Genomic DNA, 113,852 nt, shown 5'->3' with positions numbered 1-113,852 from the left:
CTCGTGACGGAGTACCTCGAGCCGCTCGCGGCGATCGACGCGATCGCGAGCCGCATCCGCACCGGCGTCCGCGTCGAGGCCGTGACCCGTCTGGGCATGGATCGCACCCGGACCGCGCGTCGTGCCTCGACCCCGTTCCTGCTGCGGGCCCGCACCGCCGACGGCATCGAGGAGTTCACCGCCGGTGCCGTGATCGACACGTCGGGCACCTACTCGCAGCCGAACAGCCTCGGTTCCTCCGGCCTCGACCCGCTGGGTCTCGCCGAGGTCGCCGACCGGGTCAGCCACGCCCTTCCCGACGTGCTCGGCCGCGAACGCGATCGGTTCGCCGGCCGGCACACGACGGTCGTCGGGGCGGGCCACTCGGCGGCCAACACCATCCTCGCGCTGGCCGAGCTCGCCAGGCAGGCGCCCGGCACCCGCATCACCTGGCTGATCCGCAACGCCGGCGCGGTGCGCGTCACCACGTCGGAGAACGACGGCCTCGCCGCCCGCGCCTCGATCGGCCGCCGGGTCGATGCGCTCGTCGACGCCGGGCTCGTCGAGGTCGTCGACCGCTTCGAGATCGTGCGGCTCGGCCGCACCGACGGCGGCGTGCGCATCCACGGCGCGCGTCGCGGCGAACTCGTCGAGCACGACACCGACGTCGTCGTGAGCGCCACCGGGTTCCGTCCCGACCTGGCGATGCTCCGAGAGATCCGCGTCGAACTCGACGAGATCGTCGAGGCGCCGAAGCGGCTGGCGCCCCTGATCGACCCCAACGTGCACACCTGCGGCACGGTCGAGCCGCACGGCTTCGCCGAGCTCACCCACCCCGAACCCGGCTTCTTCCTCGCCGGCATGAAGAGCTACGGGCGCGCGCCGACCTTCCTCCTCGCGACCGGGTACGAGCAGGTGCGCTCGATCACGGCCTGGCTCGCGGGCGACGTCGCTGCCGCGAGCAACGTCGAGCTGGTGCTGCCCGCGACGGGCGCGTGCTCGACGAGCCTCGCGCCCGACGGCTCCGCGCCCGGCGGCTCCTCATGCGGCGAACCCGTCGGCGGGCCGGCCGCCAAGGGCTGCTGCTCCTGAGGGCTGCTGCTTCTGAGGGCTGCTGCTCCTGAGGGAGCTCGCGTCCGCTCGGGTCAGGCGGTGACCCAGATCGCCGCGGCCGTCTCGCGCGTCAGTGCGCCGGCCTCGCCGGAGGCCTGCAGGGTCACCCGTTCGCTCTCGACATCCGTCACCTCGATCTCGACACCGGGGCGGATGCCGCGACGCTCGAGCTCGCGCAGCACCGCCGGGTCGCGGTCGCTGATGCGGATGACGCGGCCGACGTGCGCTGCCGGCGCCTCGGAGAGCAGCACGAACGGCTCGCTCGCGACGTCGCCCGACGCCGACGGGATCGCGTCGCCGTGCGGGTCGCGCGCGGGGCGCCCGAGCCGCACGTCGATGGCCTCGAGCAGGCGGTCGGACACCGTGTGCTCGAGCACCTCGGCCTCGTCATGCACCTCGTCCCACCCGTAGCCCATCTCGGCGACGAGCCAGGTCTCGATGAGCCGATGCCGGCGCACGACCGCGAGCGCGCGTTCGCGCCCGGCATCCGTGAGCCGCAGCGGGCCGTACGGCACGTGCGCGACGAGCCCCTGCGCGGCCATCTTCTTGACCATCTCGGTGACCGACGATGGGGCCACCCCGAGCTTGTCGGCGAGCGCCTTGGGCGTGATCGGGTCGGGCTGCCATTCGGTGTGGGCGTACACCGTCTTGAGGTAGTCCTCGATCGCGGGGCTGGTGGTGGGCGGCATCGGCCTCAGGATAGCGGGCGGCCCGTCACGCCCCCGTGAACACCAGCCAGAGCAGCAGCGCGTTCAACGCGATGAGGAACGCGGATGCCGCGACGCCGGCCGCCGTCGTCGCCCAGCGGTTCGCGTACGTGCCGAGCACGCTCCGGTTCGCGGTGACCGCGACGAGCGGGATCAGCGCGAACGGGATGCCGAACGAGAGCACGACCTGGCTGAGCACGAGTGATTGTGTGGGATCGAACCCGAGCGCGAGGATCGCGAGCGCGGGCACGAGCGTCACGAGCCGGCGGGCGAGGAGCGGAACGCGCACGCGCAAGAGTCCGTGCATGATCTCGGCGCCCGCGTAGGCGCCGACCGAGGTCGAGGCGAGGCCCGAGGCGAGCAGGCCGACCGCGAACAGGGTCGCGATGACCGGCCCGAGCGAGGCCTCGAGTGCGGCGTGGGCGCCCTCGAGGCTGTCGGTGCCGGCGATGCCCGCGAGGTTCGCGGCTGCGAGCAGCAGGATGCAGAGGTTCACGGTGCCGGCGATGGCCATGGCGATCGTGACGTCCCAGCGGGTCGCGGTGAGCAGCCGTGCGGTGGGGGTCACGCGCGCCTCCACGGTGTGCCGAGGGGCGAACCGGTCGCGGGCGAGCGCCGAGTGCGCGTAGATCGCGTGCGGCATGATCGTCGCGCCGAGGATGGATGCCGCGAGGAGCACCGAGTTCGCGTCGTCGAAGCGGGGCACGAGGCCGCCGAGCACGCCCGCGGGGTCGGGCGGCGCGACGAACACGCCCACGCTGAAGCCGATCGCGATGATCACCAGCAGGCCGATGATGACGGTCTCGAACGGCCGGGCGCCCCGCCGGGACTGGATCACGAGCAGCACGAGCGAGACGCAGCCCGTGATGAGCCCGCCCCACACGAGCGGCACCCCGAACAGCAGGTTCAGGGCGACGGCGCCGCCGATGACTTCGGCGATGTCGGTCGCCATGGCCACGGCCTCGGCCTGCAGCCAGTAGGCGCGACGGCCCCACCGGTTGCCGATGCGCTCGCCGAGCACCTCGGGCAGGCTCTTGCCCGTCACGACGCCGAGCTTCGCCGAGAGGTACTGGATGAGCCACGCCATCACGTTGCCGAGCACGACGACCCACACCAGCAGGTAGCCGTACTGCGCGCCGGCCGTCATGTTGCTCGCGACGTTGCCCGGGTCGAGGTAGGCGACGCCCGCGACGAGCGCCGGGCCGATCAGCCAGACGAGCCGGGTCGGTCGAGGGGCGGATGCCGCGCGCCCGCGCTCTCCGGACCCGGGCGCGCCCGAGGCATCCGTCGCTGTCTGCTCGTCATCGAGGGCTTTCGGCATACCGAAACCCTAGCAATATTTCGGCGCACCGAAACCTGCTGTCCGCCGGTCGAGGAGGCGCCCCGGCGCCGTCTCGAGGCCTTCGGGTGCGGGTCTCGAGACGCTGCGCTCCTCGACCGGCGCGGTGTGTCGTTGGTCGAGGAGGCGCCCCGGCGCCGTCTCGAGGCCTTCGGGTGCGGGTCTCGAGACGCTGCGCTCCTCGACCGGCGAGTAGCGTTGGCGGGTGACCGAAGCCCAGCACGAGGGGTTCCCCGAACCCGAGCACCCCGAGCCGACCCTCCCGCACGGCGTGCCCCCGTGGCCGGGCGGGCGCGACGCGTGGCCGGCCGACGCGAACTACGACCCCGACCTGCTCGAGCACGGCGACACCCGCAACGTCGTCGACCGGTACCGGTACTGGCGCATGGACGCGATCGTGGCGGACCTCGACGAGCACCGGCATCCGTTCCACGTCGCGATCGAGAACTGGCAGCACGACCTCAACATCGGCTCGATCGTGCGCAGCGCGAACGCGTTCGCCGCCGAGACCGTGCACATCATCGGCCGCCGCCGCTGGAACAAGCGCGGCGCCATGGTCACCGACCGCTACCAGCACGTGCTGCACCACCCGGATGTCGCCGACTTCGTCGAATGGGCTCGCGCGAACGACCTGCCGATCATCGCGGTCGACAACGTCGACGGCTCCGAGCCGGTCGACGCGGCGCCGCTGCCCGAGCGGTGCGTGCTGCTCTTCGGCCAGGAGGGCCCCGGACTCAGCGACGAGGCGATCGCGGCATCCGACCGGGTCGTGGAGATCACCCAGTACGGCTCGACGCGCTCGATCAACGCGAGCGCCGCGGCCGCGATCGTGATGCACGAGTGGGTGCGCGTGCACGCCCGTCGCTGACGCGCCCGTCCGGTTGGCCGCCGAAAGGCCAGGGCGAGGCGATTCGCTCTGGCCGCGGCATCCGATCGCGGTTACGGTTGGGCCATGACCGAGATCACCGACGATCTGCCCGCCCGTCTGCTGCACGAGGAGCACGCCGGATGGAAGGCCATCCTCGCCGGCCGCGGGGGCGAGCACTACCAACGTGCGATGACGCGCGACGCGCTCATGGTCGTCGAGGGGGCGATGCTCGGGCGTGACGAGATCCTCGCGAGCTTCCGCGACGTGCCGCCGTGGGAGTCGTACGAGCTGCACGAGCCGGCGGTGATCCGGCTCGGTGATCGCGCGGGCATGGTCGTCTACCGTGCGGTGGCGCGTCGCGGCGACGACACGGCGAACCTCCGCATGTCGACGACGTACGTCTACGACGACGGCGCCTGGCACGTGGCGGCGCACCAGCAGACTCCGGCGTAGCGCCCGCTCCACGCGAACCGAAGCGGGGCGGATGCCGCGGCATCCGCCCATGATCCGTCGATCTTCGCCAGATGCGGGCTCGGTTCGGACCAAGATCGACGGATCGACGGATCGACGGGTCGACGGATCGACCAACGCGGCGCCTCAGCCGATGAGGCTCGGCTGCAGGTCGCGCAGGGTGCGGAAGTGCGTCATCCGGGTCACGCCGATCGCGGCGATCGCGAGCGCGCCGACGAGCCACACGAGCAATACGATCGAGTCGGATGCCGCCCTTCCGAGATCTCCGCCGTACATGACCTGCCGCATCATGTCGACGACGTAGCCCATCGGCAGCACGTGGTGCAGTGCGGCGAGCGGCGCGGGCAGCGTCTGCCACGGGAACGTGCCGCCGGCGGTCACGAGCTGCAGCACCATGAGCACGAGGCCGAGGAACTGCCCGACCGATCCGAGCCAGACGTTCAGCGCGAGGATGATCGCGGCGTACGTGGTCGACGCGAGCACCATCACGCCGAGGGTGCCGAGCGGATGCGTCATCGGGAACCCGAGGGTCACGGCGAGCACGGTGAACAGGCCCCCCATCTGCACCGCGCCGAGGATGCCGGGGGTGAGCCATCCCGCGAGGGTCACCCGGATGGGCGAGTGCAGGGCGGTGATCGCGCGCCGCGAGATGGGCTTGACGATGAGGAACAGGGCGTAGATGCCGATCCATCCGGCGAGGGCGGCGAAGAACGGGGCGAGGCCGGCGCCGTAGTTGCCGGCCTCGGTGAGCGCGTCGGTCTCGAGCGAGACCGGGTCGGCGATGGTCTTCGCCTGCGCGTCGCGGAGGGCTTGGTCGGAATCGGGGATCGACGAGGCGCCGTCGGCGAGCCCGGAGTGCAACGTCTGCGCGCCCGTCCCGAGTTCGTCGAGGCCCTCGCCGAGCGTGCCGATGCCGTCGCGGAGCGTCGCGGCGCCGGATGCCGCGGTCGAGGCGCCGTCGGCGGCGGCCGTCGCCCCCGCGGCGAGGGTGGAAGACCCGCTCGCGACGTCGGCGCTGCCCGCGGCGAGGTCGGCGGACCCGCTCGCGACCTGCGCGCTGCCTTCGGCGAGCTGATCGATCTGCCCGACCACCTCCTGCACGCGCGCGTTGCCCGCGGCGATGTCGTCGCCGATCGGGTCGAGGCGGGCGAGCACGTCGTCGATCGTGGCCTGATCGACCCCCGCCGCGGTGAGGCGGTCGGCGATCTCGGCGCGCGCTTCGGGCACGGATGCCGCGGCGTCGCCGACGGCCGATCCGACGCGGTCGGCGGATGCCGCGAGCTGCGCGTTGCCGTCGGCGACCTGCTGCGCGCCCGCGGCGAGCGTGGCGCTGCCGTCGGCCACCTGCTGCGCGCCGGAGGCGAGGGCGGCGCTGCCGTCGGCGACCTGGCGGGTGCCGCTCGCGAGCGCCGCGGTGCCGTCGGCGAGTTGCGTCGCCCCGGAGCCGAGCTGGGTGGTGCCGTCGATGGCGGTGAGGGTGCCGTCGGCGAGCTGCTGCGCGCCGTCGGCGGCCTCGACGATCTTGCCGCGGATCGTCGAGATCGAGTCGAGCAGCAGCGAGGCCGCCTCGCGGCCGACCTGTTCGGCCACGGTCGTGCGGATCGTCTTGACGGCCTGCTCGCCGATGGTGCCGGCGAGGTAGCTGTTCGCGTCGCTCGTCTCGAGGATGATCTCGGCCTGGTGCGGGGCATCCGTCTGGATCGAGGCGAGGGCCTCGCTGAAGTCGGCGGGCAGGGTGATGACGAAGTCGTACGACGAGTCCGCGAGCCCGTCGGCGGCCTCGTCGGCCGAGACGCGGTGCCAGTCGAAGGCGCCGTCCTCGATGAGCTCGTCGGCCACCTCGTCGCCCACGTTGCGGGCGTCCGCGTCGGCGGTGGCCGGGCTGCCCTCGTCGTCGACCACGAGGGCGACCGGAACCTCGGGGAGTTTCGCGTACGGGTCTTGATTCGCCCAGAGGTAGAGGCCGCCGTAGAGCACGGGCACGGCCACGAGCGCGATGAGCGCGATGACCGACATGCGGGTCGAGAACAGGCGCCGGAACTCGGCGGCGATCATCTGCGGAACCTTCATGCGAGGCCTCCTTCGGCGATCGCCTCGTGCTCGGTGATCTCGTCGGTTTCGTCGCCCTGCATGCGGGCGAGCATGGTGTCGGCGGCGATCGCGGCGGCGGAGGCGTCGCCGGCGATCACGAGCACCGCGAAGCCGCGGTCGGCGAGCGTGCGGGCGAGCTCCCACCACGCGATGGGGTCGCCGCCGTGGCGGTCGGGGGAGACGAGCACGAGGCCCTCGACGCCGTCGCGCAGGATCGCGAGCTCGGTGAGCAGACGCAGCCGGTCGCGGGGCGCGACGTTCGCGATCGGCACCCGAGCGGATGCCGCGAGCCCGAGGTCGTGCAGCCAGTTCGACACCGAGACGGGGTGCGACGGGATGCCGGCGAACATGAGCTCCTCGGCGGCGACGCCCGCGACGGTGACGTCGGGAGCCGGGTCGCTGACGCCGGGCGCGTCGACGAGCGCGACGCGGCGGCGGATCGCCGAGGCATCCGCTCGCCCGTCGACGGTCACGGTGCCCGTGTCGGGCCGCATGCGGCCGGCGGCCATGAGCCCGAGCACGGTGGGGCGCTGCTCGGTCTCGGCGCGCGTGAGCGTGGCACGGCCGGATTCGAAGCCGATCGTCGTTGCGGGCAGCGCCAGCCCGCGGCGGCCCTTCGAGACGTTGTGCAGGTCGATCCTCATGCGGCCGCCTCGAATGCAAGCTCGGGGGCCGCGGCGATGAGCGCGCCCGCCGCCCGCCAGTCGAGGCCCGCGGTCGAGAGCACCGAGAGCATGACGAGCCGGTGGCCCTCGGCGTCGGTCAGGCGGGCGACGGATGCCTCGAGCAGCACCGCGATCGCCGAGCGCTCGATGAGGCGGGCGAGGGTGTCGGCGGCCAGGTCGGCGCGCAGGGTGCCGTCGTCGATGCCGCGCTCGACGAGGGCGCCGAGCCGTTCGCGCACGGGGGCGAGGGCGCGGGCGGCCTGCTCGACGTGGGGTTCGCGCACCGCCATGGCGGCCATCAGGCGCACGTGCTCGAGGGCGTGCCACAGCCGCGCGCCGAGCAGGGCGACCGCGGTGGGCGTGTGCGGGTGGTCGACGGTGGCGGCGATGTGGTTGAGCCGGGCCGCGCCGGAGTCGATGAGTGCCGCGATGAGCTCGTCGCGCCCGGCGAAGTGGCCGTAGACGGCGCGGCGGGTGAGACCAGCGGCGGCGGCGATGGCCTCGAGCCCGGCGTCGGGGTGCTCGTTCAGGGTGGCCGATGCTGCGGCGAGCAGGGCTTCGCGGTTCGCGGCGGCGTCCCGTCGAGGGGCGCGGCGAACCTCCTCGGTGATGGTCGGCATGCTCCCATCGTACGAACTTGCACACCAATGTGCAAGTTATCCCGCCGGTCGAGGAGGGCGCTCAGCGCCCGTCTCGCCGGTCGAGGAGGGCGCTCAGCGCCCGTCTCGAGACCAAGCGCCCCAGTCCAACCCCCCGCGCCGCGCCCCCGCCGCCCGCCTCCCCCCGCGAACGCCCTACTGCAGCGCCGACGTGAGGCGCGCCACCCCGTCGAGGAACGTGGCCGACAGCGGCTCCTTCTCCCATTCCTCGAGCGTGAGCTCACGGCCGATGCGCCGGTACTCCTCCTCGACCTCGCGCATGTCCGCGACGAACGAGGCGCCGCGCACGAGCAGCGAGATCTCGAAGTTCAGGTTGAACGAGCGGATGTCCATGTTGCTCGACCCGATGACGGCGACGTCGTCGTCGATCGAGAGGTGCTTGGCGTGCAGGATGTACGGCGCCGGATACAGCCAGATGCGCACCCCGGCGCGCAGCAGCGTGCCGTAGTACGAGCGCTGGGCGTGCCAGACCGAGCCCTGATCGCCGAGTTCCGAGACGAAGAGCTGCACGTCGAGCCCGCGCAGCTTGGCCGACGTGATCGCGTAGATCATGGCCTCGTCGGGCACGAAGTACGGGCTCGTGATGATCACGCGCTCCTGCGCCGACGCCACGAGCGAGAGGAACAGCCGCAGGTTGTTCTCGGTCGCGTAGGCCGGGCCGCTCGGCACGACCTGGCAGACGAGCCCCGCGGATGCCTCGGCCGAAGCCGCCTCGACGGCTCGCCCGACCGTCTTCTCGTCGTCGATCCACTCGTCGACCTCGGCGTACCAGTCGGAGCGGAAGACGGCGTCGACCGAGCGCACGACCGGTCCGGTGGTGCGCACGACGAGCTCCTGCCACATGAGCCCGCGCTTCTGGTTCTTCGGCGAGTCGTAGTCGCGCGAGATCAGGTTCTGCGATCCGGTGTACGCCACCCGGCCGTCGACGACGACGAGCTTGCGGTGGTTGCGCAGGTCCGGGCGTTCGTAGCGGCCCTTCAGCGGCTTCAGCGGCAGCAGGAAGTGCCACTGCACGCCGATGCGGTCGAGCTCGGCGAAGGTGGCCTCGTGCACGCTCACGCGCTTCGACGCGACGTGGTCGAGCAGCACCCGCACGGTGACACCGCGCTGCACGGCGCGCTCCATGGCGGCGAAGAAACCCTTCGTGACGTCGTCGAACGCGATGATGTAGAACTCGACGTGCACGTAGCGCTCGGCGGTGTCGATGTCGGCGGCCATCGCGTCGATCGAGCCCTCGTAGTCGCCGAACAGCCGTGCCGAGTCGCCCGGCACGGCGGGCAGTGCGCCGAGACGGGCGTTCTGCTCGACGACGGTGCGGAACCAGGTCGGCCAGGTCGCGGCATCCGTCGCCGGTTGCAGTTCGTCGACGTCCTCCTCGAGGATCCGGTCGATCTCGACCTGGCGTTCGCGGCGCCGCTTCGACAGCTTCACGTTGCCGATGAGGAGGAACAGCACGATGCCGACGAAGGGGATGAGGAAGATCGCGAGCAGCCACGCCATGGCGGCGGTCGGCTTGCGGTCGCGCGGCACGATGATGAGGGCCGCGATGCGGATCGCGAGATCGACGAGCACGACGATTCCGCCGATGAGGTTCGCGAGTTCCGCGCTCATCGGGTCGGCTCCGCGGCGGTCTGCGGTGCGTGGTTCATCGGCACTCCTCGATTCGGCGCCGGGCGGGCCGGCAGCGGGCGATCCCTGAGTATCCCACCGATCGGGGACCCGATCCGCTCGACCCGCGTCCGTTCGCGGTCGCGCAGACGCCCCCGAATTGGGGGCCCGTGCGACCGGGACGGATGGCACTCCGCAGCAGAGGCACGCCCGCGGGGCGCGCTTGAATGATCGCAATCCGAGATGAAAGGAGCCACCATGCCCGCAATGAAGCGGCGGCTCACCGCTACCCTCGCCGTCATCCCGTTCGTCGCGCTCAGCGTGCTCGGCGCGTCGGCCGCGGCCAACGCGACGCAGCCCGGCGCCGACGGAAGCCACAAGGTCGCCTTCTGCCACGCGACGCACAGCGAGAAGAACCCGTACGTCTACATCGAGACCGACAACATCGCCGTCGTGCGCGCCCACTTCAAGCACCAGGACGAAGAGGACGTCTGGCCCGCCTTCAGCTACACCTGGCACGGCGAGACCGTCTCGTACGCCGGCTCGGGCGACGACAGCGAGGCGTTCATCGAGCGCGGCTGCCAGAGCGGCGGACGCGGCTGACCCATCGCGTCGACATGCAGAAGGGCGGATGCCGCGGCATCCGCCCTTCTGCATGTTCCGGGCCCGCGCCCACGGCGTTCGGGCCCGCGCAGGCGATCAGTCGGTGCCGAGGTCGAACGCGGAGGCCTCGTTCGCGGCGTCGGTCGCGGCCTCGAGGTCGGTCTCGGTCGGGCCCGCGAGGATCTCGGCCGCGTCGCCCACCGAGAGGTCTCCGACGAGCGCCGCCGTCGCCCCGCCCACCAGGTTGAGGTGCGCGTACTGCTCGAGGCGGGCACGCGAGTCGGCGATGTCGAGGTTGCGCATCGTGAGCTGGCCGATGCGGTCTTCGGGGCCGAAGGCCTGATCGCCCACGCGCTCCATCGAGAGCTTCTCGGCCTGGTAGCTGAGCGCCGGGCCGGTCGTGTTCATGATCGTGTAGTCGTCGCCGCGGCGCAGGCGCACGGTGACCTCGCCCGTGACGGCGGAGGCGACCCAGCGCACGATCGACTCGCGCAGCATGAGCGACTGCGGGTCGAGCCAGCGGCCCTCGTACATGAGGCGGCCGAGGCGGCGGCCCTCGTTGTGGTAGTTCGCGATCGTGTCCTCGTTGTGGATCGCGTTCACGAGGCGCTCGTAGGCGAGGTGCAGCAGCGCCATGCCCGGCGCCTCGTAGATGCCGCGCGACTTCGCCTCGATGATGCGGTTCTCGATCTGGTCGCTCATGCCGAGGCCGTGGCGACCGCCGATGGCGTTCGCCTCCAGCACGAGTTCGACCGCGTCGTCGAACCGGACGCCGTTGAGGGCGACCGGGCGGCCCTGCTCGAACGTGACCGTGACGTCTTCGGCGGGGATCTCGACCGACTCGTCCCAGAACTTCACGCCCATGATCGGCTCGACCGTGGTGATGCCCTCGCTGAGCTCCTCGAGCACCTTCGCCTCGTGCGTGGCGCCCCAGATGTTCGCGTCGGTCGAGTACGCCTTCTCGGCGCTCGCCCGATAGGGGAGGTCGCGGGCCTGCAGCCACTCGCTCATCTCCTGGCGGCCGCCGAGCTCGGTGACGAAGTCGGCGTCGAGCCACGGCTTGTAGATGCGCAGGCGCGGGTTGGCCATGAGGCCGTAGCGGTAGAACCGCTCGATGTCGTTGCCCTTGTAGGTCGAGCCGTCGCCCCAGATGTCGACGCCGTCTTCGAGCATGGCGCGCACGAGCAGCGTGCCCGTGACGGCGCGGCCGAGCGGGGTGGTGTTGAAGTACGCCTTGCCGCCCGAGCGGATGTGGAACGCGCCGCACTGGAGGGCGACGAGGCCCTCTTCGACGAGCGCGGCGCGGCAGTCGACCAGGCGCGAGATCTCGGCGCCGTACTCGATGGCGCGGCCGGGAACGGCCTCGACGTCGGGCTCGTCGGGCTGGCCGAGGTCGGCGGTGTAGGTGCAGGGCACTGCGCCCTTCTCGCGCATCCATGCGACCGCCACCGAGGTGTCGAGGCCGCCGGAGAAGGCGATGCCGACGCGTTCGCCGACGGGGAGGCTGGAGAGGACTTTCGACATGCCCTCCAGCCTACTTGGGGCGGATGCCGCGTGACGGCGCCCTCACCGTCCGCCGGTCGAGGAGCGAAGCGTCTCGAGACCTGCGCCCCCCTCGGGGTCTCGAGACGGCGCCGGCGCGCCTCCTCGACCGGCGGGGGCGCGTTCCGCCGGTCGAGGAGCGAAGCGTCTCGAGACCCGCCGGGGCGGCGAACGGCCGCCGCGATAAGGTTGAGTGTGACTCCAGACGAATCAGCATCTGAGCGCGAGGGCGGCCTCATCGACGAACCCGAGGTTCGCGAGGCGCTCGCCGCAGCCGATCGGGGCGGCGTCGCAGCGGTCGTCACGGCGCATCCGTCGTCGCCGCTGGCGTGGGCCGAGCTCGCCGACCGCGCCGACTCCGAGGGCAACGCCATCGAGGCCTACGCCTTCGCGAGCGTCGCCGTCGATCTCGCACAGGAGCAGCTCGCGGCATCCGGATGGCAGCCCGGCGCAGCCGTGCCCTGGTCCGACGAGCCGAACCGCGCCTACCTGCGCGCCCTCGATGCCAAGCGCCGAGCGGCCGCGGGGCTCGGGCTCGACGCCCAGGTCTCCCGGCTGGCCGACGAGCTCTCGAGCGCCGACGCCGAGGCCCCGGCCCGCATCGCGTCGGAGTACACGCCCACCCAGGTCATCACCATCGTGACCGCCGACCAGCTCCTCGCGCAGGTCGACGCCACGGCAACCACCGGCGACCAGGTCGCCGAACCCGCCGCCCTCGACGCGGCAGGAGAGGACTGACATGCCCGCAGCCGTCCTGATCGGTGCACAGTGGGGCGACGAGGGAAAGGGCAAGGCGACCGACCTGCTCGGTCCGCGCCTCGATTACGTCGTCAAGTTCAACGGCGGCAACAACGCCGGGCACACGGTCGTCGTCGGCAGCGAGAAGTACGCGCTGCACCTGCTTCCCTCCGGCATCCTCACCCCCGGGGTCACGCCGGTCATCGGCAACGGCGTGGTCGTCGACGTCGAGGTGCTCTTCGAGGAGCTCGAGGCGCTCTCGAGCCGCGGGGTGGATGTCTCGCGCCTGCGCATCTCGGCGAACGCGCACCTCATCACGCAGTACCACCGCACGCTCGACAAGGTCACCGAGCGGTTCCTCGGCAAGCGCCAGATCGGCACGACCGGCCGCGGCATCGGCCCCGCGTACGCCGACAAGATCAACCGCGTCGGCCTGCGCATGCAAGACCTGTTCGACGAGAACATCCTCCGCCAGAAGATCGAGGGCGCGCTCGACCAGAAGAACCACCTGCTCGTCAAGGTCTACAACCGTCGCGCTATCGCCGTCGACGAGATCGTCGACGAGATGCTCGGCTACGTCGACCGCCTGCGTCCGATGGTCACCGACACCGCCCTGCTGCTGCACCAGGCGCTCGAGCGCGACGAGACCGTGCTCTTCGAGGGCGGCCAGGCCACCATGCTCGACGTCGACCACGGCACCTACCCCTTTGTCACCTCGTCGAACGCGACGAGCGGCGGCGCCGTCACCGGCTCGGGCATCGCGCCGAACCGCATCGACCGGGTCATCGCGGTCATCAAGGCCTACACAACGCGCGTCGGCGCCGGCCCGTTCCCGACCGAGCTCTTCGACGAGTGGGGCGAGTTCCTCAGCGAGAAGGGCCACGAGTTCGGCACCACGACCGGGCGCCGCCGCCGCACGGGGTGGTACGACGCGCCCATCGCCCGCTACACGGCGCGCATCAACGGCGTCACCGACTTCGTGCTCACCAAGCTCGACGTGCTCACCGGCATCGAGCGCATCCCGGTCTGCGTCGCCTACGACGTCGACGGGCAGCGCTTCGACGAGGTGCCCGTCTCGCAGTCCGACTTCCACCACGCGACCCCGATCTACGAGGAGTTCCCGGGCTGGACCGAAGACATCACGGGGGCCCGCGAGTTCTCCGACCTGCCCGCGAACGCGCAGGCGTATGTGCGCGAGCTCGAGGCGATGAGCGGCTCCCGCATCTCGGCGATCGGCGTCGGCCCGGGCCGCGACGAGATCGTGCAGTTGCACGACCTGCTCGCCTGACGCCGGCGCCCTTCGCGGGCGTCCGCCGCCCGTCTCACCGGAGCACGGGGCGCGCCCGCGCGTCCTGGAACCCCTTTCCCTGCGAGGAGCCTTCCCGATAGGGTCGGATCCACGAGCCCTCCATCTACCGTGGGCTCGTGGCAGTCGTGCGGCTGCGGGGGCAGGGAGAGAAAATGTCGGTCGGTCGACGAGTACTCGCCGGAATCGGCGCGATCATCCTGACGGCGGCGTTGGCGACGCCGGCGGCGCTGCCCGCCACGGCAGCTCCGGATGATGCGCAGTTCACGACCTTCTCGAAGGTGATCACGCCGCCCGACGAATCGCCGTTCGGGCCCACCGATCAGTTCAGCTACACCATCACGTTGACCTGCAACAGCCCGATCGTCGACATCTGCATCGCGGCCCACGTCTCCGACACGCTGCCGGCCCCGCTCGTGTTCGATCCGACGGTGCCGAACCCCGTCGTCGTCTCCGGCGGCGGAACGCCCGCGCCGACCGTCACGATCGGCGACGGCGATTTCGACGTGAAGTTCAACCAGAGCGGGACCGCGGGCACCGGCCTCGCGACCGGCCAGCAGGTGAGCATCACCGTGTTCGTGCAGGTTCCCGAGGACGCGAGCGCAGACTACGACGGCGACATCACGAACACGGCCACGGCCGCGGCCGACAATGCGCTGCCGAAGGATGCGAATGCGGTGACCGGGCTCGACATCCCCGAGTCGCTCGACTCCACGGTCTCGAAGACGGTCGACGACCACGTCGCCGACGGGCAGACGATCCCGGCGCTGCCGGGCCAGCCCGTCGATTACACGGTCGGCGGCGGCAACGCCTCGAACCGCTCGGTCGACGAGATCGTCGTCCAGGATCCGGCCGACGGCGTCGACAGCCCGTTCGACGGCTACCTCGAGTTCACCGGCATCACCTCGATCACCCCGCCGGCGGGCGCCGATCAGGTGCAGATCGAGTACCTCGACGCCGACGGCAACTGGGTGACGACGTACCCCACGGGCCCGATCCCGACCGACTTCACGAACATCCCCGACGTTCCGCCCGAAGACGTGCACGGGCTCCGCTTCACCTTCTCGTCCTCGACAGGCCAGTTGCCGCCGACCCCCGCCGACGGGCAGGCGGCGATCGGCATCTCGAGCGAGACGAACGACGAGGTGACCGACATCCCGCTCGACGGTTCGGTGACGGTGCCGAACACGGCATCGTCGAACGTCGTGGTCGACGATCGAACGAACCCCCCGAAGACGGCCGACGGTTCCGTCGACATCAGCAACACCGGGCCGACCGTCGACACCGTGAAATCCTTCGCCGACCCGACGCTCCTCGGCGGCGATTCGACGACGGCGACGATCGAATCGTCGAACGGTCCTCGTCCGATCACGTCCATGACGATCGACGAGCCCACCGCCGGGCAGCCGAACCTCGCCGACCAGGGCCTCGTCTTCGGCGGATTCGACGCCGGCGTCGAATGGCCCCCGAACGCCGACGCCGTGTCGGTGACGTACACGTACGCCAACGGCGACACCGAGACGATCGACGGCTCGACGCCGAACCAGATCCCCGCACCCACGGGCGATGAGGCCGAGGTGGTCGGATTCTCGATCACGTTCACCGGTCCGATCCAGCAGAACGCGATCGCCGAGATCCCGTTCGTCGTCACGGCCGACCCGGTCGACGGGCAGCTCGACGTCGTGAGCACGAACGAGACCACCACGACGGTGACCGACTCCACGGGCCTGCAGGGCGAGGATTTCGACACCGCGGATGTGACGAGGCAGCCGGCACGCGTGTCGACGACGGTTACGAAGAACATCGTCCAGAACGAGGTCTGGGACCTCCCGGGCAGCACGACCGACGTGAGCCTGTTCGCCAACGTGAACAACACGGGCGACAACGCGTCGACGGTCGGGGCCGACTCGCTCGTGGTCAGCGACCCCGCGGATCCGCAGCCCGGAGACCCCGTATCTCCCTTCTGGAACGCGTTCGACGCGAAGCAGCTCTCGGCGGGCGTGCCCGCGAACGCGAACCTCACGGTGGAGTACTGGGACGGCACGCAGTGGGTCACCCTGCCCGGAGCCGAGCTCATCGAGGGCGAGACCACCTGGAACTACACGGTGCCCGGCGACCTCCAGGACGACATCGAGGGCATCCGGTTCGTCTACACGCCCAAGCCCGGCCAGACGCTGCCGCCCGGATTCCAGGTGACGCCGACCATCCAGGTCTCCACCCGTGACCAGTTCCGCGACGGCTCCGGCAGCGTGCACGATGCCGCGCAGGCCGCCGACCCCTTGAACATCCCGAACACCGCCTCCTCCGACGTCACGAATCCCGACGACACCTCGCCCGACGACAACCACGCGACCGACGGCGACGAGATCGACGTGAACCCCTGGCCCGAAGACGGGCCCGGCGTCGACCTCGTCGACAAGGCGTGGCTCGACGAGGACGTCTCGGCGTTCACGGACGAGCAGCGCACCGCCCGCATCAGCTGGTCGACGCAGGGCGTGCCCTTCGAGTCCTTCACCATCACCGACGATCCGTCGGCCGGCGACGACTTCTCGAACATCGCGGCATCCGCCTACGATGCGTGGGATCTCGCCGCGATCGAGGCCGTCGACCCGTCGCTCGACCCGCTCATCGTCTACGACCGCATCGCGTCCGTGGAGCTCTACGACGACTCGGCGGATGCCTGGACGGACGTCACCGCGCAGGCCTGCGGGGCCGTCGACACGACCGGCACCGCATGCGACGGCGGGTTCCCGCGCTTCGAGCTCACCGACGACCAGCGCGCCTCGACCCTCGGCGTGCGGCTCACCTACGTCGAGGGCTCGAACCGCGGCGCCGGCACCGGTCCGGCACCCGGATCGGGCGTCGCCTCGTCGATGGGCAACGGCCGTGGCCTCGATCTCACCTTCCAGCTGCGTCAGGAGAAGCGGTCCGACGGCGGGCCGGTCGTGGGCACGCTGCACGACGAGCCCTACAACTCGGGCCTGAACGGCGTGGTGCGCAACACCGTCGCGGTGCACGGCGAGGGTCCGGGCCCGGTCGACGGGCAGGATGCCGACGACATCACGATCCTCGACACCACCGTCAACGTCTCGGTCTCGAAGACCTTCGACCAGGACGCCATGCCGGTGCCGCCCGAGTCGGCGCCGCAGGAGGACTACCCGCTCGTGAGCGCGACCATCACGGCGCGCAACGAGACCGAGTCGAACATCTCCGCGCTCACGGTGTCCGACCCGGCGACGCCCCCTGCCGCGACGACCGACACCTACAACACGTTCAACCTCTACGCCATCGGCACGATCAGCGTGCCGGCCGACGCCACGCAGACGATCGTGACGTTGGACCGCGAGGGGGGCGGATCCGACGACTACTCGATCGCCGAGGCGCAGGCGCTCGACTGGACCCAGCTCACCGACGTGATCGGCGTCACCGTCGACCACCGCGACCCCGATCGCGTCGCGATCCTGACGACCGAGCAGACGAGCGTGGTGCTGACCTATCAACTGCGAGAGTTCCTGCGCGACGCGCCGACGGTGCGCCCCCAGATGGGCGACATCGTGACGAACGTCGCCTCGGCCGACGCATCGCGACCGGGCGGAGCGAGCACCGACGAAGCGCACGGCACCGATGACGACAACCTCCAGTTCGAGCCCGCCGTGTACAACGTGCTCGCGGGCAAGTCGATCTCGCCGGCATCCCGCTACGAGGACCAGTCGCCGAACGGGTACACGGTGACCATCGGCGGCCAGCCGACCGGCAACGTGCGCACGACCGTGCTGACCATCACCGACGACGAGCCCACCTTCTGGAACGCCTTCGAGTTCGCGGACTTCCCCGAGCGCAACATGCCGCCCAACCTCGACCAGATCCGCGTCTCGGCGCTCGTCGGCGTCGACTACGCCGTCGACGGAGGCACCGGCGCGCTCGTGCAGACCTGCGCGGGCGACGCCGATCTCACCGCGTGCTGGGAGGTGGGCGACTGGCAGGATGTCTCGGCCGGCAACACGGTGACCCCGGCGCTCCCGACCGGGGTGCTCCCGGGCGACGTGCGCGGCATCCGGTTCGAGGTCCGGCAGGACGAGAACGAGAGCAACTGGGAGAACCCCCGCAACCCGATCGTCTCCTTCGCGTTCATCGCCGACCGCCTCGACGACCTGCACTACGGACCGAACGGCGAGATCGATTCGTATCCCGTGCCGTCCACGCTCCCCGGGCTCGAGACCGCACCCGGTGAGACGGTGCAGGGCACGACCACCGACACCGTCGACGTCCACGGCAGCGGTGCATGGGAGGCGCCGAACGGCGTGACCTGGGAGGCCGACGCGAGCGCTTCGGACACCACCGACCTGCTGCACCGCCCGAACGCCATCAGCGTCGAGAAGTCCCCGGGCAACGGCCAGGACGGCGCCGCGGCGCAGCAGTTCCCGCCCAACGCCGAGATCCCGTACGTGATGACGGTCACCAACACCGGCCAGTGGGACATGACGGGCCTCGAGCTCTCCGACACCGTCGCGAGCGACGGCGACGGCTCCTACCTCGTGCCGGTTCCGGGCGTCGACCCGGTGTTCGAGTTCGCCCTCACCGACTCGGACGGCAACGCGCTGCCGACCGACGGCTTCAGCGGATCGCTTGACACCGCGAGCGGCGCCGTCACGATCATCGTGCCCGACGACTTCGTCTTCGCCCCGGGCGACGTGCTCGTGATCGCCGCCCACCTGCAGTTCCGCGACGGCGTCGCCCCCGGCACCCCCGTGGCGAACTCGATCACGGCGACGAGCGACCGCGACTTCGAGACCTGCGACTACACGCATCTCAACCAGCCGAGCGCCGACCCGGCCACGGACACCCCCACCTGCACCGCGGACACCACGGTCACGCCCCAGCCCGCGGCGCCGATCGCGATGCGCAAGTCGGTCAAGGGTGTCGAGGCGGGCGTGCCGGGCGCGGCGCCCGGCGACGCGAACTTCGACGACCTCGGCGTGCTCGCGGTGAACGGCGACGCCGACGCGTGCGCGTCGCCGAACGCCGACGACGAGTACTACGTCAACAACTGCGTGCCGATCACGCGGCCCGGGGGCGTCGAGGAATGGAAGATCGAGTTCACCAACCGGGGCAACGTGCCCGCCGATGCTGTCGGCGGCATCGACGTGCTGCCCGCGGTCGGCGACACCGGTGTCGTCGTGGGCTCGCCTCGCGGTTCCCAGTGGCGGCCGATCTACCTCGGCAACCTCAGCGTCGTTGCCGGCCCCGGTGTCTCGGGGTTCTACATGACCACCGTGCCGAACCAGGAGTGCAACGCCGCCGACATCAGGTACAGCACGCTCGGCGAGCCGATCCCCGACACGGATCCCTGCGCCGCCGACGTGAACTCGCGGGACTGGATCCCGTTCGACGACACGACGCCGGCCGCCGAGCTCGCCACGGCCCGCGCGACGAAGCTCGTGCTCGACTTCCCCGCGGGCGCGGAGCTGCAGCCCGGCGCGACGGGTTCCATCACGTTCCAGACGCAGACCCCCGCCACGCTCCCCGGCGCGTACGACACCGATCTGCCGATCGCATGGAACACCGTCGCGGCGGGTTCGCGCGCCACCTACCAGGGCGTCGCCTACTACCAGGGCCCGGTCGAACCCGTGCGCGCGGGCGTCGCGTTCCCGGTCGGCGAGATCGACCTCCAGAAGTCGCAGGTCGCGCCCGAATCCTTCCCGTTCCCGCTGCCCGACTCCTACGACTTCGACGTGCAGTGCACGTCACTCGGCGAAGACGTGGACCTCGTCGACGAATCCGGCGCTGCCGTCTCGCCGGTGGAGGTGCCGGCCGACGGCACGCTCGTCGAGGTGGGGTCCGGCACCACGCTGCCGCTCTACTCCGACTGCTCCGTCGAAGAACTCACCGCACAGGGGTCGACCGTGAGCTACGACCCGACCGGCGTCAACGGCAGATCCGGCCCCGTGGTCGCTCGCGCCGACTTCAGCGACCGCACCGACATCGCGCACCCCTTCCCCGCCGAGCCGGTCGAGGACGCCACGGTCACGGTCACGAACGCCTACGAGATCGGCGGATTCGAGATCACGAAGGAGGTCGTCGAGAGCGGTGCGGTCGATCAGGACGGCAACCCGATCGCCGCCGATCCTGAGTTCACGTTCACGGCGAACTGCGACTGGCTCGGCGCCGATGTCGTGCTCCCAGTCGACCGCGACTTCACGCTGCACGCCGGCGATGACAAGGAATTCGCGCCGCTCCCGGTGGGTGCGAACTGCACCGTGACCGAGACGGATGCCGCGGGCGCGAGCGTCACCACGGTCGAGATCACCGAGGACGGCATCGCGACCGATCTCGGCGAGACCGACAGCGTCGACTTCACGATCCTTCCCGACGACGCCGGCGGCACGCACCTGACCGCGCTCGAGGTGACGAACGAGTACACGGTCGGCTCACTGTCGATCGCGAAGGACGTGACCGGCACGGGGGCCGACACGTGGGCCCCCGACGAGTTCACGGTGCACCTCGTCTGCACCTGGGACCAGGCGACGACGAATCCGGTCTACGAGGACGACCTCGTGATCGCGGCGAACGACACGGTCACCGTCGACAACCTCCCGACCGGCGCCGAGTGCGCCGTGACCGAACCCGATGACGGCGGAGCCACCGGCGACCCGACGATCGAGCCGGCGTCGGTCACGATCGGCATCGAGGGCGCGGACGGCGACCCGGTCGCGATCACCGTGACGAACGACTTCCGCACGGGCGGGTTCGCCGTCGAGAAGACGGTCGCCGGCTCGGGCATCGACTACAGCGCAGACGTCGAGTTCACCTTCGACTACGTCTGCACCTACGAGGGCGCAACCGTCGACGACGGCGAGCTCTCGATCACGGGCGACGGCACGGCCGGCCCGCTCACCTCCGAGAGCGTGACGGGCCTGCCGGTGGGCAGCGACTGCACCATCACGGAGACCGCCGACGGCGGGGCCGACTTCCTGCCTCCGCCGGTCGTGATCACGATCCCCGACCAGACGACGGCAGGGGTGGAGACCATCGGCACCGCGCCCGTCGAGAACCGGTTCACCTCGGCATCGATCGCCGTGGCGAAGGAGGTCGACGGCGAGGCATCCGAGATCCCCGAGATCGCGGACGGCACCTACACGGTGCACGTGGTCTGCTCGCTGACCGACGGCGGCACGCCCCTGTTCGACGGCGACGTCGAGGTCACGGGCGGCACGACGACGACGATCACCGACCCCGCGACCGGCGACCCGCTGCTCCTCCCGGTCGGCACGCATTGCTGGGGCGACGAGATCGGCGACGGCGGGGCGACGGATGCCTCGGTCGACTACGACTCGTTCGACAACGCGGTCGTCGTCGAGGTGAACGACGGCGACGAGCCCGAGACGCTCGAGATCACCGCGACGAACACCTTCGACTACGGCGAGCTCACGGTGGCGAAGGAGCTCTCGGGCAACCCCGACCACGCCGACGGCTTCACGTTCGAGATCTTCGTGACCTGCACGTTCGACCGCGGCGACGGCACCGCGCCGATCGTGATCTACGACCGGGAGCCGGTCGAGATCGTCGGCGGCGACTCCGCGACGCTCGGCGACATCCCGATCGGGTCCGAGTGCTACGCCGAGGAGGACGACCGGCAGGGTGCGAGCGACGTCGACATCAGCGCGACCGTCGACGCGCCGATCGAGGTGACCGACGGCTCGGACATCACGATCACGGTGACCAACGACTACCCCGACGCCGGGTTCCGGGTGGTGAAGGAGGTGGACGACGGCGGCGCGGTCGACCAGGACGGCGATCCGATCGCCTACGACACGGTCTTCACGTTCACCGCGGTCTGCACGTTCCAGGGTGGGACCGTGCTCGACGAGACCTTCTCGCTCTCCGACGGCACCGACCAGATCTACAGCGGGCTGCCGGCCGGCGCCGACTGCACGGTCGAGGAGACCGGCGACGGTGGTGCGGCGGGCACGTCGATCGTGCTCACGCAGAGCGGCACCGACACCTCGTTCGACGACTCGACGGTCGTGCAGTTCACGCTGCAGCCCGACACCGACGCCGGGTCGGTGAACCTCGTGACGGTCACGAACGCCTACACGGTGGGATCGCTCACGATCGCGAAGGACGTCACGGGCACGGGTGAGGATGCCTGGGCGCCCGACGAGTTCACCGTGCACCTCGTCTGCACCCTCGCGGGCGCCGACCCCGACACCGTCTACGACGCCGACCTCGTGGTCCCGGCCGACGGATCGGTCACGGTCGACGGCCTTCCCACCGGCGCCGATTGCGTCGTCACCGAGCCCGACGACCTCGGGGCCACCGGCGACCCGGTCATCGAGCCCGCGAGCGTCGCCGTCGGGGTCGAGGGCGCGGCCGGCGACCCGATCACCGTCACGGTGACGAACGACTACCGCACCGGCGGGTTCGTGATCGAGAAGACGGTCGTGGGTTCGGGCATCGGCTTCAGCGAAGACGTCGTGTTCGCCTTCGGCTACGTCTGCACCTACGAGGGTTCGCCGGTCGCCGAGGGCGACCTGTCGATCACCGGCGACGGCACCGCCGGCCCGCTCACGTCGGCGACGGTCGCCGGCATCCCGGTCGGCAGCGAGTGCGTCGTCACCGAGACCGGCGACGGCGGCGCCGACGGCACGCCCCCGCCCGTGACGATCACCATCCCCGACCAGGCCGCCGCCGGGGTCGAGGAGATCGCGACGGCCGGCTTCGAGAACCGCTTCACCGCGGGCACGGTCTCGGTGACCAAGCAGCTGTCGGGCACCGGGGCCGGCCTGCCGGGCATGGCCGACGCCACGTTCACCGTGCACGTCACGTGCTCGCTGACCGAGGGCGGCACTCCGCTCTACGACGGCGACGTGCTCGTCACCGGCGGGCAGACGGTGCCCGTGCTCGACCCCGCCACCGGGGACCCGCTCCTGCTCCCCGTCGGCACGCACTGCTGGGGCGAGGAGCGCGATGACGCGGGTGCCACCGCGTCCCGCGTCGACCACGACTCGTTCGAGGACGCCGTGATCGTCGTGGCATCCGACTCCGACGACCCCGAACCGCTCGAGCTTACCGCGACGAACGAGTACGACCTCGGCGACATCTCGATCGAGAAGGACGTCACCGGAAACCCCGACCACGCCGCCGGGTACACGTTCGAGATCCTCGTCACGTGCACGTTCGACCGCGGGCCGAACAACCCGCCGCTCGTGATCTACGACCGGGAGCCGGTCGAACTCGAGGCCGACGAGATCGTCACGCTCTACGAGATCCCGATCTCGTCCGAGTGCTACGCGGAGGAGCCCGATGATCAGGGCGCCTGGACGGTCGACATCAGCGCGACCGAACAGAACCCGGTCGTCGTCGGCACCGCGGAGAACATCACGATCACGGTGACCAACGACTACCCCGACGCCGGGTTCCGCGTCACGAAGACCGTCGACGACGGCGGCGCCGTCGACCAGGACGGCACCCCGATCGTCTACGACACGGTGTTCCAGTTCACCGCCGTCTGCACGTTCCAGGGGCAGACGGTGCTCGACGAGACGTTCGGCCTCTCCGACGGCGAGTTCGCGGAGTACGACACGCTCCCGGCCGGCGCCGAGTGCACCGTGACCGAGACCGACACGGGGGGTGCGACGGGCACGGGCATGACGCTCGAGCAGGACGGCACGTCCACCGACCTCGGCGAGACCACGAGCGCGGTCTTCACCCTGGTTCCCGACGACGACGGCGCGTACGTCAACTTCCTCGGCGTCGACAACCCCTTCACCGTCGGATCGCTGCAGCTCGTCAAGCAGGTCAGCGGCACCGGCGCAGACGAATGGGCGGGCGAGTTCGGCGACTACACGGTGCACGTCGTGTGCACGCTCGAGGCCGCCGACCCCGACACGGTGTTCGACGACACGTTCACGCTGACGACGGATGCCCCGGGCAACGTCGTCACGATCGACGACCTGCCCACCGGGGCATCCTGCACCGTCGACGAGACCGACCTCGGCGGCGCGACCGAGTGGACGGCGACGCCGAACCCGATCGTGGTCGGCGACGACCCCGCCGACCCGGTCGAGGTCACGATCGACAACGAGTTCCGCACCGGCGGGCTCAACGTGCTGAAGGAGGTGCGCGGTCCGGGCGTGCCCACGTTCTCCAGCGGCCCGTTCGTCTTCCAGGTGATCTGCACCTACGAGGGGCAGACGGTGCGCTCGGTCGCGCTCGTGGTGCCCGGCTCCGAGGACTCGCGCGGGCCGTTCACGAGCGAGACCGTCACCGGCATCCCGGTCGGATCCGAGTGCACCGTGACCGAGGTCGACAACGGCGGCGCCGACGACACCCCGCCGCCGGTCATGGTCGTCATTCCCGACCAGGAGACCGACGGCGTCGAATCGGTCGTCACGGCCGGCATGCTGAACCGGTTCTCGCTGGGCCTGCTCGGCGTGCAGAAGCAGGTCGACGGCCCCGCGGCCGACGCCCCGTGGGTGCAGGACGCCGTGTTCACCGTGCAGGTGACCTGCCAGCTCGACGTCGAGGGTGCGCCCACGATCGTGCTCACCAACACGATCGAGATCGATGCCGGGGGCCTCAAGGCGCTGCGCTACGCCGACGGCCGCATCGCCCGCCTCCCGATCGGCACGCACTGCTGGGGCGAGGAGACCGACCCCGCCGGTGCGACCTCGGCGGTCGTCGACCACGACTCGTACGAGAACGCCATCGTCGTGGAGGATTCGCGGCTGCCCGAGATCCTGCTCGTCACCGCGACGAACACGTTCGAGTACGGTCAGGTCGAACTCGAGAAGACCATCAGCGGATCGGTCGAATCCGCGGAGGGCCAGACGTTCACCGTCGAGGTGACCTGCACGCTCGACCGCGGCCCGAACAACGAGCCGTACGTCGCGCTCGACCACGAGCCCGTGCAGATCGCCGGCGGTGAGACCGTCGTGCTCGACGAACTGCCGGTCGGGGCCGAGTGCTGGGCCGAGGAGACCGATTCGGGCGGTGCCATCGCGGTGACCGTCAGCGCGACCGAGGACGCCCCGGTCGTGGTGGGCGTCGGCGACCCGGTGAGCATCACGGTCGACAACGAGTTCGAGTTCCCGGCGCCGCCGCCCCCGACCACGCCCATGGCGCCGACCGGCGTCGACGGCGCGGGCATGCTGCGCATCGCCGGGCTCGCCGGCCTGCTGATGCTCGGCGGTGCCGCGCTCGTGCTGGCGCTCCGCCGCCGTCGAGGTAGGGGAGAGACGGCCGCGTAGCCGCGCGCCGCGACGAACGAGCGCCCCGTCCGGGAATCCGGGCGGGGCGCTCGTTCGTGCTCCTACTGGTCGCCGACGGCCTTGTCGATGTTCGCCTTGACGTCGTCGACCGTGCCGTGGTGCTCCTCGGGGGCGATCTTCTTGACCGCCTCTCCGATGCCGTCGAGGACCTTGTCGCTGATGTCTTCGGCCTGCTCGCTCTTCAGGACCTCTTTGATCTTGTCCTTGTTCTGCTCGATGAATTCGCCCGCCTGCTTGGCGAGGTCGTCGAATCCGGCCATCGGGTCCCCCTTCGTCGTCGGCGTCTTCGCCGCTGAGGAGCAGCCTACGCAGGCGCCGGAGCGACCGGTAGGTTCCGTCGGCGGATGCCCCGTGGCAGACTCGTCCGGTGACCGCCGCGCTCCCGCCCGCCGAACCCCTCGTCGGCCGCTTCATCCGCCTGACCCCGTTCGAAGCGGCGGATGTCGCCGACCTCGCCGTCGCGCTGCGCCGCCCAGAGGTGTTCGCCGGCGGGTACGGCGGCGGGCCTGCGGGCATGCCCGCCGACGACGCCGGGTTCGAGCGCTTCGCCCTCGGGTACTACGCGAGCGCGCCCGACGCGATGGCGTGGACGGTGCGCCTGCGGGGCGGACAGCACGACGGCCGAGTGGTGGGGGCGACGAAGTTCGGCGACATCGACCTGCCGAACGAGTCGGCGCACATCGGATGGACCGGGTACGACCCGCGCGTGTGGGGCAGCGGTGTGAACGTCGAAGCGAAGCTGCTCCTGCTCGGAGCCGCGTTCGATCACGGGTTCGGCCGCGTCAAGCTCCAGGCCGACAACTTGAACGCCCGCTCGCGCGCTGCGATCCTTCGGCTCGGTGCGACCTTCGAGGGCCTCGCGCGCCGCGACAAGCGCCGCGCCGACGGCACCTGGCGATCGAGTGCCGTCTACTCGATCCTCGTCGACGAGTGGCCGGCGGTGCGGGACGGTCTCGAGGCCCGGCTCGCCGCGCGCGGCGATGCGCCCGTCGAGCTGCGCGAGGCCGAGCCGATCGGCTGACCCCGATCGGCTGCGCCGACCTGCCGGCCCGACTTGCTGCGCGGTGCGGCTAGCCCCAGAGCTCGAGGGCGCCGTCGACGAGCGCGGCGGCACCGCCCAGGTAGGCGATCGCGATCACGGCGATGCGCGCCGCGTGGTGCGGGATGCGTCGGTGCAGGAGTTCGGCGAGTCCGAGTCCGGCGAGCAGGGCGACCACGATCCAGGGCCACGCACCGGGCTCGAGGCCCGGGACGGCCCAACCGGTCTGCCCGAGCTTCAGCACGAGCGAGGCGGTGCCGATCACCACGAAGTACGGCTGCGCGGTCGCGGCGAACCCGGACTGCGCCCACCGCGTCGCCACGGCGTAGACACTGAGCGCCGGACCGCCGACGCCGGCCGCCGCGTTCATGACCCCCGACGCCCCGCCGGCGATGACGGCGGGCGGCCAGCCGCGGGCGGTGCGCTCGGAGCGCGTCACCAGCAGGGTGACGGTCAGCGCCGCGATCACGAGCACGCCGATCACGACCTGCAGTTGGGCGCCGGGCACGTGTGCGGCGACGAGCGCCCCGGCGACCGTGCCGACGAGCGCCGGCACGACGAGCAGCCCGAACCGACCCCACTCGATGAACCGCCAGACGCGCGGCAGGATGAGGATCGACGAGACCACGGCGCAGAGGTTCACCACGATGACGCCGTCGAACGGGCCGAGCAGGATGACCAGCGCGGGCGAGGCGACGAGGGCGAAGCCCATGCCCGTCACCCGCTGCGCGAACGCGCCAACGAGGACGGAGACGGCGACGGCGGCGAGGAGCACCGGGGAAGTCTAGCCGTGCGAGAACTCCTCGAACGCGAGTGGATGCGACGGGCGAGCGTGCTCGGACGACGCGCGCTCGTCGCATCCGCTCGCGTTCACGAGCCGGGTCGTTCAGGCCGGCGGCGCCGCCCGGCCGGCGGGCTCCGGCGCGTGCAGGCGCGTGAAGAACGCGTCGACGCCGCGCGGGCGTCGACGCCGATCGGCACGTGACGCGAGCACCGTGACGAGCAGGGCGGCGGGCACCGTCCAGGCGGCCGGCTGCTCGAGGAACGGGCGGATGCCGGGGGCCGACGCCGAGATCGCGCCGCCGCCGAGGATCGCGACGCCCGACAGCACCGCCCCCGTGAGCATGCCCGCGACGGCGCCGCGCGCGGTGAGCCCCCGCCACCAGATGCCGAGCAGCAGCATCGGACAGAGCGTCGATGCCGTGAACGCGAACACGAGTCCGACGCTGCCCGCCAGTCCGGTCGAATCCGTGGCGAGCGCGACGATGAGGGGCACGAACGACGAGGCGACCGCGGCGATGCGGAACCCGCGCACGCTGCCGCCCAGGAGGTCCTGGCTGATGACGCCCGCGAGCGAGACGACGAGCCCCGACGAGGTCGAGAGGAACGCCGCGAACGCGCCGGCGATGACGAGCGCGGTGAGGAGGTCGCCCGCCCAGCCGGGCACGAGCCGGTCGGGCAGCACCAGTACGAGGGCGTCGGCGTCCCCGGCGCCCACGAGGTCGGGGGCGAACGCCCGCCCGAGCAGGCCGAGGATCGTCGGGAACAGGTAGAACACGGACAGGAGCACGAGCACGAGCACCGTCGTGCGTCGTGCGGCGCCGCCGTCGGGGTTCGTGTAGAAGCGCACGAGCACGTGCGGCAGTCCAAGCGTGCCGAACAGCAGCGCCACCATGAGCGAGATCGTTCGGAAGAGGTCCTGGTCGCCGGGCCCGGCCGCGGCGGGGAAGGCCTGCGCCGGGGGCAGCGCCGGCTCGACGCCGCCGACGAAGATGAGCAGCACGACGGCCGGCACCGCGATCGCGGTGAGCTTCAGCCAGAACTGGAACGCCTGCACGAACGTGATCGACCGCATGCCGCCCGCGGCGACCACGACGGAGACGATGACGGCGACGGCGAGCGATCCCGCCCACGACGGCAGACCGGTCGTGATGCGCACCGCGAGCGCGGCGCCCTGCAGCTGCGGCACGATGTAGAGCCAGCCGATCACGATGACGAGCGTGCTCGTCACGAGCCGCGCCGCCCGCGACTCGAGGCGCGCCTCGGTGAAGTCCGGGATCGTGTAGGCCCCCGAGCGCCGAAGCGGTGCCGCGACGAAGAGCAGCAGCATGAGGTATCCGGCCGTGTAGCCGATCGGGAACCACAGCCCCGACGAGCCGTTCGCGAGGATGAGCCCCGCGATGCCGAGGAAGCTCGCCGCCGAGAGGTACTCGCCGCCGATCGCCGACGCGTTCCACCACGGCCGCACCGTGCGCGACGCGACGTAGAAGTCGCTCGTCGTGCGCGAGACCCGAAGGCCGTAGAACCCGATCAGGGCGGAGGCCAGCGCGACCGCCGCGATCGCGGCGTAGCTGATGGCCGCGTTCACGGGGCCTCCGTGAGCGCGCGGTATCTGGCCTCGTTGCGCGCCGCGGCACGCGCGTAGAGCACGCCGACCGTGATGGCGAGCGGGTAGACGCCGACCGCGAGCAGCAGCCACGACAGCGGCACGCCCCACACGAAGGTCTCGTCGAGCACCGGGGTCAGCACGATCGCGAGCACGAACACCGTCGTCGCGCCGACGAATCCGAGCGCGTAGGTGACCCCGAGGCGCAGCTGCGAGCGGATGAGGGACCGCACGTACACGCTCGCCGGTTCGCTCGACGCGCCGTCGCGGGCCGGCAGGGGGCGGGCGGATGCCGCGGCCGACCCGGTCCTCGGGGCGGTCACCCGCACCCGGGCGGGCGGCTCCGCCCCTTCCGCCGGTCGAGGAGGGCGCTCCGCGCCCGTCTCGAGACCAGCCTCGTCCCCCGCCGGTCGAGGAGGGCGCTCCGCGCCCGTCTCGAGACCAGCCTCGAGACCCGCTTCACCTTCACCCCGGCCGGCGGACGAGGCATCCGGTCGCTCGGTCATTGCCGAGGCCGCAGGGTCGCGGACTCGAGCCGTTCGCGCAGACCCGGCAGCAGGCGGCGGCTCACCGGCAGTTCGGCGCCCGCGACGGTCACGCTCGGACGATCGGCGCCGAGGCGGATGCGCGACAGGTGCGCGAGCGACACGAGGTACGAGCGGTGCACGCGCACGAAACCGGCATCCGCCCATTGCCGCTCGAGGTCGGCCATCGGCACCCGCACGAGATAGCTCGCCTCCTCGGTGTGCAGCCTCGCGTAGTCGCCCTGGGCCTGCACGTAGCGCACCTCGTCGCGGCGGATCATCCGGGTGGTCGACCCCAGCGTCACCGCGATCATCTCGGGGGCGCTCACCGTCGGCACCGGCCCGGTGCGGGCCGACGGCGCCTTCATCGCCTCGACGATGCGGGTCACCGACCGCTGCAGGCGCTCGGTGCGCACGGGCTTCAGCAGGTAGTCGACGGCGGCCAGGTCGAACGCCTCGAGCGCGCCCTCCTCGTCGGCGGTCACGAACACGAGCGCCGGGCGGTGCTCGAAACGCTGCAGGGCGCGCGCGAGGTCGAAGCCGTTGAGCCCCGGCATGTGGATGTCGAGGAACGCCGCGTCGACGGGCTCGCGGGTCAGCAGGCGGATGGCCTCCGATCCCGACGAGGCCTGGTGCACCGCCCCGATGCGCGGATCCTGGGCGAGCAGGAACGCGAGCTCGTCGATCGCGGGCTGTTCGTCGTCGGCGATGAGCACGGAGATCATCGGCTCGGGCTCCCGTCTCTCGTGATGGCCGGCCCGGCGTTCGGGCCGGCGTTCGGGTTCGGGCCGGGATGCGCCTTCGGCACCCGCATGCGCACGAGCGTGCCCGCGCCCAGGTTCGTCTCGACGACGAGGCCGTGCTCGTCGCCGTAGACCTGGCGCAGCCGCGCATCGACGTTGCGCAGCCCCACGTGCTCGGCCGTGGCGGCGCCCGCGAGCACCTCCTCGAGCACGGCCGGGTCGATGCCCACGCCGTCGTCCTCGACCGTGATCTCGGCGAACGCCCCGGAGTCGGCGGCGGTGATCGTGATGCGGCCCCCGCCCTCCTTCGACTCGAGGCCGTGCCGCACGGCGTTCTCGACGAGCGGCTGGATCGACAGGAACGGCACGACGGTCGACAGCACCTCGGGCGCGACCTGCAGCGTCACGGTCAACCTGGGACCGAACCGGGCCCGCTCGAGCTCGAGGTAGCTGTCGATCGAGCGCAGTTCCTCGGCGACCGTCGTGAAGTCGCCGTGCCGGCGGAACGAGTACCGGGTGAAGTCGGCGAACTCGAGCACCAGGTCGCGCGCCTTCGCGGGATCCGTGTTGATGAACGACGCGATCGCGTTCAGCGCGTTGTAGATGAAATGCGGGCTGATCTGGGCTCGGAGGGCGCGCACCTCGGCCTCGGCGAGCGCGGCCCGCGAGGCGTCGAGCTCGCCGAGCTCGACCTGCGACGCCACCCAGCTCGCGACCTCCCCGGTCGCACGGATCAGTCCCGCCCGGACGGGCGCGGAGAATGCGACGATCGCCCCCACCGGGCGTCCGTCGGCGAGGATCGGCGCGGCGACGGCATCCGTCTCGCGGGCGCCGCGGGACCCGATCGCGAGCCGGCGCTGCACCTGCGGCTTGCCGCTCGCGCAGGCGGTCTCGGCGAGCTCGCCCGCGATGCGGCGCACGGCGTCGTCGCCCTCGATCGTGACGTGGCCGGCGAGGTCCACGATCGCGAGGCTCTCGCAGCCGAGGAGCGCGCGCAGCGAGCGGCCGGCACGGGCGGCGTCGACGCCGTCGAGCCCGCCGCGCACGTGCTTCGCGGCACGGCTCGCGAGATGCAGGGTCTGGTACGTCGCCTGTTCGGCGTCGGTGCCGAGCTCGCGCTGCGACAGCACGAGCCGGCGCAGGAACAGCACGACCCCGAGCGCGAGCGCTCCGGCGACGACGCCTGCGGCGGCGGCGAGCAGCATCGACTCGGGCATGCACGAAATCGTAGCCGTCGTCCGTCGACGCCATTCGACCGTTCGTCGCACGATGGGCGCCGTTCAGCGACGACGAGCGGCGAACCGCGGCATCCGTCGCGCCGGCGCGCCAGCATTGGCGCACCGCCCGTGTGCACGCATCCGGGCGGCGGGCGCGGACCATCCCCCGTGCCGGACCCCCCTCGAAGGAGAGACGCCATGGGCAACGACGCCCTGAGCGCGGAGACGACGCAACCCGACGTCGATTTCACCGCGGTGCAAGCATCACCCCGATTCCAAGAGCTGCGCGGCCGCCACCGCAGGTTCGTGTTCCCCGTGCTCGCAGCGTGCCTGGTCTGGTACTTCGCCTACGTGCTGCTCGCCGTGTACGCGCACGACTTCATGTCGACGCCCGTGTTCGGCAGCGTAAACCTGGCCATGGTGCTCGGCCTCGCCCAGGTCGTCACGACCTTCGCCGTGACCATGTGGTACGTCAGCTACGCCAACAAGCGACTCGACCCGATCGCCGCGGAGATCCGCGACGACATCGAGTCCGGCGCCGGCACCGAGGCGGTGGCCCGATGAGCGCCGTGCAGGCCGCACAGGCCGTCCACGCCGCGGTCGCCGCCGAAGCGGCATCCGCCCAGCCCGGCGAGCCCTGGCTGAACATCGCGATCTTCGGCGCGTTCGTGGCGATCACGATGGTCATCGTGTTCCGCGCGAGCCGCAACAACAAGACCGCGGCCGACTACTACGCCGCCGGACGCTCGTTCACCGGCGGGCAGAACGGCTCGGCCATCGCGGGCGACTACCTGTCCGCGGCATCCTTCCTCGGCATCGTCGGCGCGATCGCGATCACCGGCTACGACGGATTCCTGTACTCGATCGGATTCCTCGTCGCGTGGCTCGTCGCGCTGCTCCTCGTCGCCGAGCTGCTGCGCAACACCGGCCGCTACACGATGGCCGACGTGCTGTCGTTCCGCCTCAAGCAGCGCCCCGTGCGCATCGCTGCCGCGATCACGACCCTCGTGGTCTGCTTCTTCTACCTGCTCGCGCAGATGGCGGGTGCCGGCGGCCTGGTCTCGCTGCTGCTCGGCATCACCGACACGCTCGGCCAGTCGCTGGTCATCACCGTGGTCGGCGCGCTCATGATCCTCTACGTGCTCATCGGCGGCATGAAGGGCACCACCTGGGTGCAGATCATCAAGGCGATCCTGCTCATCGCGGGCGCCGGCGTCATGACGGTCTGGGTCCTCGCGATCAACGGGTTCAACTTCAGCGCGCTGCTCGACAGCGCCGTCGAAGCGACCGGCAACCCCGCGATCCTCGACCCGGGCCTCAAGTACGGCGTCTCCGACATCTCGAAGATCGACTTCGTGTCGCTCGGACTCGCGCTCGTGCTCGGCACCGCGGCCCTCCCGCACGTGCTCATGCGCTTCTACACGGTTCCGACCGCGAAGGAGGCCCGCAAGTCGGTCGTCTGGGCGATCTGGCTCATCGGCATCTTCTACGTGTTCACGCTCGTGCTCGGCTACGGCGCGGCGGCCCTCGTCGGCGCCGAGACGATCGCGGCAGCCCCCGGCGGTGCGAACTCGGCAGCGCCCCTGCTCGCCTTCGCCCTCGGCGGACCGTTCCTGCTCGGACTGATCTCGGCCATCGCGTTCGCGACGATCCTCGCGGTCGTCGCCGGCCTCACGATCACGGCCGCGGCATCCTTCGCTCACGACATCTACGCGAGCGTCGTGAAGAAGGGCAAGCCGGCACCCGGAGCCGAGGTCAAGGTCGCACGTCGCACCGTGCTCGTGATCGGCGTCGTCGCGATCCTCGGCGGCATCGGTGCCAACGGCCAGAACGTCGCGTTCCTCGTCGCCCTGGCCTTCGCGATCGCGGCATCCGCCAACCTGCCGACCATCGTGTACTCGCTGTTCTGGAAGCGCTTCACCACCAAGGGCGCCCTCTGGAGCATGTACGGCGGCCTGATCTCGGCGATCGTGCTCATCATCTTCTCGCCGGTGGTCTCGGGCTCCGAGGCGTCGATGCTGAAGACCGCGGACATCAACTTCGCGATCTTCCCGCTCTCGAACCCCGGCATCATCTCGATCCCGCTCGCGTTCCTGCTCGGCTGGATCGTGACCATGCTCGACAAGAGCAAGGAGGACCCGAAGAAGCAGTCCGAGATGGAGGTGCGCTCGCTCACCGGCGTGGGGGCCGAGAAGGCGACCCAGCACTAGAGACCGGCCGGCGGTTGGGGGACCGTCGGCCAACCGGGTTCCGGCGGCGGAGCGGGGGGAACGCACCGCCGCCGGGACGAGGCTTCGACGCGGCGGCATCGCCTGCCCATGCCGCGTCGAACGAACAAGCGGGGCGGATGTCTCGGCCGGACGGCCGTGGCATCCGCCCCGTTTCTCGTGCGCCCTGTCTTTGGTGCGCCCCGTTCTCTGTGCGCTCCGCCTCGCCCGCTCCGCCTCCCGAGTTGCCCGTCTTTGGACGGACATGGGCGACTCGGCGGGCGCGTCGGCGGGCGCGTCGCGCCACGCCGGGTGGTCGTCTTCCCGAGTTGCCCGTCTTTGGACGGAAGTGGGCGACTCGGCGGGCGCGTCGCGCCACGGCGGGTGGTCGTTTTCCCGAGTTGCCCGTTTTTGGACGGAAGTGGGCGACTCGGCGCCTACATGTTGATCATGTGCCCGGTGAGGCCGTGGAAGGCCTCCTGCAGCGCCTCCGACAGCGTCGGGTGGGTGTGCACGTTGCGGGCGAGCTCGTTGGCGCCGAGATCCCACTTCTGGGCGAGCGTGAGCTCGGGCAGCAGCTCCGAGACGTCGGGGCCGACCATGTGGCCGCCGAGCAGCTCGAGGTACTTCGCGTCGGCGACGAGCTTCACGAAGCCGACGGGCTCGCCGAGGCCGTTGGCCTTGCCGTTCGCGCTGAACGGGAACTTCGACACGACCACGTCGTAGCCCTCGTCGCGCGCCTGCTGCTCGGTCAGTCCGAAGGAGGCGACCTGCGGCGAGCAGAACGTGGCGCGCGGCATCATGCGGTAGTCGCCGAGTTCCATGGTCTCGGCGTCGCCGATGGTCTCGGCCGCGACGACGCCCTGCGCCTCGGCCACGTGCGCGAGCATGAGCTTCGCCGTGACGTCGCCGATGGCGTAGATGTGCGGCACGTTCGTGCGCATCCGCTCGTCGATCGCGATGGCGCCGCGATCGGTCAGCTGCACGCCCGTGTTCTCGAGGCCGAAGTTCTCGACGTTCGGCGCGAAGCCGACCGAGATGAGCGCCTTGTCGACCTCGAGGGTGCCGCCCTCGCCGTTCGAGCCCGTGTACGTCACGGTGACCGACGAGCCGTTGTCGACGACGGTCTCGACCTTCGTCGAGCTGAGGATCGGCACGCCGAGGTTGCGGTACTGACGGGTGATCTCCTTCGAGACCTCGACGTCTTCGTTGGGCAGCGCACGGTCGAGGAACTCGATGACGGTCACGTCGACGCCGTAGTTCTTCAGCACGTACGCGAACTCCATGCCGATGGCGCCGGCGCCCACGATGGCGATGGAGCGCGGCAGGTCGCGGGTGAGGATCTGCGTCTCGTAGGTGACGACGTTCTGCGAGAGCTGCACGCCGGGCAGCAGGCGCACGCGCGAGCCCGTGGCGATGATCGCGTTGTCGAACGTCACCGTGTCGATGGTGCCGTCGCCCTTCGCGACGTCGAGGGTGTTCGCGTCGCGGAACGTGCCGCGCCCGTCGAACTCGGCGATGCCGTTCTTCTTCATGAGGAAGTGCACGCCCTTGACGTGCTTGTCGGACACCTGTCGGCTGCGGTCGAACGCGGCGCCGAAGTCGAACTGCGCGTCGCCGGTGATGCCGAACGTCTTCGCCTGGTCGTGGAAGATGTGCGCGAGTTCGGCGTTGCGCAGCAGCGCCTTCGAGGGGATGCAGCCGACGTTGAGGCAGACCCCGCCCCAGTACTTCTCCTCGACCACGGCGACCTTGAGGCCGAGTTGGGCGGCACGGATGGCGGCGACGTAGCCGCCGGGGCCCGCACCGAGGATGACGACATCGAAGTGAGTGCTCATGCATCCAGCCTAGGCACTGGCGGGGTCGGACGCCCCTGTCACCGGGGTTGCTCCGACGGCACGTAAGCGTCGCGCGGGGGTGCGATCTCGCGGAATTCAGGAGATCGGAGGTTTCGCGTGTTGTGAGGAGGTCATCGGCCAGGATCTCCTGAGTTCGGCCTCGCGCTCGTGCGGGCATCGGGCTCGTGCGGGTATCGGGCTCGTGCGGGTATCGGGGTCAGGCGCTCGCCGCGAGCAGCGCGTCGAGCGACGGGTGCAGGTGCGGTGTCGTCAGCACCGTGGCGGCATGCCTCGCGCCGGCCTCGAGCGCGGCATCGAGGTCGAGGCCGGCCAGGTGCGCGTCGAGCACGCCCGACATGAAGGCGTCGCCCGCGCCGTTCGTGTCGACCACCTCGACCGGCACGGCGGCGACGCGGTGCACCGCGAGCGAGGCGTCGACCGCGACCGCGCCCTGTGCCCCGAGGGTGCAGACGACGACGGATGCCCCGCCGCGCACGCACTCCTCCATGAACGGCACCGGGTCGTCGCCGATGCGGTCGGCGTTCATGAAGATCCAGTCGGCGGCCTCGATGAAGGGTCGGTGGAACTCCGCGGATCCGTCGTAGTCGTGGATGTCGGTCCAGATCGGGCGGCCGGCGGCCCGCGCCGTCGGGATGAGCGCGCGCGAACGCTCCGAGAGGTCGAGCACCAGCACCGGGGCATCCGCCATCGCCTGCACCAGGCCGGATGACGCGGGCGTGCCGGGGTCGCCGGGCGTCGAGAGGTAGAGCGACACGCGCTCGCCGGCCGCGGTCATGAGGTTGAGGTGGCGCTCGGTCGCGTCGGCCGGCAGGGCGTCGACGTCGATTCCGGATGCCTCGAGCAGGCGTCGCACGCGCTGGCCGTCGGCGTCGGCGCCGATGAGCGTGTGCAGCCGGACGGCGTGGCCGAGGCCGACGAGCCCGAGTGCCTTGCCCGCCGAGGTGCCGCCGATCGTCTCGTGCTCGGCGAGCGCGAACTGCATGTGCGGCACCGGCTCGGGCAGGCGGTCGAGCAGCACGATGCGGTTCCAGGAGGCGGCGCCGGAGATCACGATAGGGGCGGTCATGCGGGCAAACCTACGGGCTGCGGATGCCGTGTGCAAGCGATTGCATGGCCGGTCGAGGAGGCCGCTCGCGGCCGTCTCGAGGCCGCGGCCTGGTCTCGAGACGCTTCGCTCCTCGACCGGCGGCCCCGGTCTCGAGACGCTGCGCTCCTCGACCGGCGAGACGCCCACGCCGGTCGAGGAGGCGCGCCAGCGCCGTCTCGAGACCGCGGCCCTGGGTCTCGAGACGCTTCGCTCCTCGACCGGCGAGACGCTGCGCTCCTCGACCGGAGGCCGCTTCGCTCCCGGCCCGGCCCACGCGCGACTGCCGACCATCGGCGGAATCCGGACAACGTCCTCACGAGCGGACGACGAGGGCTCGGCGCGGGCGTACGCTCGGCAGGTGAACTCGAGCGCCACCTCCGCATCCGCGTCGGCCTCCGCCGTCGCCGGGGCAGCCGCGGCATCCGCCCCCCGCTCGCGGGGCAACCTGTCGACGCTGCTGCAGTTCATCGCGATGGGGCTCGTGTGGGGCTCGAGTTTCCTGTTCATGAAGGTCGCGCTCGAGGGCGTCTCGTTCGGGCAGGTGGCGTGGTCGCGCACGGTGCTCGGCGGGCTGGCGCTCGGCGTGATCGTGCTGATCATGCGCCCGCGCGTCGCGCGACCGGACGGCACCCCGGGCCCGGTGCTGCCCCGCGAGCGAATCGTGTGGGTGCACTTCCTGGTGGTCTCGGTGACGACCTGCGTGATCCCGTACCTCTGCTTCGCGTGGGCCGAGCAGTACGTCTCGTCGAGCCTCGCGTCGATCTACAACGCGACGACGCCGATCATGACGGCGCTCATGGCGACCCTCGTCTTCCGCGTCGAGAGGCTCGGGCTCAGTCGATGGGCGGGCGTCGGCGTCGGGATCCTCGGGGTCGTCGTGGTCATCGGCCCATGGCAGTACTCGGCGCTCACCGGGTCCCTCGCGGGCCAGCTCGCCTGCCTCGTCGCGACCCTCTGCTACGGATTCACGTTCGGGTACCAGCGCAGGTTCCTGAGCCACCGCCCGATCGCGCCGGCGACGTTCGCGTTCCTGTCGATCGGCGTCTCGGCGGTCGTGATGCTCGTGCTCACGCCGTGGCTCGCGCTCGACGCCGTCGACCTCGATCTCGCGGCGGGCGGCGACGGCTGGCCGATCGTCGGCTCACTGCTCGCGCTCGGCGTGCTCGGCACGGGCCTCGCCTACATCTGGAACATCAACGTGCTGCGCGCGTGGGGCCCGACGGCCACGTCGACGGTGACCTACGTGACGCCCATCGTGGGCGTCGCGCTCGGCTTCGTCCTGCTCGGGGAGCGCTTCTCGTGGCACGAGCCGATCGGCGCGCTGCTCGTGCTGCTCGGCATCCTGCTGGCGCAGGGCAGGCTCCGGATGCCGCGGCGTCGCGCCCGCGGTTGACCTCGGCGCGCGGCATCCGCCCGCTCTGGCCTCGTGCTCAGCGCGCGAGCGTCGACGCGTCGATCTCGAGCGGCACCACGTCGATCTCGAGGAAGTCGGCGACCTCGGGCACCCAGCGATCCCGCACGAACGCGACGTGCTCGGGGTGCGCGTTGTACCGCTCGTAAACGGTCTGATCGGCGAACTCCATCGAGACGCCGAAGGTGAACTCGTTCTTCGGGCTCACCTGGCGCAGCAGTTCGAACCGCTCCACGCCCGGGATGTCGCCGAGTGCGGCGTTCGCGGCGAGGAAGTCGCGCTCCTCGGCCGAACCGGCGGGGTGGTGCAGGCGGAACGCAACCGTGTGGCGGATCATCGCCCAAGCCTATGGCGGCACCGGACCCGCGGCATCCGCTTGCTCGAATCGACCCTGATCCCTCTCGCAATTCAGGTCGGCGCCCGGCGCGTCGCCCGCGCCATGCGGCGGAACGGGGTGCGACACGCCTCCCGTCCTGAATTGCGAGATCACGGAGCGGGCGGATGCCGCTCGAGGGTTGACAGATCCGCGAGGGCATGGTTGGTTAGTTGGTGAAGTAACTAACCAACAAACCAAGCAAGGCGAGGCGGCATGGACGAATCGCGACCGATCTTCATCCAGATCACGGAGCAGATCGAGAACGACATCATCGAGGGCACGCTCGCCGAGGGCGCGCAGATCCCGTCGATCAACGAGTTCGCGACCTTCCACCGCATCAATCCGGCCACCGCCCTGCGGGGCGTGAACCGACTCGTCGACGACGCGATCGTCGAGAAGCGAAGGGGCATCGGCATGTTCGTCACCTCCGGCGCGCGAGACCGACTCGTCGAACGGCGACGAGCCGAGTTCGCCGCAACCTACATCAGACCGCTCATCGTCGAAGCCGAGAAGCTCGGGCTCGACATCGACCAGCTCGCAGCACTCATCCGCTCGGAAAGGATCGAATCATGACCGCCACCGTCGTCAGCGCGAAGGGGCTCACCAAGCGCTACGGGTCGTTCACCGCGGTCGACGCCGTCGACTTCACGCTCGAGGAGAACCGCATCTACGGCCTCCTCGGCCGCAACGGCGCCGGCAAGACGACCATCATGCAGCTGCTCACCGGCCAGCTCTTCGCGAACGCCGGCGACCTCGAGGTGTTCGGGCGGACTCCCGCCGAGCACGCCGACGTGCTGCGTCGCATGTGCTTCATCGCCGAGTCGCAGCGCTACCCCGAGGACTTCACGCCGGCGCACGTCTTCAAGGCCGCGCCCTGGTTCTTCGAGAACTGGGACGCCGAGTTCGCCGAGCGGCTGATCGCCGACTTCCGGCTGCCCGTCAAGCGGCGCATCAAGAAGCTCTCGCGCGGCCAGCTCAGCGCCGTCGGCGTCATCGTCGGCCTCGCCAGCCGGGCGCCGCTGACGTTCTTCGACGAGCCCTACCTCGGGCTCGACGCGGTCGCGCGGCACATCTTCTACGACCGGCTGCTCGAGGACTACGCGGAGCACCCCCGCACGGTCGTGCTCTCGACGCACCTGATCGACGAGGTCGCGAACCTGCTCGAGCACGTGATCCTCATCGACGAGGGCCGCATCCTCCTCGACCGCGATGCCGACGAGGTCCGCGGATCGGCGACGACCATCGCGGGGGCCCGCGCCGCGGTCGATGCGTTCACGGCCGACCGCCCGGTCATCGGCCGCGAGGGGCTCGGCGGGCTCGCATCCGTCACCATCGACGGCCGGCTCGACCAGGCCGAGCGCATCCGGGCGGCCGAGCTCGGCCTCGAACTGGCGCCCGTCTCGCTCCAGCAGCTCATCGTCCACCTCACCGGCACCGACCTCGCCGGTTCGACCGAACAGGAGAAGGCAGCATGACCGCCGCAACCGCGACTCCGCTCGTGCGCACCGAGGGCCGGTCGCGCGCCAACGAGATCTGGCGCATCGTGCGCCTGCACACCGTCAACCCGTCGATCTTCTTCGGCATCCCGTGGATCATCCTCGGCGGCGCCTGGGCGATCACCATGGCGCTCGCGCTCATCGTCGCCGGCGCCTCGGGAGCGCCGGCCGACGACATCCTCACGGGCTTCCGCTACAGCTGGGCGGTGCTCTCGCCGCAGTGGTACCTCGTGGTCGTGGGCGTGCAGGCCATCTCGTTCACGTTCTCGTTCGCGCTCGGGTTCGGCGCCACGCGCCGCGACTACTGGCTCGGCACGAGCATCATGTTCGTGCTCGTCGCCGTCGAGATGGCCGCGGCCATCGCGACCCTCGTGCAGCTGGAGAAGGCCACGAACGGCTGGTGGGTCGGCGCGGGCATGTTCGATGCGCTCTGGTACGGCCAGAGCGGCTGGCTGTTCGACTTCTACACCTCGTTCGCGCTGCAGATGTTCGTGCTGTTCGTGGGCGCCGGGGTCACGACGGTGTACATGCGGTGGCGCATGAAGGGCATGCTCACGCTCGGCGCTTCGCTGATCGTGGTCGTGCTCGGGGCGCTGGCGATCATCACCGGGGCGAACGCCTGGCCGTCGGTCTGGGCCTGGTTCGCGTCGATCGGCCTGCTCGGCGTGTTCACGATCACGCTCGGCCTCGCCCTCGTGTGCGCGGTCGGCGGGTACCTCGTGATCCGGCGGGCGACGCCCCGCTGATCGACGCCCCGGTTTCGGGGCGAGCACAGGCCGCGGCGCGGCATCCGTTCGGGGGAGCGGATGCCGCGCCGCATCCGTCCGTGTTCCGGTCGGCGCCTCCCGTGCGTAGGTGGTCCTGCGGATGCCGCGGCCGGCGCGGGTGCGTAGCGTCCGGGTGTCGGCAGGGCGAGGTCGCCGTGCCGCGCAGCAGCGGCGCCGGACGCCGCGGAGAGGATGAGACATGAGCACCACTTCCCGACGCCGGAGGCCGACCGCGCTGGTCGTGCTGGCGGCGGCGACGTCGCTCGCGATGCTCGGCGTCGCCGCGCCGGCGTTCGCGCACGGGTGGATCGGCGGGTCGGGGTCCGAACTCGTGGCCAGGCAGGCGATGCCGGGCAACGGCGACATCGGCCTCGTGCAGTACGAGCCGCAGAGCCTCGAGGCGCCCGGCGGGTTCCCCGAGACCGGCCCGGCCGACGGGCACCTCGCGTCGGCGGGCATCGCCCAGTTCTCCGAGCTGGACGAGCAGACCGCGACCAGATGGGCGAAGAACGAGATCACGCCGGGCCCGCACCGCTTCGGGTGGACGTACACCGCGCCGCACAACACCGACCAGTGGCGGTACTACATCACGAAGAACGGCTGGAACCCGAACGAGCCGTTGAAACGCTCGTCGTTCGAGCTGCTGCAGGTGGTCGCGCACGACCATTCCGCGGCGAACACGAACCCGGTGCACACGATCACGATCCCGAGCGACCACTCGGGCTACCACGTCGTGCTCGCGGTGTGGGAGGTCTGGGACACGCCCAACGCGTTCTACAACGTCGTCGACGTGGACATCTCGGGTTCGCCGGGCTCGGCCGACACGCAGGCGCCGACCGCGCCGACCTCGGTGCGCAGCACGGCGACCTCGTCGTCGAGCGTCGGGCTCGCCTGGACGGCGTCGACCGACGACCGCGGCGTGACGGGCTACCGCGTCGAGCGGGCGACGGCGTCGGGCGCGTTCGCGCAGGTCGCGCAGGTGTCGGGCACGAGCACGCTCGACGCGGGTCTCGTCGCGTCGACGGCGTACCGCTACCGGGTGGCCGCGGTGGATGCCGCGGGCAACGTGTCGCCGTACAGCGCGGTCCTCTCGGTGACCACGGCCGCGGGCAGCGGCACGGGCGCCGTGCCCGCATGGAACCCCTCCGGCGCCTACGCCAAGGGCGACCGGGTGAGCCACGGCGGCGTCGTCTACGAGGCCGTGCTGACCCATCAGGGCTCGGGCGACCCCGGTTGGATCACCGCGCGCTCGCTCTGGAAGCCGGTGGGCTGACGCGACCGGACATCGCCCGCCCCGCGGCACCCGCATCCGGCGGATGCCGCGGGGCGGGCGATCCGGCTGCGACCGCTGCGCGCCGCCCGACCGGTCGAGCGCGGGTAGGGTCGAAGCATGACTGACGGGCCCATCGACGAACGCGACGCCGCGATGAGCGAGCTGCTCGGCATCCGATCGAGCATCGACAACATCGACGCAGCCCTCATCCACCTGCTCGCCGAACGGTTCAAGTTCACGCAGCAGGTCGGCCGGCTGAAGGCCCAGCACGGGCTTCCGGCGAGCGACCCGGGCCGCGAGCAGCGCCAGATCGCGCGCCTGCGCGACCTCGCGATCGACGCCCACCTCGACCCGGCCTTCGCCGAGAAGTGGTTCAACTTCGTCGTCGCCGAGGTGATCCAGCACCACGAGGAGATCGCCGGCGGCGCACCCGCGAACCGTGCCGCGGGCGAGGGCCCCGCGAGCGCATGACCTGGTACCCGCTCGCGCTGCCGCCGCAGGCGGGTCGTCGATTCCTCGTCACGGGCGCCAACGCGGGGCTGGGGTTCTTCACCGCCGCGAGGCTGGCGGCCGCCGGCGCGCACGTCGTGCTCGTCGGGCGCAGCGCCGAGCGCTTGCAGGCCGCGACGTCGGCGATCCGCAGCGTGCGGCCCGCGGCATCCGTCGAATCGGTCGTGATCGACCTGTCCTCGCAGCGTTCGGTGCTCGACGGCAGCGAGCAGCTCCTCGCCGGGGCGCCGTTCGACGGCATCGTCGCGAACGCGGGCATGGTGCACACGCCGAAGACGCGCGAGGTGTCGGTCGACGGCGACGAGCTCGTGCTCGCGACCAACGTGCTCGGTCACTTCACCCTGCTCGGCCGGCTGCTGCCCCATCTCACGATCGGCGCCCGCGTCGTCTCGCTCGGGTCGCTGTCGACCCTGCTCTCGACGTTCCGCATCGACGACCTCCAGCTCGAGCGCGGGTACGACTTCTGGCGCGCCTACGCCCAGTCGAAGATCGCGACGCAGGTCTTCGCGTTCGAGCTCGACCGCCGGCTGCGGGCCGCGGGCGTCGCCGTGTCGAGCGTGGTCGCGCACCCCGGCTACTCGGTCAGCGGCCGCACGCCCACGGTGCCCGGCGTCAACGAGCCGACCCGCGGAGGTCGCTTCGCCGACGCGCTGCAGGGTGCCTGGGCGCAGGGCAAGCACCGCGGAGCCGAGGTGAGCCTGCACGCGCTCACGGGCACGGATGTCACGGGCGGGCAGTTCTGGGGTCCCCGATACCTCACCCGGGGCGAGCCCGTGCTGCAGAAGCCGGCACGCGTCACGACGAAGCCCGCGATCGGCGAGAAGTTCTGGACCTTCGCCGAAGCGGCCACCGGCCGCCCCTTCACCGTGGGCGGATGAACCCGCCCGCACGCGGCCCCGCACCGGCCGATCCGGGCCCGGTCGGCGGGCCGCCGCGTCGAGTCCCGCTCCTCGCCCGGCCGCGGGTGCGGCGCATCCTGTCGCGTGTCGTCGCGGCCGTCGGCGTCGTGTTCGCCGCCGTCGGCCTGTTCACGGGGCGCTACGGGTACCTCGTCGTCGGCATCGTCGTGATCGGGCTGGGCGCCGCGCTCGGCCCGGGCCGCATCAGGCGCTGAGCGCCGCCTCGGGGCACTGACGCCCGCCTCGCCCACGCGCCGCCGCCGGTTCACCTGTCGGTAACCGACGGTCCCCTCGCCGTTGGCGCCCGCTGCGTACGGTGACCGTACCGGCACGCAGGGCCCGCAGCGGGGGAGCTCGGAGGCGCATCGGTCGACGATCTGCAGAGAGGCGCATCATGAGCAGCGGACACCGGCCCGACCCATCGGCCCGGCCGGCCCGGCCGACCAAGCCGACCAAGCCGGCCAGGCCGACCCGGCCGTCGACGGGGCGTGCCCGATGATGCACACCGTCGCACGGCTCTCCGAGGCCGATGTGCTCGTGAAGCCGTCGCCGGTCGCGATGGTCTGGAACGAGCCGGACCGCCCCCTCGAGGCCCTCGCCGTTCCCGGCATCCACCTGTCGGCCGGCGAGGCGCTCGTCGAGATCGAGCTGGCGACGGTGTGCGGATCCGACGTCCACACCGTGCTCGGGCACCGTTCCGCGTCGACCCCCCTCGTGCTCGGCCACGAGCAGGTCGGCCGCGTCGTCGCGCTCGGACCCGACGCCGTCCGTTCCGACGGCAGCTCGCTCGAGCTCGGCGACCGCGTGGTCTGGTCGGTCACCGTCAGCTGCGGCGAATGCGACCGCTGCGTGCGCGGCCTGACGCAGAAGTGCCGTTCGCTCGCCAAGTACGGCCATGAGCGCGTCCATCGGGGGTGGGAGCTCTCGGGCGGCTTCGCGACGCATGTGCAGCTCCGCGCCGGAACCGCGACGGTGCGCATCGACGAGGGCGTCCCCGCCGCGGTCGCGGCACCCGCCTCCTGCGCGACGGCGACGGCCGTGGCCGCCCTCGACGCGGCATCCGATCGCGTCGACCTCGCCGGCGCCGTCGTGCTCGTCACGGGCGGCGGCATGATCGGGCTCAGCGCCGCCGCGATCGCCGTGGAGGCGGGCGCGATCGTCGTCGTGTCCGAACCGGATGCCGGTCGGCGGGCGTTCGCCCGTCGCTTCGGGGCCCACGCGGTCGACCCGCGCGCACGCGTCGGCGCCCCCGACCGGCTCGACGCCGTGCTCGCGGCGCTGACCGGCGGTGGGGCCGCGGGGGCGGCGCCCGTCGGCATGCCGCGCGACGCGCCCCGCGAGGTGCTCGTGGCCGTCGAGGCATCCGGCACCTCTGCGGGCGTGCGCACCGCCGTCTCGACCGTCGGAACGGGCGGTGTCGTCGTGCTCGTCGGCAGCGTGGCGGGCGGCACCGAGCTGTGCGTGGACCCCGAGTCGATCGTGCGCCGGATGCTCACCGTCACGGGGGTGCACAACTACGCGGCGACGCATCTCGAACGCGCGGTCGCGTTCCTCGAGCGATCGTGGCGGATCCTGCCGCTCGACGAACTGGTCGGCCCCACGCACGCGCTCGCGATGCTCGACCTCGCGCTCGCCGAGGCCGCGAGCGGCGAGCACATCCGCGTGGGCGTGGCGCCGGGGCGGCGCGCCGCCACCTGAACCGCTTCCGTCGGGCCCGGGAACGGGGGAGCATTGGGGGATGACTCCGAACACCCGGCCCGACGGAGGCGCTGAACCGAGCGGGGCGGATGCCGCGGGCGCGACCCCGGCGCACGCCGCCGCCGGCCCGGCGCACGCCGCCTCCCTGGTCCGCAGGCTCGCATCGGCCGCCGCTTCCGAGCTCGCCGCCGCGGACGCCCGACGCGAGGTGCTCGCCGCCTACACGCCCGAGCGCCGGGTGCTCGGCCTTCCGCGTGCCGCACGCATGACGGCTGTCGCCGAGGTCTGGCGCCTCGGCGTGCTGCTGCTCGCCGACGACGGGGCCCTGCACGGAACGGGCCGGGTCGTGCGTGCCGAGCGTGCCGCCCGCCGCAGCGTGACCGCCGACTCCGTCGCCGAGCAGCGCGCGCTCCGGGCCGCAGCGGTGAAGGGCGGCATCGCCGAGGGCGCGACCGTGAACTTCGACACGCGACCCGTCGACCTCGACGAGCTCGACGCGTCCGCGGCATCCGGCCCCCTCGTTGTGCGCGACGGCGCCGTGCTCGTGCGCTGGAGCCCGTCGATGCCCGACGCGCTCAGCCCGCTCGAGCAGTACCTCGCCGACCGGGTCGGGCTGCTCGCGCATCCGCTGCCCGGCGCGTGAGGCGGATGCCGCGGGCGGCCGTCGCCCGTCGGTGCACCCGCGCGGACGCCGCGCCCATCGCGGGTAGTCTGCTCGGGTGTCTTCCAAGCTCCCCCAGGTTCCCCGGCTCTCCGCACGACTGACGTTCTGGATCGGCGCGGCACTCGTCGCCGTGTGGGCCGTGCTGAACATCCTCACCGCGATCATCGGATTCGTGGTGCGCATGCTGCCGTGGTCGACGGGCGGCGTGTCGGCCTGGCCGCTGCTCGACGTGCTCGGTCAACTCGCGCTCGTGCTCGGCTGCGCCCTCGTGGCGGCCGGACTCGTGATGAACCACCTCGAGCGGCCGACCGCCGACCGCTGAGCGCCCGCGCCCGCGCCCGCGGTGCAGCGCGGTTGCCGCGCGTGATGGCGTTCCGTCAGCGGGGAACGTCGTGGCCGTGGCCGTGGTCGCCGGGGCCGTCGTGGTCGTCGTGCTCGCGACCGCCGGAGTCGTCGTCGTGCTCGCGACCGCCGCGGTCGTGGCCCGGCTCGCGCTCGCCGGCTTCGTCATCGTCGTCGCCGTCGGTGCGCGACGGGCGCGACTCCGAGGCCTGGATGGACTCGATGACCGACTCCTGCAGCCCCTTCTGCCCGGTGTGCAGCTGCTGGTAGACCTCGCCGGCGCCCATGAGCGGCGCGAACGCCGATCGCAGTCGTCGGCCCTTCGGCGCGCGCACCAGGCGCACGACGGTGCCGATCGCGAGCGCGAGCACGAAGGCGCCCACGAGCACCGCGAGCAAGGTGCCGATCACGGCCGATCCGCCTGGCGCCGTTCCTGTGCCGGCTCGCCGTCGAAGCCGTACGCCGTGATCGGCGCGAGCGCATCGGTGCGCAACGCGTCGAGCACGAGCCGCTCGTGGTGCACGACCCGGTCGGGGAGGGCGTCGAGGTCGAACCAGCGCAGCGCGTCGGCCTTCGGCTCGAGCAGCCGGGGTTCGCCCGTCCACGACCGGCACGCGAAGAAGAAGTCCACGCGCTGCTCGACGGATGCCGCGGACGGCCCCCGGCGGTGCATGGTCGTGAGCGGCACGAGGTCGGCCGCGTCGATGCGCACGCCGATCTCCTCGGCGGCCTCGCGGATCGTGCCCTGCACGACGGACTCGCCCGCGTCGACGTGGCCCGCGGCCGATGCACCCCACCAGCCGTCGTAGTAGCCGGTGCCCGCGCGCCGCTGCAGCAGCACGCGCCCAGGCGCACTCACAACGCCCGCGCCAACGCTCGCACCCGCGTCGGCATTCACGCCAACGCCCGCGGCGGCACCCGTGCTCGCGCCGGCATCCGCGCCAACGCCCGCGGCGGCACCGAAGCTCGCGCCCGCGCCCGCCAGCAGGAACACGTACCCGGCCGGGATCAGGCTGAACCGGCCGTGGGCGCTCGCGTACGCCTCGGAGTAGGACTGGCGGGTCATCGACCCAGTCTCACCCGTACGTGCCCGGGGCGCCAGTTGCGGCATCCGCGCCTCGAAATTCAGGACGAGCGCGATCATGCCTGCGCTGACAGCCGTGTGGGGCTGTTTCTCCTGAATTCCGACCGGCGGGGCCGGCCCGAAGGGGATCGGTGCCGCTCAGTACCCCACGACCGGGCCGAAGGCGTCGGCGAGCGGGGCGCGGTTGACGCCGCGCAACTCGTCGATCGACACGGTGAACGCATCCTGCACCTCGAGCGAGTTCGAGGAGGCGTCGGTCACGCCGATGCGGCGCACGGGGTAGCCGCGGCCCTCGCACAGCCCGCGGAACTTCACGTCGTCTTCTCGCGGCACCGTGACGATGACGCGGCCGGCCGACTCCGAGAAGAGCGCCGTCGCGACGTCGATGCCGGCGTCGCCCGTGACCTCGCCGAGGAATACGCGCGCGCCGACGCCGAAGCGGGAGACCGCCTCGGCCAGGGCGATCGCGAGGCCGCCGTCGCTGAGGTCGTGCGCCGAGTCGACGAGTCCCTCGAGCGCGGCCGCGGCGAGCAGTTCGGCGAGCACCTTCTCGCCCTCGAGCGACACGGCCGGCGGACGCCCGCCGAGGTGGTCGTGCACGGTGCCGGCCCACGCCGACCCGTCGAGCTCGAGCGCGGTGTCGCCGAGCAGGTAGATGTTGTGGCCGTCGTCCTGCCAGCCCGAGGGCAGACGGCGGGCGACGTCGTCGATCACGCCGAGCACGGCGATGACCGGCGTCGGGTGGATCGGCACGTCGCCGGTCTGGTTGTAGAACGAGACGTTGCCGCCCGTGACGGGGATGCCGAGCTCGAGGCATCCGTCGGAGAGGCCCTCGACGGTCTCGGAGAACTGCCACATGACCTCGGGGTTCTCGGGGGAGCCGAAGTTCAGGCAGTCGCTGACGCCCATGGGCTTCGCGCCGGTGACGGCGACGTTGCGGTACGCCTCGGCGAGGGCGAGCTTCGCGCCCTGGCGCGGGTCGAGGTAGGAGTAACGGCCGTTGGCGTCGGTCGCGACCGAGACGCCGAGGCCCGACTCCTCGTCGACGCGGATCATGCCGGCGTCGTCGGGGGCGCCGAGCGCCGTGTTGCCGAGCACGTAGGAGTCGTACTGGTTCGTGACCCAGGCGGCATCCGCCTGGTTGGCCGAGCCGACGAGCTTCAGGAACTGCTCGCGGATCTCGTCGGGCGTCGCGGGGCGCTCGAGGCGAGCGGCGGTGTCGGCCTGCAGCGCGTCGATCCAGGTGGGGTAGGCGACGGGGCGCTCGTAGACCGGGCCGTCGATCGCGACGGTGCGCGGGTCGACGTTCACGATCTCCTGACCGTGCCACATGATCGAGAGGCGCCCGCTGTCGGTGACCTCGCCGAGCACGCTGGTCTCGACGTCCCACTTCTCGACGACCTTCAAGAAGCCCTCGAGCTTCTCGGGGCGCACGATCGCCATCATGCGCTCCTGGCTCTCGCTCATCAGGATCTCTTCGGGCGTGAGCGTGGGGTCGCGCAGCAGCACGTCGTCGAGCACGATGGCCATGCCGCCGTCGCCGTTGGAGGCGAGCTCCGACGTCGCGCACGAGATGCCGGCCGCGCCGAGGTCTTGGATGCCCTCGACGAGGTCGCCCTGGAACAGCTCGAGGCAGCACTCGATGAGCACCTTCTCGGCGAAGGGGTCGCCCACCTGCACCGCGGGGCGCTTGGTCGGGCCGCCCTCGGCGAACGTGTCGGACGCGAGGATGGAAGCCCCGCCGATTCCGTCGCCGCCGGTGCGGGCGCCGAACAGCACGACCTTGTTGCCCGCGCCCTTGGCGTTGGCCAGGTGCAGGTCTTCATGCCGCAGCACGCCCACGGCGAGGGCGTTCACGAGCGGGTTGGCCTGGTAGACCGAGTCGAACCAGGTCTCGCCGCCGATGTTCGGCAGGCCGAGGCAGTTGCCGTAGAAGCTGATGCCCGAGACCACGCCGTGCACGACGCGCGCGGTGTCGGGGTGGCTGATGTCGCCGAAGCGCAGCGCGTCCATGACGGCGACCGGGCGGGCGCCCATCGAGATGATGTCGCGCACGATGCCGCCGACGCCGGTAGCGGCGCCCTGGAACGGCTCGATGTACGAGGGGTGGTTGTGCGACTCGATCTTGAAGGTGACGGCCCAACCCTCGCCGATGTCGAGCACGCCGGCGTTCTCGCCCATGCCCACCATCAGGTGCTGCTTCATCTCGGGCGTGACCTTCTTGCCGAACTGCTTGAGGTACACCTTCGACGACTTGTAGGAGCAGTGCTCGCTCCACATGACCGAGTACATCGCGAGCTCGGCGCTCGTGGGGCGGCGGCCGAGGATGTTGCGGATGCGCTCGTACTCGTCGGGCTTCAGGCCCAACGCGCCGTACGGCTGCTCCTTCTCGGGCGTGGCTGCGGCGACCTCGACGGTGTCGAGCACCGGCTTCGACGATTCGGCAGCGGTCGTGGCGGTGGTTTCGATGGTCACGAGTGGCGAGCTCCAGTGGTGTGGCGGCACATGGTGGTGTGGCGGCGCAGGGGGCGGCGAGCGGATGCCGCGGGCGGATGCCTGACCCGACCAGTCTACGTGCCACCGGCGCGGGTGCCGACGGGCGTGCTGTCGGCCGCGGAGGCACGCCGCGGCAGGCGGGCGCCCCGGGCCGCCCGCGCTCCCGCGCTCCCGCGCGCACGCGCTCCCGCGTTCCCGCGCGCTCCCTCGCTCCCGCGCGCACGTGCTTCGCGCGTACGCGCGCGCTCCCGCTTTGCGCTCACGCCGCGTCGGCGGATTGCATCGGGCTGATTCTGCCGGTTCTGCCGGTTCTGCCGGTTCTGCCAGGCGGCCTGTTGGCCGGATGTCGGGGCCCGGCATTGCCCGGACGCGGCCTCTGGTGCGGATCGAGTCGGGCCGGCGGTATGAACCAGCTGCGACCATCGCGGATCTCGATGCGCCAGCCATCGTCGTGCACCCGATGATGGTGGAACGCACACAACATGATGCCGTTCGCGAGATCGGTGGTGCCGTTGTCGCGCTTCCACCACGCGATGTGGTGCGCCTCGGCATGCGATGGGGGCCGTGAGCAGCCGGGCCACGCGCACCCGCCGTCGCGCTCGACCAACGCGATCTTCTGCGCGGCCGAGAAGAGGCGAGCCGCTCGACCGAACTCGAGCACGTGGTGGCCTTCGCCCATCAGCATCGGCGCGATGCCGGCCGCCGTGGCCAACTCGTGCACGCTCGCGATGGAGATCGGTTGGTCGATGCCGTCGAGCGTGGCGTGCCCGCGCCCGGAGGTGAAGTCGACCGCATCGACGCGGGCGACGACCGTGACCGCCCGCAGTGCCGCCGGGGCCTGCTTGCTCGTCAAGGAGAGACGCGCGATGTCGGCGAGCGCGTCGGCGTTGAGCTGCTGAATGGTACGCACCTCGCCCATCACCGGATCGGTGCCGCCAGGACCGGTGCCACCAGGACCGGTGTCGCCCGGACCGATGCCGACCCCATCGGTGCCGACCCCATCGATCTCACCGTCGTCGGCCGACCCGAACGGACGCTTCGCGTCGCGTGCACGGCGAAGCTCGACCCCGACGAGGGTCTCGATCGCAAGCTTGATCGGGGCGCCGTTGACGGGATCGAAGGCGCCCTTGAGGTTGATGACGCCCGATGCGTCTTCCCAGATGGACAGGCCGCGTCGAGCCCGCAGTTCGTCTTCACGGGGCTTCACGCCCTCGGGATCGAGTCGGGCTTCGAGCTGTTTGATCAGGCGGACCAGGCCGTCGATGCCGACCTGGGGTGCGCGTTCGACGAGCCATCGCTCCGATGCCTCGAGGTCGGCGCGTTCGCATCGTGTGGCCAGCCCGTCGGTGAAGCGTCGGATCACCTCGGCCGCAGAGACGCCGATCGCACCGCGGTCGAGTGCGTCGGCGACGTGCGGGTGTCGGGGCGCCAGGGGGTCGCCGGCGAAACTCGCACGGGTGCTCGTCGCCTGGCCGACGGCCACGAGCCGGGCTGCATCGGCGTATCGCCCGCCGGTCGCCTGCGCGATGAGCCGTTCGGGAGAGGAATGCCCGTGCTTGCGCGCAAGGCTCGCCTGCGGGTCGACCCCGCTCGAGCGCTCGGCGACGCCGGCCGCGCACCGCGCCTGCAGCGCCTCGACGCGTCGACCGAGTCGGGCGAGTGCTTCGGTCGCCCGGACGAGCCCGTCATCGCTCATGGCGCGCACGTCGGAGCCCGCGTCGGCGGAGGGCGCGTCACCTGGGTGTGCGACCAGCGCGCCAGCCCACGCCCGGAGCACCTCGTCGCATGCCTCTGCGAATTCGCGGAGTGCGACGGGTGGGCTGGTCATGGTTCGATTCTAGCGGAGAATCGGCCGAGATTCGAAGGTGTGTTCGAAGAATGTCGCACCGATGTTCCCCTTCGGTCGGCACGGAACCCTGCATCCAGGCGGCGCATCGAGCACCGGCCCGGCGCATCGAGCGCCTCGCCCGCAGGCGCCCGGGGCGACGGGATCCGTCCGACGACCGCTGCGGCCGGGCGCGCCGATTCCGGGGCGCCCGGCCGTGCCGGCATCCGTCAGGAGCGGTGCCGCGAGCCGCCCTGCTGCGAGCCGCCCTGCTGCGAGCCGCCCTTGTCGGAGCCGTGCTGCGAGCCGCCCTTGTGCGTGCCGTGGTGCGACCCGCTGTGGTTCCAGCCGCCGTGGCCGGCCGAGCCGTGCGTATCGCGCGGGTGCTTCGTGTCGAGCGCGTGCTGCTCGAAGAAGTCCCACATGAGCTGCGAGGCGCTGATGTCGGTGGTCATGGAGCCCATGCCGAACCCGTTCATGTCGATCGGGCTGCCGGGCCAGGTGTGCCCGCCGTCGGTGACGCGGTAGAGCACGACGTCGGCGCCGTTGGCGCACTTCGACCACGCGAGCTTCGTCACCTCGTCGCTGACGGTCGTCGAGACGGGGCCGCGGCGGCATCCGTTGATGTCGGCCCAGGCGGCCGTCGCGACCTCGACGGAGTATCCCCACCGGGGGTCGGCGTTGCCGTCGTAGAGGTTCACGGGGTCGGCGGTGCCGTGGAAGGTGATGACGGGTACGGGGTTCACCGGGTCGCACGTCCCGGTTTCGATGGTGGCGAGGTTCGCGGCATCCGCTCGGCCGGCGCGCAGGCCGTCGACCGGGGCGATCGCGGCGAAGACGTCGGATTCGGCGCAGGCGAGGGCGGAGGCCATGCGGCCGCCACCCGAATAGCCCGTCGCGTACACGCGGGCGTCGTCGACGCAGCCGGCGGAGTCGATCGCGTCGACCACGGCGGTCAGGTAGGCGAGGTCGTCGCGGGCGTCGGCGCCGGGGATGTCGCCGGAGGTCAGCGGCACGCCGGGCACGTTCCACGCCCAGTTGCCGCCCGGAAGCGTGGCAGGGAACGCGAGGTCGCCGGTCGGCTCGGCGACGATGAAGCGCTCCGCGTCGGCGATGGCGTCGAGACCCGAGACGGATGCCTGCAGGTCGCCGTTGTTGTTCGAGCCGTGCAGGTCGAGCACGAGCGGCAGGTCGCGCCGCGCGTCGGACGTCGGCACGTGGACGCGCACCTGGAAGCTCTCCCCGTCGAACGGGACGGCGAGGGTCGACGTGCCGGTGGGCAGGGTGCGCGAGCAGGACGCGCCGCCCTTGCCGGGGTGGGCTGCGACCGACGCAGCGGCGGGTCCGGCAGTCGGGGCCGCAGCCGCGGGGAGGGCGGTCAGGCCGACGAGTGCGGCGGCGGCCAGGGCCGCGGCTGCGCCCGCTCCCCAGCGCAAGGACAGGCGGAACGACATGGAAACTCCTTCGTCTCACGTGGATCGAGCCGAACACCAAAACCAAGTGGCGTTCGGGAAGTAAGTGTCACACGCGGAATCGTCACACGCAATTCACATTCGCGGTCGTCACCGGAAACACCGAAAGAGTGGACTAATGGCCACTCAGCTCTTGTGCAACAAACTTTTCGGCCGTATCGTCCCGTTTCATCCGAAACAACGGCCACTCAATCAAGCGGAGGCCTCATGGCTCTTAGGGTAGTGTCAACCGGCGGCGACCTCACGGCGATCGCCTTCCATCCGATCCTCTGGGCGTTGGCGGTCGCGGTCTTCGCGGTCATCGTGCTCCAGTCGGTCATCTACCTCAGGGCCATCCGGAAGTCGGCCACGGCGGCCGAACTCACCCAGGCCGAGGTGACGCAGGCGGTGCGCACCGGCGCCGTCGCCGCGATCGGGCCGTCGCTCGCCGTCGCGCTCGTCGCGCTCTCGCTGCTCCCGCTGTTCGGCACCCCGGCCGTGCTCACGCGCATCGGTCTCGTCGGCTCCGCGCCGTACGACGTCGCCGCCGCCGGAATCGGCGCCTCGACCGTGGGCGCCTCGCTCGGCGGCGACGGCTACACCGCGAAGGTGTTCGCCATCTCGTTCGCCGCCATGTGCGTGCTCGGCGTGCTGTGGATGGTCTCCGCCCTCATCATCACGCCGTTGTTCAACCAGACGGGCAAGGTCCTGCGCAAGGTCAACCCGAAGGTCATGGCGATCGCGCCGCTCGTCGTGCTCCCGCTCGCCTTCGCGTTCCTCATCATCAGCGAGGTCGGCAAGTCGCCGATCAACGGCATCGTGCTCGTGGTCAGCGCGGTCATCGGCGGCGCCTGCCTCCTGGCCGCGATGAAGTGGGGTGTGCACTGGCTGCGCGAGTGGGGTCTCGGCATCGCCATCTTCGGCTCCCTCCTCGTCGGCGCCGCCGTCGCGGTGAGCTGACCCGACCGCATCGATTCGACCCAGGAAGGCATTCCCATGGCACTCGGCACCTCAGCCCCCGTCCGTTCCGGAAGCATCGCGGACTTCGATCGCACCACCTCGATCTGGGGGCCCATCACCCTCGGACTCGGGCTCGTCATCACCATGGCGGCGGCGTTCTTCGTCGCATTCGGCACCGGTCTCGGCATCACGGCCGGAGAGTTCTGGACCGCGGTCGGAGCGGTCGCGCTGCTGCTCGGCATCGGGGCGATCATCGAGCCGATCATGTACTACCCGATCCTCGGCAAGTCGGCGATGTACCAGGCGTTCATGATCGGCAACATCGGCAACAAGCTGCTCCCCGCGAGCATCGTCGCGCAGAACAAGCTCGGCGCCAAGGCCGGCACGAAGCGGGCCGAGTTCATCTCGGGATCCGCCATCATCGGCGCGGTGATCGTGCACCTGATCACGCTCATCGTGATCGTCGGCCTGCTCGGCACCTGGCTGCTGAGCCTCATTCCTGGCGAGGTCATCGAGACCGTGCAGGCCTTCATCCTTCCGGCCGTCTTCGGCGCGATGATCCCCCAGCTCGTCTCGTTCCTGATCAAGCCCAAGTCGAAGGCCCCCGCCGAAGCGGACGCCGAGTCGTACGCCGACGCCGGCGTCACCGACTGACGCCGGCCACGAGGCATCCGCTCAGCTCGACGCATCCCCCGCCGAACCAGCGCCACCGACACCCCAGCACCACCAGCACCGACAGGAAGACGGACATGACCGACACCATCGCCGGAGCCCTCGCGGGCCTCGCCAGCGCAGCGGATGCCTCGCACCCGACCGAGCTCTCCGAGAAATTCATCGAGGAGCACATCGCGATCTACCGGCACCTGCACGCGCACCCCGAACTCTCCTCGTGCGAGTCCGAGACGGCCGCGTTCATCCAGCAGCGGCTGGGCGAGCTGGGCGTCGCGTCGTTCATCTCGGGCGGCACCGGCGTCGTCGCCGTGCTCGAAAACGGCGACGGGCCGGTCATCGCGTTCCGCGCCGACACCGACGGCCTGCCGATCCTCGAGCAGACCGGCCTCGACTACGCGAGCACGGCGACGGGCACGCTGCCGAACGGCGACACCGCCCCGGTCATGCACGGCTGCGGGCACGACACCCACATCACCGCCGCGCTCGGCGCCGTGCAGCTGCTGCTCGAGCGCCGCGACAGCTGGGCCGGCACGGTCGTCTTCGTCTTCCAGCCCGCCGAGGAGACGGCCGCCGGCGCGAAGGCCATGATCGATGACGGCCTCTGGCGGAAGGCGCCGAAGCCGAGCGTCGTGCTCGCCCAGCACGTCGGGCCGCTGCCCGAGAACGTCGTCTTCATCTCCGAGGGGTCGATGGCGATGCTGGCCGATTCGTGGCGCATCACGGTGCACGGGAAGCAGGCGCACGGCTCCTCGCCCGAGATGGCGATCGACCCGATCGTGCAGGCGTCCTCGACGGTGCTGCGCCTGCAGACGATCGTCTCGCGCGAGCTCGCGCCGCGCACGCCTGCGGTCGTCACGGTCGGCACGTTCCACGCAGGCCTGAAGGAGAACATCATCCCCGAGTCGGCCGAGTTCACGGTCAACGTGCGCACGCCCGATGAGACGACCCGCGATCAGGTGCTGTCCGCGATCCGCCGCATCGTCTCCGCTGAAGCGGCGGCATCCGGAGCGCCAGAGCCCACGATCGAGCCGATCAACAACTTCCCGCGCCTCTACAACGACCCCGAGCACACGCTGGCCGTGACGGCCGCGCTCGAGGCCGAGTTCGGCGAGGGTCGCATCCTGAACGAGAAGATGGGCATGGGCTCCGAGGACGCCGGCTGGCTCGGCGACGCGATCGGCGTGCCCGTGGTCTTCTGGGGCTTCGGATGCCTCCCGCTGGCCGATCTCGCGAGCGGAGAGATGCCCGCCGCGAACCACTCGCCGTTCTTCAAGCCGAATGCGCGCAGCGCGGTCGTGACCGGAGCGCGGGCGGCCATGGCCGGGATCCTGCACTACGTGGGTCGCTGACTCGCACCGCGCGCGGTCTCGGGGGAGGATCGGTGCATGAGCATCCCACTCGATGACGTGGACCGCCGGGTCGCCGCGGCGCTCGTCCAGGACGGACGGGCGCCGTGGCGCCGCATCGCCGCCGCGATCGGCGAGCCCGAGCGCAGCGTCGCCCGTCGCGGGCGCCGCCTGCTCGACGAGGGCGTGGTGCGCGTGCTGGCCCTGCCGAACCCGGCCGGCCTCGGGCTCGCGCCGTATTCGCTGCGGGTCACGGCCACGCCGGCGTCGCTGCGCGAGGTCGCCGAGACCCTCGCAGAGCGAGCGGATGTCCCGATGCTCTCGATGCTCGCGTCGTCGAACACGTGCGTGGGCGAGGCCTACCTGCGGGTCGGCGATGCGCGGGCGTTCCTCGACGTGCTCGGCGCGATCCCGGGCGTGACGGCGTACGAGCTCGACCCGATCACGAGATACCACCGCACGAGCTCGGGGTGGCGCCCCGAGGTCCTGACCGCCGAGCAGCAGGCGCAGCTCGGCCAGGCCGACGAGATGGCGCGCCTGTTCGCCTCCCCGGCCGAGTTCGACCCCGCATCCGAGGCGCTCTTCGAGGCGATGGCGCTCGACGGTCGCGCCACGGCCGAGTCGCTCTCCGAGCGACTGAACGTGTCGACGGCGACGGTCGGCAACCGGCTCGAGCGGGCGCGATCGAACGGGCAGGTCTTCATCCGCGGCGTCGTGAGCCCGGCGTCGCTGGGCTATGCGACCGAGGCGCATCTGCGCCTGATGCCGCGGCTCTCCGAACTCGACGCGGTCGCCGAGCGCCTGTCCGCGCTGCCGATGACCCGGGTGTGCGCCGTCGCCGGCACCACCGTGGTCGCGAGCCTCGCCGCCACCGGACCGCTTCCGATCGAGCAGGCGCTGCGCGACCTGGCGGGCGAGTTCCCGTCGATCGAGCCCGTGCAGGTCGATGTCGTCGCCGAGGGATTGAAGCGGTCGGCCATCCGGTTCGTCGACGACCGGCCGGTCTCCGATCTCCGCGAGCCCACAGGAACGCTCGCAGCATCCGCTCGATAGACTGGTCGCGGTCGTCGGATCCCGTCGGCCCTGGGCGCGCACATCGGCGCGCAGTCCACGTGGCATGTCGCGCATTCGCGGAACCCCGCTCGCGCCCCCACGTCGACGACTCGTCCAGGCGCATCACATGACCTCTTCGATTCCCACGGTGCATCCCGCGCCGCCGTTCCCCTGGCTCGGGCTCGTCGTGCTCGCCGCCGCCGTCTTCCTGTCGGTCACGATCGAGATGATCCCGACCGGCCTCCTGCCCGACATGAGCCGCGACCTCGGCGTCGGCGAGCCGCTCGTCGGCCTGCTGGTCACGGTCTTCGCCGGAACGGTGGTCGTGCTGACCGTTCCGCTCGCCGCGCTGACGAAGCGGATCCCCCGTCGTCGCCTCATCGTCATCACGCTCGCGGTGCTGGCGCTCAGCTGCGTGCTCACCGCGATCGCCCCGAACTACCCGACGGTGCTCGCCACGCGCGTGCTCGGCGGCGCGGCGCACGGCGTCTTCTGGTCGGTCGTCGGCGCCTACGCGGGCCATCTCGTGCCGAAGGAGCAGCTCGCGCGAGCCGTGTCGATCAGCGTCGCGGGCGGGTCGGCGGCGTTCGTGCTCGGCGTGCCGCTCAGCACCGCGCTCGGCCAGGCGCTCGGCTGGCGGTTCGCCTTCGCGGCGATGGGCGGGCTCACGCTGCTCGGCGCGCTGCTCGTGTGGCGGTTCCTGCCGCCGGTGCGCCACCACGCCGGGGAGGCGGATGCCGCGCCGCTGCGCCTGCGGAGCGATCGCACGTTCGTGCCGGTGCTCGTCGTGTGCCTCATCACCGCGGTGACGATGATCGGCATGTACACGTTCTACACGTACATCGCGCCGTACATCACCGACGTCATGGGGCTGCCGTCGAGCGCGATCAGCCCGATGCTGCTCGCCTACGGCATCGCGGGCGCGGTGGGCCTCGTGCTCGCCGGCGCGGTGCTCGGGCGGCGACCGACGGCGGGGCTCGTGGTCGCCCTCGTCGCCACCGGCACCGGAGTCGCGGGGTTGGCGCTCTTCCCGACGACGCCCGTGGTCGGCATCGCGAGCTTCCTCCTGTTCGGCACCGCGTTCGGGGCGCTGCCCACGATGCTCAATACCCGACTGCTGCACACGGCCTCGGCGCGCATCCGCGACGCCGCGGCATCCTTCTACACGACCGCGTTCAACACGGGCATCGGCGGCGGCGCGCTGCTCGGCGCGGTGCTGTACAGCCTGATCGGGCTCGCGGCCCTGCCGTGGGTGTTCGTGGTGCTGCTCGCCTGTTCGACGACCGCGCTGGTCTGGACCGCGCTCGTCAACCGCGTCGGGCGGTAGGCGCACTGCGCTCCTGCAGGAAACGAGGCGTCATCCCCGCCTGACAGCGAGGATGGCGCCTCGATTCCTGCACGGCGAGCGGCGGGCGGATGTCGCGGGCTATGCGGGCGGCGGGACGGGCGGCCCGATGACGAGCAGCACCGTGAACGCGGCGGCCACCGCGAGCACGCCGACGGCGATCGAGACGACCGGCCGGGCCAGCACGACGCGCAGCACGCGGTTCGGGAGCGACCCGTCGTCGGGGTGGTCGCCGGCCTCGCGGCGCCATCCGCCCTCGAGGTGTCCGCGGCGCACGAGCCACAGCTCGAACGGGATCGTCGCGTAGGGCACGATCGCGGTGAGCAGGGCGAAGGCGATGCGCCCGAGGTTCCAGCGCTGGTTCACGCCGACGACGACGGCGACGACCGCGTACGCGAGGAACACGAACCCGTGGATGCCGCCGCCGATCGTCACGGCGATGTCGACGCCGAATCCGTACTTCAGGACCATGCCCGCGATGAGCAGGGTCCAGGTGATCGCCTCCGCGACGGCGAAGGTGCGGTATAGGCGTTTCGGTGACACGGGGGCTCCAGAGGTCGGGGTCCCTCCATGCTCGCAGGGCGGGCCTGTGCAGAGCCTCCGACGAACGATTGAAGTCGGAGCGTCGGTCGAGGAGCGAAGCGTCGGTCGAGGAGCGAAGCGTCGGTCGAGGAGCGAAGCGTCTCGAGACCAGCGGATGGGTCTCGAGACGGCGCTGGTGCGCCTCCTCGACCGGCGCCGGCGCGCCTCCTCGACCGGCGGCGGCGCGCCGACGCCCCCGGAGTAGCCTTGAGCGGTGACCCAGCAGGATGTGCGCGCCCTCGTCGAATCGAACCTCGCGACGATTCCCGACTTCCCCGAGCCGGGGGTGCTCTTCCGCGACCTGACGCCCGTCTTCGCCGACGGTCCCGCGTTCCACGCCCTGTCGGAGGCGCTCGTCGAGCCGTTCGCGGGTCGCTTCGACGTGCTCGCGGGCGTCGAGGCGCGCGGCTTCCTGCTCGCGGGCGCCGCCTCGGCGCTCTGCGGCGCGGGTCTGCTGCCGATCCGCAAGGCCGGCAAGCTGCCCCGCCGGGTGCTCCGCGAGGAGTACGCGCTCGAGTACGGCACGGCCGCGCTCGAGGTGCACGAGGGCGAACTGGCTCCGGGCACGCGCGTGCTCATCGTCGACGACGTGCTCGCCACGGGCGGCACGGTGGCCGCCGCGGCCCGGCTCGTCGAGCGGGCCGGTTGGCGGGTCGCGGGCGTCTCGGTCGCGATCGAACTCGTCGATCTCGGCGGGCGGGCCGCCCTCGACGACGGGCACGAGACGTTCTCGCTCCTGCAGTACTGAGGGGCCGTGCCCGTGACATCCGCTCAGTTCTTTTGAATGACTCAAAACAAGCGCTAGGCTGCTGACATGACCACCGACGAGATCCGCGCCGCGGCCGCCGAGCACCTCCGCTCGGCGGGGCTCCGCGTCACGGAGCCGCGCCTCGCGGTCCTCGAGGCGGTCACCGGCAACGGGCACCTCGATGCCGACACGGTCCACACGCGCGTGGCCGTCGGGCATCCGGGCATCTCGCTGCAGTCCGTGTACAACGTGCTCGGCGACCTGAGCGCCGCCGAGCTGCTGCGCCGCATCGAGCCGGCCGGTTCGCCGGCGCTGTTCGAGAGCCGCATCGGCGACAACCACCACCACATCGTGTGCACGCGGTGCAGTGCCGTGGCCGACGTCGACTGCATCGTGGGGCAGGCGCCGTGCCTGGCCCCGTCCGACGCGAGCGGGTTCGTGGTGCACACGGCCGAGGTCACGTTCTGGGGCCTCTGCGCGAGCTGTCAGCAGGAGGCGGGCGTCTAGCGGCAGCCGCATCACGCACGTCCGTGCCATCGCCGTGTCCGGCGCCGTTCGTCGTACCCGTTCGCGGGTGCGTCCGGCGCGCCGTCGCGGCATCCGTCACCCTACAGAGAAGGAACCGATGACCGAGAACACGACCACCCAGACCGGAACCCCCGTCGCGAGCGATGCGCACTCCCTCACCGTCGGCGCCGACGGCGCGACGGTGCTGCACGACCGCTACCTCGTCGAGAAGCTCGCGCAGTTCAACCGCGAGCGCATCCCCGAGCGCATCGTGCACGCCAAGGGCGGCGGCGCGTTCGGCCGTTTCGAGGTCACGGCGGATGTCTCCGCGTACACGCGCGCCGCGGTGTTCCAGCCGGGTGCCGAGTCCGAGACGCTGATGCGCTTCTCGTCGGTCGCCGGCGAGCAGGGCTCGCCCGACACGTGGCGCGACGTGCGCGGATTCTCGGTGAAGTTCTACACGACCGAGGGCAACTACGACATCGTCGGCAACAACACCCCGGTCTTCTTCATCCGCGACGCGATCAAGTTCCCCGACTTCATCCACTCGCAGAAGCGCCTGCCGGGCTCGGGACTGCGCGACGCCGACATGCAGTGGGACTTCTGGACGCTCTCGCCCGAGTCGGCGCACCAGGTCACCTACCTCATGGGCGACCGCGGACTGCCGAAGTCGTGGCGCGAGATGCACGGCTTCGGCTCGCACACGTACCAGTGGATCAACGCCGCGGGCGAGCAGTTCTGGGTGAAGTACCACTTCCGTTCGCGGCAGGGCGACCTGCACCTCGACGCCGCGACCGCAGAGGCCATCGCCGGCGCGGACGCCGACTTCTACCGCCGCGACCTGCACGACGCGATCGAGGCCGGCGACCACCCGACGTGGGACCTCCACGTCCAGGTGATGCCGTACGAGGACGCGAAGACCTACCGCTTCAACCCGTTCGACCTCACGAAGGTGTGGCCGCACGCCGACTACCCGCTGATCCCGGTCGGCACCCTCACGCTCGACCGCAACCCGCAGAACTTCTTCGCCGAGATCGAGCAGGCGGCCTTCTCGCCCGCGAACACCGTGCCGGGCATCGGCATCAGCCCCGACAAGATGCTCATGGCGCGCGTGTTCAGCTACCCCGACGCGCAGCGCTACCGCGTCGGCACGAACTACAACCAGATCCCGGTGAACGCGCCGCACGCGGCATCCGTCGCCAACTACTCGCAGGACGGCGCCCAGCGCCACGGGTTCAACTCGCCCTCGACGCCCGTCTACGCCCCGAACTCGTTCGGCGGCCCGGTCGCGAACGCGGATGCCGCGGGCGAGGGCTCGTGGGAGGGCGACGGCGAGCTCGTGCGCGCCGCCTACACCCTGCGCAGCGACGACTCCGACTTCGGCCAGGCGGGCACGCTCTACCGGGAGGTCTACTCCGACGAGGCGAAGCAGCGCCTGCTCGAGACCCTGACCGGCCAGGGCGAGGCCATCACCGTCGACGCGATCCGCGAGCGCTTCTTCCAGTACTGGACGAACGTCGACGCCGACCTCGGCACCGCCCTGCGCGCCGCCGTCGGGGACGAGGACGCCGCGGCGTAAGGCGCCGGCCGATGAGGCCGGGGCGCGAGCGGATGCCGCGTCCCGGCCCTTCGGCGTCGGTGCGCGCGGGAGCGGGCCCGCGCTGCGGTGCCGTGCCTAATCCCCTTCGGGCGTCGCCTCGGGGCCGAGCCTGACCGTGTAGGTCGGTACGAGCTCGATCTGCACCTCGGCCGGGTCGATGCCCGCGGCGCGGAGCGCACTCTCGAGCGTCGCGGTGTCGGGGTCGCCGCCGTCGCCCTCGAACGCCGCGACCAGGATGCCGTTCGTGGTCTTCACGCCCGTGAGCACCCAGTCGTTCTCGCCGCCCCACTCGTCGGCGATGTGGTGCACGGTGGCCTCGCGCGTGATGTTCTCGGCCGTCTGCACGCTCGAGACGGTGAGCGGCACGAGCACCACGATGCCCATGACCGTCAGGGCGATCGCCGTGTTGCGGCGCTTGCGCGCGATCACGCGGGCGTCGGCCGGAGGGGCCGCGAGCCGGCCTGCGCCGTACACCGCCATGACGACGATGCCGGTGCCGATGATCGCGGCCACGTTCGTCAGGAAGAGGAGCAGCGCCCCCATCGACTGGTCGGGCGCGCCCGACTCGAGCGTCAGGCCGACGACCGACAGCGGCGGCACGAGCGAGATCGCGATCGCGACCCCCGGGAGCGCGTCGGAGATGTCGCGGCGCACGAGGGCGATCGAGCCGACGATGCCGGTCGCGAGCGCAGCGAGCAGGTCGATGAGTCCCGGGGAGACGCGGCCGGCGACCTGCGAGTTGGTCGCGGCCACCACGTCGTTCACGACCATGAGCCCGACGACGAACCCGATGCCGATGGCCGTGGACGCGCCGGCGACGAGCAGCAGCAGCGAGCGGATCAGGGCGTCGCGGTCGCCGAGCACGGTCGCGAGCATGGTGCCCTGGATCGGCAGCATGAGCGGCGCCACGATCATCGCGCCGATGACCGTGGCGGTGGAGTCCGCGACGACGCCCGCGGCGGCGATGATCGACGAGAGGATGAGCAGCATCCAGAACCGGCTCAGCTTGTGCGGAGCCTGCGGGCCGTCGAACAGGACCGCGTCGCGCATGTACGCGAGGTCGTTCAACTGCGGTTTGGTGCGCGTCGCATCGCTCATCTTCGGCCCCTTCGACCCCGCCCTCGGCAGGTGTGCGGGCTGATCATATCCGCGTCGTGGGCGCGCCGATCAGCACGGTCGATCGGACACGCCGGACGTCGTCGGGCGCTCAGAGGCGTGCTCTGGCCCGTCGACTGAGCGCGTCGAATTCCTCGCGCTCCTCGTCGAGGTAGCGGGCGGCGGCGACCGATGCGTCGAGCCGATCGAGGCTGCGGCGGATCGCCCCGCGTCGGCCGAGGTCGCGGACGCGCTCGCCGAGCTCGTCGAACAGCAGGTAGAGGCGCCTCACGACGGCGGGGTCCTCGACGCCGTATCGCCGCGGCTGCTGCACGGCGAGTTCGAGCAGTTCCTCGAACCCGTCGAGCGCGGGCACCGATCTGGCGATGCCCCGGTCGTCGGCGAGGGCGGGCGGCGTCGGCGGCAGTCCGCCGAGATCGGCCAGGAGGGCGCTGAGGTGGCCGAGCGCGTGCACCGCGGTCGTCGGATCGTTGATGCCGGGCGAGAGGGCGCGCGCGGCGATGTCGACGAGTTGGCGCACGCCGTAGCCGACGTCCTGCGTGGGCGTGCGCTCGTAGCCGATCTGCACGGCGGCAGCGAGTCGTCTCGTGATCGCCTCCCCGTCGAGCTCCTCGGTCTGCGCGCCGGCGGGCCTCGGCCACCACTCGAGCATGGCCGTGCCCTCGATGACGTTCGCGCCGATCGCGCGCAGCTCGCGCACGACCAGATCGTGCTCGACGGCGACCTCGATCATCGTGCGCCGGTCGACGCCCGTGATGAATCCCGACCCGGGCGCCACGACGAGTTCGACCTCGTCCGGTTCGGCGGGCGCCGTGGCCGCGGGCGTCTCCGACGTCTGCACGAGCAGCGCGATCGTGCGGTCGGTCTCGGCGTGCACGTCGCGCATGACGGTCTCGACCCGGAGCTGCCGGGCGAGGTGCGCGAGGAACACCGTCAGCTGGATCACGCTCGCGAAGGTGAGGAGCGAGGCGAGCGTGACCGCGATGCGCGGGGTGAACCCCTCGCCCGAGTCCGAGACCGTGCGCAGCACGGTGAGCGAGTACGCGAAGGTGCCGAGGAAGAGCGCGAGGGTGGCGTGCACCGTGCGGTCGGCGGCGAAGAGCCGCAGCACCCTCGGCGACGCCTGGCTGCTGGCGAGCTGCAGCGCGACGACCGTGAGCGAGAAGGTCAGCGAGGTCACGGTGATCATCGAGCCCGCGATCGCCGAGAGCACCGAACGTGCGGCCGCGGTGCCGCTGCCGAAGAGCAGGTCGGCGGAGGTGCCCGCCAGTTGCGGATCGACCGCGACGTCGATGATGGGCACGACGATGCCGAGGATGACGGCGGCGACGACCGCGGCGACCGGCAGCGGCCACAGCCGTGTGGCCACGGCGTCGCGCGCCACGGCCCATCGCCGTTCGGTGGTGCCCCTCCGATCGGCGGTGCGCGTCATCGCGATGCCCTGCTCGGCGCCGGCACGCCCGTGCGGCCCCCGTCGGCCCGGATCAGCTCGCCGCCCCCGTCGCCTGCCGCGTGCGCAGGTCCTTGCGGAGGATCTTGCCCGCGGTCGACTTCGGCACCACGTCGATGAACTCGACCTCGCGCACCTTCTCGTGCGGGGCGACGTGCTCGGCGACGTGCGCCATCACCTCGTCGGCCGTGAGATCCGCCCCGGCCTGCACGACGACGAACGCCTTCGGGATCTCCTGTCCGTCCTCGTCGAGCACGCCGATGACCGCGGCATCCGCGATCTTCGGATGCCCCAGCAGCACGGCCTCGAGCACCGCGGGCGCGACCTGATAGCCCTTGTACTTGATGAGCTCCTTGAGTCGGTCGACGATGCGGTAGACGCCGTCGACAGTGACCGTCGCGATGTCGCCCGTGTGCAGCCACCCGTCGGCGTCGAGCATCGTGGCCGTCGCCTCGTCGTTGCCGAGGTATCCCTTCATGACCTGCGGCCCGCGGATCCAGAGCTCGCCCGGCTCGCTCGCGCCGTCGGCGGGCACCTCGACGTCGGCGCCCGACTCGACGTCGACGACGCGCGCCTCGGTGCTGGGCAGCAGGTGGCCGATGCTCGAGCGGTCGAGGTCGGGCCGGTCCACCGCGATGACATGCGTGACCGGGCTCGTCTCGGTCATGCCGTACCCCTGGCAGACGGTGCAGTCGAGTCGCTCGGCCACGGCCTCGGCGAGGGCGCCGTCGAGGGGCGCGGCGCCCGAGAACACGACCTTGACGCTCGAGAGGTCGGCCTCCGCGACGAGCGGATGCTTCGCGAGCGCGACCGCGATCGGCGGCGCGATGAAGAGCCACGTCGCCCGGTGCTCGCCGATCACCCGGAGGAACTCGGCGAGGTCGAACTTCGGCATCGTCACGAGGCTCGCGCGGCAGCGCAGCGCGTAGTTCAGGAGCACCGTCATGCCGTAGATGTGGAAGAACGGCAGCACGGCCAGCACGCGGTCGTCGCGCTCGAGCCCGATCGCGGCCATGTTCTGCGCGACGTTCGCGACGAGGTTGCGGTGCGTGAGCATGACGCCCTTCGGACGGCCGGTGGTGCCCGAGGAGTAGGGGAGCACGGCGAGGTGCTCGGCCGGGTCGAACGTCACGTCGGGAGCCCGATGGCCCTCGCCGAGGAGGTCGCGCAGCGACGGGTGCCCTTCGGCGCCGTCGAGCACGATGAGGTGGTCGTCGGCGATGCCGACCCGTTCGGCCGCGGCCTTCGCCCCCGGCAGCAGCGGCGACACCGTGAAGAACCAGGTCGCGCCGGAGTCGGTGAGCTGGTTGGCGATCTCGTCGGGCGTGTAGAGCGAGTTCACGGTCGTCGCGGTGGCGCCCGCGCGCAGGATGCCGTGGAAGACGGTCGCGAAGGCGGGCACGTTCGGGCAGAGCAGCGCGACGACGTCGCCGACGCCCACGCCGCGGTCGGCGAGCGCGCCGGCGAGGAGCGAGATCTGGCCGACGAGCTGCCGGTAGGTGGTCTCGGCCCCGGACATGCCGTCGACGATGGCGACCTGGTCGAGGTCCTCCTCACCCAGGCCGCCGAAGAGGAAGTCGAACACGGACAGGTCGGGAACGGTCGCATCGGGGCGCGGACTGCGGGCCATCGGATCTCCTTCGATCAACGGGTGCAGCCATCATCCGTCATCCGCCGTCCGGAGGGAAGGGCGGATGCCGCACCTGAAGCCGTACCCAGCCAGGCGGCCGAGGCGCTGCATAGGCTGGGACGGACCCGAGAAGGAGATGTATGCAGTCGTTGCTCGAAGGCCACCCGTGGATCGGATTCGCGATCGCCGTCGCGATCGTGTTCCTGGGGGTGCTCGCGATCTCCGCGATCGCGTCGCTCATCGTGCGCGCCATCGCACGCCGGCGGGACTGGGCCGCGATCCTCATCGAGCGGGCGCGGTGGCCGTTCCGCAGCATCCTGCTCGTCGTGGGCCTCTGGATCGCGGTGCGCGTCGCGTTCCCAGAACAGGAGTCGCTTCCCGCGCTCGAGCACCTCGCGCTCATCCTCGTCATCGCGCTCGGGGCATGGCTCGTGGCCCAGGTGTTCCTGTTCCTGGCCGACATCAGCGTCGCGCGCTACGACGTCGACGTCGCCGACAACCGGGTCGCGAGGCGCGTGCGCACCCAGATGCAGATCGTGCGCCGGCTCGTGGTGGTCGTCATCGTCGTCGTCGCGATCGGCTCGATCCTGCTCACCTTCGATCAGGTTCGGGCGGTGGGCGCGAGCGTGCTCGCCTCGGCCGGCATCGCCTCGATCGTGGCGGGCCTCGCGGCGCAGACGGTGCTCGCCAATGTCTTCGCGGGCGTGCAGATCGCGTTCAGCGAGGCGATCCGCGTCGACGACGTCGTGGTGGTCGACGGCGAGTGGGGGCGTATCCGGGAGATCACGCTGACCTACGTGGTCGTCGTGACGTGGGACGAGCGCACCGTCGTGCTGCCGTGCACGTACTTCACGACCACGCCGTTCGAGAACTGGACGAAGTACGGCAGCGCGCTGATCGGCGCGGTCGAGTTCGACGTCGACTGGCGCGTCTCGACCGACGCCATGCGCGCGGAGCTCGATCGGGTGCTCGCGGGCTCCGACCTCTGGGACGGCCGCACCTCGGTGCTCCAGGTCACCGAGGCGACGGGCGGATTCGTGCGGGTGCGGGTGCTCGTGAGCGCCGCCGACTCCGCCGCGCTCTGGGATCTGCGCTGCGTCGCCCGCGAGCGGCTCGTCGAGTGGGTGCGCGAGACCGACGCCGATGCGCTGCCGCGCCAGCGGGTGCTGATCGGCGATGGTCGCAGCGCCGGCGACCGCGCGACGACGGATGCCGCGACCGTCGGGGCCGACGGCGGTGACGGCGGTGACGGCAAGCGTGCCGCCGACCGCGGCGATCGTGCCGTTCCAGCCCGAAGCGACGCGCCCAAGACGCCGCACGCCGAGCCCGAGCGCGAGCGTGCGGGCCTCTTCTCGGGCACGGCCGATGCCGAGGAGCGCGCCTCGTCGTTCACCGCCGCGATCCCCGTGCAGCGCCCCGAGGATCCGGCCGACGCCGAACGCCGGACCGCGCACGGCCCCGACGGCGGCGACGGAGCCTGACGGCGGTCGCCCTCGAGCCGGGCGCCCGCGGCGAGGCATCCGCTCGGGTCAGGAGTTCGTGCCGTCCGCGGTGCCGGGCTGGTCGGCCGACTGGTCGCCCTGCTCGCCTGGGGGCATGCCGGGTCCGCGCTCTCCGGGCCCGCCCTGCGGCGGCTGGCCGTCGCCCGGGAACTGGCCGGGGCCGCCTTCGAGTGGTCCCGGCCCGCCCTGCGTGTCGGTCACCGCGCCCAGGAGGGAGCCCGCGGAACCGACGGCGAAGCCGCCCGCGAACGACAGGAGCACGAGCAGCGCGGCGCCCGCGATGAGCACCCAGAGTCGCCGATACCACGGGGTCTCCGCCGTCCGATCGGGCGTCTCATGGACCGAACCGGGCGGATGCGGCGGGGTCGCCGTCTGCTCGTGGGCCGGGTACGGGGTCGTTGCGGTCATGGTGCGTCCTCCTGCGCGGCCCGCGAGACGCTCCCGTGGGCGCCGCCCATGTTCGTGCCGCAACCTGTGCGCCGGGTATCACCCGGCCATCAGCGCGCCATCAGGCGGCCGCGAGCGCGCCGCGAGGCGACGATCTGCCGATCAGGCCTCGACGAGGGCGCTGCGGATGACGCTCGTGAAGAAGCCGAGGCCGTCGACGCCGGAGCGCATGGCCGCGGCGGTATCGGGGCCGAAGCCGGGCTCGACGGCGTGCTCGGGGTGCGGCATGAGGCCGACGACGTTGCCGCGGGCGTTCGTGATGCCGGCGATGTCGCGCATCGAGCCGTTGGGGTTCACGTCGACGTAGCGGAACGCGACGCGGCCCTCGCCCTCGAGGCGGTCGAGGGTGTCGGCGTCGGCGATGAATCCGCCCTCGCCGTTCTTCAGCGGGATGGTGATCTGCTGGCCGGCCTCGAAGTCGGACGTCCAGGCGGTCGCGGCGTTCTCGACCGTGAGCACCTGGTCGCGGCAGATGAACGAACCGTGGTCGTTGCGGATCAGGCCGCCCTCGAGCAGGTGCGCCTCGGTGAGCATCTGGAAGCCGTTGCAGATGCCGAGCACGGGCATGCCCGAGTTCGCGGCGTCGACGACCTCGGTCATGATCGGCGAGAGCGAGGCGATGGCGCCGCAGCGCAGGTAGTCGCCGTAGCTGAACCCGCCGGGCAGGATCAGCGCGTCGACGCCCTCGAGGTCGTGCGAGCCGTGCCACAGGGCGACGGGTTCGCCGCCGGCGAGGCGCACCGCGCGCTGCGCGTCGCGGTCGTCGAGCGATCCGGGGAAGGTGATGACGCCGATGCGCATGCGATCAGGCCTCGGTACTCGCGTCGGCGGCCGGCTCGGCGTCGCCGAAGTCGATGTTCACGACGTCTTCGATGACCGAGTTCGAGAGGATCTCGTCGGCGATCTGCTGCACGCTCGCGCGCAGCTCGTCGTCGACGGGGCCGTCGACGGTGAGTTCGAAGCGCTTGCCGATGCGCACGGAGCTGATGGCGGCGTGGCCGGTGCGGGAGAGGGCGCCGGCGACGGCCTTCCCCTGGGGGTCGAGCAGTTCGGCCTTGGGCATCACGTCGACGACGATGGTGGGCACCGCGGTTCTCCGTCCGGTGTCGAGGGTGTGGATGCCTCGATTCTACCGGGGCGGGCGCGTGTGCGCGGCCACCCGGTCGCGGCGGTCGTCGGGCGGATGCCGCGGGGCCCGGGGGTCGGGTCGGCGCGGAGGTTGCGACCTCCGAGTTCCGAGCGTATTATTCCACGCGGAATAGTTGCCGCGCCGACGGAAGGAGACCGGATGCCGCGCCTGAATCCGCTCGCCGTCGCGGCGCTCGCCGTGCTCGTCGAGCAGCCCATGCATCCGTACGAGATGTACCAGCTCATGCTGCAGCGACGCGAGGACCACGTCGTCAGGGTGAGCGCCGGCTCGCTCTACCGGGCCGTCGAGCGACTCGCCGCCGACGGGCTCATCGTCGAGCACGCGACCGAGCGCGAGGGCAACCGGCCCGAGCGCACGGTCTACGCGATCACCGAGCAGGGCCGTGCGGCCTTCCTCGAGACCATCGCGTCCATGCTTCCCGACCACGTCAACGAGTACCCCGAGTTCCCGCTCGCCGTCGGCGAGGCGCACAACCTGCCGCGCGATCGGGTCGTCGAGCTGCTCGGCGAACGTGCCGAGCAGCTCCGGGCGACCGTCGCCTCGCTCGACGCCGGGCTCGCCCGTGTCGACGCGAAGGGCGTCCCGACGCGTTTCGTGCTCAACAAGCACTACTCGCGGGCGATGGTCCTCGCCGAGCTCGACTGGGTACTCGCGACCATCGACGACCTGACCACGGGCGCGCTCGACTGGTCGTCGCCGCACGGCCCGCATCCCGTCGCCTGACGCCGTCGCCCGACCTCGTCGCCCGAACCCGCCTGACCCCGCCGCCTGACCCCGCCGCCCGGCACTCGCCGCCGGCCGAATACGCCGAACCGCCCGCACCTCACGCGGTGCGCTGAAGGAGCCCCTCCCATGCAACGCGAAATCCGCCCCTGGCCGGCCCTCTGGGCCCTGGTCGTCGGGTTCTTCATGATCCTGGTCGACTCGACCATCGTCTCCGTCGCGAACCCCGCCATCATGCGGGGGCTCGACGCCGACCTCACCTCCGTGCTCTGGGTGACCAGCGCCTACCTGCTCGCCTACGCGGTGCCGTTGCTGATCACCGGTCGCATGGGCGACCGGTTCGGCCCCAAGAACGTCTACCTCGTGGGGCTCGTGATCTTCACGCTGGCGTCGCTCTGGTGCGGACTCTCAGGCGACATCGGCATGCTCATCGTCGCGCGGGTCGTGCAGGGCCTCGGCGCCGCGCTCATGACGCCGCAGACGATGGCCGTCATCACCCGCATCTTCCCGCCCGACCAGCGCGGCAAGGCGATGGGGCTCTGGGGTGCCGTGGCCGGCATCGCGACGCTCGTCGGCCCGATCCTCGGCGGCGTGCTCGTCGACAGCCTCGGCTGGGAGTGGATCTTCATCGTCAACGTGCCCGTCGGCGTCGTCGCGTTCGTGCTCGCCTGGCGTCTCGTGCCGCAGCTCGAGACCCACGAGCACTCGTTCGACTGGCTCGGCGTCGTGCTGAGCGCGGCCGGCATGTTCCTCGTGATCTTCGGCATCCAGGAGGGCGAGACCTACGACTGGGGCACGATCACGGGGCCGATCACCGTGTGGGGCCTCATCGTCACCGGGCTCGTGGTGCTCGTGGCGTTCGTCGTCTGGCAGCGGTTCAACCGCAAGGAGCCGCTCCTGCCGCTCAGCCTCTTCCGCGACCGCAACTTCTCGCTCGCGAACGGCGGCATCACCCTCGTGGGCCTCGCGATGGTGGCCATGCCGCTGCCGCTCACCTTCTACTTCCAGATCGCGCGAGGCCTCGAGCCCACGCAGTCCGCCCTCATGCTCGCGCCCATGGCGGTCGTCGCCGGCGTCATGGCCCCCGTCATCGGCCGGCTCACCGACCGCGTCGACCCGAAGTGGATCGCGTTCGCCGGGTTCCTCATCACCGCGGCCGCGCTCGCGGCGATGACGCTGCTCATCTCGCCCGACGTCGACCTGTGGGTGCTCCTCATTCCGGCCGCGTTCCTCGGCCTCGGCACCTCGGGCATCTGGGCGCCGCTCGCCTCGACGGCCACCCGCAACCTGCCGCCCGCCCAGGCCGGCGCGGGTTCGGGCGTCTACAACATGACCCGCCAGGTCGGCTCGGTCTTCGGCGCCGCCGCGATCACCGCGCTGCTCAACGCCCGGCTCGAGGTCAACCTGCCCGGGTACGACTCCGACGCCTCGCAGCAGGCGAGCGGCAGCGGACAGGCGCTGCCCCCGCAGATCGCCGAGGGCTTCACGGATGCCATGAGCCAAGCGCTCTGGCTCCCCGTGGTCGCGTTCGCGGTCGCGGCGATCCTCGTGCTGTTCTTCGCCAAGCCGAAGCAGACCGTCGCCTGGGGCGAGCACTCCGGCGCCGCGGCCTGGAAGGACACCGCGGGCGCACCCACGACGGGCTCGCTCAGCGCGATCGACTGAGCCTCGCGATTCGACCTGCAGGAAACTGGGCCGCATCCCCGCTGTCGGGCGGGGATGCCACCTCGTTTCCTGCAGGTCGTCGTCGACGGATGTCGCAGCCCGGGGCGCTCCTCGTCCGTTCGGCCTCGGCTCAGCGCCGGCCGAGGCCGCGGATGACGAGCGCGAGGGCGACCACGGCCGCGGCGCCGACGGCGATCACGAGTCCGGGGTTCTCGCGGTACCTGGCCTTCACGTAGCCCGTGCCGTCGTCGAAGAGGTCGCGCCCGGCCGTGTAGGCCTGCTGCGCCTGGGCCTGGGCGGCGTCGAAGGCGTCGGACCCGGCCTCCTTCACCTGCGAGGCGGCGGACTTGACGCCGTCGACGAGGCCCTCGGCCGAGTCCTTCGCGGCATCGATGGCGTCGGATGCCGCGTTCTTGGCGGCGTCGACGGCCGAGTCCGCGGCACCGCGGGCGTCCTTCGCGGCATCGCCGACCTTCTTCGCGGCGGCCGTGGCGGCGTCGCGGGCCTCGTCGCCGGCTCGGACGGCGGCATCCGTCATCTTCTCCGCGGTGTCGCGCGCTGCTCCGGTCGCGTCCGAGGTGGGGCGGTTCGTGTCCGACATGCTGACCTCCGGGTCGTCTGGAACGGGCGAACGTCTCGATGGCTCGAGCGTCGCCTTCGGTTCGGCCATGCTACGACGCGCCCGTCGGGGTCGCCCGATCGCGGGCATGGGGTTGTCAGGCGGGAAACCGGGTGATATCTGCGCCGCGCTCAGGCGAGCCCGGCGCGCTCGAGCAGCACCTGTTTGAGCACGTCGCGCGTGGCGGCCATGCCGCGGTGCACCTCTTCGAAGCTCGTCGACAGCGGCGAGAGCCCGATGCGGATGCCGCCCGGGTCGCGGTAGTCGGGAATCACGTCCTGCTGCCAGAGCCGGGCGACGACCTCGCGCATCTCGGGGTGGACGAACGTGACGTGGCCGCCGCGTCGCTCGCGGTCGTCGGGTGAGGCGAGCGCGACCCCGAGCGGGGCGAGCCAGTCGGCGGCGAGCGAGATCGCGAACTCGGTGAGGGCGATCGACTTCGCGCGGAGCGCGGGCATGCCGGCCTCCTCGATCATCGCGAGGGTCTCCTGCATCGCGAGCATGCCGACGACGGGCGCGGTGCCGCTGATGAAGCGCTGCATGCCGGGCGCCGGCCGGTACTCGGGGCCCATGAGGAACATGTCGGTCGTGCCCCACCAGCCCTGGATGGGCTGCTCGAGCACGCCCTGCAGGTCTTCGCGCACGTAGGCGAAGGCGGGCGAACCCGGGCCGCCGTTGAGGTACTTGTAGGTGCATCCGACGGCGAGGTCGAACCCCCATTCGTCGGCCTTGACGGGCACCGAGCCCGCCGAGTGGCAGAGGTCCCAGAGGATGAGCGCGCCCGCGTCGTGCGCGATGCGCGTCAGCCGCGGGGCGTCGGCCAGATAGGCCGATCGGTACGCCACATGCGACACGACGACGAGCGCGGTCTGCGGTCCGACGGCGGCGGCGAGCTGCTCGGGCGACACCCCCGCGGCGGTGTCCACCTCGATCCAGCGCAGCGTCAGGCCGCGCTCCTTGGCGATGCCGTCGAGCACGTAGCGGTCGGTGGGGAAGTTGTCGGTGTCGACGACGATCTCGGTGCGCGCGGGGTCGCGGGCGACCTGCGCGTCGACGGCCGCACGGGCGAGCTTGTACAGCAGCACGGTCGTGGAGTCGCCGATGATCGTCTGGCCGGCCTTCGCATCGATGACCGCGCGGCCGATGCGGTCGCCGATCTCGTTCGGCAGCCGCAGCCAGGACTCGTCCCAGCCGCGGATGAGGCGGCCGCCCCAGCTCTCGCGCAGGAACTCCTCGACCCTCGCGATCGCCGACTTCGGCGGCCGGCCGAGCGAGTTGCCGTCGAAGTAGACGAGGTCGGTCTCCGCTCCCTCGAAGCGCGCCCGGTGGTGGGCGAGCCCGTCGGAGCGGTCCATCCGGCGGGCGAACGCGAGTTGCGGGTCGAGCGTCACAGGACCTCCAGGTCTTCGGCGGGCACGACCACGGCCGTCGCGAGCCAGGCCGGCACGTCGTCGGGCGAGGCCGGCGATGCGCCGGGCACGAACGTCGCGACCCCTTCGGCACGGGCGGCGCGCGGCCACGGATCGGTGAGGGCGTCGATGAGGTCGGATACCGAGAGCCCCGCCTCCGCCAGCAGTGCGAGCTCGACCGGGTTCACGCCGAGCGGCTGGTCGCCGTTGCCGAGGTCGGTGCCGTAGAGCACGCGCCCGCCGGCGGCGTGGAACCGGCGGAGGTTGTCGACGGCCTGTTCGGCCTCGGGCGTGCGCTCGCCGTATCCGGCGACGAACAGGGTGCTGATCCAGCGTTGGCCCCGGGCGACCGCATCGGCGATGAGCTCGTCGTCGACGCGCTCCGTGAACGGCGTGTGGGCGAGGGCGTCGACGCCCGCCTCGACGGCGAGCCGCGTCATCCGCTCGCCCTCGACGTGGGCGACGACCGGCAGGTCGCGCTCGTGAGCGGCATGCACGATCGCCGCGAGCGTCGCATCGTCGAGCACGGGGCCGGCGACGCTGTTGAGCACGACCTTGACGACGGATGCCCCGAACGCGAGCTGCTCGGCCACCGCCGCCTCGGCGGGACCCGGCAGCGAGCCGCGCCCGTCGCCGGTGGTCGCGGGCACCTCGCGCACGCATCCGTCGGCCGCCCACGAACGGTCGAGCGGGTAGCCGCCCGGCGCGGTGAGGAAGGCCCCGGCGAAGTCGACGCGGGGGAACTCCTCGCGTGCCGGCAGGGCGGCGACGAGGTCGAGCGGGGCGCCGAGGTCGACGACGCCCGCGAGCGCGGACTCGGCCAGGGCGTCGATGCCGGTGAGCATGAGGTGCACGTGGTGGTCGACGAGGGGCGGGAGCCGCGTGCCCGCTTCGCCCGGGTGGTCGCCGTTCAGCGACCGGCGCGCCGCGCGAGCGCTCGCGCCGAGCTCGACGCGGACGTCGCGGGGGCGGTCGGAGTGCGGCATGCGTCAGCCCGGGATCTCGGTCCGCACCGCGTACAGCTCGGGGAAGAACGTGAGCTCCAGCGCCCGTTGCAGGAACGTCGCCCCGCTCGACCCGCCGGTGCCGCGCTTGTTGCCGATGATGCGCTCGACCGTCTTCAGATGCCGGAACCGCCAGAGCTGGAAGTTGTCCTCCAGGTCGACGAGCTCCTCGCAGGTCTCGTAGGCAGCCCAGTGCTCGTCGGTGTGCGCGTAGATCTGGGCGAACACGGGCACGAGTTCGGGGGCGAAGGTCCAGGCCTGCGTGACGTCGCGCTCGAGCACCGACGCCGGGATCGGGTACCCGGCCCGGGCGAGCAGGCGCAGGAACTCGTCGTACAGGCTCGGCGTCTCGAGGGCGGCCGTGAGCACGGCGGTGGCCTCGGGGTCGGCCTCGAAGACGGCGAGCATCTTCGCGTTCTTGTTGCCGAGCACGAACTCGACGGCCCGGTACTGGAAGGACTGGAACCCGCTGGCATTGCCGAGAACCCCGCGGAACTGCGCGTACTCGGCGGGCGTGAGCGTCGCGAGCACCGACCACTGCTCGGTGAGCGTCTTCTGGATGTGCTTGACGCGGGCCACGCACTTCAGCGCGCGGCCGAGTTCGTCGGCCCGCATCAGGTCGCGGGCGGTCTCGAGCTCGTGCAGCACGAGCTTGAGCCACAGCTCGGTCGTCTGGTGCTGGATGATGAACAGCAGCTCGTCGTGGTGCTCGGGCCGCGAGATGGGCCGCTGCGCGCTGAGCAGCGTGGGCAGGTCGAGGTACCCGCCGTAGCTCATGCGATCGCTGAAATCGGTGACGACGGATGCCTCGATGCGACGTGTGTTGCCCTCGACGCCCGCTTCGGATTCCACGTGTTCGGCCACGCCCTCAGCCTAGCCGTGCGGTCTCGAGACGCTGCGCTCCTCGACCGGCGAGACGCTGCGCTCCTCGACCGACGAGACGCTGCGCTCCTCGACCGGCGCGACGCCTCGCTACCCGACCGACGAGGCCGCGCGCACCTCGACGAGGTTCGCCCACGGGTCGTCGAACGCGAGGCTGCGGCCGTCGTCGCGGGTCGAGACGCCGAAGTGCGACATCCGCTCGCCCAGCTCGCCGAGGTCGTCGGCCGTGGGCACCAGGATCTCGACCTTGCCGAGTCCGAGCGCGAGCCCGCGGCGACCTGCGCCGCGGCTGTTCCACGTGTTCATCGCCATGTGGTGGTGGTACCCGCCCGCCGACACGAACAGCGCCTGGTCGCCCATGGCGGCGGTGGTCTCGAATCCGAGCCGGTCGACGTAGAACTCGCGGGCGCTCGCGACGTCGCCCACCGACAGGTGCACGTGTCCGACGACCGCGTCGCCGAGCCCGAGACCCGCGGATGCGGCATCCGCACCGCGCTGTCCGAGGTGCTCGCGCAGGTACGCGTTCGGGTCGAGGTACACGGCGCCCATCTCGATGCTGCCGTGCACCCAGCTCCACGTCGAGCGGTCGCGGTCGAAGTAGAGCTCGACGCCGTTGCCCTCGGGGTCGGTGAAGTAGAACGCCTCGCTCACGAGGTGGTCGGCGCTGCCGGTGAAACTGCCCGGATGCCGCGAGGCGACCGCGTAGATCGCGGTCGCGAGCGCCTCGCGCGTGTCGAACAGGATCGCCGTGTGGTACAGGCCGGCGTCGCGCGGGGAGGCGTGCTTCAGTTCCGGCGCATGCTCCAGGATCACGATCGGCGTCGTGCCGCGGCCGAGCACCGCGACCGGGCCGTCGTGGCTCAGCAGCTCGAGGGTCACCGCGTCCCGGTAGTAGCGGATCATCGCGTCGAGGTCGCCGACGCGAAGGGTCACGGCGCCCATGCCGGTCTCGGCGGCGAGCAGGCCCGCGCTGCGGGAGGAGGAGATCGTCACGCTCCCTCCAACCCGGTTTGGGCCGCATTCATTCCCCGGATCGCGGAAGCGCAGCCCTTGAAGCTCGCCCCGCGGCATCCCTAGTCTGGAGGCGCACGGCTTGCCGGCGACGACGCCGGAGCCCGATCCGAGGGGGAACGCACATGGGTATGGACAACCTGCGGCTGTACGTCGCGACCTACGACGACGCGAACGTCGCGACCGATCAGTACCAGGCGATGAAGCGCGCGCAGGCGGCCGACGAGTTCGAGGTCGTGTCGTCGGTCGTGATGCGCCGCAGCGATGACGGCGCCGTCGAGGTCGACGAGCACGGCACCGGACATGTCGCCTCGGGGGCGTGGATCGGCGGGGCCGCCGGCCTCGTGCTCGGCCTCTTCGCCCCGCCCCTGCTCGCCTCGACGGCCATCGGCGCGGGCGTCGGCGCCATCTCGGGCCGCATCGCGCGCAAGCACGACGAGAAGAAGCTCGGCATCGAGCTCGAGGAGTACCTGCCCAAGGGCTCGTCGGCCGTCGTCGCCGTCATCGACGACCGCTACCTCGATCGCATCGACGCCGCACTCGGCAAGGCGGTCAAGAAGCTCGACAAGGCCATCGACCGCGACGACTTCGAGCAGCTCGAGAAGGCCATCCAGGAGGGCGGCGACAAGATCGCGAAGGCGATCTCCTCGTAGCGGTCAGGCGCCGAGGCGGTCGAGCAGTTCGCGGTACTTGCCCGCGGTCTGCTCGACGATCTCGTGCGGCAGCGTGGGCGGCGTGCCCGACTGGTCCCAGTTCGCCGCGAGCCAGTCGCGCACGATCTGCTTGTCGAAGCTCGCCATGCGCAGCTCGGGCGTGGCCTCGTTCGCGTAGGCCGCGGCATCCCAGTACCGGCTCGAGTCGCTCGTGAGCACCTCGTCGCCGAGCGTGATGATGCCGGTCGCGCGGTCGGCGCCGAACTCGAACTTCGTGTCGGCGAGGATGAGTCCGCGCGCCTCGGCGATGGCCTGCGCCTTGGTGAAGATCTGCAGTGACAGTTCGCGAAGCTGCGACGCGACGGTCTCGCCGACGATCTCGGCGGCGCGTTCGTAGGTGATGTTCTCGTCGTGCTCGCCGAGCGGGGCCTTCCACGCCGGGGTGAAGATCGGCTCGGGCAGGCGGTCGCCGTTCGAGAGCCCCTCGGGCAGCGGGATGCCGCCGATGGTGCCCGTGGCCTGGTAATCCTTCCAGCCGCCGCCGGTGATGAATCCGCGCACGACGCACTCGATCGGGAACATGTCGAGGGTGCGGCAGAGCGTCGCCCGGTCGGCGAGTTCCGCCGGGATCTCGGGCAGGCCGAGGGCCTCGAGCCGATCGTCGAGCGGATGCGCGAGGTGGTTCGGCACCTCGGGCAGCTGGTCGAACCACCAGCGGGTGAGCTCGGTGAGCATGGCGCCCTTGCCGGGGATCGCCGGATCGAGCACGTGGTCGAACGCGCTCACCCGGTCGCTCGCGACGACGAGCACGACGGGCGAGAGGGCGAGCGGGTCGCCCGTCCAGGTGTCGTCGTCGGTCATCGTCGAGGTGGGCACGTAGAGGTCGCGCACCTTGCCCGAGTAGACGTGGGTCCAGCCGGCGTACTCGCTGTCGGTCATGCGTTCCATTCTATGAATGGGGCCCGCTGCCCCGTCTGAGGTCCCGATCGGCGGCAGAGTGCCCGTTCGGGTCGGCGAGATGCGCACTCACGCGCACATCGGGTGCTTCCGTCTGGGCGGCGCGCTACTCGGCGACGCGCGCCGCGATGTCGGTGCGGTACTGACCGCCCTCGAGGCGGAGGTGGCCGAGCGCCTCGTAGGCGCGGCGACGGGCGTCGGCGAAGTCGTCGCCGACCGCGACGACGTTGAGCACGCGGCCGCCGGTCGCCACGAGCGGGGAGGCCCCGTCGACGGCGGCGCCCACCGCGGTCGCCGCGTGCGCGAGATGCACGCCGGGCACGGATGCCGCAGCGTCGAGCCCCTCGATGACGCGCCCGGTCTCGGGCGCCTCGGGATACCCCTCGCTCGCGAGCACGACCGTGACCGCGGCATCCGGTCGGAACACCGGACGCGGCAGCTCGCCGAGCTCGCCGCTCGCCGCCGCGAGGAGCAGCCCCGACAGCGGGGTCTCGAGGCGGGGCAGCACGACCTGCGTCTCGGGGTCGCCGAAGCGCGCGTTGAACTCGATCACGCGGATGCCGCGCGTCGTGAGGATGAGGCCCGCGTAGAGCAGCCCGATGAACGGGGTCTGCTCGGCGGCGAGCTGCTTGATCGTGGGCAGCGCGATCGTCTCGATGACCTCGTCGACGAAGGCCTGCTCGCTGCCGAAGTCGGCGTCGAGCCACGGCAGCGGCGAGTACGCGCCCATGCCGCCCGTGTTCGGGCCCTGGTCGCCGTCGCGGAGGCGCTTGTAGTCCTGCGCGGGCGAGAGCGGCAGCACGTCGGTGCCGTCGGAGAGGAGGAACAGCGAGACCTCCTGGCCGTCGAGGAACTCCTCGACGAGCACCGGGCCCTGCTGGAGGTAGTGCGCCGCGTGCGCGAGGGCGGCGTCGCGGTCCTCGGTGACGAGGACGCCCTTGCCGGCGGCCAGCCCGTCGGCCTTGACGACGAAGGGGGCTCCGTACTCGTCGAGCGTGGCCTCGACGTCGGCGAGCGTCTCGGCGAGCCGGGCCCGGCCGGTGGGCACGTTCGCCTCCTGCATGATGCGCTTGGCGAAGGTCTTGGACCCCTCGAGCGCGGCGGCCGCCTTGCCGGGCCCGAAGACGGGCACGCCGCGGCGGCGCAGCGCGTCGGCGACGCCGGCGACGAGCGGCGCCTCGGGGCCGACGACGACGAGGTCGATGTCGTTGTCGAGCGCGTACGAGGTGACGATGGACGGGTCCGTCGGGTCGAGGGCGATCGTCGTGACGCTGCCGCGCGCCGACGAGGTCGCGGATGCCGCGATGCCGGCGTTGCCCGGTGCGGCGATGATCTCGTGTCCGGCCTCCTCTTCGAGGAGCGCGAGGATGATGGCGTGCTCGCGCGCGCCCGAGCCGAGGATGAGGATTCTCACCGGATCAGGCTACCCGATCGACCGCCTGCCGCCCGGGCCGCGAACCCCGCGCGACGGCCCGTGACGGCGGGGTGCGGGAGGATGGTCGCATGGCGAGAGCAAGGATCGGCGACGACGAAGGACGCGCGGCGGTGGCCGCCTGGCGGGCGGCATCCGGTGGCGCGGTCGGCGACGACCGCTCCGCGGAATCCGCACCGCCCCCGGTCGACCGCGCGACGCTCGCGCTCGCCGTGCGGTACTCGCTGCAACTCCTCGCGGAGCGCGCGCCCGGCGGCACCCTCGAGGTGCGCGTGCCGCCGTTCGCCGCGGTGCAGTGCGTCGAGGGCCCGAAGCACACGCGCGGCACCCCGCCCAACGTCATCGAGACGGATGCCGCGACCTGGCTGTCGTTGGCCACGGGGGCCGTCTCCTGGGCCGACGCCCGCGAAGCCGGCCGCGTGCACGCATCGGGCCAGCGAGCCGATCTCGAGGGACTGCTCCCCGTGCTCCGCGGCTGAGGTCGAGCCCGGCCGGGCGGCGCGACGTGTGGCAAGCTGCTGGCATGCTCTCCCCGCAGACGCTCGACGAACGCGACCGCCGCTTGGTCGCCGCTTGGGCCGCCGACTGCGCCGAGTGCGTCCTGCCGTTGTTCGAGGCCGAGGCGCCCGACGACGATCGCCCCCGCGACGGCATCGCCCGCGCGAGGGCCTACGCGCGCGGCGAGCTCGATGCCGCCGGCCAGATCCGCACCCGATTCGTGGCGGGCCGTGCGGCGCAGGCGGTGACCGCGCCGGCGGCCGTCGCCGCGGCCAGGGCGGCGGCGCAGGCGGCCGGGGTCGCGCACATGGGAGCGCACTCGCTCGGCGCGGCCGCCTACGCGGCGAAGGCGGCGGCGCTCGCCGCGCCCGACCGGCCGGACGCCCTCGACGACGAGATCGCCCGGCAGCTCGAGCTGCTCACCGGCCAGACGCGGGCGGCGCTGCGGCGGTTGCCGCTGCTCGGCACGGACTCCGCCGGGCCGCTCGGCTCCGGACTGCTCGCGTCGGGTGTGCTCGGTGACGCCATCCGCAGGATCCAGACCGCGATCGACGCTCCGGGCTGAACCGCGGCACCACCGTCGGTGTCCGCCCCGGCGCCGGCCGTCGTGGGCGTCTGCGCCGTCACCGCACCGGCAGCACGAGCGGCACGCCCGAGCGGGGGTGCTCGACGACGTCGACGGGCTGGCCGTAGACGGCCTCGATGCGGTCGGCCGTGAGCACCTCGGCGGGGGTGCCGTGGGCGACGACGCGTCCGCGCTCGAGCAGGGTGATCTCGTCGGAGTACGCCGCGGCGAGGTTGAGGTCGTGCAGCACCACGACGACCGCGTCGCCGGCCGCCGCCTGCGCACGGGCGAGGCGAAGCACGTCCTCCTGATGCTTGAGGTCGAGCGCCGCGGTCGGTTCGTCGAGCAGCAGCACGGGGGAGCGCTGGGCGAGCACGCGGGCCAGCGCGACGCGCGCCTTCTCGCCGCCGGAGAGGTGCGCGACCGGGCGGTCGGCGAGGTGCGAGACATCCGTCGCCGCCATGGCCCGCTCGATCTCGCGGTCGTCGTCGTCTTCGGCGGGGGTGCGCGGCCAGGGGTGACGGCCCATCTCGACGATCTCGCGCGAGCGGAACGAGAAGGTCACGCTGTGCTCCTGCGTGAGCACGGCGCGCGTGCGGGCGAGTTCGCGCAGCGGCCAGTCGGCGAGCGGGCGGTCCCGCAGCGAGACCGATCCGGAAGTGGGGGTGCGGTCGCCCGCGAGCACTGCGAGCAGGGTCGACTTGCCGGCGCCGTTCGGGCCGAGCAGCGCGTGCACGCGCCCGGGGATCGCGGCGAACGAGACATCCGTCAGCAGGGTCGCGCGGTCGATCGCGACCGTGACGTGCTCGGCGACGAGGCCGCCGGTGCGCACCTCGGCGCCGTGGCCGCCGAGACCGATGCCGCTCATCGCCACCCTCCGGCGCCCGTGCGCTGGCGACGCAGCAGCCAGAAGAAGAAGGGCCCGCCGACGAGCGAGGTGAGCATGCCGATCGGCAGGTCGGCCATGGGCACGGCGGTGCGGGCGACGAGGTCGGCGACGAGCAGCAGCAGGGCGCCGCCGAGCGCGCTCGCCGCGATGAGGCCGCGGTGCGCGGGCCCGATGACCATGCGCATGAGGTGCGGCACGATGAGGCCGACGAAGCTGATGATGCCCGCGAACGCGACGGCCGCGCAGGTGAGCACCGCGACGAGCACGATCGTGACGATGCGAACGCGCTCGACGTTCACGCCGAGGTGGCGGGCGCTGCGTTCGCCGAGCGAGAAGAGGTCGAGCTGCCGGGCGAGCACGAAGGCGAACACGAGCGAGACGAGCACGAGGGGGGCGATGACCCCGATCTCCTGCCAGCGCGATCCGTTCAGCGATCCGAGCTGCCAGAAGATGATCTCCTCGCGGCTGGCGGTGTCGCCGAGGAAGGTGAGCAGCGCCAGCCCGCCGGCCGCGAACGCGTTCACCGCGATGCCGGTGAGCACGAGCGTGACGACCTCGGTGCGCCCGCCCGAGCGGCTCGAGAGGTAGACGAGCATCGTGGTCGCGAGTCCGGCGAGGAACGAGGCGCCCGCGGTCACCCAGTCGCTCGTGGCGGTGAGCCCGAACACGATCGTCACGGCGGCGCCCAACGCCGCACCCGACGAGACGCCCACGACGCCCGGCTCGGCGAGCGGATTGGCGAACACGGCCTGCATGAGGGTTCCGGCGACCGCGAGGGCCGCGCCGATGAGGATCGCGGCGACGATGCGCGGGAACCGGATCGTCCACAGCGCCGAGTCGACGTGCGGCGCGGCGGCCGGCGCGTCGCTCAGGCCGAGGCCGCGCAGCAGGCTGTTCCACACCTCGGCGGGGGGGATCTGCAGCTGCCCGATGCCCGCCGACACGAGCGCGAACACGACGAGCGCGACCGAGAGCCCGGTGAACAGTGCGATGCGCCGCCGCGTCGAGCGGTGAGCGGGAGATGGTGCGGATGCCGCGGTGCCGGCGTCGGTCGCGGGGGCGAGCCGGGTCATCCGTCGTCGCCGTCGTCGCCGTCTGCGGTGCCGGTCGCGGCGTCGCCGTCGGTGCCGCCTGCCGCGGATGCCGCGGCCACCGTGTCGGGCGCCCAGACCGCCCGCGCGAGCGCGTCGACGACCGCTGGCGTGCGCGGGCCGAACCCGAGTACCTCGGTGTCGGCCATGTCGACGATGCGGCGGTGCTCGCCGGCCGGGGTGGAGGCGAGTGCGGGCAGTCGTTCGAGCAGGCCGTCGACGCCGCCGGTCGAGGCGAGTCCCTCGGTCATGACGAGCACGACGTCGGGCGCGGCCTGCACGAGCGCTTCGGCGGTGACGGGGCGCATGCCCTCCCAGCCGATCTCGCCGGCCACGTCGAACCCGCCGACGGCGTCGATGAGCGAGTCGGCGCCCGACTCCTCGCCGAAGAGGTAGTAGACGTTCGCGCTGCCGCGCACGTACAGGAAGATCATGCGCGGGCGGTCGGCGGGATCCGCCGGGATCGTCGCGTTGATCGGGTCGGTGACCGACGAGAGGTCGGCGTCGATGGCCGACTTCAGCAGCGCCGCCCGCTCGGGCACGCCGAGGGCGCCGGCGATCTGGTCGACGAGTTCGCCGATGTTCTCGACGCTGCGCTCCTTGGTCACGATGACGACCGGGATGCCGGCGTCGCGCAACTGCGCGAGGACGTCGCGGGGCCCGAGCGTGGTGTCGGTGATGACGACGGTCGGGTCGAGTGCGAGCACCGCCTCGGCCGACAGGGTGTGGCCCTCCTGCGTGACCTCGGGCAGATCGGATGCCTCGGCGAACCCGGTCGACGAGTCGCGGCCGACCACGTGGTCGCCGAGCCCGAGGCTGAACACGGTCGCGGCGATCGTGCCGGTGATGTCGATCGGCAGGATGCGTTCGGTCGAGTCGACGGTGACCTCGACGCCGTCGGCGCCGGTTACGGTCAGCGGAACGGCGGATGCCTCGTCGGAGGCGATGATCGGCAGGCTCGTGTCGGCGAGGCAGGCCGTCGAGGGCCCGTCGATGGTGCGCACGTCGGCGGCGAGCTCGAGCCCGTCGAACGGGGTCGAGGCGCCGGGGCATTCGGCCTCGGCGGTACCGGCGTTGCCGGCGTTCGCGCCGACCGCGCACCCCGTGAGGCACAGCGTCGCGAGCGCAGCGAGCGCCGTCACTCCGGCGCGCGCGTTTCGAAGTTTCGTCATATTGAGGGTAGCCTTACCTCACCTTGCGCGGTGAGTGTTCGTCCGCTTATGTTAGATGAGCCTAACCTAACTTCAGGCATCCTCACCCCCGCTGCTTCGCCTCGGAACCCGTGGTTCCGTCGTGCTCGCGCGCCGACCCGGAGGTCCCGCGTCTTGACGTCCTCACTGCCCACAGCCCCGCCGCCCGAGGCGGGGCGAGCTCGTCCGAATCGCCGTCGCTGGCTCGCGGCCGTCCTCGCCGCCGTCCTCGCCGTGGGCGGTTCGCTCTCGGCTGCGGTCCCGGCCTTCGCCGACGGTGCGCCGTCGGTCACCGTCACCGAGGCGCCGGTCGAGGGCGGCACCGTCACGATCACGGGCACCGGATTCCGTGGCGACGCCACCGGCATCTATGTCGGCGTCGGCGAGGCCTCGGCCGCCGGCTTCTACAGCGCCGGCATCTCCGAATCCGGCACCGTCTGGGTCGCGATCGGGCTCGAGACCACGGCGACCCGCGCTCCCATGTCGGCCGATGGGTCGTTCTCCCTCGACCTCGTGGTTCCGGCCGCCGGCGAAACCGGACTGGCCGTGTTCACATCGCGCGCGCACGGCGGCGGCATGATGGGCGACCTCACGCAGGACACGACGACCGCCGTGGTCTACGCGGCCGCTCCGGAGGAGCCCGGTACGGGGGAGCCCGGTACGGGGGAGCCCGGTACGGGGGAGCCCGGTACGGAGGAGCCCGGTACGGGGGAGCCCGGTACGGAGGAGCCCGGTACGGAGGAACCCGGTACCGAGGAGCCCGGTACGGAGGAACCCGGTACCGAGGAGCCTTCAGAGCCCGCGAAGCCGGTGTTGTCGTTGTCGAAGTCGGTGGGTCTTGCTGCTGAGGGTGAGACGGTCACGGTCACGGGTCGGAACTACAATCCGGCGCAGGCGATGTATTTGACGTTGTGCACGGATGTGCCGTTGGAGAGCGTGTCGTTCTCGTTCATCTCGGCTGGGTGCACGGCGGGGGCCAAGCAGGTGTCGCCGAATCCGACGACGTCGACGCAGGTCAAGCTTGAGGCTGACGGGTCGTTCACGACGCAGTTCCTGGTGACGTCCAAGGGTGCTTCGACCGCGGTGTACACGATCGCGAACCACACCGCGATGCAGGATCGCGGCCAGGACGCGAAGGTCGCCGTCACGTTCGCGGCACCGACCCCCGTCATCGATCCGGAGCTCACGGTGACCCCGTCGACCGGGGTCGACCCGACCGTCTCGAACACGTTCGAGATCTCGGGTACCGGGTACGTCGGCGCCGGCGCGAAGAGCGGCGCCTACGTGCTGATCGGAGAGGCGGGCGTGTGGAACGGCACCGGCCCGCTGCCGTCGACCGGCTGGCTCGTGCAGGGCTGGGTCATGCCGCAGCAGATCGTGGACGGCGCGTTCACCGCGAAGCTCACCGTTCCGGCGGGCTCCTTCGACCCTTCGAAGACGTACGTCGCGGCGTCGTCCGCAGCGCACGCGCTCTCGATCACGGACCGCAGCCTCGACGCGTTCGCGCCGATCGCCATCGCAGAGCCCCTGCCCACCGGCCCGCGGCTCACGGTGACCCCGTCGGAGGACATCGACGGCACGGTCGCGAACACATTCACGATCTCGGGCACCGGTTACGTCGGCGCCGGCGCGGCGAGCGGCGCATACGTGCTCCTCGGGCAGGACGACATCTGGTCCGGCGACGGTCCGCTCGTCTCGGACGGCTGGCTCGCGCAGGGCTGGGTGATGCCGCAGCAGATCGTGAACGGCGCGTTCACGACGACCCTGACCGTGGCCGCCGGGAAGTTCGACGCGAAGAAGGGGTATGTCGTGGCATCCTCCGCGGCGCACGGCCTCTCGGTCGTCGACCGCAGCCTCGACGCGTTCGTGCCCATCACGGTCGCCTCCGGCGCCGTGGAGCCCGGCGGACCCGTCACCCCGCCGGTCGGGCCGTCCAAGCCGACCACGCCCACGACGCCGCCCGTCGTCACGCCCACCCCGGTCGTCGCCGGCGGCTCGCTGAGCTGGGGCGTCTCGGAGCGGTTCGTCGACTACGTGGTCGGGAGCATCGCGAAGGGCAGCGTCACCGTGAGCGGCGCGACCCGTTCGGGCGGCGCCTTCCAGTTCGGCCAGGCCGGCGGCACCTACGACGCACGGACCGGCCGCGGCACGGCCGACTACTCGGGGTCCGTGAACTTCCGCGGTCACGGCGGTGTGCTCGACCTCACCTTCACCGACCCGGTGCTGCGCGTGGTCTCCTCGACCTCCGGTGTGCTCAGCGTCGCCGTCAACGGTTCGCGGGTGGACCTCGCGAGCGTCGACCTCGGCGCCGCGGCGAAGAGCACGGCGAACGGCACGACCCGGTTCGCGAACGCCCCCGTGACGCTGCTCGCCGCGGGCGCGTCCGCCTTCAACGGCTTCTACGGCGCAGGCGAGGCGCTCGCTCCGCTGACCGCGGTCATCGGCTCCCCCGCCGCGGCACCCGCGGGCGACAGCGGCACGGTCGTCACGGCGGCCGCCGTGAGCCGGAGCACCGCACGCGACATCCCCTCGGCGCCCCCGGCCACCACTGGCATCGTCCTCGACACGGCGACGCTCGAGGCGCTCGGCGCGGGCGAGGTCGTCAGCGTGACCGCCGGCGGGTTCCAGTCGGGCGAAGCGGGCATCGCGGCCGTCGTGTACTCGACGCCGATCGTGCTCGCCGACGACCTCTCGGCCGATGCCGCGGGGAACGTCACCTGGACGGGCAGCATCCCGGCCTCGCTCGAGCCCGGTGTCCACACGCTCACCTTCCAGGGCTCGACCGACGTCGGCGTGCAGTTCACGGTTCCGGCCGAGAAGGCCGGCGTCTGCAAGGTGAGCGCGGGCGACCTCGACTGGGGCTTCAAGGAGTCGTTCCGCAGCTATCTCACGAGCGGCATCGCCAACGGCGACTGGACGGTCGCGGGCGTGACCGAGGAGGGCGGCGTCTTCGCCTTCACCGGTGCGAGCGGCTCGCTGGGCCAGTCAGGCCGCGGCGTCGTCGTGTACCCCGGAACCGTCGAGTTCACGGGCCATGACGGCGAGCTCGACACGACGATCTCGAATCCGAAGATCGAGCTCGACGGCGAGGGCGGCGCGATCCTGCTGCTCGACGTGGCGGGCACGACGCAGGACGGCGAGCCCATCGACCTGAAGTCGGTGCGCTTCGCCGAGCTCGAGCTCGCCGACGGCGTCACGCTGAGCGGCGGGGTGCTCGCCGGCGAGGCGACCGCGGTGCTCACCGAGGACGGCTCCGCCGCATTCGGCACCTACCCGGCGGGCGAGCAGCTCGACCCGGTCTCGTTCACCGCGACGGTCTCGGGGGACTGCGTCGCCACGGCCGCCACGGCCGAAGAGGCGAACGAGGTCGAGGAAGCCGAGGCGACGAGCGACGGCGACTCGGCTGCGGCCGCCGCGGAGACGAGCCAGGCCGGTCCCGCCTGGTGGGTGTGGGCGCTCATCGCGGCCCTGGTCGCGATCCTGCTCGCCGTCATCGCGGTGGTCGTCCTCCGTGCCCGGCGTTCGGCCGAACAGGGCTGACCCCCCCCGCATTCGACGGGGCCGTCGATCCGTCATCGGATCGGCGGCCCCGGCGCGGTCCGCGGCGGTGATCGCGCGCTCAGGCACGTGCGCGAGAATGGAGGGGTGAGCAACGCCCCCACCCCATCCGACGCGAGCGAGCCCGGCGCCACGCCCCAGTCCGCAGCAGCCCGGCCCGTCGCGCCCCAGTCGGCCGCAGCCGAGCCCCTTACGGCATCCGAACCGGTCATCGAGACCGAGGTCACGAGCGACACCGTGACCGTGCGCCGAGCACCGAAGTTCGGGCGGTTCATGATCCTCGGCGTCGCGCTCGGCGCGGTCGTCGCGCTCGTGCTCACGCTCGCGTTCACGCCCATGCAGAGCGAGGTCGACCAGCTCGGCTTCGATGGCGGTCAGGTCTTCGGGTTCCTCCTGCTCATCTGCGGTTCGATCGGCCTCGGCCTCGGCGCCCTCGTCGCCCTCGCGTTCGATCGGTCGATGGCCAAGCGGGCCGCATCCGTCGCCGTCGAGCACGAAGCGGCGCACCGCGTCGACGAGTCCCGCTGACGCGACCCCCGCACGACGAAGGCCGCCCCGGTGAGGGGCGGCCTTCGTGCTTCGTCGGCTCGAGGCATCCGGATGCCTCGAGCCCGGCCCGGATCAGCTCAGCTGCGTCTGCTCGACCCAGGAGAGGTATTCGTCGGTGACGGTGCCCGTGACGTAGTCGCCCGTGAAGCAGGAGAGGTCGAGGGCGTCGATCGAGGTGCCCTCGGTGATCGCCGCCTGGAGGTCGGCCACCTCCTGGTAGATCATGTGGTCGGCGCCGAGCTCGGCCGCGATCTCGGGGATCTTGCGGCCGTGCGCGATGAGCTCCTGACGCGAGGGCATGTTGATGCCGTACACGTGCGGGAAGCGCACGGGCGGCGCCGCCGAGCTGAACGTGACCTTGTTGGCCCCGGCCGCCCGGGCCATCTCGACGATCTGCTGCGAGGTCGTGCCGCGCACGATCGAGTCGTCGACGATGAGGATGTTCTTGCCCCGGAACTCGGTGCCCATGGCGTTCAGCTTCTGGCGCACCGACCGCTTGCGCTCCGACTGCCCGGGCATGATGAAGGTGCGGCCGACGTAGCGGTTCTTGTAGAAGCCCTCGCGGTACTCGATGCCGAGCTTCTGCGCCACCTGCATGGCCGAGGGCCGCGACGAGTCGGGAATGGGCATGACCACGTCGATGTCGCCGAGCGGCATGTGCGCCTTGACGGTGTCGGCGAGCCGATCGCCCATGCGCAGACGGGCCTCGTACACCGAGATGCCGTTCATGACGGAGTCGGGGCGGGCGAGGTAGACGTACTCGAACGCGCAGGGCACCAGGCGGGGGTTGCGCGCGCACTGCTTCGAGATCATCTCGCCGTCGAGCGTGATGAAGATCGCCTCGCCGGGGGCGACGTCGCGCACGATCTCGTAGTCGCCGTTCTCGAGCACGAGGGACTCGGATGCCACGATCCATTCGTCCTTGCCGGAGGCGGTGCTGCGACGGCCGAGGATGAGGGGGCGGATGCCGAACGGGTCGCGGAAGGCGAGCAGACCGTGCCCGGCGATGAGCGCGATGACCGCGTAGGAACCCTCGACGCGCTCGTGCACCTGCTCGACCGCGGTGAAGATCTGGTCGGGGTCGAGGTCGAGGCCCGTGATCTGGCCCTGCAGCTCGGTGGCGAGCACGTTCAGCAGCATCTCGGTGTCGCTCGTGGAGTTCACGTGCCGGCGGTCGATGCGGAAGAGGTCTTCGCTGAGCTCGCGCGTGTTCGTGAGGTTGCCGTTGTGCACGAGGATGATGCCGTACGGCGCGTTCACGTAGAACGGCTGGGCCTCCTCCTCGCGCTCGGCGGCGCCCTTCGTGGTGTAGCGCACGTGCCCGAGCCCGATGTTGCCCATGAGCGAGCGCATGTCGCGCGTGCGGAACGCCTCGCGCACCTGCCCGCGCGCCTTCGCCATGTGGAACACGGGCCCGTCGGCGGTGGCGATGCCGGTGGAATCCTGCCCGCGGTGCTGCAGGAGGAGCAGGCTGTCGTAGACCTGCTGGTTGACGGGTTCGGTCGAGACGATTCCGACAATGCCGCACATGCGAGCGATGGCTCCTCGAAGGTGGGGGGATGCGTCCGAGCGGACGCGTCAATCCTCCCACATGCGCGCGTGTGAGCCTGCTGGATGCGGGCTGCTGCTCAGCTGAGCATCGAGGGGTCTTGTGCGGTCAATATTCGGAGGGCCTGGCCAGCACGGCCATCGTGCAGCGCGACACGCATACGAGCTTGCCGGCGTCGTCGGTGATGCGGATGTCCCAGACCTGCGTCGTGCGCCCGCGCGTGATGGGGCGCGCCTCGCCGTGCACCCACCCGCTCGCGGCGGGGCGCACGTGGTTCGCGTTGATCTCCATGCCGACGCAGTAGAACCGCTCCGGGTCGACGGTGAAGCTCGCTCCCCAGCTCGCGAGGGTCTCGGCGAGGGCGACGGATGCCCCGCCGTGCAGCACGCCGCCGGGTTGCTTGGTGCGTTCGTCGACGGGCATGCGCCCCTTCAACGCCTCGTCGGTGACCTCGGTCATCTCGATGCCGAGGGATCGGATCGCGGTGCCCTCGCAGCGTGCGTTCGCCCACTCCACGGAGGGCTCGCCGAACCAGATGCTCATGCGCTCGATCCTCGCATGCCGCGCTGCGTCCGCCGGTCGAGGAGGCGCCGAGCCCGCCGGTCGAGGAGGCGCCCCGGCGCCGTCTCGAGACCAGCGGAGGTCTCGAGACGCTTCGCTCCTCGACCGACTACGCGAGTTCGGCGATGATCGGGTGGATCGCGTCGTCGAAGGCGGCGGCATCCGATCGCAGTGAATCGGTCACGGCCACCGTCTTCTCGCCGATCCACCAGACGCCCGTCTCGGCGAGCGGCAGCACCTCGACGTTCAGCTCGAACGAGTGGGCCCGGCGCCCGACCTCTCGCTCGTGCTCGGCGATGGTGCCGGCGTAGGCGCGGTACGAGTCGCCGCTCCTGGCGGCGGAGGCGGTGCGGTAGGTGCCCTGCGACCACTCCGCCCAGCCGCGGGCCGCCTCGGCGTGCGGCACGATCGCGCCGGCGAGCACCTCGGCGCCCGAGACCGGGAGCGCGATCTCGGTCCCGTAGGCGTCGACGAGCTCGAGCGGCACGGCCGACGGATGCGCCTCGGGCTCGACGGTCATCGCCCACCAGTCGCGCCATTGGCGCTCGAGCAGATCGTGCTGGTCGATCGCGAGGCCGGAGCCCACCTTGCCGACATCGCGGATCCGCGGCAGTTCGACCGGCGAGGCGATGCCCATGACCGCGCGGAGGTACAGGGCGAGCAGGACCGGCCGACTCGCGTTCTCTCGGATCACCCACGAGGGTGTGCCTCCCGGCTGCATGGCCGAATACTACTCGCGTGCGCCGTCCGCGGCCCGGTAGGACGCGCGAACGCGGCGGGGCGGATGCCGCGGGCCGGGTACCCTTGACGGGTGAGCGCGAACTCGTCCTACGCCGCTGCCGGAGTCGACACCGCAGCAGGCGACCTCGCCGTCGAACTCATGAAGGCCTCCGTGGCCGCGACGCACGGTCCCAACGTGCTCGGCGGCGTCGGCGGCTTCGCGGGCCTCTTCGACCTCTCCTTCGTGAAGGAGTACGATCGCCCGCTGCTGGCGACCTCGACCGACGGCGTCGGCACGAAGATCGCGATCGCGCAGGCGCTCGACAAGCACGACACCATCGGGCAGGACCTCGTGGGCATGGTCGTCGACGACATCGTCGTCGTGGGTGCGAAGCCGCTGTTCATGACCGACTACATCGCGTGCGGCAAGGTCGTTCCCGACCGCATCGCGTCGATCGTCACCGGCATCGCGAAGGCGTGCGCCGAGACGGGCACGGCGCTCGTGGGCGGCGAGACGGCCGAGCACCCGGGGCTCATGGGCGTCGACGACTATGACGTCGCAGGCGCGGCGGTGGGCGTGGTCGAGGCCGGCCGCCTGCTCGGCGCCGAGCGGGTGCAGCACGGCGACGTCGTGCTCGCCATCGAGTCGAGCGGCCTGCACTCCAACGGCTTCTCGCTCGTGCGCCACATCCTCGCCGGCGCCGGCCTGACCTACACCGATGCCGCTGCCGACCTCGGCACCACCTGGGGCGAGGCCCTCCTCGAGCCGACCCGGCTGTACTCCGGCCCGCTCGTGAGCCTGCTCGCCGATGAGCGGCTCGGCTCGGCCGTGCACTCGCTCTCGCACGTCACCGGCGGCGGCATCGCGGCGAACCTCGCGCGCGTCCTCCCGCTCGGATCCTGGGTCGAGGTCGACCGCTCCTCGTGGTCGCCCGCTCCCGTGTTCCGCTCGCTGAGCGCGCTCGCGGGCTCCACGCTCGAGAGTTCCGAGGGCACGTGGAACCTCGGCATCGGTTTCTTCGCGGTCGTCGCAGCGGATGCCTCGGCCGACGTGGTCTCCGCGCTCGCCGCGCTCGGGCTCCCCGCCTGGCAGGTGGGCGAGGTCGCCGTCGGTTCCCGCGACCTCACCGGGTTCGAGCAGGGCGCCAAGGGCGTCGACGGCGGCGCCGTTCGGCTCGTCGGCTCCTACGCGTCCTGAGCAGGTCCGCCATGACGCCGACCGTCTCCATCGGGCTGATGGGCACCACCCCGGCCGACGTGCTCCGCCGGCTCGCTCCGCGCGTCGAGCAACTCGGGTTCGGTGCGCTGTGGCTCAACGACGTCCCGGGCGGCGACTCGCTCACGGGTCTGCGCGCGACCGCCGAGGTCACGGGGTCGCTGCGGCTCGCGACGGGCGTGATCCCGGTCGACCGGCGCCCTGCGGCATCGCTCGACCTCTCGGGCCTCCCGCCCGCGCGCACGTCGCTCGGCATCGGCTCCGGCGCCGCGGCGAAGCCCCTCGGCCTCGTGCGCGACGCGGTGCGGGCGCTGCGGGAGCGCACCTCCGCCGAGATCGTCGTCGGCGCGCTCGGTCCCCGCATGCGGCGCATGGCGGCCGAGGAGTCCGACGGCGTCCTGCTGAACTGGCTCACGCCCGATGCCGCGGGCATCGCGATGCGCGAGCTCGACGCCGACGCGGCGGCCGCCCTCCGAAGCGGGGTGCGCGGCGTGCTCTACATCCGCACGATCATCGAGCCGGCGGCCCGCGCGCAGCTCGAGACCGAGGCGTCGAAGTACGGCTCGTTCCCGTCGTACGCGGCGAACTTCGCCCGCCTCGGGTTCGAGGCGATCGACGCGACGATCGACGACGCCGAAGGGCTCGCCGCCTACCTCCGCGAACCCGCGGGCGTCGACGGCGAGCGCGCTCCCGACGAGATCGTCCTGCGTGCGATCACGCCGAACTCGACGCTGCGCGAACTCGAGTCGTTCGTCGAGCACGCGGCCGGGTGGATCCGCGCCGACTGACGACCGCGACGATGCTGCGGTGCGACGAAGCTGCGGTGCTCAGGCCCGCTGTTCGTGTTGTTCGTGCGGCTCTTCGTCGGAGACGTAGCTGTCGTCTTCGTCGTCGGCGTACTCTGCCCACTTCGAAGCCTCTTCGGAGTAATCGTGGTCATTCGAACTCGTGAGTTCGCGCTCAAGCGCCGTGTAGTCGGTGTTGGGACTGAAGTACTTCAGCTCCCGAGCGACCTTGGTGTGCTTGGCTTTCTGACGGCCGCGCCCCATGCGTGACCCCCTTACGACGTCTGGCCGGATGGAATGATCTTCACCCGGCGCTTCTGGATAACTGAGAATTTCGTCCGGCCGCCAGTTTAGCACCGCGTGCACGGTCCCGATGCTGCCCCGCACCGGTGTCGGAACCCGCACGGAATTGGGCGTGCGCACAGCCGGACGTGGTTCGATGGGCGGGTGATGTCGAGCCCTGAACGCGTGAAGATCGTGGTCATCGGCGCAGGCCAGGCAGGACTCTCCGTCGCGTACTACCTGCGCCGGTTCGAGCTCGTGGCCGGCGAGGATTTCGTCATGCTCGACCGGGCCCCCGGCCCCGGCGGCGCGTGGCAGCACCGCTGGTCGTCGCTGCGGCTCGGCACGGCGCACCGGGTCAACGACCTGCCGGGCATGTCCGAGCTCGGGCTGAGCTTCGACACCGCCGATCGCACCCTGCCCGCGCGCGAGGTCGTCGCCGACTACTACGGCCGGTTCGAGCGGCAGTACGAGTTGCGCGTCCGGCGCCCGATGGACGTGCGCTCGGTGACGAACGAGGGCCCCGACCTGCTCGTCCGCTACGACGACCTGAGCCCCCAGCCGATCGAGGAGCAGCAGGCGCGCGGATTCTTCGGCCGACGGCGCAAGTCGTTCCAGGAGCCCCCCGAGCCCAAGGCCCCCCGCCACGAGATCGCCGCACAGTTCCTGGTGAACGCGACCGGCACCTGGGGTTCGCCGTTCGTGCCCTACTACCCGGGCATGGCCGACTTCGCCGGCCGCCACGTGCACACCTCCGACTTCGCCGAGGCCGAGGACTTCCGCGGCAAGAACGTGGTCGTGGTCGGCGGCGGCACCTCGGCCATCGGCTTCATGCTCGAGCTCGAGGGGGTCGCCGCCGGGCTCACCTGGGTCTCCCGCCGCCCGATCGACTGGCTCGACCGGCAGGAGCTCGACCTCGAGGGTGCGTCGGCCGCGGTCGCCATGCAAGACGAGGCCGCCCGTTCGGGGCGCGCCCTGCCGTCGATCGTGAGCGGCACCGGCGTGCCGAAGAGCCGTCGCATCGCCGCCGGCATCGAACGCGGGCTGCTCGTGGCGCGGCCCATGTTCGACCGCATCGCCGCCGACCGGGTGATCTGGGACGCGCACGGCGAGTCGCCCGCAGACGAGGTGCCCGCCGACGCGATCATCTGGGCCACCGGGTTCCGGCCCGAGCTCCGGCACCTGTCGCCGTTGCGCCTCCGCGAGAAGGCCGGTGGCGTGACCGTCGGACAGGGAGCGTCCTGGAACGACCCGCGCATCTTCCTCGCGGGGTACGGGCCGCAGGCGTCCACGATCGGGGCCAGCCGGGCCGGGCGCATGATCGCCCGCCAGATCATGGCGATGCTCTGAGCGCTCGCCCGCTCGCGGCATCCGGTCGCCGAGGGCGGCCACGCGGCGTCCGGCACCGCGACCCACGCGGCATCCGGCCCACGGACGGCTTCGGCTACGGCCGGCGCCGACCCGTCGTCGGGCGCTCGTCGACCTGGCGACGCGGCACGGCGCGCACGGGCTCGCCGCGGCGATCCTGCCCGGGAAGCGGGCGCGACCGGCGGCCGTAGATCATGTCGGAGGAGTCGAGCAGCCACGGCACGAGCGCGACCGTCACGCCGTGCACGAGCATCAGCTTCTGGCGGATGCGCCGGGCCTTGTGGTTGTGGAGGATGCCCTCCCACCAGTGGCCGACGATGAACTGCGGCATGTACACCGTGACGACCTCCGAGCCGTGCTCCTCGCGCCGCGACTTGATGTATTGGATGAGCGGATGGCTGAGGTCGCGATACGGCGACGACAGGATGCGCAGCTTCACGTGCACGTTCTGCTTGACCCAGTCCTTCTTCAGCTGCTTCGTCGCGTCCTCGTCGAGCGAGACGTGCACCGCCTCGAGCGAGTCGTGTCGGGCGGCGATCGCGTAGTCGAGCGCCTTGAGCACGGGCTTCTGCATGCGTCCGACGAGCACGATCGCGTGGTCGCCGCTCGACCCGAACGTCGTGGTCGGATCGGGCTCGATCTCGCGCTCGACGTCGCGGTAGTACCGGTTCACGCCGACCATGAGCGTGAACAGGATCGGCATCATCACGAACACGATCCAGGCGCCGTGGGTGAACTTCGTCACCGTGACGACGATGAGCACCACCGCGGTCATGCCCGCGCCGATCGCGTTGATCACCAGTGCCCGCATCATCGCCGGGCGGGAGATCGCCCGCTCGTCCTCGGGCGGGCGCCGTGCGGCCTGCGACCTCGACACCGGATGGCGGCCCTTCGAGAGTTCGCGCAGCCAGTGCCGCACCATGCCGGTCTGCCCGAGCGTGAACGACACGAACACCCCGATGATGTACAGCTGGATCAGCACGGTGAGGTTCGCCTGGAACACCACCAGGATCACGGATGCCGCGAGCGCGAGGATCACGACGCCGTTCGAGTAGATCAGACGGTCGCCGCGGGTCGAGAGCGACTTCGGCGCGTAGCCGTCGCGCGCGAGCACCGAGCCGAGCAGCGGGAACCCGTTGAACGCCGTGTTCGCCGCGAGCAGCAGCACGAGCGCGGTCGTGGTCTGGATCAGGTAGAAGAAGATGCTCGAGTCGCCGAACGTCGCGCCCGCGACCTGGGCCATGAGGCTCAACTGCGGTTCGGTCGCGCACTCCTCCCACCCGATGAGGTGGCACGGGTTCTCGGCGTAGTGCACCTGCGAGATGAGCGCGAGCGCGGTGAGCCCGGCGAACAGGAGGATGGCGATGCCGCCCATGAGCACGAGCGTTCGCTGCGCGTTGCGCACCTTCGGCCGGCGGAAGGCCGGCACGCCGTTCGCGATGGCCTCGACGCCGGTGAGGGCGGAGCATCCGCTCGCGAAGGAGCGCAGCAGCAGCAGGATGACGCCCGCCTGCGTGAGGGACTCGGCGTCGACCTCGAAGTGCGCCGACGAGGCCACCGGGGCGTCGCCGAGCACGGTGCGCGTGAGGCCGACGACGATCATCACGAAGACGCTGCCGATGAAGAGGTAGGTCGGCACCGCGAACGCCTTGGAGGATTCGCTCACGCCCCGGAGGTTCACGCCCGCGAGGATGACGACGAAGAGCACGGCGAGCTCGACGCGGAAGGGGTCGAGCTCGGGGATGGCCGAGATGATGTTATCGACGCCGGACGCGACCGACACGACGACGGTCATGACGTAGTCGACGAGCAGGGCGGATGCCACGACGAGCCCGGCCTTCTCGCCGAGGTTGCGGTGCGCGACCTCGTAGTCGCCGCCGCCCGACGGGTAGGCCCTGATCAGCTGGCGGTACGACGCGACCACCGTCACGAGCAGGACGACGACGGCGGCGGCCACCCACGGGGCGAAGCTCAGGAACGCGAGCCCGCCGACCGTGAGGATCATGAGCAGCTCCTGCGGCGCGTACGCCACGGAGCTCAACGGGTCGCTCGCGAAGATGGGGAGCGCGAGATGCTTCGGTAGCAGCTGCCCCTCGAGCTTCTCGGTCGGGAGCGGGTCGCCGATGATCCAGTGCTTCGGCGATTTCAGTTCGGGTGGCGGTGAGTCCGCCTCATTTGTCACGGCGGATGACACTACTCCTGCTGCGGGCCATGTCAAGTCGGCCCGTCGGCGCGGGTTCAGCGGGTCAGGAGGTACATTCCGGCGGCGGCCGCGGCGCCGAGCACGAGGGTGACGAGCACGTTGAGGATCGCGGCCCGCCAGCGCCCGCCGTCGAGCAGTTCGATGGTCTCGACGCTCCACGTGCTGAACGTCGTGAGCCCGCCGCAGAACCCGGTGACGAGGATGAGCTTCAGGTCGGCGTCGACCGCGGCCCGCTCGGCGAGGCCGATGACGACGCCGGCGATGCCCGATCCGACCACGTTGACGATGAGGATGCCGACGGGCAGGTGCCCGGGACGCACGGGCAGCAACCGGGAGAGGGCGAAGCGGATGACGGCGCCGAGGCCACCGGCCAGCAGCACGGCGATGACGACGCCCGGGGCGAGTTGCGCGGTCACAGTGTCTGCCCGGCGTCGGTGATCGAGTCGGGCATCGGACGGTGGGCGATGAGCGACCCGACCCGCAGCCCGACGGCCGCGAGCCCGAGGCCGCCCACGACCGAGACGGCGAGGTACAGCGCGGCGAGCCACGCTTCGCCGGCGCTCGTCAGCAGCGCGAGTGCGGCCATCACGGCCGACATCGTCGTGAACGAGCCGAGCATGCCGGACCCGACCCCGGCGCGGATCCAGGAGGGGATCTTCGGCCACGTCCAGAGGCCGCCCACCAGCCAGCCGAGCAGGAGCGCGCCGACGAGGTTCACGATGAGGGTGCTGAGCGGGAACTCGTCGTCGGCGTGCGGCAGCGTGAGGTCCCATGCGAGGCGCAGCCCGGTGCCGACGAGGCCCCCGAGGGCGACGGCGAGGTAGATGCGCACGGATCGAGACTACGCCGAGCGTGCGGATGCCCCGGGCGTCGGCGCGGAGAGATCGTGCACCCAGTCGTTCACGTGCAGCACCAGGCCGGGGCGGATCTCGAACTCCTCCGGGCCGACGAGGGTGAACCCCGCCTTGCGGCACACCGCGTTCGACGCGGGGTTGTCGATGCGGGGATACGCGTGCACCGGGCGCAGGTCGCCGCGCGCTCGTGCCGCCGCGAACATCTCCTGCACGGCCGCGGGCGCGATGCCCCGCCCGCGGTACGCGGCCTCCACCGACCAGCCCGCTTCGAACGCGGGCTCGCCGTCGTGCTCGCGATGCCAGTAGCCGACGATGCCGACGCCCTCGGGATGCCCGGGAACGACGATGCGGAACTGGAATCCCGTCGCCTCGCGCCACAAGCGCTGGTACCGCTCATGGCGGGCGAGGACCTGCTCGTCGTTCTCGGGGCCGCCCATCTGATCCATCAGCTCGGGCGTGTTCGCGCGGCGGAGCAGATCGAGGTCGTCGGCCGACCAGGGCACGAGCGTGACATCCGCCATGCCCTCATCGAAGCACGGGCCGCCGACATCGGCGGCGCGCCAGCGGTCGGCCGTCAGCGGTCGGCGAGGGTCGCGAGCACGTCCTCGCGCACCTGCGCGAGGCGAGCCTTCAGCAGCACGACCGAGGCCGGACGCACCCGGTCGCGGTTCGTGCGCAGGTCGGTGCGCAACTGCTGGCGGAACGCGGCGATCGCGAGATCGGCGTCCTGCAGCGCGCGCTCGGCGTCGATGCGCTCGCGCTCGCCCGACCCGGCGCCGGAACCCGCGGCGCCCGCGGTCGAGGCCGCGCTCGCCGAGGCATCCGTCGCCGACCGCTTGGCCTCGCGCGCTGCGCTCGCGAGCTCCGCGCGCAACGACCGCATCGCCTCGTTCACCTCGGCGCGCACGCCGTCGGCGAGCCGTCGGACCGAGTCCGTCACCTCGTTCTCGATGCCGTCGAGCTCGGGCCGACGAGCCTCGAGCTCGGCCCGGCCCGCATCGGTGATCTCGTAGACGGTCTTGCGGCCGTCGGTCGACTTGGTGACGAGCCCCTCCTCCTCGAGCTTCGCGAGGCGGGGGTAGATGGTGCCGGCGCTCGGGGTGTACGTGCCGCCGAACCGCTCGCTGAGCGCCTGGATCAGCTCGTAGCCGTGCCGTGACTGCTCCTCGAGCAGGGCGAGCAGGTACAGGCGGAGACTGCCGTGGGCGAAGACGGGGGGTGTCATGCTGCGCTCGTGTCGCTCGCGCCGGCCGTCTCGGCCCCGTCGTCGGTCGCGGTCGCGGCCCCGCCGGAGGCATCCGCCGCTCCCGTGCGCACGCGCGTCATGACCGAGATCGACCCGGACACGCTGTTGGCCGCGAGGTCGAGCCATTCGCCCGCGAGTTCGCCGGTGACGCGCTCGAAGCCCTTGCCGAGCACGCCCTTGATGCGCGTGTCGTCGAGCAGCACCGTGCCGCCGACGGTGTTGATGCGGAACCGCGCGCCCGCGCCCGCGTCGTAGCGCACCGTCAGCGAGCCCGAGACGCTGTTGGTGTCGATCGAGCCCGGCGTGCCCCGCGCGTCGAGGATGAGGTCGCCCGCGACCGTGTCGGCCCGGAACCTGCGGATCTCGCCCGTGGCGATGACGTCGCCCGACACGGAGTGCGCGTCGATCGCGCCGAAGTGGTTGCCGACCGACATCTCGCCAGAGACGCTCGAGATCTCGACGTCGCCCTCGTGGTTGTCGACGACGAGGCTGCCCGAGACGGTGCTGAGCTTCGCGTCGGTCGTGAACCCCGAGACGAGCGCGTCGCCCGAGACCATGCCGAGCTTCATCGCGACGTGACGGGGCGCGAGGATCGACACGTCGGCCTTCGCCGAGCCGGCCCAGCCCTTGAAGACGTCGATGAAGTTGTCCCAGCCGAGCTGCGGGTGGTCGATCTCGAGCACGTCGCCGTCGATGGAGACCTTCAGGTCCTTGCCGGTGACGCCGTTGATCTCGACGCGGGCGCCCGGTTCGTCGTGCGCGATGATGTCGACCTTGCCGCCGATGAGGCCGACCTTGATGCGGCGGACGAGTTCGAGGTCGATGACACGCGACTCTCCGGGGTTGATGACCCACTTCTCCATGGTCACGGGCTGCTCCTTCTCCTCTGCGCGGATGCCTGCGGCATCCGGAAGCCTGTTCGCGATATATCGCGTCTGTGGATGTCACGATATATCGCGTTTCGCCCCCGCGCAACCCCGCGGGTCTCGTGCGAGCGGATGCCGCGAGCTTGACCTTGACGTAACGTCAACCTCTACCGTGGCATCCGTGGGGTTGAACGCCCCGGCCGAGAACCGAAGGGAGCAGACGTGGACTGGTCGATCCAGGAGATCGCGAAGCTCGCCGGCACCACCAGCCGAACGCTGCGTCACTACGACGACATCGGGTTGCTGGCGCCGGCGCGCATCGCGTCGAACGGCTACCGCCACTACGACGCCGACTCGCTCGTGCGACTGCAGCGCATCCTGCTGCTGCGCGAGCTCGGGCTCGGCCTCCCGGCGATCGCCGAGGTCCTCGACCGCGAGGACCGAGCCCCCCACGCCCTGCGCGGCCACCTCGAGTGGCTGCGCCGGGAGCAGCACCGGCTGACGCGGCAGATCGCGTCGGTCGAGCACACCATCGATGCATTGGAAGGAGGTGAACGACTCATGGCAGAGCAGATGTTCGACGGATTCGACCACACCGAGTACAAGGAGGAGGTCGAGCAGCGCTGGGGCGTAGACGCCTACGCCCGGTCCGACGCGTGGTGGCGCTCGATGAGCGCCGACGAGAAGCGGGACTGGCAGGGGCGGATGTCGCAGCTGAGCGCCGACTGGATCGCCGCGTCCGAACGCGGCGTCGACCCGGCCGGCAACGAGGCGCAGGCGCTCGCGCAGCGCCACTTCGACTGGCTGCGCGGCATCCCCGGAACCCCGGGCGGCGGCGCCGAGGGCCCCAGCAGGGAGTACTTCCTCGGCCTCGCCGAGATGTACGTCGCCGACGAGCGCTTCGGCGCGAACTACGGCGGCGTCGACGGCGCCCGCTTCGTGCGGGACGCGATGACCGCGTACGCCGAGCGCAACCTGTAGCGCGCGGGCCGCCGGTCGAGGAGCGCAGCGTCTCGAGACCGCGCGTGGGGGTCTCGAGACGGCCCTGGCGGGCCTCCTCGACCGGCGCCGCCCGCTGGTCGAGGAGCGCAGCGTCTCGAGACCTGGCGTGGGGTCTCGTGACGGCCCTGGCGGGCCTCCTCGACCGGCGCGGGCTCAGGGGATCGCGGCCGCCGTGTCGTCGACGGCGCGCTCGCCGGAGGCGCCGGCATCCGCGGTCCGATCGGGGGTGCGCCGGATCGCGAAGAGCGGGATGGTGTATCCGCAGAGCGGGCCGATCAGCAGGGCGAAGGCGACCGTTCCGATGCCGACGTCGCCGCCGAGGAGCCAGCCCGCCCCGAGCACGACGAGCTCGATGCTCGTGCGCACGATCCAGATGCGCCATCCGGTGCGCCGATGGATGCCGGTCATGAGCCCGTCACGCGGGCCCGGGCCGAAGTGCGCCCCGATGTAGAGGCCGGTGGCGATCGCGAGCACGACGATGCCGCCCGCCAGGAGGAGGATGCGCGCCCAGAGGTCGAGTCCCGCCGGGATCAGCCACAGGCCGAGGTCGGCCGCGGGGCCGACGAGGAGCACGTTCATGATCGTGCCGAATCCGGGCCGCTGGCGAATCGGGATCCAGAGCAGCAGCACGACGACGCTGATGAGCACCGTCACGAGGCCGAAGTTCAGGCCGGTCTGCTTCGAGACGCCCTGCGTCAGCACGTCCCACGGGGCGACGCCGAGTTCGCCCCGCACGATGAGCGCGATCGCGATGCCGTAGAGGAGCAGCCCGAGGTAGAGCTGCACAAGGCGGCGCGCGAGGATCGGCGCGGGGTCGCGGAACGAGGATGGGCGGCGAAGCATGGCTCAATCCAATTCGATGATTGGCCTTCCCGTATAGATCCAATTCTCCTAAAGTGGCCTGATGGCCGACCGATCCCTCAGCGCCCGTGCGCTCGACGTGCTCCTGGGAGACTGGCGAGGGTCCGGCAGCGCCTACGAAGCGCTCGCCGACCGCATCCGCCTGCTCATCGTCGACGGCCGCATCCCGGTCGAGACGCGGCTCCCGGCCGAGCGCGACCTCGCCGACCGGCTCGGGCTGAGCCGCACGACGGTCGCGGCCGCGTATCGGCGTCTGCGCGAGTTCGACCACCTCCACAGCGTCCGAGGCTCCGGCAGCGTCGCCCGTCTGCCCGGAGCGCCCGTGATGCTCCCGATGCCCCTCGAGTCCGAGTACCTCGACTTCTCCAAGGCCGCGCCCTCCGCGCTGCCGTGGCTGCCCGACCTCGCGCGGCAGGCCGCCGAAGATCTGCCCGGGCACCTCGGCGACGCGGGGTACGACGCCATCGGCATCCCGGCGCTCCGGCAGGCGATCGCCGATCGCTACGCCGTCCGCGGACTGCCGACCTCCCCCGACCAGATCATGGTCACGATCGGCGCCCAGCACGCGATCGCCCTCGTCTCGAGAGCCCTCATCTCGCGCGGCGACCGCGCCCTCATCGAGACCCCCACCTACCCGCACGCGTACGAGGCGCTGCGCGGCGCCGGCGCACGGCTCGTCGGCGCGCCGGTCGTGCCGTACGAGTCCGGCGCCACCGCGGCGGCCGCCGACCGCGCGGAGGCGGACGGCATCGTCCAGGCCATCCGGCACGCGAACCCCGTCGTCGCCTACCTCATGCCCGACTTCCAGAACCCGACGGGTCGCACCATGAGCCGCGAGTCCCGGGCGAGGGTGCTCGACGCCGCTGCGGGGCAGGGCACCGTCGTCATCGCCGACGAGACCATCGCCGAACTCGACATCGACCGGCCGGGCGAGTTCCCCCCGATGGCCGCCGATGGCCGTGCGGTGCTCATCGGCAGCGTCGGCAAGACCGTCTGGGGCGGGCTCAGGGTGGGATGGATCCGGGCCGAGCGCCCGCTCATCCGCCGCCTCCTCGCGGCGCGTTCGCCGGGCGACCTCGGCACGCCCATCCTCGAGCAGCTGCTCGTGGCCCGTGCCCTCGAGCGTTTCGACGACGTGCTGGCCCTGCGGCGCGAGCAGTTGCGGGCCGGTCGCGACCGGCTCGAGCGTCGGGTCGCCGAGCTGCTGCCGGAGTGGCGGGTGCCGCATGTCGACGGCGGCATCGTGACCTGGGCCGGACTCGGCGCGCCGGTCAGCTCGCAGCTCGTCCTCGCCGCACGCCGCGAGGGGCTCATCATCACGGCCGGCCCGCGGTTCGGCATCGACGGGGCCTTCGAGCGATTCCTGCGGCTTCCGATCTGCCAGACGCCGGAGGCGACGGATGCCGCGGTGCAGGCGCTCGCGCGAGCGTGGCGGTCCCTCGCGGGGGCGCCGCTCGGCGAGCCCGAGCCCGAGCTGCTCGCGTCGGTCGTCTGAGGCGTCGGCCGGCGGTCGGCGTCCTCGGGCGCGGGCGCGGCGTTCCGACGGGTTCGCGCCGGGTCTCGGCGGCAGGCCGAAGCGGCGGACCGGGCGTCGGGCCCGGACCGCCGCTTCGCCGTGACTCAGCGGCGCAGTGCGAACCGCCGCATGCCGACGAGCAGCACGCCGAGCGCGAGGAGCATCCCCGCGAACGGGAGGACGCCCGTCTCCGCACCGGTGGAGGCCAGCGAGCCTCCGCTCGATCCCGCGACGCCGGTCACCGTCGTGGACGCGACCGTCGCGGTTCCGCCGGTGACCGGAGTTCCGGCGTTGCCGGGGTCACCGGGCTCGCCGGGCGTTCCCGGAGCACCGGGCTCGCCCGGGTCGCCGGGGTCTCCGGGGTCACCCGGGTCGCCGGGCTCGCCGGGGTCGCCCGGGTCACCGGGGTCTCCCGGGTCGACGACCGTCGAGGTCCCCTCCGTCGTGCTGTCCCCGATGACGGAGATCGCGTTGCCCCCGACCGTGACGGGCAGTGACAGCGACGGGAGCAGCTGCGTTCCCCCGAGCAGTCCGCCGAGCCCGCCTGTGGTGGCGGAACCGCTCGAGGTTTCCGGGGCCACCTGGGTCGAGGCATCCGCCGACCGGCTGTCGCCGATGACCGAGATGGCGTTGCCGCCCACGGTCACCGGAACGGCCGCGCCGACGATCGCCTGCGTGCCCCCGAGCAGCGAGTCGTCGCCGCTCGTGGATGCGCCGCCCGCGCTCGAGCCGGAGCCGCCCGCGACCTGGGTCGAGGCATCCGCCGACTCGCTGTCGCCGATGACCGAGACGGCGTTGCCGCCCACGGTCACCGGGACGACTGCGTCGACGACGGCCTGCGTGCCGCCGAGGATCCCGTTCTCGCCCGAGGTCGAGGCGCTGCCCTCGGCTCCGGTCGGTGCCGACGTTCCGACGGTGCTCGCGGCGCCGGTCGACGACGAGTCGCCGACGACGCTGATCGCGTTGCCGCCCACGGTCACGGGGATCGCGACGTCGACGAGGCCCTGCAGGCCGCCGAGCAGCGAGTCGTCGCCGCTCGTGGCGGCTTCGGGCTCCGCCGCCGGTGCCGGTGCCGACTCGGTCGCGGCATCCGTCGACTCGCTGTCGCCGATGACCGAGACGGCGTTGCCGCCCACGGTCACGGGGATCGCGACGTCGACGAGGCCCTGCAGGCCGCCGAGCAGCGAGTCGTCGCCGCTCGTGGCGGCTTCGGGCTCCGCCGCCGGTGCCGGTGCCGACTCGGTCGCGGCATCCGTCGACGACGAGTCGCCGATGATCGAGATGCCGTTGCCCGAGACCGTCACCGGAACGGCGATCGAGACGATCGCCTGCGTGCCCGAGAGGATGCCGTCGTCGCCGCCCGTTTCGGACGCGTGCGCGACGCCGGCGCCGAGGAGCGTCAGGCCCCCCGTTGCGAGGGTCGCGTACAGCGCCCTCATGGCGAACCGCTTGAGGTTCATGATGATTCTCCTGACTGAACTGGGTTTCGATGCCCCAACGGGTGGGGCGATGACCGTGTCCGCCGTGCCGGCGCGCCGAATGGACGGCCCGCGGGCGGCGGAACGGTCCCCGTCAGTCAGGGGTGGTGTCGGTCTCGTGCACGGGCGAGGACGGCAGCGCGTCGTCGACCGAGGAGAGCGCGAGCGACGCCGTGGCATCGAGCAGGAGCGAGGCGTCGACCGCATCGGAACCGGGCGCGGCGGACCCGCCGCCCGAACCGGCGCCCGAGCCCGGGCCGCCGGAACCCGAGGGCACGGCCGGCGGGCGATCGCCGCCCGGCGGTGCGAGATCCTGCGGGTCGGGCGCGGTCGGCACCGCGAGCGGCGGCTCGACCGAGGAGCGCGCGTCGGACGGGGGTCGGGTCAGGACGTCGGATGCCGCGTGGCGCGTGGCGCGCGGAAGGGCGGCCGAGGAAGCGGCCGGGGCCGCAACCGCGTCCCCCGCCGGCGATGACGGCGGGAGGCCCGGAATCGCGGGTTCGACCTGCGGGCCGGAAGGTCCGGACGAACCCGGTTCGACGGGCGAGCCCGTGCCGGGAAGCAGCGGAACCTCGGGGACCGAGGGAAGCGAGGGGAGGATGCCGCCCGGCAGGTCCCCGGTCGCGCCGACGACCCCGCCGACGACGTCGTCGAGGAGTCCGGTCACGGGGGATGTCACGCCGCCGAGGCCGCGCTCGCCGAGCACGCCCCGCACGAGATCGCCGACGATCGGCGTCGAACCTGCTGCGTGGTCGACGGCGCCGACCACGGGATCGACGATCGCGCCGACGGTGCCGCCGCTCGCGACATCCGTCACCGTCCCGGTCACCGTCCCGACCGTGCCGGTGACGGCGCCGTCGACGGCCTCGACCACGGAGTCCGCCGCGGCCGCGGTCTCGCCGACGACGTCGGGAACGGCCGTGACGACCTCGGCGACCGGCGCGGGCGCGATCTCGGCGACGGGGGCCGTGACGGGTTCGAGGATCCGTTCGACGGGGGCCGCGACGGCGTCGACGACCGTGTCGAGGGCGTCGCCGACCGCGTCGGTGGTCTGCGAGACGCCGCCGAGCAGGGAGCCGACCGAGCCGAGCAGGCCGGGCCGGTCGCCGTCGTCGGCCGTGGCGCTCTGGCCGCCGGTGATGAGGGTCAGGGCGAGCCATCCCGCGGAGACGCCGACGCCCAGCAGGGCGAGCCGCAGGCCGTTCGGCCGGGTCGTGCTCGTCGTCGAGCCCACGGGATCACCCCCATCCGTTTCGCACGATACTCCTCGTCCCCCGAACAGGGCTAGGGGCCGCGCGGCGGAATCCGCGGGCGTGCCGCAGGAGTTCACAGGCTTCCGTGACCGAATCGCGCCCCGTCGCCTGCGAGGATTGAGCGCATGTCACTGCTCGCAGCCCTCAGCATGAAGAACCGTGCGCTGATCGCGCTCGTCACCGTCGTCGTGGCGATCTTCGGCGGAATCTCGCTGACCTCGCTCAAGCAGGAGCTCGCGCCGTCGATCTCGTTCCCGCAGCTGATGATCGTCACGGCCTACCCGGGCGCGTCCCCCGACGTCGTCAACACCGACGTGTCGACGCCCGTCGAGACCGCGATCCAGGGCATCACCGGGCTCGAGGACACCACGACCACCAGCTCGACGGGCGTCTCGCGCGTGACCGCGAGCTTCACCTACGGCACCGACCTCGCGTACGCGGAGCAGAAGCTGCTCTCGTCGGTGAACCGCATCTCGAGCCAGCTGCCCGACGACGTCGACCCCCAGGTCTTCGCGCTCAGCCTCGACGACTTCCCCGTGCTGCAGATCGCCGTCACCGGCGCCGACGACCCGACGACGCTCTCCGACGAGATCACCCGCACGACCCTCGGCGAGATCAAGGACGTCGACGGCGTCCGCGACGCGACCCTCGTCGGCGACACGGGCCAGCGCGTGACCATCACGCCCGACGCCGCGAAGCTCGCCGCCTACGGGCTCACCTCCCAGGCCGTGGGCGACGCGCTCGCGCAGAACGGCGTGCTCATCCCCGCCGGCTCCATCACCGAGGGCGACAAGACGTACTCGGTGCAGACGGGCACCCGCATCGAGGGCGTCGACGACCTCGCCGCGCTCCCGGTGCTCGGCGCGACCGAGCAGCAGCCCGTGCCGGGTGCGGATGCCGCGACCGACGCGCTCCCCGACGGCACCGAGACCCCCGACGGCACGGCCGCCCCCGACGCCACCGCGACGCCCGACGCGACCGCGGCGCCCGCCACGATCAGCGTGCCCGTCGCGATCACGATCGGCGACGTGGCATCCGTCGAGGTCACCGAGAACCCCGTCACGAGCATCTCGCGTGTGAACGGCGAGCCCGCGCTGACGATCCAGGTCACGAAGCTGCCGGCGGCCAACACGGTCGACGTCTCGAACGCCGTCACCGCGCTCCTGCCCGACCTGCAGGCGTCGCTCGACTCGACCAACCCGGGCGCCGAGTTCACCGTGGTCTTCGACCAGGCGCCGTACATCCAGCAGTCGATCGAGTCGCTCGCGACCGAGGGCCTGCTCGGGCTCGCGTTCGCGGTGATCGTGATCCTGCTGTTCCTGATGTCGGTGCGCGCGACGCTCGTCACGGCGATCTCCATCCCGACCTCGGTGCTCATCACCTTCATCGGGCTCCAGGCCACGGGCTACACGCTCAACATCCTGACGCTCGGCGCGCTCACGATCGCCATCGGCCGTGTCGTCGACGACTCGATCGTCGTCATCGAGAACATCAAGCGGCACCTGGTCGTCGGCGTCGACAAGGCGTCGACGATCGTGCACGCCGTTCGCGAGGTCGCGGGCGCGATCACCGCGTCGACCATCACCACGGTCGCCGTGTTCCTGCCCATCGCGCTCGTCGAGGGCGTGACGGGCGAGCTGTTCCGGCCGTTCTCGCTGACCGTCACGATCGCCCTGCTCGCCTCGCTCCTCGTCTCGCTGACGATCGTGCCCGTGTTGGCGTACTGGTTCCTGAAGCCCGCGCGGGTGCGCGCGAAGGACGAAGACACCGAGCCGGGGTCGGATGCCGCGGCCGCCGCCTTCATCGACGAGACCGGCGCCGACGCGCCCGACGAGCTCGAGCACCCGTCGCGCCTGCAGCGCGGCTACCTGCCGATCATCGCCTGGACGCTGAAGCACAGCGTCGTCACGATCATGGTCGCGGTGCTCGTGCTCGGCGGCACCATCGCGATGGTCCCGCTCATGAAGACGAACTTCCTCGGTTCGTCGGGTCAGAACACGTTCCAGGTCACGCAGGAGCTGCCGGTCGGCTCGAGCCTCGACACGATGGACGAGGCGTCCCAGCCCGTCGAGGACGCGATCCGCGGCACCTCGGGCGTCGAGACCGTCCAGACGTCGATCGGCTCGGGCAGCGGCAGCCTCGCCTCGCTGTTCGGCAGCGGCGGCGCGACCGTCACGTACTCGATCACGACCGACGAGGACGCCGATCAAGAGGCGCTGCAGGCCGAGGTCCGCGAGGAGCTCGACGGCCTGAGCGATGTGGGCGAGGTCACGCTGACCGCGTCGAGCGGGTTCGGCGCCTCGAGCGACATCGCGGTGAACATCTCCGCCTCGAACGCCGAAGACCTCCAGAAGGCGACCGACGCGGTCGTCGACGAGTTCGAGGGCTTCGACTCGCTCACGCAGGTGAGCTCGAACCTCAGCGAGTCCCGCGAGTACATCGCGATCGAGGTCGATCGCGACGCCGCGGCCGAGGCCGGGTACTCCGAGGTCGCGCTCGGCGGCTACGTGTCGGCCAAGATGTCGCCGCAGACGAAGGGCTCGATCGTCGTCGACGAGCAGACGCTCACGATCTACATCGCCGACGAGAACCCGCCGACGACGATCGAGGAGCTGCAGGCGCTCGAGATCCCGACCGCGGCCGGCCTCGTTCGTCTCGACTCCCTCGCCACCGTCGAGACGGTCGACGGACCGACGTCGATCACCACGGTCCAGGGGCTCCGCAGCGCGACCGTCACGGCGACGCCCGCGAGCGACGACCTCACGGCGGCGAACGCCGACGTGGCCGTCGCCCTCGCCGAGGTCGACCTGCCCGCGGGCACCTCGGCCGAGATCGGCGGTGTGTCGGCCGATCAGGCGGAGTCGTTCTCGCAGCTCGGGCTCGCGCTGCTGGCCGCGATCCTGATCGTCTACATCGTGATGGTCGCGACGTTCCGCTCGCTGCTGCAGCCGCTCCTGCTGCTCGTGTCGGTGCCGTTCGCCGCGACCGGGGCCATCGCGCTCCAGGTCGCGACGGGCGTCCCGCTCGGGGTGCCGTCGCTCATCGGCGTGCTCATGCTCGTCGGCATCGTGGTGACGAACGCGATCGTCCTCGTCGATCTCGTCAACCAGTACCGCGATCGAGGCATGAACGTGCGCGACGCCCTCGTGCACGGCGCCTCCCGTCGTCTGCGTCCGATCCTCATGACGGCCCTCGCGACGATCTTCGCGCTCGTCCCGATGGCGCTCGGCATCACCGGCCACGGCGGGTTCATCTCGCAGCCGCTCGCGATCGTCGTCATCGGCGGTCTGCTCTCGTCGACCGTGCTCACGCTCGTCGTGCTGCCCGTGCTCTACAACCTCGTCGAGGGCGGGCGCGAGCGGCGGGCCGCGAAGCGAGCCGAGCGTGCGGACGCGCCTTCCGCCGCGGAGGCCGAGCAGCGCGTGACTGCCGGGGAGCCCGCGCCTGCCGGGGGGCCCGCGCCTGCCGAGGAGCAAGCGACTGCCGAGGAGCCCGCGCCCGCCGAGGAGCCCGAGGAGCCCGCGGAGCCCGCGCCCGCCGAGGAGCCCGCGCCCATCGAGCGGCCCGCGCCCGCCGAGGAGCCCGCGCCCGAGGACCCCGGCACCGACCCCGAGGCCGATCCCGGCTCGGCGAAGGGCTGACCCCGCGGCATCCGCAGACCGCAAAGGGGCTGTGCGCGATCGCTCGCGCACAGCCCCTTCCGTCGTCCTGACGCAGCCGCCGGTCAGACCTGCTCGTCGACGGGCGCCTCGAACTGCGCGTTGTACAGACGGTAGTAGGCGCCCTTCGCGGCGAGCAGGTCGGTGTGCGAACCCTGCTCCACGATCGAGCCGTTCTCCATGACGAGGATCACGTCCGCGTCCCGGATCGTCGAGAGCCGGTGCGCGATCACGAAGCTCGTGCGGTCCGCGCGCAGGGCGGCCATGGCCTTCTGCACGAGCACCTCGGTGCGGGTGTCGACCGAGCTGGTCGCCTCGTCGAGGATCAGCACGCTCGGCCGCGCGAGGAACGCGCGGGCGATCGTGATGAGCTGCTTCTCGCCGGCCGAGAGGTTGCCCGCCTCGTCGTCGAGCACGGTGTCGTACCCGTCGGGCAGCGCGTGCACGAAGCGATCGACGTAGGCGGCGACGGCCGCGGCGAGGATCTCCTCCTCCGTGGCATCCGGTCGCCCGTAGGCGATGTTCTCGCGGATCGTGCCGCCGAACAGCCAGGTGTCCTGCAGCACCATGCCGGTGCGCGAGCGCAGGTCGTCGCGCGTCATGTCGGCGATGTCCACGCCGTTGAAGGTGATGCGCCCCGAGCCGACGTCGTAGAAGCGCATGATGAGGTTCACGAGCGTCGTCTTGCCCGCACCCGTCGGCCCGACGATCGCAACCGTCGATCCGGGCTCGGCCACGAGGTTCATGTGCTCGATGAGCGGCTTCTCGGGCGAGTAGCTGAACGACACGTCCTCGAAGGCGAGGCGTGCGCCGGCGTCGCCGCCGTCGACGACGGATGCCGGTGAGGCGGGCGTCTGCGGGTCGGCGTCCTGTTCCTCGGCGTCGAGGAGTTCGAAGATGCGCTCGGCGCTCGCGACGCCCGACTGCAGCAGGTTCGCCATGGAGCCGAGCTGGCTGAGCGGCTGCGTGAACTGGCGCGAGTACTGGATGAACGCCTGCACGTCGCCGAGCCGCATCGTGCCGCCGGCCACCATGAGCCCGCCGACGACGGCGATCGCGACGTAGACGAGGTTCCCGACGAACATCATGGCGGGCATGATGATGCCCGACACGAACTGGGCGCCGAAGCTGGCGGTGTAGAGCTCGTCGTTCTTCTCGTCGAAGGCCTCGTCGACCTCCTTCTGCCGGCCGAACACCTTGACGAGCGCGTGCCCGGTGAAGGTCTCCTCGATGCGGGCGTTGAGCGCACCCGTGTGCTTCCACTGGGCGGCGAACATCTTCTGCGACCGCTTGGCGATCACGACCGTGATGACCGCCGAGAGCGGGATCGTGACGAGCGCGACGAGCGCCAGCAGCGGCGAGATCGTGAACATCATCACGAGCACGCCGACCACCGTGAGCAGCGAGGTGAGCATCTGGCTCATGGTCTGCTGCAGGCTCTGCGAGACGTTGTCCATGTCGTTCGTGACCCGGGAGAGCACCTCGCCGCGCTGCATGCCGTCGAAGTACTTGAGGGGGAGGCGGTTGACCTTCTCCTCGACGTCCTCTCGCAGGCGGTACACGGTGCGCTGGATCGCGCCGTTCAGCACCCATCCCTGCAGCCACATGAAGAGCGAGGCGAGCAGGTACAGCGCGAGCACGCCGAGCAGGACCGTGCCGAGCGCGGCGAAGTCGATGCCCGCGCCGACGCTGAAGCCGCTCATGGCCGAGACCATGTTGGCGATGTCGTCCTGCCCGGCCGCGCGCAGCATCTCGACGGCCTCGGCCTGGCTCGTGCCGTCGGGGATCTGCTGGCCGAGCGCCGATGAGACGACGCCCTCGAAGATGATGTTCGTGCCCTCGCCGAGCAGCTTCGGGCCGAGCACGCTGAACACCACGCCGATGATCGCGAGCACGGTGACCGTGATGACCGGCCACGCTTCGGGCCGCAGCCGGCCGATCAGGCGCTTCGCCGACGGGCCGAAGTTCATGGCCTTCTGCACGGGCGCCTGGGCTCCGCCGCCGAACGGGCCGCCGCCCCGGCGCGGCTGCACGGCCGGGGTCGGTGCCGTCTCGGCCTCCGCGGCGATCTCGGTCTGGGTGGCTGCACTGATCGAGCCGGTCTCGGGCTCGACGTCGTTGCGCTGTTCGGCGGTCATGCTGCGGCCTCCTCGGCGCTGAGCTGGCTGGAGACGATCTCTTCGTAGGTGGGGGAGTTCGCGAGCAGTTCCTCGTGGGTTCCGCGGGCGATGATCTCGCCGTGCTCGAGCACGAGGATCTGGTCGGCGTCGACGATGCTCGACACCCGCTGCGCGACGACGAACATCGAGGCGTCCCCGATGTCCGCTCGCAGTGCGCGCCGCAGCCGGCCGTCGGTCGCGACGTCGAGCGCCGAGAACGAGTCGTCGAACACGTAGATCTCGGGTCGTTTCACGAGGGCTCGGGCGATCGCGAGCCGCTGCCGCTGTCCGCCCGAGACGTTCGTGCCGCCCTGGGCGATCGGCGCGTCGAGACCACCGGGCATCGCGGCGACGAACGCTCGCGCCTGTGCGACCTCGAGCGCGTGCCAGAGCTCGTCGTCGTTGGCGTCGGGCTTGCCGTAGCGCAGGTTCGAGGCGACGGTGCCGGAGAACAGGTACGGCTTCTGGGGCACGAGCCCGATGCGATCCCAGAGCGCGTCCGGCTCGAGTTCGCGCACGTCGACGCCGTCGACGCGGACGCTGCCCGCGGTCGCGTCGAAGAGCCGCGGAAGCAGGTTCACGAGCGTCGTCTTGCCCGCACCGGTGCTGCCGATCACGGCCGTGGTCGTTCCGGGCTCGGTGAGGAACGTGAGATTGCGCAGCACGGGGGCCTCGGCGCCGGGGTAGGCGAAGCTCACGTCGTCGAACTCGATCGCACCGTGCAGCGGGACCTCCGCGACGGGGCGGGTCGGCGGCACGACGCTCGATTCCGTCGCGAGCACCTCGCCGATGCGGTCGGCGCTCACCGAGGCGCGCGGGATCATCACGGCCATGAAGGTCGCCATCATGACGGCCATGAGGATCTGCATGAGGTACTGCAGGAACGCCATGAGCGTGCCCACCTGCATGTTGCCGTCCTCGATGCGGAACGCCCCGAACCACAGCACGGCGACGCTCGAGACGTTGAGCACGGCCATGACCACCGGGAACATCAGCGCCATGAGCCGCCCGGCCCTTGTCGCGACATCCGTGATCTCAGCGTTCGCGACCGCGAACCGCTTACGCTCGACGGGCTCGCGCACGAATGCGCGGATGACGCGGATGCCGGTGAGCTGCTCGCGCAGCACCAGGTTCACGCGGTCGATCTTCTTCTGCATGACGCGGAAGAGGGGCACCATGCGGGTGACGATCAGCCCGACGGCGATGAGCAGCACCGGGACGCTGATCGCGATGAGCCAGGAGAGCTCGAGGTCCTGCTGCATGGCCATGATCACGCCGCCGATGGCGAGGATGGGCGCCGAGACGAGCATGGTCGAGGTCATGAGCACGAGCATCTGCACCTGCTGCACGTCGTTCGTCGTGCGCGTGATGAGCGAGGGCGCCCCGAACTTCGAGACCTCCCGCTCCGAGAACGAGCCGACCTTGCGGAAGACGCCGCGCCGCAGATCGCGACCGACCGACATGGCGACCCGTGCGCCGAACCAGACCGCCGTGATGGAGCAGGCGACCTGGGCGAGCGTGATGAGCAGCATCCATGCGCCGGTCGTGAGGATGTACTCGGTGTCGCCGGTGGCGACGCCGTTGTCGATGATGTCGGCGTTCAACGTCGGCAGGTAGAGCGACGCCATCGACTGGGCGAGCTGGAACACGATGACGCCTGCGATCAGCCACCAGTACGGCTTCACGTAGCGCTTCAACAGGGACAGGAGCATGTCAGTCGGCTTTCTCGGAGCGAGCGGATGTCTGGAGTGCGGGTACGTCGGCGGATGCCTCGAGGAGACGGGCGCCGGATGCCGGTGGGCTCCCGCCGTGCGCCGGCCCGGCGAACCCGTGGAGCAGCAGGGCGCTGATCTCCGCTGCCGGCACGATCTCGCCGTCGGTGATGAGCGGATGCGTCATCGAGAAGGTCGCGTAGCGGATGAACTGGGCGGCTTGCCGCGGCGGCACGGTGAGCTGGTCGCGGTGGGGCAGCAGCGCATCGGTGATGGCCAGGATGACGGGTTCGTTGTCGGGAGGCCGGCGTTTCGCGTGCTCGGGAGTGCGGGCGTCGAAGCCGAGGATGGCGACGAGCGCGAAGATCTGCTCCGTGCGGTGCTGCGTGAGCTCCACGATCTCGCGGACTAGTTCGTCGAGCGTCGCCCGCTCGGGGATCGCGCGGAGGGCGTCCACCATCGAGGTGGCCTCGACATGTCGGTGGATCGCGGCGTGGATGATCTCGTCCTTGTCGTCGAACACCGAGTACAGCGTGCCCTCGGCCACGCCCGCCGCCTTCGCGAGCTGCTTGCTCGTCACGTCGCGCCCGTACTGCACGAGGAGCGGGATCGCGGCGTCCATGATCGTGGCGCGACGCTCCTCGCGGTTCAGTGCCTTCGCCCGTCTCGGCTTCTCGCTCATGGGGGAAGTGTAAATGAATGAGCGCTCACTCAGAAGACGCCGAGGCTCGAGACATCCGCCCCCCAGCTCCTCTCGAGGTGGCGCGTGCGGCCGACGTCGCACGCCCCCGGTGCTAGATTCGCGAGCCGAACGGCGCTGCCGCCGGCGCGCACCGAGACGGAGGAAGCCATGGAGCGCACGGATCAGGATGTCGACCAGTACCTCGAGCGACTCGACAGCCCGCGTGCCGCAGACCTCCGTGAACTCGACGCGGTCATCGCCGCGGAGTTCGCCGGGCTCGAGCGGGTCATGTGGGAGGGCGTCATGTGGGGCGGCACCGAACAGCGCATCGTGGGCTACGGCGCGATCTCGCAGTCACGCCCCCGCGGGCCGGCGGTGGACTGGTTCCTCGTGGGCGTTGCCGAGCAGCAGCGCCATCTCAGCGTGTACGTGAACGCCGCCGAGGACGGCGGCTATCTCGCGCCCGCCTGGGCGCCTCGCCTCGGCCGCGTGAAGGCCGGCGCTGCGGCGCTGACCTTCAGCCGACTCGAAGACCTCGACCTGACCGAGTTCCGAGGGCTGCTCTGTCGGGCCCGCTCGCTCGCGCCCGACGTGCGCTGAGGTCGGCACCCGCCACGGCCGAAAGTGGCCGTTTCACCCGTTGGTCTGGGTTTTGTGGTGGTGGGGTTGGTGCGACACGCCCGGGATGTGGGGTGGATTTGTGTGGTGGGGGTGGGGGCTTGTAGATTCTTACTTGTCGCCGCGGCGGTCAGGGAGAAGCGGAA

The 113,852-nt window shown here is 71.5% G+C and carries 99 protein-coding genes (1 of these 99 running past the window's edge); 44 read left to right on the top strand and 55 right to left on the bottom strand.

Annotated features, from left to right (window positions below; genetic code table 11):
• Positions 1 to 1,071: the 3' portion of an NAD(P)-binding domain-containing protein gene (locus GQQ92_RS05655; protein WP_156998273.1), read on the top strand. It extends 297 nt beyond the left edge of the window; only the last 1,071 of its 1,368 coding nucleotides appear in the window; its start codon lies beyond the left edge, outside the window; its stop codon occupies positions 1,069 to 1,071.
• A 53-nt stretch (positions 1,072 to 1,124) separates the two neighbouring features.
• Here GQQ92_RS05655 and GQQ92_RS05650 read toward each other — a convergent pair whose 3' ends face one another.
• Together GQQ92_RS05650 and GQQ92_RS05645 are read right to left on the bottom strand one after the other, a co-directional pair.
• On the bottom strand, positions 1,125 to 1,781 hold the full coding sequence (locus GQQ92_RS05650; protein WP_156998272.1) for a metal-dependent transcriptional regulator: 657 nt from the start codon (positions 1,779 to 1,781) through the stop codon (positions 1,125 to 1,127).
• A gap of 25 nt (positions 1,782 to 1,806) precedes the next feature.
• Complete coding sequence (locus GQQ92_RS05645; protein WP_156998271.1) at positions 1,807 to 3,120, bottom strand: Nramp family divalent metal transporter; 1,314 nt, start codon at positions 3,118 to 3,120, stop codon at positions 1,807 to 1,809.
• Positions 3,121 to 3,343: 223 nt separating this feature from the next.
• Between GQQ92_RS05645 and GQQ92_RS05640 the strand changes: the two genes are divergently transcribed.
• The gene (locus tag GQQ92_RS05640) at positions 3,344 to 4,006 is read left to right on the top strand and encodes a TrmH family RNA methyltransferase (protein WP_156998270.1); all 663 of its coding nucleotides are present in this window, start codon (positions 3,344 to 3,346) and stop codon (positions 4,004 to 4,006) included.
• A gap of 84 nt (positions 4,007 to 4,090) precedes the next feature.
• Positions 4,091 to 4,459, top strand: a complete 369-nt coding sequence (locus tag GQQ92_RS05635) for a nuclear transport factor 2 family protein (RefSeq protein WP_156998269.1) — start codon at positions 4,091 to 4,093, stop codon at positions 4,457 to 4,459.
• A 144-nt stretch (positions 4,460 to 4,603) separates the two neighbouring features.
• On the opposite strand, the gene GQQ92_RS05630 is transcribed toward GQQ92_RS05635, so the two are convergent.
• The 4 genes from GQQ92_RS05630 to cls form a co-directional block, all read right to left on the bottom strand.
• Entirely contained in the window at positions 4,604 to 6,547 is a 1,944-nt protein-coding gene (locus GQQ92_RS05630; RefSeq protein ID WP_156998268.1) for a YhgE/Pip domain-containing protein, read from the bottom strand.
• Positions 6,544 to 7,212, bottom strand: coding sequence for a hypothetical protein (locus tag GQQ92_RS05625; protein ID WP_197738108.1), 669 nt, complete (start codon positions 7,210 to 7,212; stop codon positions 6,544 to 6,546). The genes GQQ92_RS05630 and GQQ92_RS05625 overlap by 4 nt, the downstream gene beginning before the upstream one ends.
• On the bottom strand, positions 7,209 to 7,853 hold the full coding sequence (locus GQQ92_RS05620; RefSeq protein ID WP_156998267.1) for a TetR family transcriptional regulator: 645 nt from the start codon (positions 7,851 to 7,853) through the stop codon (positions 7,209 to 7,211). Before GQQ92_RS05620 ends, GQQ92_RS05625 begins: the two co-directional genes overlap by 4 nt.
• A 174-nt stretch (positions 7,854 to 8,027) precedes the next feature.
• Positions 8,028 to 9,503: a cardiolipin synthase gene (gene cls / locus GQQ92_RS05615; protein ID WP_156998266.1), complete on the bottom strand. Its 1,476-nt coding sequence runs from the start codon at positions 9,501 to 9,503 to the stop codon at positions 8,028 to 8,030.
• Positions 9,504 to 9,758: 255 nt separating this feature from the next.
• On the opposite strand from cls, the gene GQQ92_RS05610 reads away from it, so the two are divergent.
• Positions 9,759 to 10,103, top strand: a complete 345-nt coding sequence (locus GQQ92_RS05610; protein WP_156998265.1) for a hypothetical protein — start codon at positions 9,759 to 9,761, stop codon at positions 10,101 to 10,103.
• Positions 10,104 to 10,199: 96 nt separating this feature from the next.
• On the opposite strand, the gene argG is transcribed toward GQQ92_RS05610, so the two are convergent.
• Positions 10,200 to 11,627 (bottom strand): argininosuccinate synthase, encoded by a 1,428-nt coding sequence (gene argG, locus GQQ92_RS05605; protein ID WP_156998264.1) that lies wholly within the window; start codon positions 11,625 to 11,627, stop codon positions 10,200 to 10,202.
• A gap of 213 nt (positions 11,628 to 11,840) precedes the next feature.
• On the opposite strand from argG, the gene GQQ92_RS05600 reads away from it, so the two are divergent.
• From GQQ92_RS05600 to GQQ92_RS05590, 3 genes are all read left to right on the top strand, one after another.
• The gene (locus tag GQQ92_RS05600; RefSeq protein ID WP_156998263.1) at positions 11,841 to 12,383 is read left to right on the top strand and encodes a DUF3151 family protein; all 543 of its coding nucleotides are present in this window, start codon (positions 11,841 to 11,843) and stop codon (positions 12,381 to 12,383) included.
• A gap of 1 nt (position 12,384) precedes the next feature.
• Complete coding sequence (locus tag GQQ92_RS05595) at positions 12,385 to 13,671, top strand: adenylosuccinate synthase (RefSeq protein WP_156998262.1); 1,287 nt, start codon at positions 12,385 to 12,387, stop codon at positions 13,669 to 13,671.
• A 173-nt stretch (positions 13,672 to 13,844) separates the two neighbouring features.
• Positions 13,845 to 24,938 carry a DUF5979 domain-containing protein gene (locus tag GQQ92_RS05590; protein WP_156998261.1) on the top strand — a complete coding sequence of 3,698 codons (11,094 nt, stop codon included), beginning with the start codon at positions 13,845 to 13,847 and terminating at the stop codon, positions 24,936 to 24,938.
• A 62-nt stretch (positions 24,939 to 25,000) separates the two neighbouring features.
• Here GQQ92_RS05590 and GQQ92_RS05585 read toward each other — a convergent pair whose 3' ends face one another.
• A complete protein-coding gene (locus GQQ92_RS05585; protein WP_156998260.1) occupies positions 25,001 to 25,219 on the bottom strand; it encodes an antitoxin in 219 nt (72 codons plus the stop codon).
• Positions 25,220 to 25,326: 107 nt separating this feature from the next.
• Here GQQ92_RS05585 and GQQ92_RS05580 point away from each other — a divergent pair, with 107 nt between their 5' ends.
• The gene (locus GQQ92_RS05580) at positions 25,327 to 25,980 is read left to right on the top strand and encodes a GNAT family N-acetyltransferase (protein ID WP_156998259.1); all 654 of its coding nucleotides are present in this window, start codon (positions 25,327 to 25,329) and stop codon (positions 25,978 to 25,980) included.
• Between the two features lie 49 nt (positions 25,981 to 26,029).
• Here GQQ92_RS05580 and GQQ92_RS05575 read toward each other — a convergent pair whose 3' ends face one another.
• The 5 genes from GQQ92_RS05575 to GQQ92_RS05555 all read right to left on the bottom strand — a co-directional run bounded on the left by GQQ92_RS05575 (position 26,030) and on the right by GQQ92_RS05555 (position 30,868).
• Positions 26,030 to 26,773, bottom strand: coding sequence for a sulfite exporter TauE/SafE family protein (locus GQQ92_RS05575; protein WP_156998258.1), 744 nt, complete (start codon positions 26,771 to 26,773; stop codon positions 26,030 to 26,032).
• Between the two features lie 111 nt (positions 26,774 to 26,884).
• Complete coding sequence (locus GQQ92_RS05570; protein WP_156998257.1) at positions 26,885 to 28,366, bottom strand: sodium/solute symporter; 1,482 nt, start codon at positions 28,364 to 28,366, stop codon at positions 26,885 to 26,887.
• A complete protein-coding gene (locus GQQ92_RS05565; protein ID WP_232057523.1) occupies positions 28,363 to 28,707 on the bottom strand; it encodes a hypothetical protein in 345 nt (114 codons plus the stop codon). The genes GQQ92_RS05570 and GQQ92_RS05565 overlap by 4 nt, the downstream gene beginning before the upstream one ends.
• 179 nt (positions 28,708 to 28,886) lie before the next feature.
• On the bottom strand, positions 28,887 to 29,633 hold the full coding sequence (locus tag GQQ92_RS05560) for a LytR/AlgR family response regulator transcription factor (protein ID WP_156998256.1): 747 nt from the start codon (positions 29,631 to 29,633) through the stop codon (positions 28,887 to 28,889).
• Complete coding sequence (locus GQQ92_RS05555) at positions 29,630 to 30,868, bottom strand: sensor histidine kinase (protein WP_156998255.1); 1,239 nt, start codon at positions 30,866 to 30,868, stop codon at positions 29,630 to 29,632. The genes GQQ92_RS05560 and GQQ92_RS05555 overlap by 4 nt, the downstream gene beginning before the upstream one ends.
• A 198-nt stretch (positions 30,869 to 31,066) precedes the next feature.
• On the opposite strand from GQQ92_RS05555, the gene GQQ92_RS05550 reads away from it, so the two are divergent.
• Together GQQ92_RS05550 and GQQ92_RS05545 are read left to right on the top strand one after the other, a co-directional pair.
• Entirely contained in the window at positions 31,067 to 31,432 is a 366-nt protein-coding gene (locus GQQ92_RS05550; protein WP_156998254.1) for a DUF485 domain-containing protein, read from the top strand.
• Positions 31,429 to 33,078, top strand: a complete 1,650-nt coding sequence (locus GQQ92_RS05545) for a solute symporter family protein (RefSeq protein ID WP_156998253.1) — start codon at positions 31,429 to 31,431, stop codon at positions 33,076 to 33,078. Before GQQ92_RS05550 ends, GQQ92_RS05545 begins: the two co-directional genes overlap by 4 nt.
• A gap of 434 nt (positions 33,079 to 33,512) precedes the next feature.
• Here the strand turns inward: GQQ92_RS05545 and lpdA are convergent, their stop codons facing one another.
• Both lpdA and GQQ92_RS05535 read right to left on the bottom strand, forming a co-directional pair.
• Positions 33,513 to 34,913: a dihydrolipoyl dehydrogenase gene (gene lpdA, locus GQQ92_RS05540; RefSeq protein ID WP_156998252.1), complete on the bottom strand. Its 1,401-nt coding sequence runs from the start codon at positions 34,911 to 34,913 to the stop codon at positions 33,513 to 33,515.
• A 217-nt stretch (positions 34,914 to 35,130) separates the two neighbouring features.
• Positions 35,131 to 36,000 carry a carbohydrate kinase family protein gene (locus tag GQQ92_RS05535; protein ID WP_156998251.1) on the bottom strand — a complete coding sequence of 290 codons (870 nt, stop codon included), beginning with the start codon at positions 35,998 to 36,000 and terminating at the stop codon, positions 35,131 to 35,133.
• On the opposite strand from GQQ92_RS05535, the gene GQQ92_RS05530 reads away from it, so the two are divergent.
• The gene (locus GQQ92_RS05530; RefSeq protein ID WP_308206759.1) at positions 35,999 to 37,414 is read left to right on the top strand and encodes a DMT family transporter; all 1,416 of its coding nucleotides are present in this window, start codon (positions 35,999 to 36,001) and stop codon (positions 37,412 to 37,414) included. The two genes, GQQ92_RS05535 and GQQ92_RS05530, sit on opposite strands and share 2 nt — an antisense overlap.
• 37 nt (positions 37,415 to 37,451) lie before the next feature.
• On the opposite strand, the gene GQQ92_RS05525 is transcribed toward GQQ92_RS05530, so the two are convergent.
• On the bottom strand, positions 37,452 to 37,769 hold the full coding sequence (locus GQQ92_RS05525) for a Dabb family protein (RefSeq protein WP_156998250.1): 318 nt from the start codon (positions 37,767 to 37,769) through the stop codon (positions 37,452 to 37,454).
• 252 nt (positions 37,770 to 38,021) lie between these two features.
• On the opposite strand from GQQ92_RS05525, the gene GQQ92_RS05520 reads away from it, so the two are divergent.
• The 10 genes from GQQ92_RS05520 to GQQ92_RS05475 all read left to right on the top strand — a co-directional run bounded on the left by GQQ92_RS05520 (position 38,022) and on the right by GQQ92_RS05475 (position 45,437).
• Positions 38,022 to 38,381 (top strand): GntR family transcriptional regulator, encoded by a 360-nt coding sequence (locus tag GQQ92_RS05520; protein WP_156998249.1) that lies wholly within the window; start codon positions 38,022 to 38,024, stop codon positions 38,379 to 38,381.
• Positions 38,378 to 39,283 (top strand): ABC transporter ATP-binding protein, encoded by a 906-nt coding sequence (locus tag GQQ92_RS05515; protein ID WP_156998248.1) that lies wholly within the window; start codon positions 38,378 to 38,380, stop codon positions 39,281 to 39,283. Before GQQ92_RS05520 ends, GQQ92_RS05515 begins: the two co-directional genes overlap by 4 nt.
• Complete coding sequence (locus GQQ92_RS05510) at positions 39,280 to 40,050, top strand: hypothetical protein (protein ID WP_156998247.1); 771 nt, start codon at positions 39,280 to 39,282, stop codon at positions 40,048 to 40,050. Before GQQ92_RS05515 ends, GQQ92_RS05510 begins: the two co-directional genes overlap by 4 nt.
• 220 nt (positions 40,051 to 40,270) lie before the next feature.
• Positions 40,271 to 41,344, top strand: a complete 1,074-nt coding sequence (locus GQQ92_RS05505) for a lytic polysaccharide monooxygenase (RefSeq protein ID WP_156998246.1) — start codon at positions 40,271 to 40,273, stop codon at positions 41,342 to 41,344.
• A gap of 117 nt (positions 41,345 to 41,461) precedes the next feature.
• Positions 41,462 to 41,815 (top strand): chorismate mutase, encoded by a 354-nt coding sequence (locus GQQ92_RS05500; RefSeq protein ID WP_156998245.1) that lies wholly within the window; start codon positions 41,462 to 41,464, stop codon positions 41,813 to 41,815.
• Positions 41,812 to 42,732, top strand: a complete 921-nt coding sequence (locus GQQ92_RS05495) for an SDR family NAD(P)-dependent oxidoreductase (RefSeq protein ID WP_156998244.1) — start codon at positions 41,812 to 41,814, stop codon at positions 42,730 to 42,732. The genes GQQ92_RS05500 and GQQ92_RS05495 overlap by 4 nt, the downstream gene beginning before the upstream one ends.
• Positions 42,729 to 42,968, top strand: coding sequence for a hypothetical protein (locus GQQ92_RS05490; protein WP_156998243.1), 240 nt, complete (start codon positions 42,729 to 42,731; stop codon positions 42,966 to 42,968). The genes GQQ92_RS05495 and GQQ92_RS05490 overlap by 4 nt, the downstream gene beginning before the upstream one ends.
• Positions 42,969 to 43,248: 280 nt before the next feature.
• Entirely contained in the window at positions 43,249 to 44,451 is a 1,203-nt protein-coding gene (locus GQQ92_RS05485; protein ID WP_156998242.1) for an alcohol dehydrogenase catalytic domain-containing protein, read from the top strand.
• A gap of 40 nt (positions 44,452 to 44,491) precedes the next feature.
• On the top strand, positions 44,492 to 45,094 hold the full coding sequence (locus GQQ92_RS05480) for a hypothetical protein (protein WP_156998241.1): 603 nt from the start codon (positions 44,492 to 44,494) through the stop codon (positions 45,092 to 45,094).
• Between the two features lie 76 nt (positions 45,095 to 45,170).
• Positions 45,171 to 45,437 carry a hypothetical protein gene (locus GQQ92_RS05475; RefSeq protein WP_156998240.1) on the top strand — a complete coding sequence of 89 codons (267 nt, stop codon included), beginning with the start codon at positions 45,171 to 45,173 and terminating at the stop codon, positions 45,435 to 45,437.
• Positions 45,438 to 45,492: 55 nt separating this feature from the next.
• On the opposite strand, the gene GQQ92_RS05470 is transcribed toward GQQ92_RS05475, so the two are convergent.
• From GQQ92_RS05470 to GQQ92_RS05450, 5 genes are all read right to left on the bottom strand, one after another.
• Entirely contained in the window at positions 45,493 to 45,867 is a 375-nt protein-coding gene (locus tag GQQ92_RS05470) for a hypothetical protein (protein ID WP_156998239.1), read from the bottom strand.
• Positions 45,864 to 46,523, bottom strand: coding sequence for an NUDIX hydrolase (locus tag GQQ92_RS05465; protein ID WP_156998238.1), 660 nt, complete (start codon positions 46,521 to 46,523; stop codon positions 45,864 to 45,866). The genes GQQ92_RS05470 and GQQ92_RS05465 overlap by 4 nt, the downstream gene beginning before the upstream one ends.
• A 156-nt stretch (positions 46,524 to 46,679) precedes the next feature.
• The gene (gene purL / locus GQQ92_RS05460; protein WP_232057522.1) at positions 46,680 to 49,016 is read right to left on the bottom strand and encodes a phosphoribosylformylglycinamidine synthase subunit PurL; all 2,337 of its coding nucleotides are present in this window, start codon (positions 49,014 to 49,016) and stop codon (positions 46,680 to 46,682) included.
• Positions 49,017 to 49,296: 280 nt separating this feature from the next.
• Positions 49,297 to 50,733: an HNH endonuclease signature motif containing protein gene (locus GQQ92_RS05455; protein ID WP_232057579.1), complete on the bottom strand. Its 1,437-nt coding sequence runs from the start codon at positions 50,731 to 50,733 to the stop codon at positions 49,297 to 49,299.
• 359 nt (positions 50,734 to 51,092) lie between these two features.
• Positions 51,093 to 52,316 carry an extracellular catalytic domain type 1 short-chain-length polyhydroxyalkanoate depolymerase gene (locus tag GQQ92_RS05450; protein ID WP_156998236.1) on the bottom strand — a complete coding sequence of 408 codons (1,224 nt, stop codon included), beginning with the start codon at positions 52,314 to 52,316 and terminating at the stop codon, positions 51,093 to 51,095.
• Between the two features lie 225 nt (positions 52,317 to 52,541).
• On the opposite strand from GQQ92_RS05450, the gene GQQ92_RS05445 reads away from it, so the two are divergent.
• From GQQ92_RS05445 to GQQ92_RS05425, 5 genes are all read left to right on the top strand, one after another.
• The gene (locus GQQ92_RS05445) at positions 52,542 to 53,273 is read left to right on the top strand and encodes a DUF5058 family protein (protein ID WP_156998235.1); all 732 of its coding nucleotides are present in this window, start codon (positions 52,542 to 52,544) and stop codon (positions 53,271 to 53,273) included.
• A 36-nt stretch (positions 53,274 to 53,309) separates the two neighbouring features.
• The gene (locus tag GQQ92_RS05440) at positions 53,310 to 53,927 is read left to right on the top strand and encodes a hypothetical protein (RefSeq protein ID WP_156998234.1); all 618 of its coding nucleotides are present in this window, start codon (positions 53,310 to 53,312) and stop codon (positions 53,925 to 53,927) included.
• Between the two features lie 95 nt (positions 53,928 to 54,022).
• The gene (locus GQQ92_RS05435) at positions 54,023 to 55,294 is read left to right on the top strand and encodes an amidohydrolase (RefSeq protein ID WP_156998233.1); all 1,272 of its coding nucleotides are present in this window, start codon (positions 54,023 to 54,025) and stop codon (positions 55,292 to 55,294) included.
• A 36-nt stretch (positions 55,295 to 55,330) separates the two neighbouring features.
• Entirely contained in the window at positions 55,331 to 56,344 is a 1,014-nt protein-coding gene (locus GQQ92_RS05430; RefSeq protein ID WP_156998232.1) for an Lrp/AsnC family transcriptional regulator, read from the top strand.
• Positions 56,345 to 56,471: 127 nt separating this feature from the next.
• Positions 56,472 to 57,671: an MFS transporter gene (locus tag GQQ92_RS05425; RefSeq protein ID WP_197738107.1), complete on the top strand. Its 1,200-nt coding sequence runs from the start codon at positions 56,472 to 56,474 to the stop codon at positions 57,669 to 57,671.
• 99 nt (positions 57,672 to 57,770) lie between these two features.
• On the opposite strand, the gene GQQ92_RS05420 is transcribed toward GQQ92_RS05425, so the two are convergent.
• Complete coding sequence (locus tag GQQ92_RS05420; RefSeq protein ID WP_156998230.1) at positions 57,771 to 58,232, bottom strand: DUF3817 domain-containing protein; 462 nt, start codon at positions 58,230 to 58,232, stop codon at positions 57,771 to 57,773.
• A gap of 253 nt (positions 58,233 to 58,485) precedes the next feature.
• On the opposite strand from GQQ92_RS05420, the gene GQQ92_RS05415 reads away from it, so the two are divergent.
• The 3 genes from GQQ92_RS05415 to GQQ92_RS05405 all read left to right on the top strand — a co-directional run bounded on the left by GQQ92_RS05415 (position 58,486) and on the right by GQQ92_RS05405 (position 61,105).
• Positions 58,486 to 59,019, top strand: a complete 534-nt coding sequence (locus GQQ92_RS05415; RefSeq protein ID WP_197738106.1) for an adenine phosphoribosyltransferase — start codon at positions 58,486 to 58,488, stop codon at positions 59,017 to 59,019.
• A gap of 66 nt (positions 59,020 to 59,085) precedes the next feature.
• On the top strand, positions 59,086 to 59,526 hold the full coding sequence (locus GQQ92_RS05410) for a Fur family transcriptional regulator (protein ID WP_156998229.1): 441 nt from the start codon (positions 59,086 to 59,088) through the stop codon (positions 59,524 to 59,526).
• Positions 59,527 to 59,644: 118 nt separating this feature from the next.
• On the top strand, positions 59,645 to 61,105 hold the full coding sequence (locus GQQ92_RS05405) for a catalase (protein ID WP_156998228.1): 1,461 nt from the start codon (positions 59,645 to 59,647) through the stop codon (positions 61,103 to 61,105).
• Positions 61,106 to 61,201: 96 nt separating this feature from the next.
• On the opposite strand, the gene GQQ92_RS05400 is transcribed toward GQQ92_RS05405, so the two are convergent.
• The 3 genes from GQQ92_RS05400 to GQQ92_RS05390 form a co-directional block, all read right to left on the bottom strand.
• The gene (locus GQQ92_RS05400; RefSeq protein ID WP_156998227.1) at positions 61,202 to 62,224 is read right to left on the bottom strand and encodes a DUF389 domain-containing protein; all 1,023 of its coding nucleotides are present in this window, start codon (positions 62,222 to 62,224) and stop codon (positions 61,202 to 61,204) included.
• A gap of 109 nt (positions 62,225 to 62,333) precedes the next feature.
• A complete protein-coding gene (locus tag GQQ92_RS05395) occupies positions 62,334 to 63,674 on the bottom strand; it encodes a DUF2254 domain-containing protein (RefSeq protein ID WP_156998226.1) in 1,341 nt (446 codons plus the stop codon).
• Positions 63,675 to 63,726: 52 nt separating this feature from the next.
• Positions 63,727 to 65,322 (bottom strand): AMP-binding protein, encoded by a 1,596-nt coding sequence (locus GQQ92_RS05390; protein ID WP_156998225.1) that lies wholly within the window; start codon positions 65,320 to 65,322, stop codon positions 63,727 to 63,729.
• A 140-nt stretch (positions 65,323 to 65,462) separates the two neighbouring features.
• Here GQQ92_RS05390 and GQQ92_RS05385 point away from each other — a divergent pair, with 140 nt between their 5' ends.
• On the top strand, positions 65,463 to 66,803 hold the full coding sequence (locus tag GQQ92_RS05385; protein WP_197738105.1) for a mechanosensitive ion channel family protein: 1,341 nt from the start codon (positions 65,463 to 65,465) through the stop codon (positions 66,801 to 66,803).
• 48 nt (positions 66,804 to 66,851) lie between these two features.
• On the opposite strand, the gene GQQ92_RS05380 is transcribed toward GQQ92_RS05385, so the two are convergent.
• The 3 genes from GQQ92_RS05380 to purS form a co-directional block, all read right to left on the bottom strand.
• On the bottom strand, positions 66,852 to 67,232 hold the full coding sequence (locus GQQ92_RS05380) for a hypothetical protein (protein WP_156998224.1): 381 nt from the start codon (positions 67,230 to 67,232) through the stop codon (positions 66,852 to 66,854).
• A 141-nt stretch (positions 67,233 to 67,373) separates the two neighbouring features.
• Complete coding sequence (gene purQ / locus GQQ92_RS05375) at positions 67,374 to 68,072, bottom strand: phosphoribosylformylglycinamidine synthase subunit PurQ (protein ID WP_156998223.1); 699 nt, start codon at positions 68,070 to 68,072, stop codon at positions 67,374 to 67,376.
• A gap of 4 nt (positions 68,073 to 68,076) precedes the next feature.
• The gene (gene purS, locus GQQ92_RS05370; RefSeq protein ID WP_197738104.1) at positions 68,077 to 68,358 is read right to left on the bottom strand and encodes a phosphoribosylformylglycinamidine synthase subunit PurS; all 282 of its coding nucleotides are present in this window, start codon (positions 68,356 to 68,358) and stop codon (positions 68,077 to 68,079) included.
• Between the two features lie 201 nt (positions 68,359 to 68,559).
• On the opposite strand from purS, the gene GQQ92_RS05365 reads away from it, so the two are divergent.
• A complete protein-coding gene (locus tag GQQ92_RS05365; protein ID WP_156998222.1) occupies positions 68,560 to 69,144 on the top strand; it encodes a PadR family transcriptional regulator in 585 nt (194 codons plus the stop codon).
• Between the two features lie 129 nt (positions 69,145 to 69,273).
• Positions 69,274 to 70,809 carry a DHA2 family efflux MFS transporter permease subunit gene (locus tag GQQ92_RS05360; RefSeq protein WP_156998221.1) on the top strand — a complete coding sequence of 512 codons (1,536 nt, stop codon included), beginning with the start codon at positions 69,274 to 69,276 and terminating at the stop codon, positions 70,807 to 70,809.
• A 130-nt stretch (positions 70,810 to 70,939) separates the two neighbouring features.
• On the opposite strand, the gene GQQ92_RS05355 is transcribed toward GQQ92_RS05360, so the two are convergent.
• From GQQ92_RS05355 to GQQ92_RS05335, 5 genes are all read right to left on the bottom strand, one after another.
• On the bottom strand, positions 70,940 to 71,410 hold the full coding sequence (locus tag GQQ92_RS05355; RefSeq protein WP_156998220.1) for a hypothetical protein: 471 nt from the start codon (positions 71,408 to 71,410) through the stop codon (positions 70,940 to 70,942).
• 149 nt (positions 71,411 to 71,559) lie between these two features.
• Entirely contained in the window at positions 71,560 to 72,783 is a 1,224-nt protein-coding gene (locus GQQ92_RS05350) for a kynureninase (protein ID WP_156998785.1), read from the bottom strand.
• A gap of 32 nt (positions 72,784 to 72,815) precedes the next feature.
• Complete coding sequence (locus GQQ92_RS05345; protein ID WP_156998219.1) at positions 72,816 to 73,823, bottom strand: amidohydrolase family protein; 1,008 nt, start codon at positions 73,821 to 73,823, stop codon at positions 72,816 to 72,818.
• Between the two features lie 3 nt (positions 73,824 to 73,826).
• Positions 73,827 to 74,705, bottom strand: coding sequence for a tryptophan 2,3-dioxygenase (gene kynA / locus GQQ92_RS05340; protein WP_269149152.1), 879 nt, complete (start codon positions 74,703 to 74,705; stop codon positions 73,827 to 73,829).
• Positions 74,706 to 74,813: 108 nt separating this feature from the next.
• Entirely contained in the window at positions 74,814 to 75,665 is an 852-nt protein-coding gene (locus GQQ92_RS05335) for a VOC family protein (protein ID WP_156998783.1), read from the bottom strand.
• Positions 75,666 to 75,859: 194 nt separating this feature from the next.
• On the opposite strand from GQQ92_RS05335, the gene GQQ92_RS05330 reads away from it, so the two are divergent.
• Complete coding sequence (locus tag GQQ92_RS05330; protein WP_156998218.1) at positions 75,860 to 76,387, top strand: DUF1269 domain-containing protein; 528 nt, start codon at positions 75,860 to 75,862, stop codon at positions 76,385 to 76,387.
• Between the two features lie 3 nt (positions 76,388 to 76,390).
• On the opposite strand, the gene GQQ92_RS05325 is transcribed toward GQQ92_RS05330, so the two are convergent.
• Both GQQ92_RS05325 and purD read right to left on the bottom strand, forming a co-directional pair.
• Complete coding sequence (locus tag GQQ92_RS05325; RefSeq protein WP_156998217.1) at positions 76,391 to 77,326, bottom strand: phosphoribosylaminoimidazolesuccinocarboxamide synthase; 936 nt, start codon at positions 77,324 to 77,326, stop codon at positions 76,391 to 76,393.
• A 124-nt stretch (positions 77,327 to 77,450) separates the two neighbouring features.
• Positions 77,451 to 78,758 carry a phosphoribosylamine--glycine ligase gene (purD, locus tag GQQ92_RS05320; RefSeq protein ID WP_156998216.1) on the bottom strand — a complete coding sequence of 436 codons (1,308 nt, stop codon included), beginning with the start codon at positions 78,756 to 78,758 and terminating at the stop codon, positions 77,451 to 77,453.
• 89 nt (positions 78,759 to 78,847) lie between these two features.
• Between purD and GQQ92_RS05315 the strand changes: the two genes are divergently transcribed.
• Both GQQ92_RS05315 and GQQ92_RS05310 read left to right on the top strand, forming a co-directional pair.
• Complete coding sequence (locus GQQ92_RS05315) at positions 78,848 to 79,255, top strand: sterol carrier family protein (RefSeq protein ID WP_156998215.1); 408 nt, start codon at positions 78,848 to 78,850, stop codon at positions 79,253 to 79,255.
• Between the two features lie 44 nt (positions 79,256 to 79,299).
• Positions 79,300 to 79,839 carry a putative immunity protein gene (locus tag GQQ92_RS05310; RefSeq protein WP_156998214.1) on the top strand — a complete coding sequence of 180 codons (540 nt, stop codon included), beginning with the start codon at positions 79,300 to 79,302 and terminating at the stop codon, positions 79,837 to 79,839.
• Positions 79,840 to 79,897: 58 nt separating this feature from the next.
• Here the strand turns inward: GQQ92_RS05310 and GQQ92_RS05305 are convergent, their stop codons facing one another.
• The 3 genes from GQQ92_RS05305 to GQQ92_RS05295 are packed head-to-tail and all read right to left on the bottom strand — an operon-like array spanning position 79,898 to position 82,991.
• The gene (locus GQQ92_RS05305; protein WP_156998213.1) at positions 79,898 to 80,707 is read right to left on the bottom strand and encodes a heme ABC transporter ATP-binding protein; all 810 of its coding nucleotides are present in this window, start codon (positions 80,705 to 80,707) and stop codon (positions 79,898 to 79,900) included.
• Positions 80,704 to 81,801, bottom strand: coding sequence for a FecCD family ABC transporter permease (locus tag GQQ92_RS05300; RefSeq protein WP_156998212.1), 1,098 nt, complete (start codon positions 81,799 to 81,801; stop codon positions 80,704 to 80,706). The genes GQQ92_RS05305 and GQQ92_RS05300 overlap by 4 nt, the downstream gene beginning before the upstream one ends.
• The gene (locus GQQ92_RS05295) at positions 81,798 to 82,991 is read right to left on the bottom strand and encodes a heme/hemin ABC transporter substrate-binding protein (protein WP_156998211.1); all 1,194 of its coding nucleotides are present in this window, start codon (positions 82,989 to 82,991) and stop codon (positions 81,798 to 81,800) included. Before GQQ92_RS05295 ends, GQQ92_RS05300 begins: the two co-directional genes overlap by 4 nt.
• Before the next feature lie 153 nt (positions 82,992 to 83,144).
• Here GQQ92_RS05295 and GQQ92_RS05290 point away from each other — a divergent pair, with 153 nt between their 5' ends.
• Both GQQ92_RS05290 and GQQ92_RS05285 read left to right on the top strand, forming a co-directional pair.
• Complete coding sequence (locus GQQ92_RS05290; protein WP_156998210.1) at positions 83,145 to 86,549, top strand: HtaA domain-containing protein; 3,405 nt, start codon at positions 83,145 to 83,147, stop codon at positions 86,547 to 86,549.
• Positions 86,550 to 86,654: 105 nt separating this feature from the next.
• Complete coding sequence (locus GQQ92_RS05285; RefSeq protein ID WP_156998209.1) at positions 86,655 to 87,095, top strand: hypothetical protein; 441 nt, start codon at positions 86,655 to 86,657, stop codon at positions 87,093 to 87,095.
• Between the two features lie 93 nt (positions 87,096 to 87,188).
• Here GQQ92_RS05285 and purF read toward each other — a convergent pair whose 3' ends face one another.
• The 3 genes from purF to GQQ92_RS05270 form a co-directional block, all read right to left on the bottom strand.
• Entirely contained in the window at positions 87,189 to 88,646 is a 1,458-nt protein-coding gene (gene purF, locus GQQ92_RS05280; protein WP_156998208.1) for an amidophosphoribosyltransferase, read from the bottom strand.
• Between the two features lie 127 nt (positions 88,647 to 88,773).
• Positions 88,774 to 89,208, bottom strand: coding sequence for a hotdog fold thioesterase (locus GQQ92_RS05275; protein WP_156998207.1), 435 nt, complete (start codon positions 89,206 to 89,208; stop codon positions 88,774 to 88,776).
• Positions 89,209 to 89,335: 127 nt separating this feature from the next.
• Positions 89,336 to 89,947: a zinc-binding alcohol dehydrogenase gene (locus tag GQQ92_RS05270; protein ID WP_156998206.1), complete on the bottom strand. Its 612-nt coding sequence runs from the start codon at positions 89,945 to 89,947 to the stop codon at positions 89,336 to 89,338.
• 90 nt (positions 89,948 to 90,037) lie between these two features.
• Between GQQ92_RS05270 and purM the strand changes: the two genes are divergently transcribed.
• Together purM and GQQ92_RS05260 are read left to right on the top strand one after the other, a co-directional pair.
• The gene (gene purM, locus GQQ92_RS05265; RefSeq protein WP_156998205.1) at positions 90,038 to 91,144 is read left to right on the top strand and encodes a phosphoribosylformylglycinamidine cyclo-ligase; all 1,107 of its coding nucleotides are present in this window, start codon (positions 90,038 to 90,040) and stop codon (positions 91,142 to 91,144) included.
• A gap of 11 nt (positions 91,145 to 91,155) precedes the next feature.
• Positions 91,156 to 91,950, top strand: coding sequence for an LLM class flavin-dependent oxidoreductase (locus GQQ92_RS05260; protein ID WP_156998204.1), 795 nt, complete (start codon positions 91,156 to 91,158; stop codon positions 91,948 to 91,950).
• 39 nt (positions 91,951 to 91,989) lie between these two features.
• Here GQQ92_RS05260 and GQQ92_RS05255 read toward each other — a convergent pair whose 3' ends face one another.
• A complete protein-coding gene (locus GQQ92_RS05255; RefSeq protein WP_372493378.1) occupies positions 91,990 to 92,313 on the bottom strand; it encodes a DUF3073 domain-containing protein in 324 nt (107 codons plus the stop codon).
• Positions 92,314 to 92,397: 84 nt separating this feature from the next.
• Here GQQ92_RS05255 and GQQ92_RS05250 point away from each other — a divergent pair, with 84 nt between their 5' ends.
• Entirely contained in the window at positions 92,398 to 93,579 is a 1,182-nt protein-coding gene (locus tag GQQ92_RS05250) for an NAD(P)-binding domain-containing protein (protein WP_156998203.1), read from the top strand.
• Positions 93,580 to 93,673: 94 nt separating this feature from the next.
• Here GQQ92_RS05250 and GQQ92_RS05245 read toward each other — a convergent pair whose 3' ends face one another.
• The 6 genes from GQQ92_RS05245 to GQQ92_RS05220 are packed head-to-tail and all read right to left on the bottom strand — an operon-like array spanning position 93,674 to position 98,763.
• Positions 93,674 to 95,779 (bottom strand): APC family permease, encoded by a 2,106-nt coding sequence (locus GQQ92_RS05245; protein WP_232057521.1) that lies wholly within the window; start codon positions 95,777 to 95,779, stop codon positions 93,674 to 93,676.
• 56 nt (positions 95,780 to 95,835) lie between these two features.
• A complete protein-coding gene (crcB, locus tag GQQ92_RS05240) occupies positions 95,836 to 96,216 on the bottom strand; it encodes a fluoride efflux transporter CrcB (RefSeq protein WP_156998202.1) in 381 nt (126 codons plus the stop codon).
• Positions 96,213 to 96,632: a fluoride efflux transporter FluC gene (locus GQQ92_RS05235; RefSeq protein WP_156998201.1), complete on the bottom strand. Its 420-nt coding sequence runs from the start codon at positions 96,630 to 96,632 to the stop codon at positions 96,213 to 96,215. Before GQQ92_RS05235 ends, crcB begins: the two co-directional genes overlap by 4 nt.
• Positions 96,633 to 96,641: 9 nt before the next feature.
• Positions 96,642 to 97,175 (bottom strand): GNAT family N-acetyltransferase, encoded by a 534-nt coding sequence (locus tag GQQ92_RS05230; RefSeq protein WP_156998200.1) that lies wholly within the window; start codon positions 97,173 to 97,175, stop codon positions 96,642 to 96,644.
• Positions 97,176 to 97,228: 53 nt separating this feature from the next.
• Entirely contained in the window at positions 97,229 to 97,879 is a 651-nt protein-coding gene (locus tag GQQ92_RS05225) for a PadR family transcriptional regulator (RefSeq protein ID WP_156998199.1), read from the bottom strand.
• Entirely contained in the window at positions 97,876 to 98,763 is an 888-nt protein-coding gene (locus tag GQQ92_RS05220) for a DUF4097 family beta strand repeat-containing protein (RefSeq protein ID WP_232057578.1), read from the bottom strand. The genes GQQ92_RS05225 and GQQ92_RS05220 overlap by 4 nt, the downstream gene beginning before the upstream one ends.
• Before the next feature lie 225 nt (positions 98,764 to 98,988).
• Between GQQ92_RS05220 and GQQ92_RS05215 the strand changes: the two genes are divergently transcribed.
• Positions 98,989 to 99,747, top strand: a complete 759-nt coding sequence (locus GQQ92_RS05215; protein WP_156998197.1) for a MerR family transcriptional regulator — start codon at positions 98,989 to 98,991, stop codon at positions 99,745 to 99,747.
• 174 nt (positions 99,748 to 99,921) lie between these two features.
• Here the strand turns inward: GQQ92_RS05215 and yczE are convergent, their stop codons facing one another.
• Positions 99,922 to 100,611 carry a membrane protein YczE gene (gene yczE, locus GQQ92_RS05210; RefSeq protein WP_232057520.1) on the bottom strand — a complete coding sequence of 230 codons (690 nt, stop codon included), beginning with the start codon at positions 100,609 to 100,611 and terminating at the stop codon, positions 99,922 to 99,924.
• A gap of 61 nt (positions 100,612 to 100,672) precedes the next feature.
• Here yczE and yczR point away from each other — a divergent pair, with 61 nt between their 5' ends.
• Positions 100,673 to 102,124 carry a MocR-like transcription factor YczR gene (gene yczR, locus GQQ92_RS05205; protein ID WP_156998196.1) on the top strand — a complete coding sequence of 484 codons (1,452 nt, stop codon included), beginning with the start codon at positions 100,673 to 100,675 and terminating at the stop codon, positions 102,122 to 102,124.
• Between the two features lie 125 nt (positions 102,125 to 102,249).
• Here yczR and GQQ92_RS16770 read toward each other — a convergent pair whose 3' ends face one another.
• Both GQQ92_RS16770 and GQQ92_RS16765 read right to left on the bottom strand, forming a co-directional pair.
• Positions 102,250 to 103,605, bottom strand: a complete 1,356-nt coding sequence (locus GQQ92_RS16770) for a hypothetical protein (RefSeq protein ID WP_156998195.1) — start codon at positions 103,603 to 103,605, stop codon at positions 102,250 to 102,252.
• Between the two features lie 112 nt (positions 103,606 to 103,717).
• Positions 103,718 to 104,857 carry a hypothetical protein gene (locus GQQ92_RS16765; protein ID WP_156998194.1) on the bottom strand — a complete coding sequence of 380 codons (1,140 nt, stop codon included), beginning with the start codon at positions 104,855 to 104,857 and terminating at the stop codon, positions 103,718 to 103,720.
• A gap of 144 nt (positions 104,858 to 105,001) precedes the next feature.
• Between GQQ92_RS16765 and GQQ92_RS05190 the strand changes: the two genes are divergently transcribed.
• Positions 105,002 to 108,517, top strand: coding sequence for an efflux RND transporter permease subunit (locus GQQ92_RS05190; protein ID WP_156998193.1), 3,516 nt, complete (start codon positions 105,002 to 105,004; stop codon positions 108,515 to 108,517).
• Positions 108,518 to 108,600: 83 nt separating this feature from the next.
• On the opposite strand, the gene GQQ92_RS05185 is transcribed toward GQQ92_RS05190, so the two are convergent.
• From GQQ92_RS05185 to GQQ92_RS05170, 4 genes are read right to left on the bottom strand one after another with little or no spacing between them, the layout of a single operon-like run.
• On the bottom strand, positions 108,601 to 110,673 hold the full coding sequence (locus GQQ92_RS05185) for an ABC transporter ATP-binding protein (RefSeq protein WP_156998192.1): 2,073 nt from the start codon (positions 110,671 to 110,673) through the stop codon (positions 108,601 to 108,603).
• Entirely contained in the window at positions 110,670 to 112,406 is a 1,737-nt protein-coding gene (locus tag GQQ92_RS05180; RefSeq protein ID WP_156998191.1) for an ABC transporter ATP-binding protein, read from the bottom strand. Before GQQ92_RS05180 ends, GQQ92_RS05185 begins: the two co-directional genes overlap by 4 nt.
• Before the next feature lies 1 nt (position 112,407).
• Positions 112,408 to 113,088 carry a TetR/AcrR family transcriptional regulator gene (locus GQQ92_RS05175; protein WP_156998190.1) on the bottom strand — a complete coding sequence of 227 codons (681 nt, stop codon included), beginning with the start codon at positions 113,086 to 113,088 and terminating at the stop codon, positions 112,408 to 112,410.
• A 29-nt stretch (positions 113,089 to 113,117) separates the two neighbouring features.
• Entirely contained in the window at positions 113,118 to 113,258 is a 141-nt protein-coding gene (locus GQQ92_RS05170; RefSeq protein ID WP_156998189.1) for a hypothetical protein, read from the bottom strand.
• Here GQQ92_RS05170 and GQQ92_RS05165 point away from each other — a divergent pair.
• Complete coding sequence (locus tag GQQ92_RS05165; RefSeq protein WP_156998188.1) at positions 113,257 to 113,688, top strand: DUF1801 domain-containing protein; 432 nt, start codon at positions 113,257 to 113,259, stop codon at positions 113,686 to 113,688. The two genes, GQQ92_RS05170 and GQQ92_RS05165, sit on opposite strands and share 2 nt — an antisense overlap.
• Positions 113,689 to 113,852 lie beyond the last annotated feature (164 nt).

Source organism: Agromyces terreus (genome assembly GCF_009749465.1).
Taxonomy (GTDB): domain Bacteria; phylum Actinomycetota; class Actinomycetes; order Actinomycetales; family Microbacteriaceae; genus Agromyces; species Agromyces terreus.
This window is presented reverse-complemented; position numbering and strand designations above follow the sequence as displayed.

Excerpts from the sequence above, each read along its gene's own strand:
- GQQ92_RS05650 (WP_156998272.1), bottom strand. The coding sequence starts at position 1,781 with ATGCCGCCCACCACCAGCCCCGCGATCGAGGACTACCTCAAGACGGTG.
- GQQ92_RS05645 (WP_156998271.1), bottom strand. The coding sequence starts at position 3,120 with ATGCCGAAAGCCCTCGATGACGAGCAGACAGCGACGGATGCCTCGGGC.
- GQQ92_RS05635 (WP_156998269.1), top strand. The coding sequence starts at position 4,091 with ATGACCGAGATCACCGACGATCTGCCCGCCCGTCTGCTGCACGAGGAG.
- GQQ92_RS05630 (WP_156998268.1), bottom strand. The coding sequence starts at position 6,547 with ATGAAGGTTCCGCAGATGATCGCCGCCGAGTTCCGGCGCCTGTTCTCG.
- GQQ92_RS05625 (WP_197738108.1), bottom strand. The coding sequence starts at position 7,212 with ATGAGGATCGACCTGCACAACGTCTCGAAGGGCCGCCGCGGGCTGGCG.
- GQQ92_RS05620 (WP_156998267.1), bottom strand. The coding sequence starts at position 7,853 with ATGCCGACCATCACCGAGGAGGTTCGCCGCGCCCCTCGACGGGACGCC.
- cls (WP_156998266.1), bottom strand. The coding sequence starts at position 9,503 with ATGAGCGCGGAACTCGCGAACCTCATCGGCGGAATCGTCGTGCTCGTC.
- GQQ92_RS05610 (WP_156998265.1), top strand. The coding sequence starts at position 9,759 with ATGCCCGCAATGAAGCGGCGGCTCACCGCTACCCTCGCCGTCATCCCG.
- argG (WP_156998264.1), bottom strand. The coding sequence starts at position 11,627 with ATGTCGAAAGTCCTCTCCAGCCTCCCCGTCGGCGAACGCGTCGGCATC.
- GQQ92_RS05595 (WP_156998262.1), top strand. The coding sequence starts at position 12,385 with ATGCCCGCAGCCGTCCTGATCGGTGCACAGTGGGGCGACGAGGGAAAG.
- GQQ92_RS05590 (WP_156998261.1), top strand. The coding sequence starts at position 13,845 with ATGTCGGTCGGTCGACGAGTACTCGCCGGAATCGGCGCGATCATCCTG.
- GQQ92_RS05585 (WP_156998260.1), bottom strand. The coding sequence starts at position 25,219 with ATGGCCGGATTCGACGACCTCGCCAAGCAGGCGGGCGAATTCATCGAG.
- GQQ92_RS05560 (WP_156998256.1), bottom strand. The coding sequence starts at position 29,633 with ATGATCTCCGTGCTCATCGCCGACGACGAACAGCCCGCGATCGACGAG.
- GQQ92_RS05555 (WP_156998255.1), bottom strand. The coding sequence starts at position 30,868 with ATGCCCGAGTCGATGCTGCTCGCCGCCGCCGCAGGCGTCGTCGCCGGA.
- GQQ92_RS05550 (WP_156998254.1), top strand. The coding sequence starts at position 31,067 with ATGGGCAACGACGCCCTGAGCGCGGAGACGACGCAACCCGACGTCGAT.
- GQQ92_RS05545 (WP_156998253.1), top strand. The coding sequence starts at position 31,429 with ATGAGCGCCGTGCAGGCCGCACAGGCCGTCCACGCCGCGGTCGCCGCC.
- lpdA (WP_156998252.1), bottom strand. The coding sequence starts at position 34,913 with ATGAGCACTCACTTCGATGTCGTCATCCTCGGTGCGGGCCCCGGCGGC.
- GQQ92_RS05530 (WP_308206759.1), top strand. The coding sequence starts at position 35,999 with ATGCGGGCAAACCTACGGGCTGCGGATGCCGTGTGCAAGCGATTGCAT.
- GQQ92_RS05535 (WP_156998251.1), bottom strand. The coding sequence starts at position 36,000 with ATGACCGCCCCTATCGTGATCTCCGGCGCCGCCTCCTGGAACCGCATC.
- GQQ92_RS05525 (WP_156998250.1), bottom strand. The coding sequence starts at position 37,769 with ATGATCCGCCACACGGTTGCGTTCCGCCTGCACCACCCCGCCGGTTCG.
- GQQ92_RS05520 (WP_156998249.1), top strand. The coding sequence starts at position 38,022 with ATGGACGAATCGCGACCGATCTTCATCCAGATCACGGAGCAGATCGAG.
- GQQ92_RS05515 (WP_156998248.1), top strand. The coding sequence starts at position 38,378 with ATGACCGCCACCGTCGTCAGCGCGAAGGGGCTCACCAAGCGCTACGGG.
- GQQ92_RS05510 (WP_156998247.1), top strand. The coding sequence starts at position 39,280 with ATGACCGCCGCAACCGCGACTCCGCTCGTGCGCACCGAGGGCCGGTCG.
- GQQ92_RS05505 (WP_156998246.1), top strand. The coding sequence starts at position 40,271 with ATGAGCACCACTTCCCGACGCCGGAGGCCGACCGCGCTGGTCGTGCTG.
- GQQ92_RS05500 (WP_156998245.1), top strand. The coding sequence starts at position 41,462 with ATGACTGACGGGCCCATCGACGAACGCGACGCCGCGATGAGCGAGCTG.
- GQQ92_RS05495 (WP_156998244.1), top strand. The coding sequence starts at position 41,812 with ATGACCTGGTACCCGCTCGCGCTGCCGCCGCAGGCGGGTCGTCGATTC.
- GQQ92_RS05490 (WP_156998243.1), top strand. The coding sequence starts at position 42,729 with ATGAACCCGCCCGCACGCGGCCCCGCACCGGCCGATCCGGGCCCGGTC.
- GQQ92_RS05485 (WP_156998242.1), top strand. The coding sequence starts at position 43,249 with ATGATGCACACCGTCGCACGGCTCTCCGAGGCCGATGTGCTCGTGAAG.
- GQQ92_RS05480 (WP_156998241.1), top strand. The coding sequence starts at position 44,492 with ATGACTCCGAACACCCGGCCCGACGGAGGCGCTGAACCGAGCGGGGCG.
- GQQ92_RS05465 (WP_156998238.1), bottom strand. The coding sequence starts at position 46,523 with ATGACCCGCCAGTCCTACTCCGAGGCGTACGCGAGCGCCCACGGCCGG.
- GQQ92_RS05455 (WP_232057579.1), bottom strand. The coding sequence starts at position 50,733 with ATGAGCGATGACGGGCTCGTCCGGGCGACCGAAGCACTCGCCCGACTC.
- GQQ92_RS05450 (WP_156998236.1), bottom strand. The coding sequence starts at position 52,316 with ATGTCGTTCCGCCTGTCCTTGCGCTGGGGAGCGGGCGCAGCCGCGGCC.
- GQQ92_RS05445 (WP_156998235.1), top strand. The coding sequence starts at position 52,542 with ATGGCTCTTAGGGTAGTGTCAACCGGCGGCGACCTCACGGCGATCGCC.
- GQQ92_RS05440 (WP_156998234.1), top strand. The coding sequence starts at position 53,310 with ATGGCACTCGGCACCTCAGCCCCCGTCCGTTCCGGAAGCATCGCGGAC.
- GQQ92_RS05435 (WP_156998233.1), top strand. The coding sequence starts at position 54,023 with ATGACCGACACCATCGCCGGAGCCCTCGCGGGCCTCGCCAGCGCAGCG.
- GQQ92_RS05430 (WP_156998232.1), top strand. The coding sequence starts at position 55,331 with ATGAGCATCCCACTCGATGACGTGGACCGCCGGGTCGCCGCGGCGCTC.
- GQQ92_RS05425 (WP_197738107.1), top strand. The coding sequence starts at position 56,472 with ATGACCTCTTCGATTCCCACGGTGCATCCCGCGCCGCCGTTCCCCTGG.
- GQQ92_RS05410 (WP_156998229.1), top strand. The coding sequence starts at position 59,086 with ATGACCACCGACGAGATCCGCGCCGCGGCCGCCGAGCACCTCCGCTCG.
- GQQ92_RS05405 (WP_156998228.1), top strand. The coding sequence starts at position 59,645 with ATGACCGAGAACACGACCACCCAGACCGGAACCCCCGTCGCGAGCGAT.
- GQQ92_RS05400 (WP_156998227.1), bottom strand. The coding sequence starts at position 62,224 with ATGAGCGATGCGACGCGCACCAAACCGCAGTTGAACGACCTCGCGTAC.
- GQQ92_RS05395 (WP_156998226.1), bottom strand. The coding sequence starts at position 63,674 with ATGACGCGCACCGCCGATCGGAGGGGCACCACCGAACGGCGATGGGCC.
- GQQ92_RS05390 (WP_156998225.1), bottom strand. The coding sequence starts at position 65,322 with ATGGCCCGCAGTCCGCGCCCCGATGCGACCGTTCCCGACCTGTCCGTG.
- GQQ92_RS05385 (WP_197738105.1), top strand. The coding sequence starts at position 65,463 with ATGCAGTCGTTGCTCGAAGGCCACCCGTGGATCGGATTCGCGATCGCC.
- GQQ92_RS05380 (WP_156998224.1), bottom strand. The coding sequence starts at position 67,232 with ATGACCGCAACGACCCCGTACCCGGCCCACGAGCAGACGGCGACCCCG.
- purQ (WP_156998223.1), bottom strand. The coding sequence starts at position 68,072 with ATGCGCATCGGCGTCATCACCTTCCCCGGATCGCTCGACGACCGCGAC.
- GQQ92_RS05365 (WP_156998222.1), top strand. The coding sequence starts at position 68,560 with ATGCCGCGCCTGAATCCGCTCGCCGTCGCGGCGCTCGCCGTGCTCGTC.
- GQQ92_RS05360 (WP_156998221.1), top strand. The coding sequence starts at position 69,274 with ATGCAACGCGAAATCCGCCCCTGGCCGGCCCTCTGGGCCCTGGTCGTC.
- GQQ92_RS05355 (WP_156998220.1), bottom strand. The coding sequence starts at position 71,410 with ATGTCGGACACGAACCGCCCCACCTCGGACGCGACCGGAGCAGCGCGC.
- GQQ92_RS05350 (WP_156998785.1), bottom strand. The coding sequence starts at position 72,783 with ATGGACCGCTCCGACGGGCTCGCCCACCACCGGGCGCGCTTCGAGGGA.
- GQQ92_RS05345 (WP_156998219.1), bottom strand. The coding sequence starts at position 73,823 with ATGCCGCACTCCGACCGCCCCCGCGACGTCCGCGTCGAGCTCGGCGCG.
- GQQ92_RS05335 (WP_156998783.1), bottom strand. The coding sequence starts at position 75,665 with ATGGGCGCCGTGACCCTTCGCGTCGGCGACCTCGACGCGATGATCCGC.
- GQQ92_RS05330 (WP_156998218.1), top strand. The coding sequence starts at position 75,860 with ATGGGTATGGACAACCTGCGGCTGTACGTCGCGACCTACGACGACGCG.
- GQQ92_RS05325 (WP_156998217.1), bottom strand. The coding sequence starts at position 77,326 with ATGACCGACAGCGAGTACGCCGGCTGGACCCACGTCTACTCGGGCAAG.
- GQQ92_RS05315 (WP_156998215.1), top strand. The coding sequence starts at position 78,848 with ATGGCGAGAGCAAGGATCGGCGACGACGAAGGACGCGCGGCGGTGGCC.
- GQQ92_RS05310 (WP_156998214.1), top strand. The coding sequence starts at position 79,300 with ATGCTCTCCCCGCAGACGCTCGACGAACGCGACCGCCGCTTGGTCGCC.
- GQQ92_RS05305 (WP_156998213.1), bottom strand. The coding sequence starts at position 80,707 with ATGAGCGGCATCGGTCTCGGCGGCCACGGCGCCGAGGTGCGCACCGGC.
- GQQ92_RS05300 (WP_156998212.1), bottom strand. The coding sequence starts at position 81,801 with ATGACCCGGCTCGCCCCCGCGACCGACGCCGGCACCGCGGCATCCGCA.
- GQQ92_RS05295 (WP_156998211.1), bottom strand. The coding sequence starts at position 82,991 with ATGACGAAACTTCGAAACGCGCGCGCCGGAGTGACGGCGCTCGCTGCG.
- purF (WP_156998208.1), bottom strand. The coding sequence starts at position 88,646 with ATGTGCGGCATTGTCGGAATCGTCTCGACCGAACCCGTCAACCAGCAG.
- GQQ92_RS05275 (WP_156998207.1), bottom strand. The coding sequence starts at position 89,208 with ATGAGCATCTGGTTCGGCGAGCCCTCCGTGGAGTGGGCGAACGCACGC.
- GQQ92_RS05270 (WP_156998206.1), bottom strand. The coding sequence starts at position 89,947 with ATGCAGCCGGGAGGCACACCCTCGTGGGTGATCCGAGAGAACGCGAGT.
- GQQ92_RS05260 (WP_156998204.1), top strand. The coding sequence starts at position 91,156 with ATGACGCCGACCGTCTCCATCGGGCTGATGGGCACCACCCCGGCCGAC.
- GQQ92_RS05250 (WP_156998203.1), top strand. The coding sequence starts at position 92,398 with ATGTCGAGCCCTGAACGCGTGAAGATCGTGGTCATCGGCGCAGGCCAG.
- GQQ92_RS05230 (WP_156998200.1), bottom strand. The coding sequence starts at position 97,175 with ATGGCGGATGTCACGCTCGTGCCCTGGTCGGCCGACGACCTCGATCTG.
- GQQ92_RS05225 (WP_156998199.1), bottom strand. The coding sequence starts at position 97,879 with ATGACACCCCCCGTCTTCGCCCACGGCAGTCTCCGCCTGTACCTGCTC.
- GQQ92_RS05220 (WP_232057578.1), bottom strand. The coding sequence starts at position 98,763 with ATGGAGAAGTGGGTCATCAACCCCGGAGAGTCGCGTGTCATCGACCTC.
- yczE (WP_232057520.1), bottom strand. The coding sequence starts at position 100,611 with ATGCTTCGCCGCCCATCCTCGTTCCGCGACCCCGCGCCGATCCTCGCG.
- yczR (WP_156998196.1), top strand. The coding sequence starts at position 100,673 with ATGGCCGACCGATCCCTCAGCGCCCGTGCGCTCGACGTGCTCCTGGGA.
- GQQ92_RS16770 (WP_156998195.1), bottom strand. The coding sequence starts at position 103,605 with ATGAACCTCAAGCGGTTCGCCATGAGGGCGCTGTACGCGACCCTCGCA.
- GQQ92_RS05190 (WP_156998193.1), top strand. The coding sequence starts at position 105,002 with ATGTCACTGCTCGCAGCCCTCAGCATGAAGAACCGTGCGCTGATCGCG.
- GQQ92_RS05185 (WP_156998192.1), bottom strand. The coding sequence starts at position 110,673 with ATGACCGCCGAACAGCGCAACGACGTCGAGCCCGAGACCGGCTCGATC.
- GQQ92_RS05180 (WP_156998191.1), bottom strand. The coding sequence starts at position 112,406 with ATGCTCCTGTCCCTGTTGAAGCGCTACGTGAAGCCGTACTGGTGGCTG.
- GQQ92_RS05175 (WP_156998190.1), bottom strand. The coding sequence starts at position 113,088 with ATGAGCGAGAAGCCGAGACGGGCGAAGGCACTGAACCGCGAGGAGCGT.
- GQQ92_RS05165 (WP_156998188.1), top strand. The coding sequence starts at position 113,257 with ATGGAGCGCACGGATCAGGATGTCGACCAGTACCTCGAGCGACTCGAC.
- GQQ92_RS05170 (WP_156998189.1), bottom strand. The coding sequence starts at position 113,258 with ATGGCTTCCTCCGTCTCGGTGCGCGCCGGCGGCAGCGCCGTTCGGCTC.